General features: G+C 58.1%; 98 protein-coding genes, 2 tRNA genes and 4 pseudogenes (2 of these 104 running past the window's edge). 53 read left to right on the top strand and 51 right to left on the bottom strand.

Annotated elements, in window-relative coordinates:
• The 3 genes from ACWPW0_RS12925 to ACWPW0_RS12915 all read left to right on the top strand — a co-directional run.
• Positions 1–1594 carry the 3' portion of an alpha/beta hydrolase family protein gene (locus tag ACWPW0_RS12925; RefSeq protein ID WP_454255514.1) on the top strand. 320 nt of this gene lie to the left of the window's left edge, so the window shows 1594 of its 1914 coding nt (coding positions 321–1914); the start codon falls outside the window, past its left edge; it ends in the stop codon at positions 1592–1594.
• A gap of 92 nt (positions 1595–1686) precedes the next feature.
• The gene (gene ercA / locus ACWPW0_RS12920; protein WP_447591188.1) at positions 1687–2850 is read left to right on the top strand and encodes an alcohol dehydrogenase-like regulatory protein ErcA; all 1164 of its coding nucleotides are present in this window, start codon (positions 1687–1689) and stop codon (positions 2848–2850) included.
• A 43-nt stretch (positions 2851–2893) separates the two neighbouring features.
• Positions 2894–4657, top strand: a complete 1764-nt coding sequence (locus ACWPW0_RS12915; protein WP_454256735.1) for a PAS domain-containing hybrid sensor histidine kinase/response regulator — start codon at positions 2894–2896, stop codon at positions 4655–4657.
• A 55-nt stretch (positions 4658–4712) separates the two neighbouring features.
• Here ACWPW0_RS12915 and ACWPW0_RS12910 read toward each other — a convergent pair whose 3' ends face one another.
• The gene (locus ACWPW0_RS12910) at positions 4713–5996 is read right to left on the bottom strand and encodes an NAD(P)/FAD-dependent oxidoreductase (protein WP_454255513.1); all 1284 of its coding nucleotides are present in this window, start codon (positions 5994–5996) and stop codon (positions 4713–4715) included.
• A 183-nt stretch (positions 5997–6179) separates the two neighbouring features.
• Between ACWPW0_RS12910 and ACWPW0_RS12905 the strand changes: the two genes are divergently transcribed.
• From ACWPW0_RS12905 to ACWPW0_RS12860, 10 genes are all read left to right on the top strand, one after another.
• A tRNA-Val gene (locus ACWPW0_RS12905) sits at positions 6180–6256 on the top strand.
• A gap of 223 nt (positions 6257–6479) precedes the next feature.
• The gene (gene thrS, locus ACWPW0_RS12900; RefSeq protein WP_454255512.1) at positions 6480–8402 is read left to right on the top strand and encodes a threonine--tRNA ligase; all 1923 of its coding nucleotides are present in this window, start codon (positions 6480–6482) and stop codon (positions 8400–8402) included.
• On the top strand, positions 8402–8953 hold the full coding sequence (gene infC, locus ACWPW0_RS12895; RefSeq protein ID WP_178091857.1) for a translation initiation factor IF-3: 552 nt from the start codon (positions 8402–8404) through the stop codon (positions 8951–8953). Before thrS ends, infC begins: the two co-directional genes overlap by 1 nt.
• Before the next feature lie 60 nt (positions 8954–9013).
• Positions 9014–9208: a 50S ribosomal protein L35 gene (gene rpmI / locus ACWPW0_RS12890; RefSeq protein ID WP_447591193.1), complete on the top strand. Its 195-nt coding sequence runs from the start codon at positions 9014–9016 to the stop codon at positions 9206–9208.
• A 31-nt stretch (positions 9209–9239) separates the two neighbouring features.
• Positions 9240–9596, top strand: coding sequence for a 50S ribosomal protein L20 (rplT, locus tag ACWPW0_RS12885; RefSeq protein ID WP_454255511.1), 357 nt, complete (start codon positions 9240–9242; stop codon positions 9594–9596).
• 97 nt (positions 9597–9693) lie between these two features.
• Positions 9694–10710, top strand: coding sequence for a phenylalanine--tRNA ligase subunit alpha (pheS, locus tag ACWPW0_RS12880; protein ID WP_447591195.1), 1017 nt, complete (start codon positions 9694–9696; stop codon positions 10708–10710).
• 42 nt (positions 10711–10752) lie between these two features.
• Positions 10753–13131: a phenylalanine--tRNA ligase subunit beta gene (pheT, locus tag ACWPW0_RS12875; protein WP_454255510.1), complete on the top strand. Its 2379-nt coding sequence runs from the start codon at positions 10753–10755 to the stop codon at positions 13129–13131.
• A gap of 3 nt (positions 13132–13134) precedes the next feature.
• Entirely contained in the window at positions 13135–13437 is a 303-nt protein-coding gene (gene ihfA / locus ACWPW0_RS12870; RefSeq protein WP_002553164.1) for an integration host factor subunit alpha, read from the top strand.
• The gene (locus ACWPW0_RS12865; RefSeq protein WP_447591243.1) at positions 13418–13774 is read left to right on the top strand and encodes a MerR family transcriptional regulator; all 357 of its coding nucleotides are present in this window, start codon (positions 13418–13420) and stop codon (positions 13772–13774) included. The genes ihfA and ACWPW0_RS12865 overlap by 20 nt, the downstream gene beginning before the upstream one ends.
• An 81-nt stretch (positions 13775–13855) precedes the next feature.
• Positions 13856–13932, top strand: a tRNA-Pro gene (locus ACWPW0_RS12860).
• 399 nt (positions 13933–14331) lie between these two features.
• On the opposite strand, the gene ACWPW0_RS12855 is transcribed toward ACWPW0_RS12860, so the two are convergent.
• Both ACWPW0_RS12855 and ACWPW0_RS12850 read right to left on the bottom strand, forming a co-directional pair.
• Positions 14332–15708, bottom strand: coding sequence for a heavy metal sensor histidine kinase (locus ACWPW0_RS12855; RefSeq protein WP_012018612.1), 1377 nt, complete (start codon positions 15706–15708; stop codon positions 14332–14334).
• 2 nt (positions 15709–15710) lie between these two features.
• Positions 15711–16388, bottom strand: coding sequence for a heavy metal response regulator transcription factor (locus ACWPW0_RS12850; protein ID WP_447591246.1), 678 nt, complete (start codon positions 16386–16388; stop codon positions 15711–15713).
• Between the two features lie 207 nt (positions 16389–16595).
• On the opposite strand from ACWPW0_RS12850, the gene ACWPW0_RS12845 reads away from it, so the two are divergent.
• The 8 genes from ACWPW0_RS12845 (at position 16596) to ACWPW0_RS12810 (ending at position 24674) form a co-directional block, all read left to right on the top strand.
• A complete protein-coding gene (locus ACWPW0_RS12845) occupies positions 16596–16955 on the top strand; it encodes a co-regulatory protein PtrA N-terminal domain-containing protein (RefSeq protein ID WP_086975861.1) in 360 nt (119 codons plus the stop codon).
• Positions 16956–17122: 167 nt separating this feature from the next.
• Positions 17123–17680: a cupredoxin domain-containing protein gene (locus tag ACWPW0_RS12840; RefSeq protein ID WP_003139550.1), complete on the top strand. Its 558-nt coding sequence runs from the start codon at positions 17123–17125 to the stop codon at positions 17678–17680.
• Positions 17681–17827: 147 nt separating this feature from the next.
• Positions 17828–18361 (top strand): cupredoxin domain-containing protein, encoded by a 534-nt coding sequence (locus ACWPW0_RS12835; protein ID WP_454255509.1) that lies wholly within the window; start codon positions 17828–17830, stop codon positions 18359–18361.
• Positions 18362–18440: 79 nt separating this feature from the next.
• Positions 18441–18689, top strand: a complete 249-nt coding sequence (locus tag ACWPW0_RS12830) for a DUF2933 domain-containing protein (protein WP_003246761.1) — start codon at positions 18441–18443, stop codon at positions 18687–18689.
• Positions 18690–18694: 5 nt separating this feature from the next.
• Entirely contained in the window at positions 18695–21058 is a 2364-nt protein-coding gene (locus ACWPW0_RS12825) for a heavy metal translocating P-type ATPase (protein ID WP_162884222.1), read from the top strand.
• Between the two features lie 173 nt (positions 21059–21231).
• Complete coding sequence (locus ACWPW0_RS12820) at positions 21232–22959, top strand: ATP-dependent nuclease (RefSeq protein WP_004374677.1); 1728 nt, start codon at positions 21232–21234, stop codon at positions 22957–22959.
• Positions 22949–24376 carry a UvrD-helicase domain-containing protein gene (locus ACWPW0_RS12815; protein WP_447591253.1) on the top strand — a complete coding sequence of 476 codons (1428 nt, stop codon included), beginning with the start codon at positions 22949–22951 and terminating at the stop codon, positions 24374–24376. The genes ACWPW0_RS12820 and ACWPW0_RS12815 overlap by 11 nt, the downstream gene beginning before the upstream one ends.
• A 97-nt stretch (positions 24377–24473) precedes the next feature.
• Positions 24474–24674, top strand: coding sequence for a heavy-metal-associated domain-containing protein (locus ACWPW0_RS12810; RefSeq protein WP_003246756.1), 201 nt, complete (start codon positions 24474–24476; stop codon positions 24672–24674).
• Between the two features lie 19 nt (positions 24675–24693).
• Here ACWPW0_RS12810 and ACWPW0_RS12805 read toward each other — a convergent pair whose 3' ends face one another.
• From ACWPW0_RS12805 to bufA2, 4 genes are read right to left on the bottom strand one after another with little or no spacing between them, the layout of a single operon-like run.
• A complete protein-coding gene (locus ACWPW0_RS12805; protein WP_116618661.1) occupies positions 24694–25008 on the bottom strand; it encodes a hypothetical protein in 315 nt (104 codons plus the stop codon).
• Between the two features lie 47 nt (positions 25009–25055).
• Positions 25056–25850 carry an HvfC/BufC family peptide modification chaperone gene (locus ACWPW0_RS12800; protein WP_447591256.1) on the bottom strand — a complete coding sequence of 265 codons (795 nt, stop codon included), beginning with the start codon at positions 25848–25850 and terminating at the stop codon, positions 25056–25058.
• Positions 25847–26683, bottom strand: coding sequence for an MNIO family bufferin maturase (gene bufB / locus ACWPW0_RS12795; protein ID WP_454255508.1), 837 nt, complete (start codon positions 26681–26683; stop codon positions 25847–25849). Before bufB ends, ACWPW0_RS12800 begins: the two co-directional genes overlap by 4 nt.
• A 44-nt stretch (positions 26684–26727) precedes the next feature.
• Positions 26728–26988, bottom strand: a complete 261-nt coding sequence (gene bufA2, locus ACWPW0_RS12790; protein ID WP_108232652.1) for a BufA2 family periplasmic bufferin-type metallophore — start codon at positions 26986–26988, stop codon at positions 26728–26730.
• A gap of 290 nt (positions 26989–27278) precedes the next feature.
• Between bufA2 and ACWPW0_RS12785 the strand changes: the two genes are divergently transcribed.
• The 6 genes from ACWPW0_RS12785 (at position 27279) to ACWPW0_RS12760 (ending at position 32186) form a co-directional block, all read left to right on the top strand.
• Positions 27279–27485 (top strand): co-regulatory protein PtrA N-terminal domain-containing protein, encoded by a 207-nt coding sequence (locus ACWPW0_RS12785; protein ID WP_003139535.1) that lies wholly within the window; start codon positions 27279–27281, stop codon positions 27483–27485.
• A 193-nt stretch (positions 27486–27678) separates the two neighbouring features.
• Entirely contained in the window at positions 27679–29493 is a 1815-nt protein-coding gene (locus tag ACWPW0_RS12780; protein ID WP_062832781.1) for a copper resistance system multicopper oxidase, read from the top strand.
• Positions 29494–29505: 12 nt separating this feature from the next.
• On the top strand, positions 29506–29820 hold the full coding sequence (locus ACWPW0_RS12775) for a hypothetical protein (protein WP_009686150.1): 315 nt from the start codon (positions 29506–29508) through the stop codon (positions 29818–29820).
• Positions 29810–30901 carry a copper resistance protein B gene (locus ACWPW0_RS12770; protein WP_447591259.1) on the top strand — a complete coding sequence of 364 codons (1092 nt, stop codon included), beginning with the start codon at positions 29810–29812 and terminating at the stop codon, positions 30899–30901. Before ACWPW0_RS12775 ends, ACWPW0_RS12770 begins: the two co-directional genes overlap by 11 nt.
• A 9-nt stretch (positions 30902–30910) precedes the next feature.
• Positions 30911–31753 carry a c-type cytochrome gene (locus tag ACWPW0_RS12765; protein WP_447591260.1) on the top strand — a complete coding sequence of 281 codons (843 nt, stop codon included), beginning with the start codon at positions 30911–30913 and terminating at the stop codon, positions 31751–31753.
• Entirely contained in the window at positions 31743–32186 is a 444-nt protein-coding gene (locus ACWPW0_RS12760) for a DUF411 domain-containing protein (protein ID WP_447591262.1), read from the top strand. Before ACWPW0_RS12765 ends, ACWPW0_RS12760 begins: the two co-directional genes overlap by 11 nt.
• Positions 32187–32363: 177 nt before the next feature.
• Here ACWPW0_RS12760 and ACWPW0_RS12755 read toward each other — a convergent pair whose 3' ends face one another.
• The 5 genes and pseudogenes from ACWPW0_RS12755 to ACWPW0_RS12735 form a co-directional block, all read right to left on the bottom strand.
• Complete coding sequence (locus tag ACWPW0_RS12755; RefSeq protein ID WP_454255507.1) at positions 32364–33689, bottom strand: OprD family porin; 1326 nt, start codon at positions 33687–33689, stop codon at positions 32364–32366.
• A gap of 157 nt (positions 33690–33846) precedes the next feature.
• Positions 33847–34179 (bottom strand): DUF2790 domain-containing protein, encoded by a 333-nt coding sequence (locus tag ACWPW0_RS12750; protein ID WP_017675718.1) that lies wholly within the window; start codon positions 34177–34179, stop codon positions 33847–33849.
• A 341-nt stretch (positions 34180–34520) separates the two neighbouring features.
• Positions 34521–35780, bottom strand: a pseudogene (locus tag ACWPW0_RS12745) (OprD family porin).
• Between the two features lie 130 nt (positions 35781–35910).
• On the bottom strand, positions 35911–37314 hold the full coding sequence (locus tag ACWPW0_RS12740; RefSeq protein ID WP_017675715.1) for a heavy metal sensor histidine kinase: 1404 nt from the start codon (positions 37312–37314) through the stop codon (positions 35911–35913).
• Positions 37311–37985, bottom strand: a complete 675-nt coding sequence (locus ACWPW0_RS12735) for a heavy metal response regulator transcription factor (RefSeq protein ID WP_017675714.1) — start codon at positions 37983–37985, stop codon at positions 37311–37313. Before ACWPW0_RS12735 ends, ACWPW0_RS12740 begins: the two co-directional genes overlap by 4 nt.
• Before the next feature lie 591 nt (positions 37986–38576).
• Here ACWPW0_RS12735 and ACWPW0_RS12730 point away from each other — a divergent pair.
• From ACWPW0_RS12730 to ACWPW0_RS12715, 4 genes are all read left to right on the top strand, one after another.
• Complete coding sequence (locus ACWPW0_RS12730; protein WP_447595632.1) at positions 38577–39824, top strand: TolC family protein; 1248 nt, start codon at positions 38577–38579, stop codon at positions 39822–39824.
• A gap of 153 nt (positions 39825–39977) precedes the next feature.
• On the top strand, positions 39978–41567 hold the full coding sequence (locus ACWPW0_RS12725; RefSeq protein WP_045733422.1) for an efflux RND transporter periplasmic adaptor subunit: 1590 nt from the start codon (positions 39978–39980) through the stop codon (positions 41565–41567).
• Positions 41568–41581: 14 nt separating this feature from the next.
• Complete coding sequence (locus tag ACWPW0_RS12720) at positions 41582–41923, top strand: P-II family nitrogen regulator (RefSeq protein ID WP_045733421.1); 342 nt, start codon at positions 41582–41584, stop codon at positions 41921–41923.
• A gap of 11 nt (positions 41924–41934) precedes the next feature.
• Positions 41935–45057, top strand: coding sequence for an efflux RND transporter permease subunit (locus ACWPW0_RS12715; protein ID WP_447591268.1), 3123 nt, complete (start codon positions 41935–41937; stop codon positions 45055–45057).
• A gap of 107 nt (positions 45058–45164) precedes the next feature.
• Here ACWPW0_RS12715 and ACWPW0_RS12710 read toward each other — a convergent pair whose 3' ends face one another.
• The 7 genes from ACWPW0_RS12710 to ACWPW0_RS12680 all read right to left on the bottom strand — a co-directional run bounded on the left by ACWPW0_RS12710 (position 45165) and on the right by ACWPW0_RS12680 (position 52101).
• Positions 45165–46133 carry an arsenic resistance protein gene (locus ACWPW0_RS12710; protein WP_447591269.1) on the bottom strand — a complete coding sequence of 323 codons (969 nt, stop codon included), beginning with the start codon at positions 46131–46133 and terminating at the stop codon, positions 45165–45167.
• 461 nt (positions 46134–46594) lie between these two features.
• Positions 46595–46831 (bottom strand): hypothetical protein, encoded by a 237-nt coding sequence (locus ACWPW0_RS12705; protein WP_447591271.1) that lies wholly within the window; start codon positions 46829–46831, stop codon positions 46595–46597.
• Between the two features lie 192 nt (positions 46832–47023).
• Positions 47024–48349: an OprD family porin gene (locus ACWPW0_RS12700; protein ID WP_026088463.1), complete on the bottom strand. Its 1326-nt coding sequence runs from the start codon at positions 48347–48349 to the stop codon at positions 47024–47026.
• Positions 48350–48561: 212 nt separating this feature from the next.
• Positions 48562–48762 (bottom strand): hypothetical protein, encoded by a 201-nt coding sequence (locus tag ACWPW0_RS12695; protein ID WP_139204310.1) that lies wholly within the window; start codon positions 48760–48762, stop codon positions 48562–48564.
• A 192-nt stretch (positions 48763–48954) separates the two neighbouring features.
• Positions 48955–49431: a hypothetical protein gene (locus ACWPW0_RS12690; protein ID WP_017675705.1), complete on the bottom strand. Its 477-nt coding sequence runs from the start codon at positions 49429–49431 to the stop codon at positions 48955–48957.
• Positions 49432–49457: 26 nt separating this feature from the next.
• The gene (locus ACWPW0_RS12685) at positions 49458–49802 is read right to left on the bottom strand and encodes a DUF3703 domain-containing protein (protein ID WP_447591274.1); all 345 of its coding nucleotides are present in this window, start codon (positions 49800–49802) and stop codon (positions 49458–49460) included.
• A 16-nt stretch (positions 49803–49818) separates the two neighbouring features.
• Positions 49819–52101 (bottom strand): heavy metal translocating P-type ATPase, encoded by a 2283-nt coding sequence (locus tag ACWPW0_RS12680; RefSeq protein ID WP_454256734.1) that lies wholly within the window; start codon positions 52099–52101, stop codon positions 49819–49821.
• A 37-nt stretch (positions 52102–52138) separates the two neighbouring features.
• Here ACWPW0_RS12680 and ACWPW0_RS12675 point away from each other — a divergent pair, with 37 nt between their 5' ends.
• Both ACWPW0_RS12675 and cadR read left to right on the top strand, forming a co-directional pair.
• Positions 52139–52288: a hypothetical protein gene (locus ACWPW0_RS12675; protein WP_170050749.1), complete on the top strand. Its 150-nt coding sequence runs from the start codon at positions 52139–52141 to the stop codon at positions 52286–52288.
• A 48-nt stretch (positions 52289–52336) separates the two neighbouring features.
• Entirely contained in the window at positions 52337–52789 is a 453-nt protein-coding gene (gene cadR, locus ACWPW0_RS12670) for a Cd(II)/Pb(II)-responsive transcriptional regulator (protein ID WP_017675702.1), read from the top strand.
• Positions 52790–52871: 82 nt separating this feature from the next.
• Here cadR and ACWPW0_RS12665 read toward each other — a convergent pair whose 3' ends face one another.
• The 6 genes from ACWPW0_RS12665 to mreA all read right to left on the bottom strand — a co-directional run bounded on the left by ACWPW0_RS12665 (position 52872) and on the right by mreA (position 57380).
• Positions 52872–53516 carry a DsbA family protein gene (locus tag ACWPW0_RS12665; protein WP_137821416.1) on the bottom strand — a complete coding sequence of 215 codons (645 nt, stop codon included), beginning with the start codon at positions 53514–53516 and terminating at the stop codon, positions 52872–52874.
• Positions 53513–53956, bottom strand: a complete 444-nt coding sequence (locus ACWPW0_RS12660) for a disulfide bond formation protein B (RefSeq protein WP_137821415.1) — start codon at positions 53954–53956, stop codon at positions 53513–53515. The genes ACWPW0_RS12665 and ACWPW0_RS12660 overlap by 4 nt, the downstream gene beginning before the upstream one ends.
• A gap of 853 nt (positions 53957–54809) precedes the next feature.
• Positions 54810–55526, bottom strand: coding sequence for a TraX family protein (locus tag ACWPW0_RS12655; protein WP_282340359.1), 717 nt, complete (start codon positions 55524–55526; stop codon positions 54810–54812).
• Positions 55523–55963, bottom strand: coding sequence for a YqaA family protein (locus tag ACWPW0_RS12650; protein WP_137821414.1), 441 nt, complete (start codon positions 55961–55963; stop codon positions 55523–55525). The genes ACWPW0_RS12655 and ACWPW0_RS12650 overlap by 4 nt, the downstream gene beginning before the upstream one ends.
• Before the next feature lie 3 nt (positions 55964–55966).
• Positions 55967–57082 (bottom strand): nickel/cobalt efflux transporter, encoded by a 1116-nt coding sequence (locus ACWPW0_RS12645; protein WP_137821413.1) that lies wholly within the window; start codon positions 57080–57082, stop codon positions 55967–55969.
• Between the two features lie 10 nt (positions 57083–57092).
• Positions 57093–57380: a metal-sensing transcriptional repressor MreA gene (mreA, locus tag ACWPW0_RS12640; protein ID WP_045733414.1), complete on the bottom strand. Its 288-nt coding sequence runs from the start codon at positions 57378–57380 to the stop codon at positions 57093–57095.
• A gap of 118 nt (positions 57381–57498) precedes the next feature.
• Here mreA and ACWPW0_RS12635 point away from each other — a divergent pair, with 118 nt between their 5' ends.
• From ACWPW0_RS12635 to ACWPW0_RS12625, 3 genes are read left to right on the top strand one after another with little or no spacing between them, the layout of a single operon-like run.
• Entirely contained in the window at positions 57499–57858 is a 360-nt protein-coding gene (locus ACWPW0_RS12635) for a hypothetical protein (protein WP_137821412.1), read from the top strand.
• A gap of 47 nt (positions 57859–57905) precedes the next feature.
• Complete coding sequence (locus tag ACWPW0_RS12630) at positions 57906–58643, top strand: HupE/UreJ family protein (RefSeq protein ID WP_447591280.1); 738 nt, start codon at positions 57906–57908, stop codon at positions 58641–58643.
• Between the two features lie 12 nt (positions 58644–58655).
• Positions 58656–59318, top strand: coding sequence for a hypothetical protein (locus tag ACWPW0_RS12625; protein WP_017675694.1), 663 nt, complete (start codon positions 58656–58658; stop codon positions 59316–59318).
• A gap of 68 nt (positions 59319–59386) precedes the next feature.
• Here ACWPW0_RS12625 and ACWPW0_RS12620 read toward each other — a convergent pair whose 3' ends face one another.
• The 5 genes from ACWPW0_RS12620 to tnpB form a co-directional block, all read right to left on the bottom strand.
• Positions 59387–62521 (bottom strand): efflux RND transporter permease subunit, encoded by a 3135-nt coding sequence (locus tag ACWPW0_RS12620; RefSeq protein WP_447591282.1) that lies wholly within the window; start codon positions 62519–62521, stop codon positions 59387–59389.
• Complete coding sequence (locus ACWPW0_RS12615; protein ID WP_088277994.1) at positions 62518–63978, bottom strand: efflux RND transporter periplasmic adaptor subunit; 1461 nt, start codon at positions 63976–63978, stop codon at positions 62518–62520. Before ACWPW0_RS12615 ends, ACWPW0_RS12620 begins: the two co-directional genes overlap by 4 nt.
• On the bottom strand, positions 63975–65237 hold the full coding sequence (locus tag ACWPW0_RS12610; RefSeq protein WP_088277992.1) for a TolC family protein: 1263 nt from the start codon (positions 65235–65237) through the stop codon (positions 63975–63977). Before ACWPW0_RS12610 ends, ACWPW0_RS12615 begins: the two co-directional genes overlap by 4 nt.
• A gap of 582 nt (positions 65238–65819) precedes the next feature.
• Positions 65820–67331, bottom strand: a complete 1512-nt coding sequence (gene tnpC / locus ACWPW0_RS12605) for an IS66 family transposase (RefSeq protein WP_447591283.1) — start codon at positions 67329–67331, stop codon at positions 65820–65822.
• A gap of 19 nt (positions 67332–67350) precedes the next feature.
• Positions 67351–67710, bottom strand: a complete 360-nt coding sequence (gene tnpB / locus ACWPW0_RS12600) for an IS66 family insertion sequence element accessory protein TnpB (protein WP_058151328.1) — start codon at positions 67708–67710, stop codon at positions 67351–67353.
• 497 nt (positions 67711–68207) lie between these two features.
• Between tnpB and ACWPW0_RS12595 the strand changes: the two genes are divergently transcribed.
• The 3 genes from ACWPW0_RS12595 to ACWPW0_RS12585 all read left to right on the top strand — a co-directional run bounded on the left by ACWPW0_RS12595 (position 68208) and on the right by ACWPW0_RS12585 (position 69607).
• Positions 68208–68906 carry an inovirus Gp2 family protein gene (locus ACWPW0_RS12595; RefSeq protein WP_447591285.1) on the top strand — a complete coding sequence of 233 codons (699 nt, stop codon included), beginning with the start codon at positions 68208–68210 and terminating at the stop codon, positions 68904–68906.
• A gap of 184 nt (positions 68907–69090) precedes the next feature.
• A complete protein-coding gene (locus ACWPW0_RS12590; protein ID WP_033942931.1) occupies positions 69091–69336 on the top strand; it encodes a type II toxin-antitoxin system Phd/YefM family antitoxin in 246 nt (81 codons plus the stop codon).
• Positions 69326–69607, top strand: a complete 282-nt coding sequence (locus ACWPW0_RS12585; RefSeq protein WP_074918669.1) for a type II toxin-antitoxin system RelE family toxin — start codon at positions 69326–69328, stop codon at positions 69605–69607. Before ACWPW0_RS12590 ends, ACWPW0_RS12585 begins: the two co-directional genes overlap by 11 nt.
• 70 nt (positions 69608–69677) lie before the next feature.
• Here the strand turns inward: ACWPW0_RS12585 and ACWPW0_RS12580 are convergent, their stop codons facing one another.
• The 6 genes from ACWPW0_RS12580 to ACWPW0_RS12555 form a co-directional block, all read right to left on the bottom strand.
• A complete protein-coding gene (locus tag ACWPW0_RS12580; protein WP_009686156.1) occupies positions 69678–69851 on the bottom strand; it encodes a hypothetical protein in 174 nt (57 codons plus the stop codon).
• Between the two features lie 10 nt (positions 69852–69861).
• A complete protein-coding gene (gene radC, locus ACWPW0_RS12575) occupies positions 69862–70359 on the bottom strand; it encodes a RadC family protein (protein ID WP_009686157.1) in 498 nt (165 codons plus the stop codon).
• Positions 70331–71281: a recombination directionality factor gene (locus ACWPW0_RS12570; RefSeq protein WP_447591288.1), complete on the bottom strand. Its 951-nt coding sequence runs from the start codon at positions 71279–71281 to the stop codon at positions 70331–70333. The genes radC and ACWPW0_RS12570 overlap by 29 nt, the downstream gene beginning before the upstream one ends.
• A 91-nt stretch (positions 71282–71372) precedes the next feature.
• On the bottom strand, positions 71373–72377 hold the full coding sequence (locus tag ACWPW0_RS12565) for a YqaJ viral recombinase family nuclease (protein WP_447591290.1): 1005 nt from the start codon (positions 72375–72377) through the stop codon (positions 71373–71375).
• A gap of 74 nt (positions 72378–72451) precedes the next feature.
• Positions 72452–73420, bottom strand: a complete 969-nt coding sequence (locus ACWPW0_RS12560; RefSeq protein ID WP_447591292.1) for a DUF932 domain-containing protein — start codon at positions 73418–73420, stop codon at positions 72452–72454.
• Between the two features lie 97 nt (positions 73421–73517).
• A complete protein-coding gene (locus tag ACWPW0_RS12555) occupies positions 73518–73790 on the bottom strand; it encodes a hypothetical protein (protein WP_447591294.1) in 273 nt (90 codons plus the stop codon).
• A 482-nt stretch (positions 73791–74272) separates the two neighbouring features.
• Here ACWPW0_RS12555 and ACWPW0_RS12550 point away from each other — a divergent pair, with 482 nt between their 5' ends.
• Complete coding sequence (locus ACWPW0_RS12550) at positions 74273–74605, top strand: helix-turn-helix transcriptional regulator (RefSeq protein ID WP_454255506.1); 333 nt, start codon at positions 74273–74275, stop codon at positions 74603–74605.
• A complete protein-coding gene (locus ACWPW0_RS12545; protein ID WP_447591296.1) occupies positions 74602–76029 on the top strand; it encodes a YfjI family protein in 1428 nt (475 codons plus the stop codon). The genes ACWPW0_RS12550 and ACWPW0_RS12545 overlap by 4 nt, the downstream gene beginning before the upstream one ends.
• Positions 76030–76033: 4 nt before the next feature.
• Here the strand turns inward: ACWPW0_RS12545 and ACWPW0_RS12540 are convergent, their stop codons facing one another.
• Both ACWPW0_RS12540 and ACWPW0_RS12535 read right to left on the bottom strand, forming a co-directional pair.
• Positions 76034–76678, bottom strand: a complete 645-nt coding sequence (locus ACWPW0_RS12540) for a hypothetical protein (protein ID WP_447591298.1) — start codon at positions 76676–76678, stop codon at positions 76034–76036.
• A gap of 131 nt (positions 76679–76809) precedes the next feature.
• Positions 76810–78171: a tyrosine-type recombinase/integrase gene (locus tag ACWPW0_RS12535; protein WP_447591300.1), complete on the bottom strand. Its 1362-nt coding sequence runs from the start codon at positions 78169–78171 to the stop codon at positions 76810–76812.
• Between the two features lie 658 nt (positions 78172–78829).
• Here ACWPW0_RS12535 and ACWPW0_RS12530 point away from each other — a divergent pair.
• Both ACWPW0_RS12530 and ACWPW0_RS12525 read left to right on the top strand, forming a co-directional pair.
• A complete protein-coding gene (locus ACWPW0_RS12530) occupies positions 78830–82150 on the top strand; it encodes an STY4851/ECs_5259 family protein (protein WP_454255505.1) in 3321 nt (1106 codons plus the stop codon).
• Positions 82151–82159: 9 nt separating this feature from the next.
• On the top strand, positions 82160–88420 hold the full coding sequence (locus tag ACWPW0_RS12525) for a DEAD/DEAH box helicase (RefSeq protein WP_454255504.1): 6261 nt from the start codon (positions 82160–82162) through the stop codon (positions 88418–88420).
• 76 nt (positions 88421–88496) lie between these two features.
• On the opposite strand, the pseudogene ACWPW0_RS12520 reads toward ACWPW0_RS12525, so the two are convergent.
• Positions 88497–89638: pseudogene (locus ACWPW0_RS12520) on the bottom strand (IS3 family transposase).
• Positions 89639–89958: 320 nt separating this feature from the next.
• Positions 89959–90579 carry a 23S rRNA (uridine(2552)-2'-O)-methyltransferase RlmE gene (gene rlmE / locus ACWPW0_RS12515; RefSeq protein WP_447591312.1) on the bottom strand — a complete coding sequence of 207 codons (621 nt, stop codon included), beginning with the start codon at positions 90577–90579 and terminating at the stop codon, positions 89959–89961.
• A gap of 257 nt (positions 90580–90836) precedes the next feature.
• On the opposite strand from rlmE, the gene ACWPW0_RS12510 reads away from it, so the two are divergent.
• Together ACWPW0_RS12510 and ACWPW0_RS12505 are read left to right on the top strand one after the other, a co-directional pair.
• A complete protein-coding gene (locus ACWPW0_RS12510; RefSeq protein ID WP_454255503.1) occupies positions 90837–92456 on the top strand; it encodes an NAD(P)/FAD-dependent oxidoreductase in 1620 nt (539 codons plus the stop codon).
• Positions 92457–92467: 11 nt separating this feature from the next.
• A complete protein-coding gene (locus ACWPW0_RS12505; RefSeq protein ID WP_454255502.1) occupies positions 92468–93202 on the top strand; it encodes a TrmH family RNA methyltransferase in 735 nt (244 codons plus the stop codon).
• A 399-nt stretch (positions 93203–93601) separates the two neighbouring features.
• On the opposite strand, the gene arcC is transcribed toward ACWPW0_RS12505, so the two are convergent.
• The 7 genes from arcC to ACWPW0_RS12470 all read right to left on the bottom strand — a co-directional run bounded on the left by arcC (position 93602) and on the right by ACWPW0_RS12470 (position 103469).
• Entirely contained in the window at positions 93602–94531 is a 930-nt protein-coding gene (arcC, locus tag ACWPW0_RS12500) for a carbamate kinase (RefSeq protein ID WP_454255501.1), read from the bottom strand.
• Between the two features lie 13 nt (positions 94532–94544).
• Positions 94545–95555, bottom strand: coding sequence for an ornithine carbamoyltransferase (locus tag ACWPW0_RS12495; RefSeq protein WP_454255500.1), 1011 nt, complete (start codon positions 95553–95555; stop codon positions 94545–94547).
• Positions 95556–95650: 95 nt separating this feature from the next.
• Complete coding sequence (gene arcA / locus ACWPW0_RS12490; protein WP_454255499.1) at positions 95651–96904, bottom strand: arginine deiminase; 1254 nt, start codon at positions 96902–96904, stop codon at positions 95651–95653.
• A 13-nt stretch (positions 96905–96917) separates the two neighbouring features.
• Complete coding sequence (gene arcD / locus ACWPW0_RS12485; protein WP_447591323.1) at positions 96918–98345, bottom strand: arginine-ornithine antiporter; 1428 nt, start codon at positions 98343–98345, stop codon at positions 96918–96920.
• Between the two features lie 177 nt (positions 98346–98522).
• On the bottom strand, positions 98523–99647 hold the full coding sequence (locus ACWPW0_RS12480; RefSeq protein ID WP_447591324.1) for an ABC transporter permease: 1125 nt from the start codon (positions 99645–99647) through the stop codon (positions 98523–98525).
• A 1-nt stretch (position 99648) separates the two neighbouring features.
• On the bottom strand, positions 99649–102399 hold the full coding sequence (rbbA, locus tag ACWPW0_RS12475) for a ribosome-associated ATPase/putative transporter RbbA (RefSeq protein ID WP_454255498.1): 2751 nt from the start codon (positions 102397–102399) through the stop codon (positions 99649–99651).
• Entirely contained in the window at positions 102396–103469 is a 1074-nt protein-coding gene (locus ACWPW0_RS12470) for an HlyD family secretion protein (protein ID WP_454255497.1), read from the bottom strand. The genes rbbA and ACWPW0_RS12470 overlap by 4 nt, the downstream gene beginning before the upstream one ends.
• A 314-nt stretch (positions 103470–103783) precedes the next feature.
• Here ACWPW0_RS12470 and ACWPW0_RS12465 point away from each other — a divergent pair, with 314 nt between their 5' ends.
• From ACWPW0_RS12465 to ACWPW0_RS12450, 4 genes are read left to right on the top strand one after another with little or no spacing between them, the layout of a single operon-like run.
• Complete coding sequence (locus tag ACWPW0_RS12465; protein WP_454255496.1) at positions 103784–104092, top strand: PepSY domain-containing protein; 309 nt, start codon at positions 103784–103786, stop codon at positions 104090–104092.
• The gene (locus ACWPW0_RS12460; protein ID WP_447591331.1) at positions 104092–104406 is read left to right on the top strand and encodes a PepSY domain-containing protein; all 315 of its coding nucleotides are present in this window, start codon (positions 104092–104094) and stop codon (positions 104404–104406) included. Before ACWPW0_RS12465 ends, ACWPW0_RS12460 begins: the two co-directional genes overlap by 1 nt.
• On the top strand, positions 104406–105074 hold the full coding sequence (locus ACWPW0_RS12455) for a response regulator transcription factor (RefSeq protein WP_447591333.1): 669 nt from the start codon (positions 104406–104408) through the stop codon (positions 105072–105074). Before ACWPW0_RS12460 ends, ACWPW0_RS12455 begins: the two co-directional genes overlap by 1 nt.
• Complete coding sequence (locus ACWPW0_RS12450) at positions 105071–106390, top strand: ATP-binding protein (protein WP_454255495.1); 1320 nt, start codon at positions 105071–105073, stop codon at positions 106388–106390. Before ACWPW0_RS12455 ends, ACWPW0_RS12450 begins: the two co-directional genes overlap by 4 nt.
• A 245-nt stretch (positions 106391–106635) precedes the next feature.
• Here ACWPW0_RS12450 and ACWPW0_RS12445 read toward each other — a convergent pair whose 3' ends face one another.
• Entirely contained in the window at positions 106636–107232 is a 597-nt protein-coding gene (locus ACWPW0_RS12445; RefSeq protein ID WP_454255494.1) for an NADPH-dependent FMN reductase, read from the bottom strand.
• A 95-nt stretch (positions 107233–107327) separates the two neighbouring features.
• Positions 107328–109463 carry a methyl-accepting chemotaxis protein gene (locus tag ACWPW0_RS12440; protein WP_454255493.1) on the bottom strand — a complete coding sequence of 712 codons (2136 nt, stop codon included), beginning with the start codon at positions 109461–109463 and terminating at the stop codon, positions 107328–107330.
• 315 nt (positions 109464–109778) lie between these two features.
• Here ACWPW0_RS12440 and ACWPW0_RS12435 point away from each other — a divergent pair.
• The 4 genes and pseudogenes from ACWPW0_RS12435 to tam all read left to right on the top strand — a co-directional run.
• A pseudogene (locus ACWPW0_RS12435) lies at positions 109779–110603 on the top strand (cache domain-containing protein); the annotation flags it as partial.
• Positions 110604–110951: 348 nt separating this feature from the next.
• Positions 110952–111461: pseudogene (locus ACWPW0_RS12430) on the top strand (methyl-accepting chemotaxis protein); the annotation flags it as partial.
• A gap of 126 nt (positions 111462–111587) precedes the next feature.
• Positions 111588–112664, top strand: coding sequence for an AI-2E family transporter (locus tag ACWPW0_RS12425; RefSeq protein ID WP_447591343.1), 1077 nt, complete (start codon positions 111588–111590; stop codon positions 112662–112664).
• Positions 112665–112713: 49 nt separating this feature from the next.
• Positions 112714–113475 (top strand): trans-aconitate 2-methyltransferase, encoded by a 762-nt coding sequence (gene tam, locus ACWPW0_RS12420; protein WP_447591344.1) that lies wholly within the window; start codon positions 112714–112716, stop codon positions 113473–113475.
• Positions 113476–113530: 55 nt separating this feature from the next.
• Here tam and nuoN read toward each other — a convergent pair whose 3' ends face one another.
• Both nuoN and nuoM read right to left on the bottom strand, forming a co-directional pair.
• The gene (gene nuoN / locus ACWPW0_RS12415; RefSeq protein WP_454255492.1) at positions 113531–115006 is read right to left on the bottom strand and encodes an NADH-quinone oxidoreductase subunit NuoN; all 1476 of its coding nucleotides are present in this window, start codon (positions 115004–115006) and stop codon (positions 113531–113533) included.
• A gap of 4 nt (positions 115007–115010) precedes the next feature.
• Positions 115011–115343, bottom strand: the 3' end of a protein-coding gene (gene nuoM / locus ACWPW0_RS12410) for an NADH-quinone oxidoreductase subunit M (RefSeq protein WP_447591348.1). The gene runs 1191 nt beyond the window's last position; 333 of the gene's 1524 nt are visible here — the last part of the coding sequence; its start codon lies off the right edge, out of view; its stop codon occupies positions 115011–115013.

Here is a 115343-nt window from a genome sequence, read left to right as displayed (position 1 = left end):
TCAGCAGGTCTATCTGCTGGATTTTGCTTCCGGGGAGTACGACGAGGCACCTGATGCGCGTGGCGCACCCTACGGGGTGACGGCGCGAGCGCAGTGTCGCTACGGCGAGTTGAGCTACGTGGCGGCCTGGCAGGCGCTGTTGGCCGTGGAGGAAAGTCACGAAACGCAGGGCGTGATACACCGGCTGGTGCGCCTCGGGCTGGATGGCTCGCGCCAGGTGCTGGCCGAGGGCGCCGATTTCTACGCCGGCGCGGCGGTCAGTGCGAATGGCGAGCAACTGGCCTGGATCGAATGGGATCGCCCGCATCAATCCTGGACCAGCAGCCGCCTGTGCCTGCGCGACAGCGACGGTGCACAGCGAGTGGTTGCCGGTAGCGCGGGCGATGAGTCGCTGCAGCAGCCTCGCTTCGATAGTGACGGCCGCCTCTGGGTGCTCTCCGACCGCGATGGCGGGTGGCAGCCATTATGTACCGATGAGCCTGGTGCTGTGCCGGTAGAGCCGGCTGACCATGCGGCCGCGCCCTGGCAACTGGGCGGATCTACCTATTTGCCGTTGGCGGCGGGCGGGCTGTTGCTCACCCGTTTCGAGCAGGGTTTTGGCGTGCTGGTCGAGCAGCACGCCGAGGCGCGGCGCCTGGCCGAGGATTTCACCCGCTTCCGCTGCCTGGCAGCCGATGCCACGCATTTCTACTGCGTGGCTGGCTCGCCAACGCGACTGCCGGCGATCCTGGCCATTCACCGCAGCAACGGCGGCATCGACGTGCTTGCCGGTGGCGAGCAGCCGTTGGCCGCCAATGCCATCGCTCAGCCTCAGGCCTTCAGTTATGCCAGTGGCGAGGCCGAGACGGCCCATGGCTTCTTCTATGCCGCACAGGGCCAGGCTGGGCCGGCGCCGCTGGTGATCTTCCTGCATGGTGGACCGACTTCGGCCTGTTATCCGGTATTCGACCCGCGCATTCCGTTCTGGACCCAGCGCGGCTTTGCTGTGGCCGATCTCAACTACCGGGGCAGCAGTGGCTATGGACGGGCCTATCGGCAGCGTCTGCGGGGCGAGTGGGGGCGGATCGATGTCGAGGATATCCAGGGCGCGATCCGCTACCTGGGTGGGCAGGGCGTGATCGATCCGGCACGGGTGTTCGTGCGCGGGGCCAGTGCTGGCGGCTACAGCGCATTGTGCGCACTGGTCGCCTGTGCGGAGCTGCGTGGAGGGGCCAGCCTGTATGGCGTCAGCGACCCCCTGGCGTTGCGCCGGCTTACCCACAAGTTCGAAGCGGATTATCTCGATTGGCTGATCGGCGATCCGCAGCAGGATGCCGCACGCTATGAGGCGCGTACGCCGCTGCGGCAGGCGCGACACATTGCGGCCCCGGTGATCTTTTTCCAGGGTGGCCTGGATGCGGTGGTGGTGCCCGCGCAGACCGAGAGCATGGTCGCCGCCTTGCGCGAGCGCGGCCTGCCCGTGGAGTACCACCTCTACCCGGATGAGCGGCATGGCTTTCGCCAGGCCGGCCATCTGGCCGATGTGCTGGAAAAGGAGTTGGCGTTCTATCAGGCGTTGCTGGAAGCAGGTCCAACAGGCGATTTGCAGCGCTGAGATGAGCGAGTACGGCGTTGGTCCGATTGCAATAGATACGGATTGCAGTAGGCTGGAACCTCGTTTGTATAACAAGAAAAAACAGCCCTGCCATGACCCAGAATTACAGCCAGCTGCGCAAGTTCGTTTCTCCGGAAATCATCTTCGGTGCCGGTTGTCGGCATAACGTCGCCAACTTCGCCATTACCTTCGGTGCCCGCAAGGTTCTGCTCGTCTCCGATCCGGGGGTAGTCGCCGCCGGTTGGGTGGCCGATGTCGAGGCCAGCCTGCAAGGGCAGGGCATCGACTACGTGCTTTATACCCAGGTATCGCCCAATCCCCGTGTCGAAGAAGTGATGCTCGGCGCCGAGCTGTACCGCGAGCACGGCTGCAATGTGATCGTGGCGGTGGGCGGCGGCAGCCCGATGGATTGCGCCAAGGGCATCGGCATCGTCGCAGCCCATGGCCGCAGCATTCTCGAATTCGAGGGCGTGGACACCATCCGCGTGCCCAGCCCGCCGCTGATCCTGATCCCGACCACCGCCGGCACGTCGGCCGACGTGTCGCAGTTCGTGATCATCTCCAACCAGCAGGAGCGGATGAAGTTTTCCATCGTCAGCAAGGCGGTGGTGCCGGATGTGTCGCTGATCGACCCGGAAACCACCCTGAGCATGGACCCGTTCCTGTCGGCCTGTACCGGCATCGATGCGTTGGTGCACGCCATCGAGGCCTTTGTCTCTACCGGCAGTGGCCCGCTCACCGACACCCACGCCCTGGAGGCCATGCGCCTGATCGGCGGCAATCTGGTGCAGATGATCGCCAATCCCCATGAAATAGCCCTGCGCGAGAAGATCATGCTCGGCAGCATGCAGGCTGGCCTGGCCTTCTCCAACGCCATTCTCGGCGCGGTGCATGCCATGTCGCACAGCCTCGGTGGCTATCTCGACCTGCCGCACGGCCTGTGTAATGCAGCGCTGGTCGAGCACGTGGTGGCGTTCAACTACAGTGCCGCGCCGGATCGCTTTCGCATGGTGGCCGAAGCCCTCGGCATCGATTGCCGTGGCCTGACCCATCCGCAGGTGCGTCTGCGCCTGATCGATCACCTGATCGAGTTCAAACGTGCGGTGGGCTTCCACGAGACGCTGAGGCTGCACGGTGTAGGTAGCTCGGACATTCCATTCCTGTCACGGCACGCCATGGGCGACCCGTGCATCCTGACCAACCCGCGCGAATCGAGTCAGCGCGACGTAGAAGTGGTGTATGCAGAAGCACTCTGAAGCCAGCCCTTCGACGGAAAGCTCCTCGGTGGCTAACTCTCCGATGGCGGGCCCCTCGACGGCGAGCCCCTCGATAGCGAGCCCTGCCGAAGATCAGCAGCGTGCGCTGGCGGGCCTGCTTGGCCTGGGCAGTCAATCTGCCCGCAAAAGCCACTACGCCGAGCTGGTGGCGCGGCTGGAGGAGCTGGAAACCGAGCGCAACCGCTACAAATGGCTGTTCGAACATGCCGTGCACGGCATCTTCCAGGCCAGCCTGCACGAGGGCCTGCGGGCCGCCAATCCGGCGTTGGCGCGCATGCTCGGCTATCAGGATCCGCAGGCGGTGCTGTGGTCGCTGACCGACCTGGCCGAGCACCTGTTCGTTGGTGGGCGCGCTGAACTCGAGAAAATTCGTGATGTGTTGGCCCGGCAGCCGGGGTTGTTTGGCTACGAGACCCGCCTGCGCCGTCGTGATGGCAGCGCGATCGACGTGCTCATGAATATCCTGCTCAAGCCCGATGAGCCTGGTCTGTTCGAGGGTTTTGTCGCTGATATCACCGAGCGCAAGCTGGCCCAGTCGCGCCTGCAGCAGCTCAACGAGGAGCTGGAGCAGCGCGTGGCCAGCCGTACCGACGAACTGCTGGCGGTCAACCACAGCCTGCACCTGCAGATTGGCGAGCGAGCCCGGGCCGAGCATGAGCTGCGCAAGGCGCGCGATGCCGCTGAAGAGGCCAACCGCAGCAAGGACAAGTACCTGGCGGCGGCCAGTCATGACTTGCTGCAACCGTTGAATGCCGCACGCCTGCTGATTTCTACCCTGCGCGAGCGTGAGCTGGGCGAGTCGGCACAGAATCTGGTGGAGCGGGCGCACCAGGCGTTGGAGGGGGCGGAAGATCTCCTGTCCGACCTGCTGGATATCTCCAAGCTGGACCAGGCGGCGATCAAGCCGGATATCGACCTCTATCGCCTGGATGAGCTGCTGGCACCTTTGGCCTCGGAGTTCGAGCCGGTTGCCACTCAGGCCGGCCTGCGTCTGCGCGCGCGCATTCCTGCCTATGCCATTCATACCGATGCCCGGTTGCTCAGCCGCATCCTGCGCAACTTCCTCAGCAATGCCTGTCGCTACACCGAGCGGGGCGGGGTGCTGCTGGGGGTGCGCAAGCGGGGCGCGCTCCTGCACATCGAGGTATGGGACAGCGGGCGTGGTATTGCCGAGGATCAGCAGCAAGCGATCTTCCGCGAATTCCTGCAACTGGATGTCGGTCGCTCGAACGAACGCAAGGGCGTGGGGCTGGGGCTGGCCATCGTCGAGCGTATCGCCGGCATGCTTGGCTACCCGATTCAACTGCGTTCGCGGCCGGGGCGGGGTTCCTGTTTCAGCATTCTCGTGCCGTTGGCGGAGGATCAGCCCGTGGTGGCCAGCGTGGCGCAATTGCCGCAGCCGGTGGTTGGCAATCCGCTACCCGGCAAGCGCTTGCTGGTGCTGGATAATGAACCGGCGATCCTGCAGAGCATGGCCGATCTGCTTGGCTTGTGGGGCTGCGAGGTACTGGTCGCGGCTGATCAGGAGCAAGCCTTGCAGCAGTTGCAGGGGCAGACGCCTGATTTGCTGGTGGTCGACTACCACCTCGATAACGGCGTGACCGGGTGCGATGTGGTGCGGACACTGCGCGCTCACTTTGCACAGCCGATTCCGGCGGTGATGATCACTGCCGACCGTTCGGACCAATGCCGGGTGCAATTGCAGGCGCTGAAAGTGCCATTGCTGAACAAGCCGGTGCGACCGGGCAAGCTGCGTGCGGTGCTTAGCCAGATGTTGGCAGGCTGATCCAGTAATGGCGCGGCAGCCTGGCTACCGCGCTATCTGACCCACGCCCAGGGCTTCAAATCCCCAGCTTGTCGCGCAGGGTGTAGTACCAGGCGCCAAGGGCGCTGAATGGCACCTGGAACAGGCGACCACCCGGGAAGGGGTAGTGCGGCAGGCTGGCGAAGGCATCGAAGCGCTCGGCTTGGCCGCGCAATGCCTCGGCGATGACCTTGCCTGCGAGGTGGGTGTAGGTCACGCCATGGCCGCTACAGCCTTGCGAGTAGTAAATGTTGTCGCCCAGGCGCCCGACCTGCGGCAAGCGCGACAGGGTCAGCAGGAAGTTGCCGGTCCAGGCGTAGTCGATCTTCACATTCTTCAGTTGCGGGAAGGTCTTGAGCATCTTCGGCCGGATGATCGCCTCGATGTTCGCCGGGTCGCGTGCACCATAGACCACACCACCGCCAAAAATCAGGCGCTTGTCACCGGATAGTCGGTAGTAGTCGAGCAGGTAGTTGCAGTCCTCCACGCAGTAATCCTGCGGCAGCAGGCTGGCGGCGACGTCATCGGACAGCGGCTCGGTGGTGATCACTTGGGTGCCACAGGGCATCGATTTGGCCGACAGTTCCGGCAGCAGGTTGCCCAGGTAGGCGTTGCCGGCGACGACGATGAACTTGGTCTTTACGCGGCCGTTGGGTGTGTGCACCACAGGGTTGGCGCCGCGCTCGATGCGTACCGCCGGTGACTGCTCATGGATCACACCACCCAGCGATTCAACCGCAGCGGCTTCACCCAGCGCCAGGTTGAGTGGATGGATGTGCCCGCCGCTCATATCGAGCATGCCACCGATGTAGTTCTCGGTGGCGACCACGTCGCGGATGCGCTGGCCGTCGAGCAATTCCAACTGGGTATGGCCGTAGCGTTCCCAGAGTTTCTTCTGCGACTCCAGATGACCCATTTGCTTGCTGGTCAGGGCTGCGAATACGCCACCGTCTTTCAGGTCGCACTGGATATCGTACTTGGCAATGCGTTCACGAATGATGCGACCGCCTTCGAAGGCCATCTGCCCGAGCAGTTGCGCCTGCTTGGCGCCTACGGTCCGTTCGATCACATCGATATCGCGGCTGTAACTGTTGACGATCTGACCGCCATTGCGTCCCGACGCGCCGAAGCCGACTTTGGCAGCCTCAAGCACCGTGACCTTGAAACCATTCTCCAGCAGGAACAGGGCAGTGGAGAGGCCGGTATACCCGGCGCCTATGACGCACACATCGGTTTCGCATTCGCCTTGCAGCTCCGGACGTGGCGGAACCGGATTGGCCGAGGCGGCGTAATAGGAGTGTGGATAAGGGGTGTGCGCCATATTGGAACCTATGTTCTTTATTTTTTACGTTTGTCCGATCCTACTCGACTTGAAAATTGCCGGCTAGTCTCCTCATGAACTATTTGAAAAGCCGCGATTGCTTTAAAAAATCCACTTTTTCAGAGGCTTAGCGAAAAAAGTATTGACAGTATTCGAGCTGTCCGTAAAATGCGCGGCCATTGCAGGCACATAGCTCAGTTGGTTAGAGCACCACCTTGACATGGTGGGGGTCGTTGGTTCGAATCCAATTGTGCCTACCAAATTAGAAAGGGGTCGTTTATACGACCCCTTTTTTATTGGCTGCTTGTCAGGGCTGCGGCTTTCTGAAAGCATCCACCGCTTCATTACTTCCAGTGACTGCGGTCCGTTCCGGTTGCCGCAAGGCTCCTGCCATCGTCAGGCAGGTATGTCGGCGGGTCGCTTCCTGGCTCATCCCAACCCACGTGACCTTTGGTAGGGGTCACCACTAGGAGAGGAGGCGCCATGCCCATCATTACTCTTCCCGACGGCAGTCAGCGTACATTCGATCGTCCCGTTTCCGTGCTCGAGGTGGCTCAGTCCATCGGTGCCGGTCTGGCCAAAGCCACGCTGGCTGGCAAGGTTGATGGCAGGCAGGTGGATGCCTGTGACCTGATCGAAAGCGATGCCACCCTGCAAATCATCACACCAAAAGACCAGGAAGGGCTGGAGATCATCCGTCACTCCTGCGCGCACCTGGTTGGGCATGCGGTCAAGCAGCTCTATCCGGATGCCAAGATGGTGATCGGGCCGGTCATCGAAGAAGGCTTCTATTACGACATCGCCATCGGTCGGCCTTTCACGCCGGACGATATGGCTGCCATCGAAAAGCGCATGGCCGAATTGATCGATCATGACTATGACGTGATCAAGAAGATGACCCCGCGGGCCGAGGTTATCGACGTATTCAAGGCGCGTGGCGAAGAGTACAAGCTGCGCCTGATCGATGACATGCCGGACGAGCAGGCCATGGGCCTGTATTACCACGAAGAATACGTCGACATGTGCCGTGGTCCGCACGTGCCGAACACGCGTTTCCTCAAGGCATTCAAGCTGACCCGGATTTCAGGTGCCTACTGGCGCGGCGACTCGAAGAACGAGCAACTGCAGCGTATTTATGGCACCGCCTGGGCCGACAAGAAGCAGCTGGCTGCCTATATCCAGCGCATTGAAGAGGCCGAGAAGCGCGATCATCGCCGCATCGGCAAACAGCTCGACCTGTTCCATACCCAGGAAGAAGCGCCGGGCATGGTGTTCTGGCACCCCAATGGCTGGACCCTGTACCAGGTGTTGGAGCAGTACATGCGCCAGGTGCAGCGCGAGAATGGCTACGTTGAAGTGCGCACGCCGCAGGTGGTCGATCGCATTCTCTGGGAGAAGTCGGGGCACTGGTCCAACTACGCCGAGAACATGTTCACCACCGCATCGGAAAATCGCGATTACGCGGTCAAGCCGATGAACTGCCCGTGCCACGTACAGATCTTCAACCAAGGCCTCAAGTCCTACCGCGACCTGCCGCTGCGCATGGCTGAGTTCGGTGCCTGTCACCGCAATGAGCCGTCCGGTGCTCTGCACGGCATCATGCGCGTGCGCGGTTTTACTCAGGATGATGCACATATCTTCTGCACTGAAGATCAGGTGCGTAAAGAAGCGGCGGACTTCATCAAGCTGACCCTGAAGGTCTACGCCGATTTCGGTTTTTCCGATATCGCCATGAAGCTGTCCACGCGCCCCGCGAAGCGTGTTGGCTCCGACGAGCTGTGGGATCGTGCCGAAGGTGCATTGGCTGAAGCGCTGAACGAGTCTGGCCTGGCCTGGGAATATCAACCGGGCGAGGGCGCCTTCTACGGCCCGAAGATCGAGTTCACCCTTCGTGATTGCCTGGGTCGTAACTGGCAGTGCGGCACCCTGCAATACGATCCGAACCTGCCGGATCGCCTGGATGCCAGCTATATCGATGAAGAAAACCAGCGCAAGCGCCCGGTCATGTTGCATCGTGCGATTCTCGGATCGTTTGAGCGCTTCATCGGCATGCTGATAGAGCATTACGCCGGAGCTTTCCCGGCCTGGTTGGCGCCGACGCAGGCAGTGGTGATGAATATCACCGATAAACAAGCCGATTTTGCCCTCGAAGTGGAAAAAACGCTGAATCAAAGCGGATTCCGTGCCAAGTCCGACTTGAGGAACGAGAAGATAGGCTTTAAAATCCGCGAGCATACTTTGCTCAAGGTTCCCTATCTCTTGGTTATCGGAGATCGGGAGGTTGAGACACGATCCGTTGCTGTGCGCACCCGCGAAGGCGTCGACTTGGGCTCCATGCCCCTCGAGCAATTCGCCGATCAGCTCAAGCAAGCGGTTTCCCGGCGTGGTCGCCAAGATTCGGAGTAATCATTATTAAGCGTGAAATGAGACAAGATAAACGAGCTGCACCTAAAGCACCGATCAACGAGAATATCTCGGCCCGCGAGGTTCGGTTAATTGGTGCTGATGGCGAGCAGATTGGCATCGTCTCTATTGATGAAGCACTGCGAGTTGCCGATGAGGCCAAGCTCGATCTGGTAGAAATTTCTGCTGACGCGGTCCCCCCGGTTTGCCGGGTGATGGACTACGGCAAGTCGATCTTCGAAAAGAAGAAGCAGATTGCCGCGGCGAAAAAGAACCAGAAGCAGATTCAGGTTAAAGAAATCAAGTTTCGTCCAGGGACGGAAGAAGGGGATTACCAGGTAAAACTACGCAACCTGGTACGTTTCCTTAGTGATGGGGATAAGGCCAAGGTATCGCTTCGATTCCGCGGTCGAGAGATGGCTCACCAGGAGCTGGGCATGGAGCTGTTGAAGCGGGTTGAAAATGACCTGCTTGAATACGGCGCCGTTGAACAGCATCCAAAGATGGAAGGACGCCAACTGATCATGGTCATCGCCCCCAAAAAGAAGAAGTAACCACCAGGGCACGGCAGGCCTTGCGGTTATGTTTATCAACTGAATGCGGAGTATCCGAACATGCCAAAAATGAAAACCAAGAGCGGTGCTGCGAAGCGTTTTTTGAAAACAGCTTCGGGTTTCAAGCACAAGCACGCTTTCAAGAGCCACATCCTGACCAAGATGTCCACCAAGCGTAAGCGTCAACTGCGTGGCAGCACCATGGTGCACCCGTCTGACGTCGCAAAAGTGGGGCGCATGCTGCGCGTTCGTTAATCTCAGTCAAGATATCTAGAGGTAATTACTCATGGCTCGTGTTAAGCGTGGCGTTATCGCTCGTGCTCGTCACAAAAAAATCCTGAAACTGGCTAAAGGCTACTACGGCGCGCGTTCGCGCGTGTTCCGTGTTGCCAAGCAGGCTGTGATCAAGGCAGGCCAATACGCCTACCGTGACCGCCGTCAGCGGAAGCGCCAGTTCCGCGCTCTGTGGATCGCTCGTATCAACGCTGGTGCTCGTGTCAACGGTCTGTCTTACAGCCGTCTGATCGCCGGTCTGAAAAAAGCGACCATCGAGATCGACCGTAAGGTCCTGGCCGATCTGGCTGTGAACGAAAAAGCGGCGTTTGCTGCGATTGTCGAGAAAGCTAAGGCCGTACTGGCTTAAGTCCCCGACAATCACCGGGCGTTTTGCCTGGTGCCAACGTCACCAATAGGGGAAGAGCTTTCGGGCTCTTCCCCTATTTCGTATCTGGAGTCCCTACATGGAAAACCTGGATGCATTGGTCTCGCAAGCGCTTGAGGCCGTGCAACACACTGAAGATGTAAATGCCCTGGAGCAGATCCGGGTCCATTTTCTTGGCAAGAAAGGCGAGTTGACGCAGGTGATGAAAACCCTGGGTAACCTGCCTGCTGAAGAGCGCCCGAAGGTGGGTGCCCTTATCAACGTTGCCAAGGAGCGCGTACAGGATGCGCTGAACGCCCGCAAGGAGTCGCTCGAACAGGCCGCTTTGAGCAGCAAGCTCGCCGCCGAAAAGATCGATGTGACCCTGCCTGGTCGCGGTCAGACTTCCGGTGGCCTGCATCCAGTGACTCGAACGCTTGAGCGGGTCGAGCAGTTTTTCAGCCATATCGGCTATAGCGTGGCCGAGGGGCCGGAAGTCGAAGACGACTACCATAACTTCGAGGCGCTCAACATTCCCGGCCATCACCCGGCCCGGACAATGCACGATACCTTCTACTTCAACGCGAACATGTTGTTGCGCACGCATACCTCGCCGGTTCAGGTGCGTACCATGGAGTCGCAGCAGCCGCCGATTCGCATCGTTTGCCCGGGGCGTGTCTATCGCAGCGATTCCGATATCACCCACTCGCCGATGTTCCATCAGGTCGAAGGCCTGCTGATCGACGAGGACATCAGCTTCGCCGATCTGAAGGGAACCATCGAAGAGTTTCTTCGGGTGTTCTTTGAAAAGCCTCTGGGTGTGCGGTTCAGGCCATCCTTCTTCCCGTTCACAGAGCCTTCGGCTGAAGTCGATATGCAGTGCGTGATTTGCAGCGGCAAAGGCTGTCGCGTCTGCAAGCAGACCGGCTGGCTGGAAGTGATGGGTTGCGGCATGGTGCATCCGAACGTGTTGCGCATGTCCGGCATTGATCCCGAGAAATACTCCGGCTTCGCTTTCGGCATGGGTGTCGAGCGCCTGGCCATGCTGCGCTATGGCGTCAATGACTTGCGCCTGTTCTTCGATAACGACCTGCGTTTCCTGGCGCAATTTCGCTAGGCCACATGACTCGTATCGAATGCGTTTAGGAGAACAGAGAGTATGAAATTCAGTGAACAGTGGCTGCGTAGCTGGGTAAACCCAGCCGTTTCGCGCGATGAGTTGGTTGCTCGCCTGTCGATGGTCGGCCTTGAGGTGGACAGCGTCACCCTTGCCGCCGGTCAATTTAGTGGCATCGTGGTTGGTGAGATTCTCAGTACCGAGCAGCATCCAGATGCTGACAAGCTGCGTGTTTGCCAGGTCAGTAATGGGGCTGAAACCTTTCAGGTGGTTTGTGGTGCGCCGAATGCGCGTCCAGGCATCAAGATTCCGTTCGCCATGATCGGCGCGGAATTGCCCGGTGATTTCAAGATCAAGAAAGCCAAGCTACGCGGCGTCGAGTCGTTTGGCATGCTGTGCTCGGCTTCCGAGCTACAGATCAGCGACGATAACAGCGGCTTGCTGGAACTGGCCGCCGAGGCGCCGGTGGGTAGCGATATTCGTACTTACCTGGAGCTGGATGATGCCAGTATCGAGCTAGGCTTGACCCCCAATCGCGGTGATTGCTTGTCACTGGCCGGGCTGGCACGTGAGGTGGGAGCAATCTATGCCGCTCAGGTTGTTCCGGTCACTATTGCCCCGGTTGCGCCCGTGCATGACGAGGTGCGCCCAGTTGATGTACTGGCAACCAAGGCTTGCCCGCGTTATCTCGGTCGAGTGATCAAAAATGTCGATCTGTCCAGGCCGACGCCTCTGTGGATGGTCGAGCGCCTGCGTCGTTCGGATATTCGCAGCATCGATGCCGTGGTGGACATTACCAATTATGTAATGCTCGAACTTGGTCAACCCATGCATGCATTCGATCTCGCGGAGATCAACGGTGGTATCCGGGTGCGCATGGCCGAGGAGGGCGAGAAGTTGGTTCTGCTTGATGGCCAGGAGGTCAGCCTACGCGCTGATACCTTAGTCATCGCAGACCACCAGCGTCCCCTGGCCATTGCAGGGGTTATGGGGGGCGAACATAGCGGCGTCAGTGCCGGTACCCGTGATCTGTTCCTCGAGAGTGCGTTCTTCGATCCCATTGCCCTGGCGGGTAAAGCACGTTCCTACGGTCTGCACACCGACGCCTCGCACCGTTATGAGCGAGGTGTGGACTCTCAATTGGCTCATCAGGCCATGGAGCGTGCTACGACCCTGCTATTGGAGATTGTTGGCGGCGAGGCTGGTGCGATCATCGAGGCAGTTAGCGAGGGTGATTTGCCGCAGATTGCCCCAATTACCCTGCGTGCCGAGCGTATCAGCCAGATGTTGAGTATGGAAATGGGCGCGGCAGAGATAGAGCGCCTGCTTTCTGCGCTCGGTCTGGACGTCTCTGCCCAGGGCTCCGGTGTCTGGACGGTTGGTGTGCCAAGCCATCGTTTCGATATCAGTCTGGAAGTGGATCTGATTGAGGAGCTAGGGCGCCTCTATGGCTACAACCGACTTCCAGTGCGCTATCCGCAAGCCCGCCTGGCACCCAAGGCTAAACCTGAGGCGCGCGCGGAATTGCCTGCCTTGCGTCGCCTGCTGGTTGCTCGTGGTTATCAAGAGGCGATCACCTATAGCTTCATCGATCCCAAATTGTTTTCCCTGTTTGCGCCAGGCATTGAGCCTCTGCAATTGGCGAACCCAATTTCGGCCGATATGGCTGCCATGCGTTCATCACTTTGGCCGGGTCTGGTCAAGGCGCTGCAGCACAACCTGAATCGCCAACAAACCCGCGTACGTCTTTTCGAAAGCGGCTTGCGTTTTGTCGGTCAACTTGGGGAGTTGAAGCAGGAGGCCATGCTTTCAGGTGTGATTACTGGCGGTCGTCTTCCCGAGGGCTGGGCTCATTCTCGTGATGATGTTGATTTCTATGACCTGAAGGCCGATGTCGAAGCGTTGCTCGGCTATGCTGGGGCGGGCCAGGATTTCCGTTTTGTTCCCGGCGAGCATCCCGCTCTACATCCTGGACAGACTGCTCGCATTGAGCGTGATGGTCGCGAGGTCGGTTTTATCGGGGCATTACATCCCGAACTGGCGAAGTCGTTGGGGCTGGATCAACCGGTTTACCTGTTCGAACTGGTACTTGGTGAGGTGGTGCAAGGGCATATGCCAGCCTTCAGTGAGCTGTCGCGTTTCCCAGAGGTTCGCCGAGACCTCGCTCTGCTGGCAGATCGTGATCTGGCGGCTGAGTTGGTGCTCGATTGCATCCGTGAAGCAGCTGGCGAATGGTTGACTGACCTTAGACTGTTTGACGTGTATCACGGTAAAGGTATTGATCCGCATAGAAAAAGCCTTGCCGTCGGCTTGACCTGGCAGCATCCATCGCGCACTCTTAATGACGATGAGGTAGGTGCGGTGACGCAAAACATCCTCAGCTCGCTGGAAGAAAGGTTTAACGCCACGTTAAGGAAGTAGCGTATGGGGGCTCTGACGAAAGCTGAGATGGCGGAACGTCTGTATGAAGAGCTTGGCCTGAATAAACGGGAAGCCAAGGAATTGGTTGAGCTGTTTTTTGAAGAGATTCGTCACGCGCTGGAAGATAACGAGCAGGTGAAATTGTCCGGTTTTGGCAATTTTGATCTGCGCGATAAACGCCAGCGTCCTGGACGCAATCCCAAGACAGGCGAAGAAATTCCAATCACGGCTCGCCGTGTAGTCACCTTTCGTCCAGGCCAGAAGCTAAAGGCCAGAGTTGAGGCATATGCTGGAACCAAGTCATAACGACGAGCTGCCGCCCATCCCTGGCAAACGTTACTTCACCATTGGTGAGGTAAGCGACCTCTGCGCCGTCAAACCCCATGTCCTTCGCTATTGGGAGCAAGAGTTCCCTCAGCTCAATCCTGTGAAGCGGCGTGGTAATCGCCGCTACTATCAGCGCCAAGATGTGCTGATGATCCGTCAGATTCGGGCACTCCTGTACGATCAAGGATTTACCATCGGAGGCGCGCGTCAACGCCTCTCTGGTGATGAGGCCAAGGATGACACGACCCAATACAAACAGATGATTCGTCAAATGATCGTCGAGCTAGAGGATGTATTGCTGGTATTGCGTAAGTAGTCTGCAGCAGTAAAAAAAACTTCCACAATTCAGCAGCTTATTGTAAAGTCCTCCCTGCTTTCAGTAACTCGGAAGCATCGTCGGGGCGTAGCGCAGCCCGGTAGCGCACTTGCATGGGGTGCAAGGGGTCGAGTGTTCGAATCACTCCGTCCCGACCAAAAAACCCTAGAAAATCCAGCCACTTAACGGTGACTGGATTTTTTTATGCCTGTAGGTTTTTGATGCTAGTGCTATTTTTATCTTTCTGGTTGCCAATTGGTTGCCAATTGAGATTGGCTAGGCTGTGAGGGCTTCCGGCAACCTGACGTGCTTGGCGCTACTGGAGCGGGGGACGCCATCCGAGCATTGGTTTGGCTTGGCGAGGCAAGCGCGGGGGATGCAGTTTCCAAACTTCATGAGCTGCTACCCGAGAGCGAATGGGGTGCTCTTGTGTCAGCTCACCGCTCGTTACCTATCTGGATGGCGAATGCAATCTGCGCTCAGTCGAGTTGCACCTGCACCCACCCTGTCAAGTTGGGCTAGCGGTTAGCTGTAGCCTACTTACCGCCAGACCGGCATTATCTGGGATGGGGCAATTCGATGTGAAAGCCCGTGAGGCTAGCCGCTGAGGTGCACCAGATGCGGCCTTTGTGAGCCTCAATGATGGATCGGGTGATTGCAAGCCCGAGCCCGGCGTTGCTCGGGCTGCCCTCCCGCCGAGCGGGGTCAACCCGGTAAAAGCGGTCGAAGAGCTTCTCTAGATGCTCTGAGCTGATTGTGTCCCCTGGGTTCTCGATACTGAAGGTAGTGGAGTCCTCTGTCTCGCGGATCAGAACCGAAATTGTCTGTCCCGCCGGCGTGTAGCGCAGCGCATTGGACAGCAAGTTGGATAGCGCGCGATCAAGCATCAGCCGATCTCCCAGCACTTGGCCTTTGCCTGTGAGCGATAGCTCAATGCCGCGCTCTTCGGCCAGAAGGTGGTAGTAGTCAAACAGCTTGAAGACTACGTCAGCCAGTTCGATCCTGGCCTGCTCGGGGATGATCAGGCCATTATCAGCCTTGGCCAAGAACAGCATGTCATCAATCATCCGAGACATGCGCTTCAAGTCCTCCAGGTTGGAGTACAGATTCTCCTCATAGGCATTGATATCGCGTTTTTTACTCAGCACGACCTCGGTGTGGGTCATCAGATTGCTGACTGGAGTTCGTAGCTCGTGGGCAATGTCGGCCGAAAAATTGGAGAGCCTAACGAAGGCATCCTCTAGCCGAGCCAACATCGCATTGAAGGAGAGAACCAGTTGCTGAAGTTCCCGCGGCACTGGTTCGAGAGGGATTCGCTCCTGTAACGAGCGAGCGGACATCCCGGAGGCCACATGAGTGACTTGCCGCAGAGGCCTAAGGCCGCTGCGAGCAACCACCCAGCCGAGTGCGGCACTGAACAGGGCGCTGATGACCAATCCAATCCAAAACCATCGTTGCAGCGTGTCGAAAAAGTGTGTGTGATTGGTGACGTCAAGAATCAGCAACGCAGTGAGCGGCTCAGCCTGATCGGCTACCGAGATTTGCTCCGTCATGCCACGGTACATGTGTTGGCCGTTCTGCCACTCCCACATGCTCTGCTCATTTGCACGTCTGAAACGCTCAGGTACTTCGACTGCTCTGGGGTCGGAAAACAGTACAGAACCGTCACTGGCCAGGATAGTGGCGGCCAGATCCTGATGGGCTCCCAGCAAAGCTCGCAACTGCGGTAATTCTTCCGAAAGGCTCGCTTCACCGCGAGCATTGTTGAGGATATGTTTGGCGGATTCGAGTTTCTCCACCAGGGCCTGCCGATCCAGCATCTTGAAGTGGTGCTGGCTGAGCATATTGAAACTCAGCCCTGCTACCGTCAGGACTGCAATTACCGCGGACATGAACATCAGGCTCATGCGGGCGGTCAGCGAGAGGTGCTTCATATTCACTCCGGCGCATCCATCATGTACCCCATGCCGCGGGCGGTATGGATCAGCTTGAGATCGAAATCGTCATCGATCTTGGCGCGCAGCCGACGGACAGCGACCTCAATGACGTTGGTGTCGCTGTCGAAGTTCATGTCCCAAACCTGCGAAGCAATCAGCGATTTCGGGAGCACTTCGCCGCGCCGGCGCAGTAGCAGTTCCAGCAGTGAAAACTCCTTCGCCGTCAGGTCAATTCTTTTCCCACCCCGGATCGCGCGCCGCTTCATCAGATCGACTTCGAAATCGGCAATTTTCATGGTGCTTTGCGTGGGTGAGCCATTGCCTCGGCGCAGCAGCGTTCTGACCCTGGCCAGAAGCTCTGAGAAAGCAAATGGCTTGATCAGGTAGTCATCCGCGCCCAGTTCCAACCCTTTAACACGATCCTCCACGCCATCGCGTGCGGTCAGGAACAGCACTGGGACGTCTTTTCCGGCGGCGCGCACCATGCGCAGCACTTCCCATCCGTCCAGCCCCGGCATCATCACATCCAGGATCAGCAGGTCATAGGGCTCGCTCAGCGCGTGCTGCAAGGCATCCGTACCTGTCATAACCCGGTCGACATTGAATCCCGCTTCGGTGAGGCCTTGCTGCAGATATGCACCGGTTTTGGGTTCATCTTCAGCTACCAGTAGTTTCATGCGAGCAGACTCCAAATATCGGGTGGCCTGAGTTTGCAGGCAAACCGCGGCCCCAACCAGAAGCTTACGAAAATGTAATTCTGGCTTCAGCTCGCTGACAGGGTGGCTTGTCTAAGGTGCAAGCATGAGCACTAGGTTGTGCTCTCGGCCCTCGACAGACCAAAAGCAGAGGTGCCGGCCATAGTTTGCACTGATGGAGACTGTCCCATGAAATCGCTGAAACCTTTGCTTCTGGTTGGCTCGCTACTGCTCTCTTCTATGGCTTGGGCCGAGGGGGGCAGCGACCGTGTATTCGAGCGCATCCAGCAGATGCGCGACAAAGCAGAAGTCGTGCTGAACCAGGCGGAGAAGGCCCCGGTCGGCGAGCGGCATGTGCACATGAAGGCGCATATGAACATGCTCGAAGACATCATGAGCCAGCTGCACAATGAACATCCCGCGCCAGACATGTCTGCCGAAGAGCATCTGGCCTGGATGGAGAAGCATGACAAGCTGGTAGACGACGTGCTGGGTCAAATGATTCGAGAGCACAAGCTGATGATGGCCGACAAGGAATGCCATCAGTAAAGATTTCCCCCATCTTACAGGCCTTTCGTGATTGCTCCTTCGGCCTAGCGGCGCCTTTATGGCGCCGTGCTTTTTCCCAGCTGACGCAATTGTAGTTTTGGGGTCAGCGGCCTGGCAGCAAGCGGGGAATAGCATGAGATTTCCAGCACCCATCTCGAGGTCTCACCATGAAACGCTTACCCCTTAAACTGCTGATCAGCACTCTGTTCATCAGCACCACCTTTCCGGCATTTGCCGAGGTCGGCGGCAGTAGCAATGGCATTGGGCAGCAGGCCCAGGCGACGCCAGCGACTCGTACCATCTTGGTAAAGATGGACGACATCAACTACAGCCAGAAAACGATCGATGTGAAGCCAGGTGAAACCGTGCGCTTCGTTCTGAAGAACGAGGGCGCGTTGATGCACGAGTTCAACATCGGGCAGGCAGCGTCCCAGCTGGAGCACCAGCGCAAGATGGCGTCCTTGTTCAAGGACGGCACACTGACCCCGACCGGCATGGCCGAGCGCATTGTCTGGCATGAGCGTTATGGCATGGGAGACTCCAACCCTCCAGGCTATCCGGAAGTCATCAAAGCCAAGCATGACGACCCGAACGCGGTTCTCGTCGAGCCCGGCACAACCAAAGAGTTCGTGTGGACCTTCCCTAAGGCGGGCAGTTTGAGCTTCGCCTGTACATTGCCTGGGCATTACCAGGCGGGGATGGTCGGTGAGTTTGCTCTGCGTTAGTCCGGCATCGGTGCTACCCGTTGGCCGCGAGCTGGGTAGCACCGATCTGACGAACCTTACTGCGATGTAGTTTTCACGTCAGCGTACCGCCAGCTGCACCTCATTAGCATCGGGACTCATCCCTCCTCAACACCTCAGAGGCACACCATGAAACTCAGACCCGCTTTCATAATCACCACCCTTGGCTTGCTGCTCAGTGCTGCCAATGCGCTGGCCAGCCCGGGCCACAAGAAAGACAGTACTGGGCAACCGGGAGACGGTCAGGCAGTAGATCGCACCATCGAAGTCCGGATGGGGGACATCTTCTTCGAACCCAAAGCAATGGAGATCAAAGCAGGCGAGACAGTTCGCTTCGTCCTGAAAAATGACGGTGCATTGCTACACGAATTCAATCTTGGCAAAGCGGCATCCCATGCCGCGCACCAGAAAGAGATGGCCGCGATGTTTCAGAACGGCACGCTGTCCCCTACAGGTGCACATGACATGAGCAATATGGGCCATGCCATGGGCGGCATGAAGATGGTCGGTATGGAACACGATGACCCCAACAGTGTTCTTGTCGAACCTGGAGCACGCGAAGAGTTGATCTGGACCTTCTCCGCCGCCACCGAACTGGAGTTCGCCTGCAATATTCCAGGACATTATCAGTCGGGAATGGTCGGTAAGGTGACCGTACGCTGACGTTTATTGATACTCGCCAACTCCGTCCAGTCTGAGACACCTATACTGATCCGGCCGCCATTGAAACGAGGCTATTGTCGTGGACCATACCCATCACACCAGTACCACTGAGCCGCCTTTTTGGAAGAGCAAGATTGGCATTGCGCTGATCATGCTGGCCGTAATCGGCATCTTCTATGTAGCGCGTGAGCATTACGGTCATCTTTCGCAGGCCCTGCCGTACCTCATCCTGCTGCTATGCCCGCTGATGCATCTGTTTGGCCACAATCACGGCGGGCACTCCCACTCCAGCAGCACCGCTGTTTCCAAGGACGAAGAAAGGACATAGATCGCATGCAAAAGACCTCCTGCCATCATGACCAGGATCATTCACATAACTCGCACGCCCACTCCGAGAGCCAGCGCGACCCGGTGTGTGGCATGGAGGTCAAACCTGATGGCCCTTATCGCGAGAGCTTTGAAGGGAAGGCCTATCATTTCTGCAGTGCGAAGTGCCTAGAGAAATTCCAAGCAGATCCTCATCAGTACATGAGCCATCAGTCTCATGGGGAGCATCACCAGCACGCGACTCCAGCACCCACATCGACACCTGTAGGTGCTGAATACACCTGCCCGATGCATCCAGAAATCCGTCAACCGGCTCCCGGAAACTGCCCGATCTGCGGGATGACGCTGGAACCTGTCATCCCGGAGCTGGAAGAGGAGGAAAATCCAGAGCTGAAGGACTTCTCGCTGCGGTTCTGGTGGACCCTACCGTTGACCGTCATCGTGACCGTATTGGCGATGGCCGGCCATTCCTTGCAACTGTTTCATGGCACGACCCAGAACTGGGTCGAGCTGGCTCTGGCGACGCCCGTGACGCTATGGGGTGGCTGGGTATTCTTCACCCGCGGCATTGACTCCATCCGCCACCGCAGCCCCAACATGTGGACCCTGATCGGTTTGGGAACGGCCGCTGCCTACCTCTACAGCGTGGCCGCTACCTTGGTTCCGCAGTGGTTTCCGGCGGCCTTTGCCCAGGACGGACGTATCGGCGTCTATTTTGAAGCAGCCGCAGTGATTATCTCACTCACGCTGTTGGGCCAAATGCTCGAACTCAAGGCCCGCTCGCAGACTTCGGCAGCCATCAAGTCACTGCTGAGGCTGGCACCAAAGACTGCGCGTCGCATCAAGCCCGATGGCCAGGAAGAAGATATTCCGCTGACACATGTCCATCAGGGCGACCACCTACGTGTCCGGCCGGGAGAGAAAGTCCCGGTGGACGGTACGGTTCTAGAGGGTGAGAGCGCCGTCGACGAGTCGATGCTTACCGGAGAACCGTTACCCGTGACCAAGCGGGTAGGGGATGCCCTTATCGGTGCCACCATGAACACCCATGGAAGCCTGGTGATGGAGGCGCAGAAGGTCGGTGCCGAGACCATGCTGTCGCAGATCGTTCAGATGGTGGCCAGAGCCCAACGTTCCAAGGCCCCCATGCAGCGTATGGCTGATGCGGTGGCAGGGTATTTCGTGGTCGGGGTGATCCTGATCGCGATTCTGACCTTCTTCGGCTGGGGGCTATTAGGGCCGGAATCAGGCTGGGTATTTGGCCTGATCAATGCGGTGGCGGTGCTAATCATTGCGTGTCCCTGCGCTCTGGGTCTGGCAACCCCGATGTCCGTCATGGTTGCGACTGGCAAGGCCGCTAGCAGCGGTGTGTTGTTCCGCGATGCCAGCGCCATCGAAAATCTATGCAAGATCGACACGCTCATCGTCGACAAGACTGGAACCCTGACTGAGGGGCGTCCCGTATTTCATAGTGCGGAAGGGACAGGCGGTTACGACTCCAATGAAGTGCTGCGCCTGGCTGCTAGTCTCGACCAGGGTAGTGAGCACCCGCTGGCTCATGCCATCGTCGATCATGCGCGCGGTCAGGGCATTGCACTGGTCAAACCGGACACTTTCGAATCTGGCTCGGGTATTGGTGTGCGCGGCCAGGTCGATGACCATCAGCTGCAGCTCGGCAACACCGCACTGATGGACGAGGCGGGCGTCGATATTACCCCGCTGCGCAATCGCGCCGAGCAACTGCGTCTGGAAGGCATCAGCATCATCTATTTGGCCGTTGATGGTCGCCTGGCGGGACTCCTGGCCGTTTCCGATCCGATCAAGCCTACTTCTCAACAGGCTGTCTCCAAGCTTCAAAGCGAAGACGTAAAGGTCATCATGGCCACTGGTGATGGCCTCACCACAGCAAGAGCCGTGGCGAAGCAGCTCGGAATCGAGGAAGTGCATGGTGAGGTCAAACCGCAGGATAAGGAGAAACTGGTCGCCGATTTGCAGGGCTATGGCCGTCGTGTCGCCATGGCGGGTGACGGCATCAACGATGCGCCCGCCCTGGCCAGGTCTGACGTAGGTATCGCCATGGGCACCGGTACCGATGTGGCGATGAACAGCGCCCAAGTGACGCTGGTCAAGGGAGATCTGATGGGCATCCTGCGAGCGCGCACCCTGTCAGTGGCAACCGTGAAAAACATGAGGCAGAACCTCGCCTTTGCGTTCCTCTACAACGCGATGGGAATCCCGCTAGCAGCGGGGCTGCTGTACCCGCTGACGGGGCATCTTCTGTCGCCCTTGATTGCTGCGCTGGCGATGAGTGTCAGCTCGGCGTCGGTGGTCTTCAATGCTCTGAGGTTGAAATCAACGGACATCGGATAGGCTTCCATACCACCGACCAGGTGATTATTCAGAAGCGCATCTGACCGGAAAATGCCGTACGGTAGTTTCCGGTCCGACCTATCTGTCGCAACACATAGTGACGAGGTGACGTTCGATGGACTGTTGCCGCTGCGGGTAGGAGACTGGTCGTCGTTAACCCATGAGGACTCTCCGTGGCCCGCATTCGCAGACTGATTATCAGCAACTTCCGATCTATCCAGGCGCTCGACTGGGTGCCGGCCCCAGGAATTAACTGCCTCATAGGTCCTGGCGATAGTGGAAAGTCCAGCATTCTAGATGCGATTGACCTTTGCGTCGGCGCCCGCCGAGGCGGCACGTTCGGCGACATGGACTTCTTCGCATTAAACGTCGATGTACCCATCACCATCAGCGTGGCGCTTGGCGATCTGCCGTTATCGCTGATGGATATTGATGTCTACGGCGAGTTCTTGCGTGGATTCCATCCCGGTACGGGGGAAGTCGAAGACGAACCGCGAGCGGGGCTGGAGACCGTCATCACCTTGCGTCTGCAAGTTGGTGCCGATTTGGAGCCTGTTTGGACACTTTTCTCCGAGCGCGCGGAGCAGCAGCAACTTGAACGCACTCTTCCCTGGAAAGAACGAGCGGCACTAGCGCCCGCCCGTATCGGCAGCTTTGCGAGCTCGAACCTGTCGTGGAGTCGTGGCTCAGTGCTCAATCGACTTACCGATGAGCGCGCCGAGCTTGGTGCTGAACTGGCGCGCGCCGCTAGGCAAGCAAGAGCGAACTTTGGCAATCAAGCAGCCGAACATCTGACCCAGACGCTTGAGGTCGTGCAACGCACAGCACAGCATCTTGGCGTTTCGGTCGGGGCTATGCCTCAGGCGCTCCTTGACGCACATTCTGTGTCGATTGGCGAGGGGGCGATCGCGCTGCACAGTGAAACAGGTATTCCGCTGCGCTCCCTTGGCACGGGCTCGTCACGCTTGCTAGTGGCAGGGCTTCAAAGGGCTGCGGCCAGCGCCGCGCCAATTGCCCTGGTTGATGAGGTGGAATACGGGCTTGAACCTCATCGGCTCATGCGATTCCTGGACTCGCTGGGTGCAAAGGACGCTGCCGCTCCGTTGCAAGTGTTCATGACGACGCACTCGCCGGTCGCGCTGCGCGAGCTGTCCGGCAGCCAGTTATTCGTTGTTCGGTCAGCACCTCAGCGCCACAGTGTTATGCCAGCTGGGGAAGCCAACGAGGTACAAAGTACCCTTCGGAAGGACCCCGAAGCATTCCTCGCCAAATCCATCATCGTTTGCGAGGGGGCCAGCGAGGTTGGCTTCGCGCGTGGCCTTGACCAATGGTGGGTCAGTCTTGGCGCTACCTCATTCCTGGCCCATGGCGGCGCGTATGTGGACGCCGGCGGGGGAAGCCCCGATAACAGTCTTATCCGGGGAACAGCACTTCTGAACTTGGGTTACCGCGTGATGGTTTTTGTAGATGCCGACAAGCCTTCGACCGCGGGGCTCGCTGAAGCATTCTTGGCCGCCGGCGGGCAAATTCTTACATGGCGACCAGGCCTCACGTTGGAGGACGAGATCTTCCGCCATCTCAGTGAGCAAGCACTCGATGCACTTCTGGCGAAAGCCGAAACAATAGTGGGTGCAGAGCTGATGAACGCACACATTCAGACGAAGTCCCAAGGCCGCGTGACGCTGAACGATATCCGAGCCAAGCGACTCGTGGATGGGTACTCACCTGAGAGACGAGAGCTGCTGGGAACCGCATCCCGTATCCGCAACAGCGGCTGGTTCAAGTCGCTGACAACCTATCAGGAGGTTGCAAGGGACATCGTCGGTCCGTCTTTACAGAACGCCGAACCGGGCTTCATGGCAGTCACGAATCAGCTCTGGACGTTTACAAGTGCCCCCTGAGATTGATCTTTTCGCTATCGAGCGTGGCTCCATAACGGCCCCCGCAGGTTGTGGAAAAACGCAATTGATTGCCGAGACGCTCATCGCGCATACGCAGAGCAAACCCATCCTCGTCTTGACACATACGAACGCCGGCGTTGCGGCCTTACGGGCGCGCCTGAGACGAGCCGGTGTTCCTAACTCCGCATATCGAGTCTCCACCATTGACGGATTCTCGATGCGCCTGATCGCTAAGTTCCCAGCGCGAAGCGGCCATAACCCGCAGATCCTACAGCTGCATCAACCCAATACTGACTACCCGGCAATTCGGGAGGCCGCCATGCAGTTGTTGCAGGCCGGTCACCTCGCTCAGCCCCTTCGCGCCACCTATGCACGGTTGCTTGTCGACGAGTACCAAGACTGCAACGTCGTCCAGCACGCCATCGTGTCTGGTTTGGCCCAGGTGCTTCCGACCTGCGTGCTCGGTGACCCGATGCAAGCCATATTCAGCTTCCGTGGCAATCGACTGGTGCATTGGGCGAATGAGGTGCAACCCCTGTTTCCCGCAGCGGGAGAGTTGAGGATACCGTGGCGCTGGCGGCTGGCTGGAGCTGAGAACCTCGGGCAGTGGCTGCTCGCCATAAGGCAACAACTTCAAGCTGGTCAGCCGGTGGATCTGCGCACGGCTCCAGCAGAAGTGCGTTGGGTGCAGCTAAACGCCGGAACCGAAGTTCAGCAGCGACTGGTGGCCGCGAGAACCGAAGCTCCCAACGCTCAGGGTAGCGTCCTCATCATCGGGGACTCCATCAACGTGCAAGGTCGCCATCAGCTCACGAGCCAGACACCCGGTGCCATGGCCGTAGAAGCCGTCGACCTGAGAGATCTCGTCAACTTCGCCAGGAACTTTGACTTGCAGGGTGCCAATGCTCTGACACAACTTGTGGAGTTTGCTTCCAGCGTAATGACGGGGGTAGGTGCAGCAAACCTGCGAACGCGCGTGGAGTCGCTGCGTGCAGGAAGGGCCCGAACGCCTCCGACCGCGGCCGAGGCTGCGGCGATCGATTTCGTAGCAGCGCCAACATTGGGGCAAGCGCTCCGTGTGATCGATACGCTCGCTGAGCAGCACGGGGCACGTGTATACCGACCGGAGGTTCTGTACTGCTGCCGGTCTGCAATGCAAGCGGTGGTGGGAGGTGCTGCCGACTTTCTGAGTGCAGCCATTCAAGCGCGAGAGCGCAATAGACACCTTGCCCGACCGATCGCAAGACGCTCTGTAGGCAGCACATTACTTCTCAAGGGGCTGGAGGCGGATGTCTCGGTTGTCCTGCATCCTGAGCTTATGCCCCCCCAGAATCTATACGTCGCACTGACGAGGGGCGCAAGGCATGTCGTGGTGTGTTCACCAACCCCCATCCTTACGCCCGTGGTAAACGGCTGATCCTTTTGTAGCGCTTACGGGCTTGACCTTGCCATCGTGTCAAGGTCGATGCTGTCCGTGCGGTAACTTGAGCCGCGGACGAAATGAGGTGAAAGACATGTTTAGTCTGAGTGTTGCGGGGATGGGCTGTGGCAGTTGCGTGAGCAAAATCACGAAGGCCATTCAAGCTCTGGATCAGGATGCACGAGTAGAAGTGGATCGAGCGGCCGGCAAGGTCACCGTTGAGAGCACAGAAAGTGCCGAATCGATCCGCGAACTCATCCAGGAGCTTGGCTATTCGGCCCAGGTCAGCGCTTGAGCGCTGACCTGCTATCCCACTAAATCCCCAGTTCTGAGAGCTCTTTTAGCCCTGGGATACTGGTGACCTCGTTGGTCATACCTTCTGAACCATCTCGGCCGCGAAGCCAGTTTGAGTGATCGCCTGGCTCGCGCATTTCCAGCGTGTCATAGGAGTACCGCTTGCGCTTGAACAGGCTTTTCAATGCAGCGAACTCGTGGCTTTTTTCGTCTTCTATGCCGACGACTTCTCCTGCAAGCCGCTCCCAGTGGCCAACGCCGTCGGCCAGCATTGCCTGATAGGTCTCCGGGTCAAGCAAGGCTTGCTGTTTGAAATGCATGATGCGGTGAGTCATAGCGCTCGGAGTGGCCAAAGAGAGAGCGCTAGCCTAAAGGTTCCGGGTCATTCGTGTAATAGCTGGCCGCGCTTTAGCAAACCGTCGTTGACCCACAACTTCAACCAGGTCGCGGCTTGCAAGGGAGCTTGCTCGCCATGCGTGGCGCTCAACGACTCGCAGAGTTCAGCGAACGATCCGCCCTCGATGAGAAACTGCAATGCCGAAGCCTCCGCTGGCTCCAGGCTCCGGTACTGGCAGACGAGTTCATGACGCCAAACAAGACAGGCTAGGTTCGTTGGCAGGCGGGTAATATCAGGCAGCAAGCTGCCGGACTTGGCGGCTTTCCACAACTCCAGCGTGTTGTACTGCAGCTGCAACCGCCGGGCAGATGCAGTCAGGGAAACCCTGAGTGAAATCCAGTCTTCAGCCGAAAAATCACTCATGGTCTCCAGCGAAAGCGCTTCGACGTCCTGAGCGTCGAAGGCCAGTGTAAAGGCCCATTCCAGTTCCGCGAGTTCGCGCATCGGCGATAGTTGGGGTTCTTCGACGTAGCTGCTAATGAACTCGGGCAGCTTCTCGCCCAGCCAGCGAATGCTGAAATGTCGTGGTGGCCAGGCGGCCAAGTAGGCCAGTGCGAGCTGCTCGAATGATTCGTTGCCGATCCAGTGAAGCAGGGCAGGGAAGTCTTCTCGCAAGACCGCAAGCAGGCGCGAACGGTAAGCGTTGTGGTAGATCTGCAGGCCTTCGAGAGCACTCAGCGCTGTGCTACCTCGGATCTGCTCCAAAAGCTCGTTGGAGGGCAGGGCACTGTCACCTGTCAGGTAAGTTTCAAATGCAGTCTGTAGGGCGATCAGGCTCAAGGGGTGGCCCCCGATATCACAGATTTGGCGATAGCACGGGCATGTGCTAATTCGGACAACAGCTCTTCCAGCGGCGGAAACTGGTCATCCCGCTCGATCAAGGTCGATGTCGGGCCCAAGTAGCTCAAAGTCTTGCTGTAGAGAGACCAAACCGGATCAGCGATGGGCTGGCCATGGGTGTCGATGAGGTACTGCCCGTAATCGCTGTGCCCGGCCAGGTGAATTTGCCGAATCCGCTCGTGCGGCAATTCCATGATGAACTGCCAAGGGTCGAAACCCTGGTTGCGCGAACTGACGTAGACGTTGTTCACGTCGAGAAGCAGCTCGCACCCGGTCAGGTAACTGAGCTCCGAGAGGAACTGAGACTCGCTCATGCTGGATGTTGTCCACTGCACGTAGGAGGAAACGTTCTCCAGCACGATGGGACGTTCCAAAACATCCTGCACCAAGCGCACCCGGGCCGCGACATGCAGCAGGCTCTCCTGGGTAAACGGCAGCGGTAGCAGATCGTGAAGTTGATGGGCGTTGCCTCGACTCCAGCACAGGTGATCAGACACCCACTGAGGCTGCACCCGATCCGCCAGCTGCTTGAGCTGTCGTAGGTAGTCTATGTCCAAGGCATGTGAGCCGCCAATCGAAAGAGATACTCCGTGCATCACCAGGGGGTAGTGCTCGCCGATCGCATCAAGGAAGTAGAGAGCCTTGCCGCCCTCCACCAGGTAATTCTCGGAAATAATCTCGAACCAGTCGACCGCAGGCCGTTCCTCCAGGATCTGCCGGTAATACTCGTTACGAAGGCCAAGACCGAAACCCAGAGTTTTGCGCTTACTCATTCGAGACTCCAGCAGGGGAGTGGCATGCACTCCCCTGAACCGCCTTATTCGCTGGTTTTGCCACCGGCTTCGTCACATTTGGTCTGGGTCATCAACTTGAACCCTTGGCCTTTGCATTCGCCTTGGCCTTTGCAGTCGTTTTTCGCGGTCATGCAGTCGTTCTGCCCTTTGCAACCATTGATCCCGAAGCACTTCACTTCTGCTGCTTTGGTGTCCTGGGCGGCCTGGACAGGCAGGGTAGCAAACAGGCTGGCGGCCACGAGAGCCAGAGCGGCACCGGTAGCGACGTTGGATTTATTCGACATAGTGACAATCTCTCTTAATTGTTGGTGGTCTTATCCGCGGGTGCGAATGACCCTGAGTAGCTTAGGCATCGCTGCCGAGCATGCCCTCTCAAGAAATTCGCAAGGCTTTATGAGGGCATGAAAGACAGTACCGAGCCTTCTGGATGGGCTACAAGAAAGAAATAGCAACCTGACAGAACTGTAATGTTCGGCTCAGGTTGCTGACAGGGCGTCGTGGTTAACGTGACATCGAGCCTAAAGCTCGGCCTCTGCAGTTGCAGGGACCACTTAACTTACGAGGAATACCCAAAATGAAATCGATCAAAGCTCTGCTTGTAGTTACTGCTCTGAGCATCTCCAGCTTGGCAATGGCTGAAGGTGGTGCTGACCGAACCTTCGCGCGCATGGAGCAGGCACGCCAGACGTCTCTGGAGGCCTACCGGGTGGCCCAGCAGCAGAAAGTTGAGGCTCCTGTAGCCAGCAGTCCAACCGAGCAAGCAGAGCACACCAACTGCTGAAGTCATCTACCTTACAGAAATGTAATCACCCGGATGGTTGGGATATGGCAGTTTCATACTGCTCATCGTCGGTAAGGCTTGTGCAATGCACCGACGTGGAAAGTTGAGGGGTAAATCCCCGACATTGAAGCAGCCATGAACCCGAGACCGGGCACACCATCACCGGCTCATTTGACGGATTGGACAAAACGGCATGCAAAGCAAAACCACAAGGCGCACCTTCGTCAAAGGCCTGGCAGCCACCGGTATTATCGGCGGACTTGGCCTGTGGCGCACGCCGGTCTGGGCGGTGAACAGCCCCGGCCAGCCCAACGTACTGACTGGTAACGAATTCGACCTATTCATCGGTGAAACCCCGGTGAACATCACCGGCGCAGCGCGCACGGCCATGACCATCAACGGCTCGCTCCCTGGGCCGATTCTTCGTTGGCGCGAAGGCGATACCGTCACATTGCGCGTGCGCAACCGCCTCAAGGAGGACACCTCCATCCATTGGCACGGCATCATCCTGCCGGCGAACATGGATGGTGTTCCTGGCCTGAGCTTCCATGGCATCGCCCCTGACGGCATGTATGAGTACAAGTTCAAGGTCAACCAGAACGGTACCTACTGGTATCACAGTCACTCGGGGCTGCAGGAGCAGGTCGGCGTATACGGCGCGCTGGTCATCGATGCCAAGGAGCCCGAGCCCTTCAGTTACGACCGTGATTACGTCGTGTTGCTGAGCGACTGGACGGATGAAAATCCAACGCGGGTACTGGCCAAGCTCAAGAAACAGTCGGACTACTACAACCAGCACAAACGCACCGTTGGTGACTTCATCGATGACGTAAGCGAGATGGGTTGGTCCGCCGCCGTAGCCGATCGCAAGATGTGGGCCGAGATGAAGATGAGCCCGACGGATCTCGCTGACGTCAGTGGCTACACCTACACCTACCTGATGAATGGCCAGGCACCCAATGGCAACTGGACCGGCATATTCAAACCAGGCGAAAAGATCCGCCTGCGCTTCATCAACGCCTCGGCGATGACCTATTTCGATGTGCGCATCCCGGGCCTGAAGATGACTGTGGTTGCGGCCGATGGTCTGCACGTCAAACCGGTCAGCGTCGACGAGTTCCGTATCGCCGTGGCCGAGACCTACGACGTGATCGTCGAACCAGACAGCGAACAGGCGTATACCGTGTTTGCACAATCCATGGATCGCACTGGCTATGCGCGCGGCACCCTTGCTGTACAGGAGGGGTTGAGTGCACCAGTACCCAGCCCCGACCCGCGTCCGCTGATTGCCATGGGCGACATGGGTATGGATCACGGCAGCATGGGCGGTATGGATCACGGGAACATGGCCGGGATGGATCAGGGCAATATGGCGGGAATGGATCATGGCAGCATGCAGGGTGGCATGGCTGGTATGGATCACAGCCAGATGGCCGGAATGGATCATTCAAACATGGCTGGCATGGCTGGCATGGCTGGCAACATGCAGGCACACCCGGCCTCAGAGACCAACAATCCTTTGGTCGACATGCAGACCATGACGCCGACGCACAAGCTGGACGACCCAGGTATCGGCCTGCGTGATAACGGCCGGCGCGTGCTGACGTACTCTGACCTGCGCAGCACCTTCCCTGATCCGGACGGGCGTGAGCCAAGTCGCACCATCGAGCTGCACCTCACCGGGCATATGGAGAAATTCTCCTGGTCCTTCGATGGAATCAAGTTCTCTGACGCCGAGCCTCTGCGCCTCAAGTACGGCGAGCGTGTTCGCATCACGCTGGTCAACGACACCATGATGACTCATCCGATCCATCTTCATGGCATGTGGAGCGACCTGGAGGATGCGAACGGCAATTTCCTGGTGCGTAAACACACCATCGACATGCCGCCAGGTTCCAAGCGCAGCTATCGAGTGACTGCCGATGCGTTGGGTCGTTGGGCCTATCACTGCCACCTGTTGCTCCACATGGAAATGGGCATGTTCCGTGAAGTTCGTGTGGATGAGTAAAGGAGATTTCTGATGAGCACTTTTATGAAGCGAAATGCCCTGGCTGGCAGCGCAGTCATGTTCAGCCTATTGGCTGCCCTGCACGCACCGGTTTCGTTGGCAGGTGAGGGGCACAGTGAGCACGAACAACATGCTGCCGAGTCGGCTGTACCCAAGACCGCCAGTGGCAATCACGCAGATCAGTCGAAGGATAAGGCGGCTGGCCAGCATATGGATCATGGCGCCATGGATCACGGAGACATGAAGCATGACGGCATGAATCACGAAAACATGATGGATAAGCATGGCGGCACCGAAGCCGAAGCAGGTTCGAACCATGACCACTAGGTTTTCACGTCCATCTCTCTTGGCGCTGGCTGTGTCGCTGAGTGCGTTCAGCGGCGGCGTTACTTTGGCTGCGGAAGAAATGGATCATTCGGCAATGGGGCACGGCACCATGTCGATGGACCATAGCCAGATGAGCCACGGCGCTACCAAAGCGCCGATGGAGGGCATGGATCACAGCAAGATGGACCATGGTGCCATGCAGGGTGCTTCGGGCAGCATGGATCATAGCCAGATGGGCCACGGCCAGAGCCAAGAGAAGGCCCAGGCTATGGATCACAGCAAGATGGGGCATGGCGCCATGCAAGGACAGATGGAGGGCATGGATCATTCAAAGATGAACCATGGCTCCGCTGAAGCCCCGAGAACCACCAGCCGTACGCCGATTCCCGTTCTGACGGATGCTGATCGCCAAGCGGCTTTCCCGCCATTACCTGGCCACAAGGTTCACGACAGCGCCATCAACAGTTTTTTCCTGCTCGATCAGCTCGAATACCAGGACGCAGATGAGGGCAGCACCCTGGCCTGGGATGCGTCGGGCTGGGTAGGCGGTGATATCAACCGGGTCTGGTTCCGCTCCGAAGGCGAGCGTACCAACGGCGTTACCGAGGACGCTGAATTACAGCTGCTGTACGGCCGCTCGATCGGCCCTTGGTGGGATGTCGTCGCGGGCGTTCGCCAGGACTTTAAACCGGAGTCGCCGCAGACTTGGGCTGCCTTCGGTATCCAGGGCATGGCGCTTTACGCCTTTGAGGCCGAAGCCACGGCCTTCGTCGGCGAGAATGGCCAAACTGCTGCCCGACTGGAGGGCGAGTACGACATTCTGCTGACCAACCGGCTGATTCTCCAGCCAACTGCCGAAATGAACTTCTACGGCAAGAACGATCCTGAGCGAGGTGTGGGGTCTGGGTTGGCAAATACCGAGCTCGGCTTGCGTCTGCGTTACGAGATTGTCAGACAGTTTGCTCCCTATGTCGGGGTTTCCTGGAGCCGCTCCTATGGCAACACGGCAGACATGGTGCGCGCCGAGGGCGGTGATGTAGACGAGGCGCGTTTTGTCGCCGGTATCCGGATGTGGTTTTGAGAACCTGACATGAAAAGAACAATTAAAACTTTGGTGGCGGCCGGCGTGGTCGGTAGCACAGCTGTCCTGGCCGGCGCCTACTTTGGCGTGGTCAACGTGGGGGCCGATGATCCCCATTTTCCTGCAGTGCATGCGTTTCTCACGATGGCCCGTGACCGCTCTATCGAAGTCCGTTCGCGGGACATCGAGGTTCCCAACCTGGATGATCAAGCTCTTATTCGCGCCGGTGCGGGCAACTACAACTCCATGTGTATCGGCTGTCATTTGGCGCCAGGTGTGGCGGAGACCGAGCTAAGCCAATCGCTTTATCCTGCGCCTCCCAACCTCGCCAAGATCGGTGTCGATGGCAATCCGTCAGCAGCGTTCTGGGTGATCAAGCATGGCATCAAGGCAACGGGTATGCCTGCGTGGGGCAAGAGCATGGGCGATGAGTACATCTGGGGCATGGTTGCCTTCCTTGACCAATTGCCGACGATGGATGCCAAGCAATACCAAGCACTCGTCGCATCCAGTGGCGGCCATCAGCATGGTGGTGGGGAAACGCAAATGCACAATCATGAAGGTCAGCACGGCGACAACAAGCCTGGCCATCATGGCAATAGCGGCGGTGGCGAAGACCATCATGGAACAGGTGATGCCGGAGAGCCTGGCCATCACGATGCCGCGGCTACAGATAGCGAGGGTGGCTCCGCACCTGAGGCAGGTCACCATTCGGACATGAGTAGCGATGATCACCATGCCGGGGATGAGGCCGCCCCAAGCGGCGGAGACCATCATTCCGAGCAAACTCCGAATGCCTCGCCTAAGACCCACACCCACGCCGATGGCAAAGAGCACGTGCATGAAAGCTAAATATCTGGCCTTGCTGGCCGCTCTCTCCGTCACATCTGCAGTTCAAGCCGCTGATGCCCTGACGATTGATGTCCATCGTGATGCCAATTGCGGATGTTGCAAGAAGTGGATTTCACACCTCGAAGCGAATGGCTTCAAAGTCGTCGACCATGTTGAAAGCAACATGACAGCAGTGAAGCAAAGACTGGGCGTCGCGCCACGGTTAGCGTCTTGCCACACCGCGGTGATTGACGGCAAGTTCGTCGAAGGTCATGTGCCGGCGGCTCAGGTCATCGAGCTCACCAAGCGCGATGATCTGCTGGGCATCGCTGTTCCCGGGATGCCGGCGGGCTCCCCCGGCATGGAAGTCGATGGCGTACAGCATGCCTACCAGGTCATTGGCTTGACCAAGGCGGGGTCTGATCAGGTCGTTGCAGAATATCCCGCTCAGTAGTACTGCCTGCCAGCACGGCCGCTTGTGTGTAGTGGCCGACTCTTTTTCATACGCCCTTTAACCTAAGTAAAAAAGGCGCCCGAGGGCGCCAAGGGCTGTCTCCAAACCAAAGGAGCACTACGAGGGGACAGCAGGAGCAAGGCGCGAGCGGGCAATCAACCCGCCCGCTTGCCAGGGTTAGAGAACTTCCAGCGGGTACTCGACAATCAGGCGGACTTCATCCAGATCCGACTCGTAATCGGTCGCGCGAGTGGTCATTTGGCGAACACGGAAAGACATATCCTTCAGTGATCCAGTCTGCACAACGTACTTGGCCTCGATGTCCCGCTCCCAGCGCTTCTGGTTGGTCAACGGATCGCCGTTGTCATCACGGCGCATATAGACTTCGTTGGCCTTGCTGTAGTCGGCATCCCAGCCCTGGGCATATCGAGTCATGAAGCTCAACCCAGGCACACCGAAAGGCTCCATATCCAGGTCATAGCGCACTTGCCATGACTTCTCCTTGGGCGAGTTGAAGTCGCTGTACTGGATGGAGTTGTCGAGGTAGATGGAGTCCGATTGGCGCAAGTAGTCGAAGTCATCATTGCCGTTGTTGCGCTGGAGACCCACCAGTACTGTGTGAGCGCCGAATTGGATACCGACCTTGCCGCTCCAGATGTTGTTATCGAAGCTCCCGAGGAGCTGCCTCCCTTCATCGACCGCCTTGTAGTAGTTCAGCCCGCCGATCAAGGCGACATCGTCCGCAAGCGGGTAGCTCAGCGTGGTGCCCGCGTAATATTGATTCCAGGCATCCTTGAGGCGGCTGGTGTAGAGACTAAAGCCGACGTTGTCATTAAGCGTGTAATCACCACCGAAATAGGCGATCCATGGCGAGTCCACTTCGCCCGCGTAGAAGGTAGCGAAGCCGTCGCGCATGCTGCTGGTATTGGGTTGGCTCATCGAGTGGAGGCGACCGCCCTGAAGCGACAGTCCTTCCACGCTGCTGTTGACCACGGTGACACCTCGGAAACTCTCCGGTAAAAGCCGTGCATCACCGTATTGGACGACCGGGCTGACGGGAAAGACGTCGCCTACCTTGATCTCGGTATCCATGAACCGAGTTTTCACCGCGCCCCCCAGTTTTGAGTAGTTGTCCTCAGCCTGCCCGAGGCTGTTGTAAGGCATCACGTCGACTGAGCCGCCTGCTCCAGAACGGCCGTCGCCGGTGTCAAGCTTGAGTCCTAGCATGGCAAAGGCATCGACACCAAAGCCTATGGTGCCCTCGGTGAAACCAGACTCGAATCTGCCTATCACGCCATGCGCCCACTCTTCCGAATAGCCATTACCCGAGCTGCTGGACTGGCCTTTACGGAAATCGCGGTTGAAGTAGAGATTTCGATTGAGAATGGTCAGGCTGCTGCCTTCGATAAATCCCTCGCCTTTCTCGCCGGCGGCCATTGCAGCTTGCCCGGTACTGACCCTCAGAGTGAGCAGAGAAAGTCCTAACAGGGTTCTGTTATTCATAAATGCTCCTGATGTTATTGGCAGTTGTCATTGTGTGGTCGCATATATGTGCCAAGCGCGCCGGGCATAGCCAGGCACGCCTTGGTCATATTTCCACATGCCAAATAACGTCAGGGTGACTTGGAAATTACATTTCAGTCAGCGCGATGTCATTTATCTAGTTTTGATTACGGCAACCTGTCCCGGCTGCCCGGTATTCAAGAATATTCAGATCGCCATTGGAGTCCTCGTAGGTCATCTGGGCCGGCATCACACCGCAGCTAGAGTCCGTCGGGGTAGTGGCCACGACCCTGGCGATATCGAGTTTCATGCCGTAGCGGTAATGAATAACTTCAGGCGGATTCTTTCCGTTAGCGGCAGCATACTCTTGCATGGCCTGCTCATTGGCCTGAATCATCCGACCATAGACACGATCAGCGCCGCCTTCTGCCAGAGCTGCAGAGGAAACAACCATAGCGGAAAGTGCAGCAATGACTTTGAGGTTTTTCATGTTTAATCACTCCTTCAAGGTGGTGATTAAAATATAAACGCAAGACCCTGTCACAAACGTGAAGCGAGAATTACATTCCTGTAATGGATCTAAACTCTTTGAGAGTAAAGGTTTTGATACGTCAGTTATGTTTGGCACTCGTCAGAGCAATTACAGGCGTCGGCTACCGAAGATAACAATTTCTACCCAGGTATCAGTGAGTGGGTCATTGGAAAGTCAGCTTTGGTGAGGCGATCGTTAGCGGTAGTAATGCACTCTTGGCGGCTCCCCATAGTCGCCGTCTGTGCATTTCGCTAAATGCGTGCGCTGCACAAACAGTGCAACGCACGGATTATTGCTAATTACAGCAGTGGAAGGGTGTAGCTCACGATCAGGCGGTTCTCGTCAACATCGTTGCCGAAATTGGTTGAACGTAGTGTGGCGTTGCGCCATTTCACACCCAGGTTTTTCAGCGCACCGTCCTGGAAGACATATGCGATGTCAGTATTGCGCTCCCATTCCTTACCATCGGCGCTGCCTGCGCCTAGATCAATATTGTCACCAGTCAGGTAACGGGTCATGAACGTCAAGCCAGGGATGCCAACGCTGGCAAAGTTGAAGTCATAGCGGGCCTGCCATGAGGTTTCGTCTTTGTTGGCGAAGTCGCCGATCTGCACATAGTTGACCAGGAACGGATCGGTGCCGTTGATGTAGGCGTAGCCGGTGTCTCCGCTCATGCTCTGGTAGCCAACACCGAGGGCGTGGCCACCAAAGGCGTAGGTAAACATTGCTCCGAATGCCTTGTTGTCGACGTTGCTGTTGCCCTCGTCGGTGGAGCGAGCGTAGCGCATATCAGTTTTCAGCGATTGCTTGTCACCTAGCGGCAAGGTGTGCAGGACCGTGAAAATATGCTGCTTGTAGAAACCGTCTAGATTGCCGTAGTTGTAGCCGGTGGCTAGGTTGCTGTTCCACTTGTAGGTTGCTCCGGCGAAGTTGAATTCATCGCTATTCTGGGTTCCGCCGCCGCTGATAGCGCGGGCTGCGCCGCTGGTAATGCTGAGGTCTTCGCTATCGGATGAGTCGCGCTGGCTTACTTGTTTGAGCTGGCCGGCATCGAAGGTCAGGCCGGCAATCTCCAGCGAATTCAGGTGCCCGCCTTGAAAGGTCTGTGGCAGCAGGCGCGAGTCGTTCGCTTGGACGGTTGGCAGCTTGGGTTGCAGCGTGCCTAATTTCAGCACGCTGTTCGAAGCACGTAGCTTCGCGGTTAAGCCCAGCTCGCCATATTCATCCTGCGCGGCACGAGGTGCTTCTTTATCGCGCTTGAGCAGGCCCGTGCCTGAGCGTTCGGCACTGGAGTCCAGCTTGAGACCCAGCATGCCGATAGCGTCAATGCCGACGCCTATGGTTCCTTCGGTGAAACCGGATTCGTAGCGCATCAGGAAGCCTTGGGCCCATTCCTCCTGCTTTGATTGGCTGGCTGAATCTTGGCGGAAGTCACGATTAAATTAGAAGTTACGCGCTTCCAGACCAGCTTTGCTGTCCGCCAAGAAGTCAGCGGCCGCAGGCTGGCTGAGACTGAGTACCCCAGTACTCACCGCGACTGCCAAGAGGGTCTTCTTCATTGTTGTTTCTCCATGATCAGGGGGTTGGCATATCGGGGAGTCGTCGCTGCATGCCGTGCTCTCCGAATAGGGGGGCAGGTTCCTCTGCGCCAATGCTCAGCTGGGGGCTAGGCCAGTTCGCGCGCAATAACTAGGTCGAGGAACCATTACGGACTTTGGGGAAGATCAAGCGGAATACGGTAAAGCTGCCTGGCAGGCTGCTGACCTCGACCGTGCCCTGGTGCAGGCTCATGATCGAGCGAACAATTGCCAGGCCCAGCCCTGTACCCCCTTCGGCACGAGAACGGCTGGTATCGACGCGGTAGAAGCGCTCAAACAAATGGGGGATGTGCTGTGCTGGGATGCCAATACCAGGGTTTCCGACCGAGAACGATACGGTTTCGCTGTGCTTCTCGATCAGCAGCGAGATGTTTGCGCCGATAGGGCTATGCCGAATCGCATTGGACAAAAGGTTTGAAATGGCGCGCTGCACCATCAGCCGATCACCGAAGGTTCGGCCTGCTCCGGCAATGCTCAGACTGATCTGCTTCTCTTCCGCGGAGATGCTGAACAGATCCACAACGCGTCTTGCCTCGTCTTCCAGGGCAATCTTCTCGAAGGGCACCAGGGACGCTGGGTGGCTGACTTGAGCGAGAAACAGCATGTCGGAAACAATCCGGGTAACGCGCTCAAGCTCTTCTGTACAGCACTCCAGTACGGCTTTGTATTCCTCTGGCGGACGCTCTCTGGAGAGGGTTACCTGGGCTTTGCCCATCAGGTTGGTGATGGGCGAACGCAACTCATGGGCTAGGTCATCAGAGAATTGCGATAGCTGCTGAACGCCGCCATCAAGTCGATGCAGCATGAAGTTGATGCCGTGGGCCAGCGCGCTGAGCTCTTGTGGAAGTTTGTCGACGGAAATCCGATGGGTCAGGTCCTGCGTGGAGATCAGCGAGGCAACTTGACGAAATTGCCGGAGAGGAGAGAGGCCTCGCTGCACGATCCACCATGCGCCCATGCCAATCAGCGCGAGCAGAAGAGGGAGTGCGATCAGTGTTGATTTGAGGTAGGCGCTGAGCAGCGCTTCGTCGGCAGATCGATCAATTGAGAGCAGGACTCTGACGTGGTCGCCATCGTTGAGCAGCATCACTTTGGATGCGGTCAGGAAGTTGTTTCCCTCAGTATCCGACCAGCTTTGGTAACTAGGGGTATCGCCTGCCGGTATGTTGGCAAGAATGGGCTCCCTGGATTTCTCACCCAGATTCAGGAGTAATTTTGTGCCTGACTTTTTCCCGTAGATCGTCAGGTGCAGGTTGTCATGTCCCATGACCAGATCCAACAGTGCGTGAGGCTGCTGGGAAATTGCATGGGCGCTCATGTCTTCAGCGAGACTGTGCTGAATCTGCTCCAGTTTGCCGTCAAGACTCTTCTTGGCCAAAGAGTCCAACTCATGAGTCAGTGCGAAGTAGGCGAGTGCCGCTAGCAGAACAACCAGTGCCGCCCCCATCACGCTGACCGACAGGCCAAGGCGCATGGATAGACTGGCCGGCCTCATGCTCGCTCCTCAAGCACGTACCCAACACCCCTAAGGGTGTGGATCAGTTTGTTATCGAACGGGTCATCAATTTTGGCGCGCAGCCTGCGGATGGAGACTTCGACGACGTTGGTATCGCAGTCAAAATTCATATCCCAGACCAGCGAAATGATCTGGGTGCGCGATAGCACTTCCCCAGAGCGGCGCATCAGTAGGTGCAGCAACGCAAACTCTTTGGTGGTCAGATCGATACGCTGCTCGCCACGGAACGCGCGGTGCCTAGCCGGATCAAGTTCAAGGTCGGCTACCCGCAGCACTTCCGGTACCGGAATTTGTTCGCTTCGCCGTAGCAACGTACGAATTCGCGCAAGTAATTCAGGGAACTCAAACGGTTTGACTAAATAATCATCCGCGCCCAAATCCAGGCCTTTAATTTTATCCACTAAGCGGCCGCGCGCGGTCAGCATTATTACGCGAGTACTGCTGTTGCTGCGTATATGCTCAAGCACACCCCAGCCATCAATTTCTGGAAGGTTTACATCAAGCACTACCAAATCGTAAGCGTGTTGCCTAACAAGATGGAGGCCGTCAACTCCCGTGGCAGCCTTATCAACTACATAGCCACTTTCGCTTAAGCCTTGGTGTAAGTACTCAGCAGTCTTGGGCTCGTCCTCGACAATAAGGATTCGCATAAATATTCACCTTAAAATGTGCGGCCAGTATTTTTTAGATTTTCTTTTGTTGTGGCTGCAGAGTGGTTTTAATTCTTTAATCGGTGATCACTGACATGACCTGAGGCGTTTCAGCTTTCACCAAGGCTAAAGCCTGTAGCGGCTTTAGGGTCAAGCCGTAATGCCCGTTTTGACAAGGCTCATGGGGTTAGCGACAACGTGTCGCACGTCTCGAACTCATCCAAAACACCCAACTTTGGACTGGCAGGGCTGCCCCGTGGCGCTAGGAACGGGGCAACCCTTATTTATCTGTGTTTGTTTCTATTTGTTGCTGGACGCTAAATCGCCTGCTCTCTTGAACGCTGCCAATATTAATACAGCCACACCTGAAAAAGTGCTGGATAACGTATTTGTAATTTTCCAGTCACCTTGCTGATAGGCATAGAGCACTACATTCTGCCGGGAATTGGCTTTCTACTTATTTTCCTAAGTAATAACCTGCTAGATTTCTCAGGCTAAATAAATAGCAAGGCCTTCATTTATTCCAGCAGAGTTAGTTCTGCGGAGGGCTTTTAAGTGTATGTAGAAACAGTCGCCGGTTATGGTGTAGGCATAGGTAAGCTCTGTGTATTTTCAGGCCTACTGGCCGCATTGTTGATTGCTCCAGTGACAACAATTGCTACTGAATCAGTCGGGCAATCAATAACGATTGAGGAGGCGCTGGCGCAAGCGCTCACCGAGAACCAGGAGTTCGCTGCAGCACAATGGAATACTGGCATTGCCAAAGGCGCTCGTACCCAGGCTGGGCTGATCCCAAATCCTGAGCTGTCCTGGAGCGTTGAGGACACGCGTAGTGAGTCGCGCGTTACCAGCATTCAGGTATCTCAGCCAATTGAGTTGGGCGGCAAGCGTGGCGCGCGCATCGATGTTTCTGAACGTGATCAGGACGCTGTGGCGATTGACCTAGAGCGTAAGAAAAACACCTTGCGCGCTGAGGTTATCCAGGCCTTTTACTCGGCACTGCGTGCCCAGGAAGGACTGCAGCTTTCCACTCAGTCGTTAGACCTTGCCCTTCGCGGACTTCAGGTGGTCGAAGCGCGCGTAAAGGCCGGCAAGGCTTCGCCAATCGAAATTTCGCGTGCTCAGGTGCAGCTTTCGGAAATTCAACTGGAGCTGAATCGCGCACGCCTCAATCGAAGCAATGCCTACAAGCAACTGGCGCTCATAACGGGTGCCAAGACGCCGAACTTCGAACATGTCGAGGGTGATCTTGAGCGCCTGCCGTATCTGCCATCGCAGGCTGAGATGCTTGCACGCATAACAGATACAGCGGACCTGCGGCTGGCCAGCATGCAAATCCAGCGTGCCGAGTCTTCCTTGGAACTCGAAAAGTCGCAGCGCATTCCAGACCTCACCGTCAGTGTTGGCAGCCAATACGACGAAGGGCTTGGCGAGCGCGTCAATTTGCTCGGCTTGTCGATGCCTATTCCGTTGTTCAACCGTAACCAAGGCAATGTGCTGGCCGCTGCTCAAGGAGCTGACCAAGCGCGGGATTTGCGCAATGCCGCAGAACTCCGCCTGCGCGCGGAAGCCCAGCAGGCATTTGAGCAGTGGGAAAGCGCTAGAAGTGAAGTCGACTCGATCAGCGGCACACTGCTGCCGACCGCGCAGCAAGCAGTAGAGGGCGCAGTACGTGGATTCGAGATGGGCAAGTTTGCCTTTATCGATGTACTCGATGCTCAGCGCACCCTCGTAAGCATGCGCTCCCAGTACCTGAATACCCTGGATGAAGCTATCTCGGCCTGGGTGAGCTTGGAGAAGATTTACGGCTCCCAACTCAACATCGAATTCAAAAAATAAGCATCTCTGCGCACCTACATAACGCCTTAGACGGTCGCGTCATGCGACATGAAGCCTCGCCTGCTTTCCTGGCGGCTGCATGTTTATTGAGCGCGTTTAGTCGCCGCCTGGGCATGAATCAAATTCAATACTTTTGATAATTTGGAGTTACCAATGGCATCAACAACTCCCAGAAAGCAGTGGCTGATGATTGTGGCTGTTGTCGTCATCGGTTTAGCCGTGGCGGGCCTGATTCTAAGTGGTAGCCCTGGTAAGTCCGGGGAGGAAGGCCATGGCCATGATGAGAGTCATGAGGATGTATCGGCTCACGCAGATCCCGAGCACCACGGGGAGGCTTCGGCCGACGAGCATGAAGAGGCCGATGAGCATGCAGATAAAGAGCACCATGAAACTGTAGAACCCACCAAGGGCGAGCATGGCGGCAAGCTTTTCACCGAGGGTGATTATGCGCTTGAAGTGACGATTTTTGAGGAGGGCGTAGAGCCTCAGTTCAGGCTCTATACCTACCTGGACGGCAAGCTTCTAAATCCTGCTGAAAGCACGGTGCAAGTGACCTTGTTGCGTCTTGGCCAACCTGCGCAAATCATCAATTTCAGCAAAGAGAATAACTACCTACGTGGCGATGCCGCGGTTGTAGAGCCGCATTCATTCCAGGTTTCCATCAGCGCCACGCACAGTGGCAAGAGCTATTCGTTCGGTTACGAGCAGGTTGAGGGCCGCGTGACCATGACGGATGCGCAGCTTGAGCAGGGTGGCGTCACGCTCGCCACTGCTGGTCCCGCGAAAATCGCCTCCACGCTGCAAGTGCTCGGCGAGGTTCGTTACAACGGTGACCGCACGGTTCAGGTGACCCCGCAACTTGCCGGGCGCGTCGACTCGGTGGCGGTTAGTGCTGGCGATACGGTCAGCAAGGGTCAGGTATTGGCCAAAATCTCCAGCCAGGCGCTGGCCGAACTGCGTGGCGAGCTACTGGCCGCCCAGCAACGCTCTGCGCTTGCCCGCACGACCTATGCACGTGAAAAGCAATTGTGGGAAGAGAAGATTTCCGCCGAGCAGGACTTCCTGCAGGCGCAAGTTGCCATGCAGGAAGCTGCTATCGCAGTGCAGCGCGTCCAGCAACAAATCGCTTCGCTGGGCGGTGCACCGGCCAAAGGCCAGAATCTCACCGAATTCGAGATTCGTGCCCCTATCGATGGCGTGATAACCAGCAAAAGCATCTCTGTTGGTGAAGTACTCAAAGAGGATTCCGCAGTCTTTACCGTCTCGGATTTGTCGACCGTATGGGTGGACTCAACCGTCGCGGCGAAAGACTTGGGCGTAATCGCCGAAGGGCAAAACGTTGTCGTGAGCTCCAGCGCATTCGCCGCCACGGCTAAGGGCTCCATTTCCTATGTCAGCGCTCTGGTTGGGGCGCAAACCCGCTCAGCGACTGCTCGCATCGTGCTAGCTAACCCAGATCGGCTATGGCGGCCTGGTTTGCCAGTGACGGTCGAGGTGATTGCCGAGGAGAACAACGTTCCCGTTGCAGTAGCGGTCGAAGCGATCCAGACCGTTCGCGATTGGCAGGTAGTGTTCGGCCGCTTCGATAACCAGCTAGAAGCTCGGCCTCTTGAGCTGGGCAAATCCGACGGCCGCTTCGTCGAGGTTATCTCGGGTCTGAAGGCGGGCGATCGATACGCGCTGAAGAACAGCTTCCTGATCAAAGCTGAGCTTGGCAAAGCCGGCGCGAGCCATGACCACTAATTCGGAGTCGAGCTATGAAACAAGTTACAGCTATTTTTCGCCCGATCCGGCTTGAGGCCGTCGAGCAAGCTTTGCATGCACTGCCACACCTGCCTGGATTTACCATCCTGCCCGCCCATGGTCATCCACGTGGCCACGGCAAGGATCACAGCTACATCGCCGACGAGTGGAACCCCGACGCCCATCAGCATCTCGTGCTGCTGGCGTTCTGTTCAGAAGAAGTTGCCGATGAGATCGTCCATGCCATCGAGAAGGCCGCCCACACAGGTGTACCCGGTGATGGAATCGTCGCCGTGGCCCCTTTGACCGACGCATTGCGCATCCGTACTGGAGAGCGCGGTGATGCTGCGCTTTAGGGGAAATTGACATGTACGAACGATTAATTCGCTTCGCCATCGACCAGCGCTGGCTAGTCTTGCTGGCTGTGCTCGGCATGGCAGCGTTGGGTGTTTACAGCTACCAGAAGTTGCCGATTGATGCGGTTCCCGACATCACCAACGTGCAGGTGCAGATCAATACCGAGGCTAAGGGCTACTCGCCACTGGAAACCGAGCAACGGGTGACCTTTCCGATTGAAACGGTTATGGCGGGGCTGCCCAACTTGCAGGAAACGCGCTCTATCTCGCGTTATGGACTGTCGCAGGTCACGGTCATTTTTGAGGACGGTACGGACATCTACTTCGCGCGCCAGTTGGTGAATGAGCGGATACAGGAAGCCCGTGGCAATCTTCCCAGCGAGCTGTCGCCGAGCATGGGGCCTATCGCCTCTGGCTTGGGCGAGATCTATATGTGGACCATCGAGGCGCAAGAGGGCGCAAAGAAGCCGGATGGCAGCGCCTATACTCCGATGGATCTGCGTGAAATTCAGGACTGGATCGTCAAGCCACAGCTGCGCACCGTCAAAGGCGTTACCGAGATCAACACCATTGGCGGCTATGCCAAGGAGTTCCAGGTCTCGCCCATGCCGGAGCGTCTGGTTGCCCATGGCCTTAGCCTGCAGGACATTGTTGCGGCGCTGGAAAACAACAACGCCAACGTCGGGGCGGGTTACATCGAGCGCAGTGGCGAGCAGTACCTGATCCGTGCCCCAGGTCAGGTAGGCAGTATTGCCGACATCGCCAATATCATCATCAAGAGCACCGATGGCGTTCCCGTGCGTATTGGTGACGTGGCCGAGGTTGGACTGGGTAAAGAGCTGCGCACTGGTGCCGCCACTGAAAACGGTCAGGAGGTGGTGCTCGGCACGGCATTCATGTTGATTGGCGAGAACAGCCGCTATGTATCGCAGGCGGTCGATCTGCGCTTGAAGGAAATCAACCGCAACCTGCCGAAAGGGGTCATGGCGAAGACGGTCTATGACCGCACCGTATTGGTCGACAAAGCCATCAGCACGGTGAAAAAGAACCTGATCGAGGGCGCTCTGCTGGTTATCGCGATTCTGTTCCTGTTCCTGGGCAACATCCGTGCAGCACTCATCACCGCGATGGTGATCCCGCTGTCGATGCTGTTCACCTTCACGGGCATGGTCAGCAACAAGGTCAGCGCGAACCTGATGAGCCTCGGTGCGCTCGACTTCGGCATCATCATCGATGGTGCCGTGGTGATCGTTGAAAACTGCGTGCGTCGTCTGGCTCACGCCCAAGCCTCCGCGGGCCGAACGCTGACTCGTAACGAACGCTTTCATGAAGTTTTCGCGGCGTCGAAGGAAGCGCGTCGTCCGCTGCTGTTCGGGCAACTGATCATCATGGTGGTGTACCTGCCGATCTTTGCGTTGACCGGTGTGGAGGGCAAGATGTTCCACCCGATGGCGTTCACCGTGGTGACAGCGCTGCTGGGGGCCATGATCCTCTCGGTGACGTTCGTCCCAGCGGCTGTTGCGCTGTTCCTCAATGGCAACGTCAGTGAGAAAGAAAACCGCTTGATGGTCTGGGTCAAGCAAGGCTACGCGCCGTTGCTGGATTGGGTCATGGTCAGCAAGCCGCTGGTGCTGACTATCGCGGCAGTCATCATGCTGCTTTCCGGCTTGGCTGCTTCGCGGATGGGCAGCGAGTTCGTGCCGAGCCTGGATGAAGGCGATATCGCGCTGCATGCCTTGCGTATTCCAGGAACCAGCCTTTCACAAGCAATTGACATGCAGGTGCAGCTCGAACAGCGGGTCAAATCCTTTCCCGAGGTTGATACCGTGTTTGCCAAGCTGGGAACCGCCGAAATCGCCACAGACCCCATGCCGCCGAACGTGGCAGACAACTTTGTCATGCTCAAGCCGCGCGACCAGTGGCCCGACCCTGATCGCAGCAAAGCCGATCTGGTTGCTGCGATGCAGGAGGCGGTCGAGCAGGTTTCCGGCAACAACTACGAGTTTACTCAGCCCATTCAGATGCGCTTCAACGAGCTGATCTCCGGCGTACGCAGTGACGTCGCGGTGAAAGTGTTTGGCGACGACATGGATGTGATGAACGAGACCGCCGAACAAATCGCCGAGGTGCTGGAGGGTATTCCGGGTGCCGCCGATGTGAAAGTTGAACAGACCACGGGGCTGCCGATGCTCAGCGTACAAATCGACCGTGAGAAAGCCGCACGATTCGGTTTGAATGTCTCGGAGATTCAGGACGCCATTTCCACCGCCATCGGTGGGCGTGAAGCAGGAGCGCTGTTTGAAGGTGACCGGCGTTTCGATATCCAAGTTCGCTTGGCGGACGAGTGGCGCAATGATGTCGACAAGATCCAGCAGCTGCCTATTCGTCTGGCCAATGGCGATGGGCTGGATGGCCCAGGGTTTGTGCGCTTGGCTGATGTGGCGAGCGTGGTGTCCGCACCGGGTCCGAACCAGATCAGCCGTGAAAGTGGCAAGCGTCGCGTGGTGGTCACCGCGAACGTTCGTGGTCGCGATATCGGCTCTTTTGTCGCCGAGGCCGAGAGCAAGATCGCCCAGGCGGTGAGAGTTCCTACAGGTTATTGGACGACTTGGGGCGGCACCTTCGAGCAGCTTCAGTCGGCGGCCAAACGCCTGCAGATTGTCGTGCCGGTATCACTGCTGCTGGTGTTCACGCTGCTCTTTATGATGTTCGGCAATGTCAAAGATGGCTTGCTGGTATTTACCGGCGTGCCCTTTGCGCTGACAGGCGGGATCATGGCCTTGTGGCTGCGTGATATTCCGCTATCGATCTCCGCAGGCGTGGGTTTCATTGCTTTGTCGGGCGTGGCGGTACTCAATGGCCTGGTCATGATTTCCTTTATTCGCAGTTTGCGTGAGAACGGCATGGGATTGGACGAGGCCATTCGCGAAGGCGCATTGACTCGCCTACGGCCAGTGCTGATGACTGCCTTGGTGGCGTCTCTGGGCTTTATCCCAATGGCCACTGCAATTGGTACGGGGGCGGAGGTTCAGCGGCCTCTGGCCACGGTGGTAATTGGCGGAATCCTGTCTTCAACCGTGCTGACGCTGCTGGTTTTGCCATTGCTCTACCGCTTGGCCCATCGTCTGCGCTAAGTTCACAGCGCTATTCGTGTGCAACTGAAAAGCCCCGCTCTTGAGCGGGGCTTTTTGCTTACCGTAAATACCGCTCAATGTGGGCGGTGACTGTGCCTGTGACGTCCTCAGCGGCTTTTTTTACGCCAAATAAGAATCGGAACTGCCCGGATGTAGACAAGCTCACCCACCAACTCAACCAGCGTCTGGGTGATGACCGCTGCGGCTGCAAGCCCCCGTATTTCTTCAGGCAATGCCAGGGCCAGCGGAAGAACCACCAACGAGTTACGTGTGGAGGTACTGAAAGTAACCGCTCTCGCCGTCGAGGCGGGCAGTTTATAAGCTCTTGAAGCCAGTGCGCCCACTACGGGGGCCAAAAGCATGAAACCGATGTACACCGGGATCACCGGTAAAAGCTGGTCGATATCACGAACCACCGGCGAGATTTGCGACCCAACCACCGCAATGAGAACTGCCGCCATCGCAGGGACTGGCATCCATGCCCATACGGTGTTCCAGCGACCTACGAACCGTGAGCGCTTAGCCAAGGCTGCTGTAGCAACCGCGAGCAATAAAGGCACGACAATCAGTGCGAGAAAGGCTTCAGCGAAAGGCGCTATCGAGATAACGACTTGGGATTGCTCCCCTAGCATGAAAGCCAAATACACAGGCAACAGCACAAGTTGCAGCAGCAAGAGAATGGGGGTTGCCGCAAGGATCGCGCGCGAGTCGCCTTTGCCAATGTGAGTAAAGACCACCACGTAGTCGATACAGGGGGTGAGCAAAACCAGAAGAGCACCGATTAGGATTGCCGGGTGTTCTGCGAGCCCTCTGGTGAGTGCCCACACCAGCAGTGGAATCAGTACGAAATTAGCGATAAGCAAGGCTGACATGAAGCGCTTGTTGCTAAGACTTTCGCGGAGATCAAGAAAGGGAATTTGCAGGAACATCGCGTACATCAGCACGGCGATAGTCGGGGTCACTAATGCGTTCAGGCTCTGCGCTGCTGCAGGAGCTATTAACCCACCGATTGCCGCTGCAATGACCGCGACGAAATAGATCGGTATCTGGTTTTGTTCAAGCGCATCCCTACTCATAGCATCCTCAAGGAGCAAAAGCGTCAGCTTACATTAGGTAGCGGAGAGCGTGGCGATACTCTTGGATGGCCTGAATCATGAAAGATTGAGATGGGCACGGCGTCTGGCTATTGAATGGGTATCTGCTGACGGTGCAAGGTCGCGGTATTCAAATGACACCGTGTTCTAGCATCGTGGAGATAGGCAGATGCCTTTGCAGATATCAGGCAGATCAATATAAAGGTCTTCACCCGTATCATTTTGCCCTTCTTGCTACACGCTCTAGCGTGTGGTTGTTGCTGGTATTAATGACTTGCGAAGAAGTAGAGTTGGTTCGTTGTCGTGGTTTTTATATTCTCAGTGAAGCTTGTTGGCTATGGAACGAATTAAATAAAAAAAGCGCCCCGAAGGGCGCTTAGGGTACACCTCTTTCCAAGGAGCTCGGGAGCTTCTAGAGGTGAACATCGTTCGGAAGTGAGCAGTTAATCAGCTTTGGTTTCTTTTTTAGGATCGGTATCGATCCGATCTTGGCTGCTGTTCTTAACCTTTGACTCGTCCGCCTGTTTGGCAGCGGGCTTAGTTCCGTGAATTCGTTTTTGATCTGCTCGAAATCTCTCCTGAAATTTCATTGAGCGGTCGTAACCATCTCCTCTTGCATAAGTCTGTGTTGAGCCGACAAGAAGTACCGATCCAATAACTAGGGCTTTCAACATCTTCATAAGGCAGACCTCGTAAGATTCAATTAGTAACTTGTCGAGATTTATGGATAAGTTCTGCAAGTTCGAATGAATTTTACGGGGGTGAAGCTAACAGCAGCGTGAGCTCAACATTACATTCTTGCAATCTAATCACTGTGTCTCTTGTTATGAATGAGCGGGCAGGGCTTTTAGAACCCGCCCGCCCATCCATTTTTAGAGCACGCTCAGTGGGTACTCGACGATCAGACGAACCTCGTCCAGATCCGACTCGTAATCCGTTGCGCGGGTAGTCATCTGGCGAACACGGAAGGACATCTCTTTCAGTGAGCCCGTTTGGACGACGTACTTGGCTTCGATGTTGCGTTCCCAGCGCTTCTGGTCAGTCAGCGGGTTGCCATCGGCATCACGACGCATATACACACTGTTGGCGTCGGAATAGTCCGCATCTGTACCCAGCGCATAGCGCGTCATGAAGGTCAGTCCAGGAACGCCATAGCTGGCCATATCTAGGTCGTAGCGCAGCATCCAGGACTTCTCTTTCGGCGAGTTGAAGTCGCTGTACTGAATAGAGTTGTCGAGGAAGATGGAATCAGACTGGCGCAGGTAGTCGAAATCATCGTCGCCGTTGTTGCGCTGGTGCGACAGGGCAACGCTGTGTGCACCGAACTGCACACCCACTTTGCCGCTGTAAATGTCGTTATCGAACTCACCCAACAGCTGCTGGCCGTCATCAACAGCTTTGTAGTAGTTCAAGCCACCGAACAAGGAAACACTGTCGGTCAGCGGGTAGGTGAAGGACGTACCGGCATAGTGCTGCTTCCAAGCATCCTTGAGTTGGCTGCTATAGAGACTAAAGCTCAGGTTGTCATTTAGCGAATAGTCACCGCCGAAATAGGCAACCCATGGAGACGCGACAGAGCCCGCATAGAAGGTTGCGAACTCATCACGCATGGTGCTGACCTGCGGCTGGCTCATGGCATGCAGGCGGCCACCCTGAAGGGTCAAACCATCAAAGCTTGTGTTCTCAACCGTAACGCCGCGAAAGCTTTCCGGTAGCAGGCGGGAGTCACCGTAGTGAACCACCGGCGTCATGGGGAACACATCACCCACTTTGACAACGGTGTCGAATAGCCGGGCTTTTACTGCACCACCCACTTTGGAGTAGTTATCTTCGGCTTCACCATCACTATTTACCGGCAGCAGATTAACAGTACCACCTGGGCCATATCGACCATCCCCGGTATCCAGTTTAAGGCCGAGCATGGCGAAGGCATCAATACCAAAGCCTACGGTGCCTTGGGTAAAGCCCGACTCGAACTGGCCAATGATCCCGTGTGCCCAAGCTTCAGTATAACCATTGTCAGTGTTGCTCGACTGACCTTTACGAAAGTCACGATTCATGTAGAAGTTACGGTTGAGAATATTGAAACTGCTACCTTCTACAAAACCTTCGGCTTGCTCTTCTGCGGCCGCCATGAGCGGAGCTGCACTGACAATCGCCGAAAATACTGCAAGGGATAGTTTGGTTTTATTAAGCATTTATTGCTCCTTTATAATTGGCAGTTATTAGTCTAGTTTTCGCCATGGCGTTCTTATAGGTATTGCACCCTCAAGCGCTCTGCGCCTTTGGGGAGCTGAGCCCTATCCTTGCAAGCTGAAGATAACTTGAAGATGATTGGAAAATTACAATTCTGTAATCTTCACAAGGCGGCAATGAAAGTTGTCTTAAAGCGACATTTGAATTCAGATTTTCAATAGAATCCGACGGGTAGGTCGAGAGAGCTCCAGCCTTGATCAGGCCGAATGTTCATGACTGCCAGCTCATAGGACGGTGCACTCAGATAGATCGATAGCGCCGGGCTGATGTGACAAGCCGGCTGGGGGTGACGCCGGTTGATCTTGTTTGGATGCTCGTAAGCGTCCACCCGAATCACCTTGCGTGATTCGGGCATGCTGCTCACTCCCGCCGTGTAAGCCAGCATTTCGCTGACGAGCTGGAGCTGGCAGGCGCACTGCGTATATTCCAGCTCATGGCAGTAATGGTGCATGAAACTGTGACCGCATGGGTGTGAATAGCCATGGGCTCAGCGCTTACCAGACGAAGAGTTGGTTGATGCGACCAAGAACCTAGCAAGGTGCGATTACTACAGCGGCTGAGAGTTTCCGTAGTTAAAGCCATTTGCCGCCAAGGTTGCCCAGCGGCGCTGACGGTGGGCGTAGAACAGGCGCGCAAATAGCCAGACGAACGGAGTGAGGACGCCCGCCTTGATGGTCACGCTATCTCGGTAAAGCGTTCCGCCGTTGACCTCTTGTGCCGTAATGAGGTGATCCCACTTGCTGATCAGCGGGCTGTAGCCGTTGTCTCTTAGCATGAAAATCTGAGCATTTTCCGTCTGCGGGTATGTAATCACAATCGCCTGACGGCCAATGGGAAGTACGCCGAATAACTTCAGCTTGACCCAGTAAGTGCCCTCGCTCCAGGTGCCAGGAAACTCAACGGGAGTCAGCGGGCTGAAACTCAGCAACGGTGATGCAACCTGATGCAGCAGACGTGGCGTGCGCACCTGGGCGATCACCTCTGCCAGTGAGCATGGCAGCTGGGTAGAGATATCAATTTGCATGGGCGCAATCACCGACCGGATTGAGTTTACTTGTCATCGGCAAGCAAGGTCTGTGGTTCTTCGGGAACCGGCATGGGCTTGAAAGCACTGACCCTGGAGCGGCCTGTATTGCCGATAGGCACCCAGATTTTGGAGAACAGCAGGGCCGCGAAAATACGTGGTAGTTGCCCCGCGACCTCGCGGTAATCGCCGGTCTGCCAGCCGAGCACAAGCATCAGCCAGTGTGACCCAGCATGCAGCACGGGTTGGCGTTGGGTCAGGATGTGCGCGCGCTCTAACCATTGAAAGGCATCTGCGCTGCGCTGTTCCTGCATGGCCTGCCGGGCCTGCTGAAAGGTTTGTTCAATTGCGAGTTGCAATGCTGCTTTCATCTTCAATCCTCCGATCCTACTTTTTAAGCAGGCGCAGGCCGTTGAACACCACCAGCAGGCTGACGCCCATGTCGGCAAAGACGGCCATCCACATCGTCGCCTGCCCCGTTAGGGTAATGGCGAGAAACAGGGCCTTGATCCCTAACGCCAGCACGATGTTCTGCTTGAGGATGACGGCGGTCTGTTGAGACAGGCGGATGAAGGCCGGGATCTTGCGCAGGTCGTCATCCATCAAGGCCACATCCGTAGTTTCGATGGCCGTGTCCGTGCCGGCGGCGGCCATGGCGAAACCGATTTCAGACTTCGCCAGCGCCGGCGCATCGTTGATGCCATCGCCGACCATCCCTACAACGTAGCCGCGCGCCTGCAATGCTTCAATGGCCTGCAATTTGTCGACTGGCAGTAGGTTGCCGCGTGCCTCGTCGATGCCTACCTGCTGTGCAATCGCATCTGCGGTGTGCGGGTTATCGCCGGTCAGCATTGTGGTCTTCACGCCAAGCGCATGAAGCTCCTCAATTGCCTGGCGGCTGGAGCCCTTGACGGTATCGGCAACGGCGAACAGGGCAATGGCACGCTGCGGATTGCACAGCACCACCACTGTTTTACCTTGGCGTTCGAGACGCTCCAGCGTCGCTTCCAGCTCGGGTGAGCAGAGGCCAAGCTCTTCCACCAGGCGGTGGTTACCCAGGTGGAAATCTATGCCTTCGATGGTGCCTCGAACACCTCGACCCAGTAGGGCTTCGAATCCCTCAACGGCAGCAAACGTCAGGCCATTCTCAGTGGCATGCGTGGCTATTGCCTGCGAAACCGGGTGGTCAGAGCGACTGGCGAGGCTGGCAGCATGAGTACGGTAGAGTTCTGAATCCTGTTCAACCAACGGCATGTAATCGGTCTGTACCGGCTTGCCATGAGTAATGGTTCCGGTTTTGTCGAGTGCCAGGAAGCCAAGCTTGCCACCGATTTCCAGATAGACGCCGCCTTTGACCAAAATGCCTTTACGCGCCGCCGCTGCCAGGCCACTGACAATGGTGACGGGCGTCGAGATGACCAAGGCGCAAGGGCAGGCGACCACCAGCAGCACCAAGGCACGGTAGATCCAGTCGTACCAGGGCTCGGCCATGAAGAGTGGCGGCACAATGGCGATAGCTAGGGCGAATAGGAATACGACAGGGGTGTATACCTTGGCGAATTGATCGACAAAGCGCTGGGTCGGCGCACGTGACCCCTGCGCCTCTTCGACCGCGTGAATGATACGTGCCAGCGTGGTGTTGGCAGCGGCGGCTAGGACGCGGTACTCCAGGGAGCCGGCTTCGTTGATGGTTCCTGCAAAAACCGGGTCGCCAATGATTTTCTCTACGGGCAGGCTTTCCCCCGTGATGGGCGCTTGGTTGATGGTGGAGTTGCCGGAAGTAACCTCGCCGTCGAGACCGATTCGTTCGCCAGGTCGAACCCTGACCAATGCGCCTACGGCGATGGTCTTAACGTCAACGTCCAGCCATGTGCCATCGACCTGCTGCACCGTGGCGCGCTCAGGGGTCAGATCCATCAGGCCACGGATGGCATTGCGAGCCCGATCCAGCGACTTCGCTTCGATCAACTCGGCGACAGAAAAGAGGAACATGACCATGGCCGCTTCTGGCCATTGCCCAATCAGCACCGCACCGGTCACCGCGATACTCATCAGCGCATTGATGTTCAGGTTGCGGTTCTTCAGCGCGATCCAGCCCTTTTTATAGGTCGTTAGGCCGCACAGCAGAATGGCGAGCAGCGCCACGCCAGCCACAACCCACTCTGGCGCAAGCTCGGCAAAGTGGATCACTTCCGCCGATACGGCGGCCACGCCCGAAAGCGCCAAGGGCCACCAGGCTTTCTTGTGCGGGGTGCCTTGTGCTTCTTCGCTTGCTGTTGCTGAACCCTCAACCACTGGCGTGAAACCAAGCTCGCGAATCGCTGCCAGTGCTGCTGGCAGCGCTTCTGCTGTGTGGCTGAGCGTCAGTACACGTTGAAGCAGGTTGAACTCCAATGCACTGATGCCGGGTAGCGAGGTCAGCTTGTCGCGGATGAGCTTTTCTTCAGTTGGGCAGTCCATCTGTTCGATTTTGATGCGGGCTTGCCCTTCAGCAGATAGCGGTTCTGCCTGCATTCCCAGGGACGAGATCGCCGCTTCGATAGGCGCGGTCGAAGGCAAGCTGTGCCATACCCCAAGAATCCGATTGATCAGGTTGAAGTCGAGCTTATCTATGCCTGCCAGCTTGCTCAGCTTGTCCTGAATCAGCGACTGTTCGGTAGGGCAGTCCATTTGTTCAATACGGAAACTGCTGAGCCTGGAGCCAACCATGGCATTTACCGTTGTAGTTGCCGTGGCCGAGCACTTAAACGCGCCGCTGGGGTCACAGCAGACATCCTTTGAAACCGCTTCAGGTTTTTGTTCATCACTGCAGCAACCAGCCATGGGGGTATCCTTATTGGTCAGTGCTGTAGAGTGAACACCCTGAAGCCACTACAGGGTCAAGAGTTTGTAGAAGGGGTATTTCATGAAAATTGGAGAGCTGGCCAAGCTTGCCGATTGCCAGGTTGAAACGGTTCGCTATTACGAGCGTGAAGGGCTGTTGCCGACACCGGCTCGCAGCGAGGGCAATTATCGTCTTTACAGCAGTGAGCATCTTGAGAGGCTTACGTTTATTCGTAATTGCCGAACACTGGACATGACCCTGGACGAGATCAGAAGCTTGTTGGCGCTGATGGATCGGCCAGAGGGGAACTGTGAGGGTGTGAATAGCTTAGTGGATGAGCACATCGAGCATGTGCAAGCGCGAGTGACCAGCCTGCTGGCACTGCAACAACAGCTGGTTGAGTTACGCCACCGTTGCGCCTCTGAGCGGGGTGTAGACGAGTGTGGAATTCTTCAGCGGCTGAACACCACTGGCGGAGTCAGTGCACTTCCAGATGATGGCCATACCCACGTTGGGAAAAGCCATCGCCACTAAACAATGCGCCACCACCTGCAGTACTCGGCACGAGACATTGCAGGCGGTGGTGCGGGTTCGTTTGTTTACAAACTGCAAGCGCTTATTTGCTTTGTTCGATTTCAGCTTTAACCAGATCAATCAGTGGCTGTGCACCAAAGCTCAGGAGCGGCTTGCCATTCACAAAGAACGTGGGCGTCTGGCGCACGGCAGCAGCTTGGGCATCCTGGGCGTCTGTTTTAAGCGTTTCGGTGATATCGGTAGCCATCATCTCTGCGCGGGCCTTTTCCACATCTAAGCCTGCAGCTTCAGCAGCCTCCCAGGCTTTGAGCACCTGAGGGTCACTGTGCCATTGCGGTTGAGCCGCGATGATTGCCTCCAGAACCGGCTCATAGACCCCCTGCTTACGCGCAGTTTCAAGGATTCTTGCCGCTGTTTCAGAGCCTTCATGGAAGAGGACGTAACGCAGCACCAAGCGCACATCTTTCGGGTTCTCAGCCAGGATCTGCTTAACCAGTGGAAAGAAGGCACGGCAGGCTTCGCAGGACGGATCGAAGAACTCAACAATGGTTACTGGCGCATTAGCGGCACCGATAACTGGCGAATGGAAGCGCACCAAGGAGCTGGTTGCCGGGGCCGCTGGCGGAGTTTCTTCGCTTGCCGAATATCGATCATAAACGAATGCCGCAGCAGCGAAGCCGAGCGCAGTAAGAATGCTGATGACGAGGACGATTGCACGTCTGCTCATAGGGAAGACCTCCGGCGGATGAGAACAAGAAGAACAGCGATAAGGGTGAATGCACCCAGCGAAAGCAGTGGCAGCGGTATGCTGCCGAAAATCATCATGTCAGCGCTGGAGCATGATGGTCCTGCACCACAGGGCTTGATGCTCTCCGGGATGATCCCGAGGTAGAGCAGGCTGTGGTAAAGCGCGATGAGCCAACCCACGACGGTAACTGGCAACGCATAGCGCCAGACGCCGAAATCTGAGATGTAGCAACCAGCGGCCAGAATCACGACCAGTGGGAACATGAATGCGCGCTGGAACCAGCAGAGAACGCAGGGTGTTTTCCCCATGACCTCGCCGATGAACAGCGCGGCTAAAGTTGAAACAAGCGCAATACCCCAGGCCATAAGTAGCAGGCCCCAGGGGTTGATAGCGCGAGTGTTTGTCTCTGCTTCCTTCATGGTTGATACCTGCCCTCGACTGAGGTGGATGGCGCGGAAACTAGCTTTGGCGCGATACCGCTTGTGGTGACGTCTTGAGCCCGTGCATCTGCCATGCCCATAACCATCAACGAGATGGCGAACAGCGATAAGAGCGCCGGGCGGCGTAGGTGCACGGACAGAGCCACGAACCCGCGAGGAGAAAGCGATTGCATAAGTTGATCCTGGATTGCAGTGGTCTTTGGCCGCAATGCGGTTTTGTCTAGATCACGCGTCTGGATCGTGGAGGGCGCTCAATCAGGTAGATAGGGCGAACTGGCGTAGCTTGATCCGAAATAGCCGCAAGTGCGTTGTTTTCTGCTTGGGCAGGCAGGGTAAGCAACGGCCCGAGGTAAGGGGTTTCATGCACATGGTCAGCAGTCACCGGCGAGTGCCGATGATCTTCACACCATGAGCAAGAGGGGGCTGTATCTGTGGACAAACTACTGTGCGTGGATTCGCTTTTGAATCCCGCTTGCGGCTCTGTACCCGTCAACAAGGAAGATGTATGCCAGACCATGACCAGCAGTAATGCCAGGCTCAGTGCAAGTACTGCTTGAGTTGTAATAGTACGGCTGGGCATCGTTGATGTCGGTAGGCATTAAGTGGGGGAGGGAGGTTTGATCCTAGCCTCATTGAAAATACGGTCGTCGTACGAATTGTCCCGCATGAGATCACTCTCAGGTGGGCGGCACAAGCACCATAGGCATCGCATAACCTTTTAAAAGGTGACGCGCCCAAAGGGCTAATTACACAGTGCACGGCGGCTGTTAACGATGGTTCCTTGCTGATTATATGGAGTGAGCAAGCAGGCTTTGAAGAAGGAAAACCCACACTAGCTGAGCGTGCGGATCAGGTGCAGTGCTACTAGATGACTAGGGTAGAACCAGTAGCCCCAGCGCTTGACCGGCCAGATCCTGAAATGGCGCGTTCGGCGCAGTAGCCATAGCCCAATTAAGGGCGCCGCGAACGCTGTGGCCAGGATCAGCAACGTATAGGGCTGCAACTCCCACTCCGCGAGCCAGCGGTTACGGCTGTTGGCCAGTACGCAAAGTGCGGCTGGCAATAGCCAAACCAGACCAGGGCGTTGCATGGCCAGCAACAATGCTGCCGGCAACAGCGCACCGAAAATCCCGTACATCAGGCGTTCTTGAATCAGCACTGCCAGGCTCACTCCGGCCAGAGCCAGAATAAGGCCATCGCGGCCACGATGGTGTGCGCCCCAGACGATAAGCAGGCCCAGCAGCAGCGAGGGCATTACATTGAGCGTGCTACTGTCGCTGGAAAGCAGGCGATAGGGCAACTCCGAGATCACGGCAAACGCAACCATCCAGCCCAAATAACGAACGTTGTCATCGGTGTACAGTGCTCCCGATTGCGAGCGCGCCACATTGGCTGCAATGCCCAGGCAGAACAGCGGGAACGCTAAACGACCGACGATAAACAGCCATTCGGCTTCAGGCCAAACGTAGCGCAAGTGATCCAGCAGCATCGTCAGCATCGCCAGCCACTTGATCAGATCCAGGTTGGCGTCGCGTGCATGCGGGCTCACCCGAACCACCCAAGCGTCAGCGCAGCCAGCAGCAGGTAGCGAGTGGCCTTGGCCAGCGTCACGACTAACAGGAAGCTCCAGAACGGTTCGCGCATGACACCGGCTACCACGGTAAGTGGATCACCAATGATCGGTACCCAACTGAGCAGCAGCGACCAGCGACCGAAGCGGTGATACGCCTGCTGGACCCTTTCCAGCTTGCCTTCGCTGACGGGAAACCAGCGCTTGTGCCGGTAGTGCTCGATGGAGCGACCCAGCAGCCAGTTCAGCACCGAGCCCAGCACATTGCCCGTGGTGGCCACCGCCAGTAGTGTCCATGCTGTATAGCGGTCAGTCAGCAGCAACCTGACCAGTACCGCCTCCGACTGCATGGGCAGCAGCGTGGCGGCACCGAAGGCTGTGAGGAACAGACCGAAATAACCGGATAACTCCCACATCGGCTAGGCGTTCAGGCCGATCCAACCGTGGAAACCGACGTAAATCCCCACGCCGATGATCAGCAAGCTGGACAGGTAAGGGGCGCGACGCGCTACAGCGCCAAGCCACGGCCAGCGACTGGAGGCTTGGCGAGCGCCGATAGCGGCGGCAGCGCCAACGGTGACCAGAGTGATGGCCAAACCAATGCTGAAGCACAACACCAGTACGGCTCCCAGCGCAACTTCCTTCACTTGCAGGCAGAGCAGCAGCACGGTGATTGCGGCCGGACACGGAATCAGCCCTCCCGTTAGGCCGAACATGATGATCTGACTGGTGGTGACGTTAAGGCTGCTGAAGCGTTTGCGGATGTCGTTGGCGTGCGCCCGTTCATGGGCATCTTGATAGCCCTCCAGCGACAGTTCCAGTTCCTCCTGCTCAGCATGCTCATGACCGTGGCTGTGCTCGCGGAACTCCAGGTCATAGTCGTGGGAATGACCGGTATGGCCCAGGCTAAGCCGTGCAGTGAAGTCATGGGGCTCAGGAATCTCGACCAGTGATTCCAGATAGCCTCCTCGGTCTACGAACCAGAATTGTTCGGTCTGGCCATCGGGCCGGGTAGCCAGCAGGCTCACTTCAATAGCCGACCAGGTATGGCCACTCAAGGACTTCAGCCGCCAGCGTGGTGGAACTCCTTCTTCAAAGATCGACAGCTCGATACACCCATGCCCGGTATCGATGCGATGGGTTTCATCGTGTTGGTGATGGTCATTGCCCTCCTCGAAGCGCCACATCTGCTCGCCACGCCAAGTGCGCCAAAGCATCCACAAGGCGATAGTGATAATGATCGCTGCGGACGCGAGCTGGAAATAAGGCTCGGTGGTTTCGGCATCCAGGCCTTGTCCTAGGTACATGCCAGCCATGGCCACTAGCCAGACCACGGCTGTGTGCGAAAGCGTTGCAGCAAGACCCAGCAGAATGGCCTGCTTCACCGAGCCACGAATGGCCACGATAAATGCCGCCATCATGGTTTTTGAATGCCCTGGCTCCAGGCCATGCAAGGCACCGAGCAAGATGGCACTGGGGAAATACAGCCAGGCCTGCGAGGCCCCCTGTTGCAGCAGTTCGGCGAAGCTCGACATGGGAAGAGGCCTAGAGGTACTTGGTGATTTGCTTGAAGTCTTCGAGTGATGCGCGCTCGCCTATTGCAAGTGCTTCGACCGTGTGTTCCAGGCAGTGGTCGATATGGTCTTGGATCAGCACACGCTTGGCCTGGCAGACGGCTTTCTCTACGGCATGCAACTGCTGAGCGATGTCGACGCAGGCACGGCTGTCTTCGATCATGGTGACGATGCTGCGCAGGTGGCCCTCCGCACGCTTCAACCTTTTGATGATGTCGCCATGACTTTGGTGCTGGTGGCCGTGTTCGTGATCGCTCATACCTTGAGTCTCGTGCGTCGATGAATTACGCTCGCATGCTATCCCCCTGGGGGGGATATGGTCAAACCGACCACCCCTCCAGAAAAGCCACCCGCTTAGGCATCGAAAGAACCACAACATGCTCACCAATCCCATCAGCACCAAGGTGATTTTTGCCCTTGCTCTCGCCATATTGATGGCTTGGGCTGGACATACCTCTGCGCTGTTTATGGGATCGAGCCAGCCTTCCTTGAGTGGCAATGACGGTGCTCATTCGCATGCGCATGGTGACGAGACGCTGGCCTGTGCTGCGTACGGTGATCACTGCCACTCGCCGCTGACCGCCGACCATCTACATGAAACACCACACCTGACTGCGCTGCTGAGCATCAGCACGCTGCCAGAACGTGCGCAGCCGATACCCGCCCCTCGCTACTCCATTCCTCCAAGCCCGATCTTCCTGATCGAGCGGCCACCGCGCGCCACATTTGTGCTCTGACACAGGCCGCTGTGCGGCCCAAGACCCCTTTAATTTAGGACTCAACCATGCAATCGCTATCTATGGGCGCAATGGACGCATCTGTCGTGCGCCCGAATCGCTCGTTACTACTGTTGCTGCTGTTCACGGCATTGCTGTTTCTCGGCATGCCTGACGCACTGGCCCACGCTGTCGCCGAGGGCGACAAGGGCTTTATCCAGGAAAGCTCCGGGGTGATGGTGCTGCCGTTCATCTACATGGGCGCTAAGCACATGATCACCGGCTACGACCACCTGCTGTTCCTCTTCGGGGTGATCTTCTTTCTCTACCGCCTGAAGGACGTGGGGCTCTACGTCACCCTGTTCGCCGTGGGTCATTCGGTCACCCTGCTGCTGGGTGTGCTGACTGAAATCAGCATCAGCTCTTACGTGATCGACGCCATCATCGGCTTCTCGGTGGTGTACAAGGCGCTCGATAATCTCGGGGCATTCCAGCGCTGGTTCGGTTATCAGCCCAATACCAAGGCAGCTACGCTGATTTTTGGCTTACTGCACGGCTTTGGTCTGGCCACCAAGATTCAGGAATACGAGATCTCGGCAGATGGCCTGATCGCCAACCTGATTGCCTTCAACGTCGGCGTCGAAATCGGCCAGCTCCTGGCCTTGAGCGCCATCCTGATTGTCATGGGCTACTGGCGGCGCACCGCCAGCTTCTGGCGTCATGCCTACACCGCCAACGTCGCCATGATGAGCGCCGGTTTCCTCTTGATGGGTTACCAGCTCACCGGCCTGATCGTCTCTCAGTAAGGAATTCTCAGCATGTTCAATACCCAGCTTCCGACCCAAAGCGAATTGCCTACCAGCCACCAACTGCTGCGCTCCACTGTGATCGCCGTGGGTGTTGCCGCAGCCTTACTGGTCACCGTGGTGATGCCTTCGGAGTACGCCATCGACCCAACGGGCGTTGGTCGCGTACTCGGCCTGACCCAGATGGGCGAAATGAAGATAACCCTGGCCGAAGAAGCGGCAGCGGATGCAGCGGTTCAGCCAGCTGCGGCTCCAGTCGCTCAAGCTCCCGCGCCTGTTCAGCCGGTAGTGCAAGAGCCTGTTGCAGCAGCACCTGTGGCCGAACCCGTAGCTGAGCCTGAGCCAGCCCTGAAGTCAGATGAAGTGACCGTCACGCTGAAGCCGGGCGAGGCCAGTGAAATCAAACTGGAGATGCTGGACAAGGCCACGGTCAGCTACGAGTGGACGACCAATGGTGTTCCGGTCAACCACGACACCCATGGCGAACCCTACAACGGCCCAAAGGGCTACTACCACAGCTATAGCAAGGGTAAGCAGATCAAGGGCGACAAGGGTGAATTCACCGCCATCTTCGACGGTACACACGGCTGGTTCTGGCGCAACCGCAGCAACCGCGACGTGACCATCACGCTGAAGACCAAGGGCGATTACCTGAGCGTTAAACGCGTGATTTAAGACAGATAAGCCCCTTCGTCATATGGCGGAGGGGCTCACCTGAACATTCAGAGCTATAGCTCCTGTGGTTAGTAACTCTTTCGTTTACCCCGTCGACGCATCAACCAATAGGCGGCAGGCAACACCAGCATGGACAGCAGCGGGGCTGTGATCATGCCGCCAACCATAGGTGCGGCAATGCGTTTCATGACCTCTGAACCCGCTCCGCCACCCCAGAGAATGGGCAGCAGGCCAGCGATGATCACGGCAACGGTCATCACCTTGGGTCTGACACGCAGGACAGCTCCTTCGCGAATTGCCTCCAGCAGGGCCGGATCGTCGCTGCGCCCTGCATCCACGCGCGCATGCCAGGCGTTCTTCAGATACAGCAGCATGATCACCCCAAATTCCGCCGAGACTCCCGCCAAGGCGATAAAGCCGACCCCAGTGGCAACCGACAGGTTGAAGCCGAACCAGTAGAGCAACCAGACACCGCCTGACAGGGCGAAGGGTAGTGTGGCCATGATCAACAGGGCCTCGCTGAAACGGCTGAATGTCAGGTAGAGCAGCACGAAGATGATCAGCAAGGTCGCCGGCACGACCCAAGTCAGGCGTGCATTGGCGCGCTCTAGGAATTCAAATTGACCGGAGTAGGAGACTGTCACCCCCGCAACCAGTGGCACACCATTCGTGACACGCTCCTGCAGTTCTCGCACAGTCGATGCCAGATCGCGACCGCGGACATCGACATAGACCCAGCCCGAGAGACGCCCGTTCTCGCTGCGCAACATCGGCGGCCCTTCTGTCAGACTGATCTGGGCGACGGTTCCTAGGGTGATTTGCTGGCCCACTGCGGTGAGAATCGGCATGCGCTGCAACGCTTCCGGGCTGTCACGCCACTCCCTGGGATAGCGCAGGCTGATCGGGAAGCGGGCCAGCCCCTCGACCGTTTCACCGATATTGCTGCCGCCTATAGCGCCCGATACCACCGCCTGCACGTCGGCGATGCTCAGGCCATAGCGCGCCGCGGCCAGGCGATCGATCTGGATGTCCACATAGCGACCGCCGGTCAGCCGCTCCGCCAGCGCCGAACTCACGCCAGGTACCTCCTTGGCCACGGCCTCAATGTCACGCGTTATGCGCTCAATCTCGGCCAGCGAGGTTCCGGAAACTTTCACCCCGATGGGACTCTTGATCCCCGTGGCCAGCATATCGATGCGGTTACGGATCGGTGGAACCCAGATGTTGGACAGCCCCGGGACTTTCACCGCCTGGTCCAATGCCTCGATGAGCTTCTCTGGTGTCATTCCCGGGCGCCACTGATCGCGCGGCTTGAACTGTACCGTGGTCTCGAACATCTCCAGCGGCGCTGGGTCGGTGGCCGTTTCTGCTCGACCGGCTTTGCCGAACACCCGCGCCACTTCCGGCACGGTAAGGATCATCCGGTTGGTCTGCTGCAGCAACTGACTGGCCTTGCTTGCCGGCAGGCCGGGCAGGGCAGATGGCATGTACAGCAGATCGCCCTCATCCATGGGTGGCAGGAACTCACCGCCTAGCTGGCTAAGTGGCCAGACGCTAGAGAGAAAAACCACTAATGCCAGCGTCAGCGTTGTTTTCGGCCAAGCCAGCACCGCTTCCAACACCGGCCGGTAGGCATTGATCAGCCAGCGATTTAGCGGGTTTTGCTGTTCGTTGGGGATATGCCCACGAATCCAGTAGCCCATCAGCACCGGCACCAGGGTGACCGACAGTCCGGCGGCGGCCGCCATGGCATAGGTCTTGGTAAAGGCCAGTGGGCCAAATAACCGGCCCTCCTGAGCCTCCAGAGTGAAAACGGGGAGGAAGGACAGGGTGATGATCAGCAGGCTGAAGAACAGCGCGGGCCCGACTTCGGCTGCGGCTTCGCCGATCACTCGCCAGTGCGCCTCGCCATGGAGGTGCTCATCAGGATTCCGGGCCTTCCAGGCCTCGATGTGCTTGTGCGCGTTCTCGATCATCACCACGGCTGCGTCGACCATGGCACCGATGGCGATGGCGATCCCGCCGAGCGACATGATGTTGGCATTGACGCCTTGGTAGCGCATGACAATGAAGGCCATCAGGATGCCCAGGGGCAGGGTGATGATCGCGACCAGCGACGAGCGCAGGTGCCAGAGGAAGATCAGGCAAACCAGGGCAACCACCGCGAACTCTTCCAGCAGCTTATAGCTGAGGTTGTCGATGGCGCGGTCGATCAGTTGCGAACGGTCATAGGTGGTGACCACCTCGACGCCGGCCGGCAGGCTGCCCTTCAGGCTGTCCAGCCTGGTCTTCACCGCGGCGATGGTATCGCGGGCATTTTTGCCGGAGCGAAGGATGACTACGCCGCCTACCACTTCACCCTGACCATCCAACTCGGCAATGCCACGCCGCATCTCTGGTCCCAGTTGAATGGTGGCCACCTGACCCAGCAGCACCGGAACTCCGCTGGCCGAAGCCCGCAGCGGCACATTGCGGAAATCCGCCAGGCTCTCTAGATAGCCTGAAGCCCGCACCATGTACTCGCGCTCTGCCAGCTCCAGGATGGCGCCGCCGGTTTCCTGATTGGCGCTCTTCAGCGCCGCTTCGACCTCCTGCTGAGTTACCCCATAAGCCACCAGCTTCTGCGGATCGAGCAGCACTTGGTATTGCTTGACCATGCCGCCGAGGGTGGCCACTTCGGCTACGTTGGGCAGGCTCTTGAGTTCGTACTTGAGGAACCAGTCCTGCAGTGCCCGCAGCTGGGCAAGATCATGCTGGCCGCTGCGGTCGACCAAGGCGTACTGGTAGATCCAGCCCACGCCGGTGGCATCCGGCCCAAGGGTGGTGGTAACACCCTCGGGCAGGCGTTCCTGCGCCTGGTTGAGGTACTCCAGCACCCGCGAGCGCGCCCAGTAGAGGTCGGTGTCGTCCTCGAACAGCACGTAGACGAAGGAGTCGCCGAAGAACGAGTAGCCGCGCACCGTCTTCGCCCCCGGTACCGAGAGCATGGTGGTGGCCAGTGGGTAGGTCACCTGGTTCTCGACGATCTGCGGTGCCTGCCCGGGGAAGCTTGTGCGGATGATGACCTGGGTGTCGGACAGATCCGGCAGTGCATCCAACGGCGTGTTGCGCAGCGACCAGAGGCCCAGGGCGGTGATGAACAGGGTGGCCAGCAGTACCAGGAAGCGGTTGCCGATAGACCAGTGGATCAGGCGCGCGATCATGGCTGGTCTCCTTCCTTGCGGAGCTGCTCGATCAGCAGGCCGGAGTTTGTCTGACGTGCGGCGATGCGTACGTGATCTCCTGGCTTAAGTCCCACAGCTACTTCGGAGCTGACCAGAGGAAAAGCCATGGTCATACCTGGCATATTCAGGCTCTCGAAGGGGCCATGCTCCAGGGTGACTTGTTTCCCGTCCAGTGCGCGAATAACGCCGTGAGACACATGCAGCCCCTCCGTGCTGTCCTGTTCTGCATTGCCGGCCAGGATGCCCTGCAGGCTGGCTTCCGAATCGATGAGGAACTGGCCGGAGGTAACGACCGCCTGACCTTCCTCAAGACCGGACAACACCTCCAGACGCCCATCGGCCTCGCGGCCCAAGGTGATTTCCTGGGGGCGGTAGCGTCCGTCGCCTTCGGCCAGCATCACCAATGCACGCTTGCCGGTGCGAATCACGGCTTCACTCGGCACAAGAAGCGTGGATTGTTCGACGGCACTGTTCAGGCGTACGGCGGCGAACATGCCGGGGCGCAACTTACCGGCAGGGTTGGGTAGCTCGCTGCGTACCGTGAGCGTGCGCGTTTGCGGATCGGCACTCGGCAGCAAGGCTATGACGCGGCCCAGCAGCGGTCGATCAGGAAAGGCCGTCAGGTTGGCGCGGATCTCGTCCCCGACCTGGATACTTCCGGCCATGGCCTCGGGTATCGCCGCATCGAGCCAGACACTGGATAGCCCGTTAATCAACGCCAGATCCTGCCCGGCTTCGACGGTCATCCCGGCGCGTACCTGCAAGGCTTGGAGCTCGCCGCTGATAGGTGTGGTGAGGGTTTGCACCGCCCGTGGTTTGCCGCTGCGGCGGACCTGCTCGATCAACGTTTGAGGCATGCCAAGCAGGCGCAGGCGCTCTTGGGCCGCACTTATCAAGCGAGTGTCAGCGGTACGCAGTACCGCCAGGAACTCCAACTGCGCGGCGGACCATTCGGGAATCAGCAGGTCGACCAGGGGGGCTCCGGCAGGCAGCACATCGCCCGGGGCGCGACCGTAAACCCGCTCGACGAATCCGCCGGCGCGGGCCTGGAGGTTCGCCACTTCTCGCTGGTTATAGGCCAGGGAACCCACCGCCTCGATATCCGAGGGCAGTACACCTCGGATCACCATCGAGGTTCGCATTCCGAGGTTCTGCACGGCTTGAGCGGGGATGCTCAGGACAGACGGATCCTGCTCGGATCCTGCGTATTTAGGGACAAGTTCCATATCCATGAAAGGTGACTTGCCCGGTTTATCGAAGCGCTGCTCAGGCTGCATAGGGTCGTACCAATAGAGCACCTTGCGCTCGTCCGTCGGTGCGGAGCTAGGCAGTAGCTCGTGTTTGGCTTGCCGCTGGGCCAGCCAGTAGCCACCGCCCGCCGCGCCAATGCCCACGGTCAGCACGGCGACCGCAAAACCAAATGTCGATATCTTCATTTCAGGCCCTCCACATAGGCGTAGTACAGGCTTGCGGATAGCTGGCTCAACTTGCGCTGCTGTTCAATCTGCCGCAGCTGCGCCTCAATCAGGTCGCGCTGGGCAGTAATAACGGATGTGAGCTGGCTGTTACCGGCTTGGTAGGCGGCCAGTTCGAGATCGGCACGTTTGCTTGCAAGCGGGATCAAGGTTTTTTCGGTGCGTGACAAGGTCCTGCGCAGTTGCTCAAGCTCGGCAATACCGCCTTCCAGCTCAGCCTGATGGGCGCGCAGTAATGCTTCCTGCTCGGCTTCCATCTGCGACACGCTTTGTTGTCTGGCGTTGATCTTGGGCCCCTGACGTGTGCCTACGAACAACGGCAGGTCGAACGTGAATTGCACCATCACCATATCGCCGAACTGGTTGTCGCGATTGTTGTAGGCAAACTCAACACCCCAGTCGGGGGTCTTCTCGGCGATGGCCTCGTTCAGCTCGGCGCTAGCCTCGCCGACTCGGGCGGAGGCAGCGCGCAACTCAGGGTGTGAGGCAATGCGTTGCTGCAGGTGCGGTGCCACCAGGTTCAGATTGGGAACACCTCCTTGCAAAGGCTGGTCAGCCTCGTTGCCTATCCAGCGGCGCAGCTTGGCACGAGCTACTGCCACATCGCGATTCAGTTCATCTCGCCGATCTTGTAACGCCAAAGCTTCCTGGTCGGCCTGCAACAGCTCGCCAGGCTGAGCACTACCGCCGGCAATTAGCGATTGCACGGTCGAGCGGAGCATCTCGATCTGACGGTCCAGTTGATCGAAGAGGCCAACACTGCGTTCGGCGTAGTACACGTCCAGCCAGCTCACTGCCGTCTGGCGCTTGATTTCCAACTGCATGGCACGCTGCTCGGCCTCGGCCCGCGTCATGGAGGCTTCGGCCAGTTGGCGACGGGCCAGACGCTTGTCGCCGTTTGGTACCTCCTGCATGAGTCCAATGCGGCGCATGGTCATGGAGTCACGATTAAGTGTGTAACGGTCAGGGCCTTCGATCGGCAGGTTGTCGATGCCTATAATCAGCTTGGGATCGGGCAAGGCGTCTGCGGGCCCTACAGCCTGCTGTGCCGATGCCACCTGCGCCTGGCGCGCGAGGTTCTCAGGGGCACTCTGTTCGGCCAGAGCTTGGGCTCGTTCGAAGGTTAGGGGCTGTGCCTGCGCGGCAAGCCAGGGAGCTGCCCAGAATGCGGCAGCCAACACGCCGAGATAGCCACGGCGTGGAAAAAGGAAAGCGGACATGCTTTCGCCTCCAATGCGATTGATCGAGGTCGCAGCTACGAAACGTGGTCGCGACGATGCGCCTGACTGTAAGGCGCGGGATGATCACGGCATTAGACGAAACGAGGAGGGCGCCAGAGTCCTGCGGGCTCTCGCTTAATCACCGACTGGGTCAGCAATATCTCGGGGCGTGAGGGGAGAGGGGATATGCTCTTGATCACGGTGGTCTGGAGAAGTCCTCCGGTCTTGCATTCCTGGCCGGATTTGCAGGGGGACTTATTGGCCACCCCATCAGACGTGTCCATTTGCTCGCAGCACGGAGCATCAACCATTGCATGGCCCTGATGATCGGCGCTCTGCATCGGGCAAGGTTGTGCCGGCATGCTGAAAGCCACACCGCCGAAGGTCGGCAGCACGAGGCTAGCAATCATTAGCAGGATCAATCCAATCCGACGCACAGCAATTCACCAGGCGGGGCAATAGGCCGACGATAGCAGATTGCCCCCGAGCCATGAATGCTCCTTTTGACGATAACAGCACTTCGTTGATTTGGATCAAATGTAAGCGCTCCATAAACCCCGTCCTAGTGGACGGGGTTTGTTTTCAGGAAGCAAAGGCAGAAGCCGGCGAGCAGTTCCACGGCAGCAGCGCTTCGTAGTCCTCGACGCTCTGTGCCGTTGGCAGGTGTTCGAGGATGTGGCGCAGCCAGGCGTAAGGCTCTTGGCCGTTGGCCTTGGCGGTTTCGATCAGGCTGTAGATCTGTGCGCTGGCCGTGGCGCCCTTGGGCGTGTCGCTGAACAACCAGTTCTTGCGACCGATGACGAACGGGCGGATGGCGTTTTCGGCGCGGTTGTTATCGATGGGCAGGTTTCCACCTTCGACGTAACGCACCAGCCGGCCCCAGTTGCTGGCCAGGTAGTTCACCGCCTTGCCCAGGGCCGTCTGCCCAGCGACCTGCGGCTGGGTCTTGTCCAGCCAGGCCTTGAGTTGATCGAGCAGCGGTTGGCTGCGTTGCACACGGGTGGCCTGCCGCTCGGCATCGCTGGCGTCCTTCAGTTCACGTTCGATGCTGTAGAGCTTATTGATCAGGTTCAGCGCCATGTCGGCACGGCCGGTCTTGCCCTTGGGCTGCACTTTCTGCGCCTCGACGAACTTGCGCCGCGCATGCGCCCAGCATGCCAGACGTTCGATGCCCGCTTGCGCAGCCACGGCGTTGTAGCCGGCATAGTCGTCGGTCATCAGGTAGCCGCGATAGCCCTCGAGCAGGCGTAGCGGCACCTCCTGCGCGCGGCTGGCTGTGTAGTCGAAGAGGATCACTGGCTTGTCCGGCGGCCCACCGCTTTGCACCCACATCCAGGACTGCGCGGTGGGATCGCGTCCGGGTTCGTGCAACACCTGCAGGCGGGTTTCGTCACAGTGCAGCACCGGGTAGTCCAGCAGTTTGTCGCGCATCAGGTTGAGCAGCGGCTGCAGCTGCTCGCCACTTTGGATCACCCAGCGCGCCAGGGTCTGGCGGGGAATGTCGATGCCGTGGCGACCGAGCATTTTCTCGAAACGGTACAGCGGGATGCCGTCGGCGTACTTGGTGGTCAGCAGCATCGCCAACACGCAGGGACTAGCCAGGCTCTTCTCGATCAGTTGGGCCGGTTTGTCGGCGGTGACCGGTGCGGTTTCGCAGGCCTTGCAGGCGTAAGTCTTGCGGATATGACGGATAACCCGCACCTGCATCGGGATGATCTCCAGTTGCTCGCTGGTTTCCTCGCCGACAGCCTGTTTGCGGCAACCACAGGCGCAGGTCAGTTCGTGCTCGGGCAGTTCATGGACGACTTCGACGCGCGGCAGATTGGCCGGCAGCGGCTTGCGCTTGCCACGACGCTTGATCGGCGCAACGACTTCTTCGGCTTCAGCTTCGGCTGGCTCGGCAGTCGGCTCTTCGACCAGCTCTTCGGCCTCGTTGAACATGGCCAGCTGCGGTGAGTCGGCATCTTCAGGGCTGCGCTCGGACTTGGGTGAGAACAGTTTGTGGCGCAGCAGGGCGACCTGCTCCTGCAATTGCAGCACCAAGGCCTTGAGCAGGACGGGATCGTTAGGAAGGTTGTCGGCGCCAAATTTCATGGCGCTGGATTATACCGGCTCAGGCCACGAACCGCGGCGTCAGTACCTGGTGCGGACGATTGCGCCACAGGTCAATTCCGTCGAGCAGCCAGTTCAGTTCGTCAACCGTCAGCTCGATGGCCTCGTCGCCTGCATCGGGCTTGGTCTTGAAGCGCTCGGCTTCCAGTCGCTTGAGCCACAGGCAGAAACCGTTGCGCTCCCAGTAGAGAATCTTGACCTGGCTGCGCGTGCGATTGAGGAACACGAACAGCACCGGGTTGAACACTTCCACCTTGATGTCCAGCTCGACCAAGGCGGCCAGGCCGTTGATGGATTTGCGGAAGTCGACGGGCTTTGGGTAGAGGTAGACCTTCTGCACCTTGGCATCGGGACGCATCATGGGATGAACTCCAGTGAAAACGGGAGCTCAGCATCCAATGATCTGCGGCCTATGGGCAGGTGGGGTTTATGGAGCGCTTACGATCAAATAGAGTGTCTAGTCTCACAGGGCGAGCTGATTTTGTAGCGGGTGAGATTTCAATCGAGCAAGCGATAGAGTTCAGGCCAAAGAGGATTCTATAATCACTCTATAATTAACTACATGGATCAGCGTATTATTTTTGGATAATTTGGATAATTTGGATAATTTGGATAATTTGGATAATTTAATTCCGAAATTGTATTGATTGTTAAAGGCTCTGTAATTGCTTTGTTTTATCTATAGCGCTCTTCGTGTTTGCTGGGCTTTCTGCTTATTTATTTTGCGGCGGGAGGATTTTTATTTTTTTTTTAAATATTAAAATTATCTAGCATGGGGCGGGGGTTTAGGGGGGGGGGGGTATTAAAAATTTAATAATGGGATTTGTGTTATGAGTCAAATTAACTGGAGTCATAACCATGGTCAACGATATCGCTACAACCCAGCACTCCCCACTACGTCATCCCGATAATACCAATCTTCATTTGCACTACGGGGAGACCTTTGAAGGTTTTCCTATCCAGGCAGAAGTAGGCCCCTTTGCTCTGGAATACCTTTATGATCTCAAACATACCATCGACTTAGCCATGGCTGAGTACCCTAGAGTACTTGCCTTCAGAGTAGATCTTTATGTGCCTAATGGTATCGAGCTACCCGAGTACGCCTATACGAACAAGGTCATAAGCAAGTTCTTCGAATCGTTTACGAAGAAGATCCAGTACCACCAGGAGCGCGTGGCTGAGCGTGGTTACTCGCGTGGTTGCAAAGTACGATACGTCTGGTCGAAAGAGATCGGTCAGAGAGGTCGTCGCCATTACCACCTACTGATTCTTTTGAACCGTGATGCCTATTACAGGCTAGGCCGGATAGGTTCTGAACGGATTAACATGTTCAGACGGATTGAAGAGTCTTGGGCCAGTGTACTTGGATTATCAGCTGATCAGGTTAGGGGGCTGGTCCATAGGCCAAAGAATCCTGAGTACTTTATCAATCGAGAAATTCGTCGAGACGAGTTCGATGAGCTGCCTGAGCTGTTCTACCGAGCCAGTTACCTGTGTAAGAAAGCGACCAAGCACTACGGGGATCGCCAGCGGAGTTTCGAGACCAGTCGGGGGTAGGGAGCAGTCCGCGCAAGCCGCATGGGCTCACAGCTGAATGGGAGGCTTCAGGGCAATCAGTTCTCCCAGATGGCGGCGGTTCAAAATTGGACGCCTCGTGCCATTTGGAAGATTGCCCATGGGGATGCCTTGCTATGCTATGCACCTTAAGACCAAAATAAAGACCTAAAAAAGGAGCTATGGTATGCAGAGTGTTTTGGCTGACGTTGCAGTGAGCGTTTCTGAGCTGAAGAAAAACCCCACCGGTGTTATGGCTGGTGCTGGTGGCATGCCGGTCGCCGTTCTCAATCATAACCGCGTGATGGGGTACATGGTGCCAGCCGAGCTGTACGAGCAGATGCTGGACCGTCTGGACGATCTGGATCTGATCGATGTCGTTAATGCACGCTCCGGTGAGAAGGGTGTGCCGGTGAACCTGGATGACCTATAAGCTCGAGTTCCTGCCCTCAGCGCTGAAGGAATGGGAGAAGCTGGGTCATACAGTGCGTGAGCAGGCAAAGAAAAAACTGCGTGAGCGGCTGGAAGCACCAAAGGTACAGGCTGATGCCCTCAGGGATCTGCCTGGGCACTACAAGATCAAGCTCCGAACAGCAGGCTATCGTTTGGTGTATCGGGTCGAAGATGATCGGGTGGTTGTGATTGTGGTCGCAGTGGGCAAGCGTGAACGAAGTGCAGCTTACAAGGCAGCAGGTAAGCGTTAGCTACCAGGGCAAAAGAAAAAAGAGGGAGCCATTGCAGGCAGTCTTTCGACTACCCACGCTGGCTCACTGTTCAAGGGTTCATTCTTACTTTCTGCTTCCGGTAGATCCAGCACGCCAACACCACGGCAATCAGCAATGGTGGAAAGCGCACCATCAGAATCATCAGCAGCAATATCGCCAGACAACCGGCCAAGATCCCGGCAAACATGAATGCCGAGGCAACAGTCCGTAGCAGCAGTTTCATTGGCACCTCCTTACAGGTAGCCGCGCTCAGCCAACGACACACAATCCTCCTGGCCTACCACAACGTGATCGAGCGTTCTGACTCCGACCAGATTCAGTGCGTCCTGCAGTTTCGTGGTGAGATTGCGATCCGCCTGGCTGGGCTCGGGATCACCTGAGGGGTGGTTGTGTACCAGGATGATTGCCGCTGCGTTGTGTTCCAAGGCGATCTTCACGATTTCCCGTGGGTAGACGCTGGCTCCATCCAGGGTTCCGCGAAACACTTCCTCGAACGCAATCACCCGGTGTCGGCTGTCGAGCATGAGCAGTGCAAAAACCTCGTGCTCATAATCAGCCAGCAGCGTCTGCAGGTGACTGAACGCCTCCTTAGGCGAGGTCAGTGCACGTCCCTTGCGCAGGCGCAGACTGGCCAGTTGCCTGGCCATCAGCAGGATGTCGTTTTCCGTCACCGGCGACTCGACCAGGTAGGTGCCGGTCGTGTCACTGGCTTTCAGCTTGTGCAGGCGCATGGCGGCCTCCTTGGTCTCGGTCTGTGGGTGGGGTTTGACGAGCAGCTTGTGCATCGAGCTTTTCAGTCAGGCTGGGTTTGGTGGGGTTGAGTTGCGAAATTGTTGCTGCAGCAGGGGCTTCACCCTCGGGGTAGAACTCTTCCACGATGGCGCTGACATCCTCCTCGCTGTCTTCGAATGCTCCGTTGCCAAAGCCGCGTCGTGCTGCCTCATCCAAGGCGGCTTGATCGAAGCCTGCAGCTTGCCGCCGCGAATCGAGTTCACTGGCGGTCACCAGCGCTTCAGCCATGTCCATGCCACCGCGTACTGTCAGGTCGGCGTAGAAGATCGGCGTGCCATGACTCTGGCGAGTCGACTTACCTCGCAGGCGCAACTCCAGCGGCAGACAGGCCAGGCGATTACCCGAGATGGCTTGGAAGTAATGCAGGCGGGCTGCGAGGGTGCGGATGCTGTTGAAACCGGTGGTGCGGAATACAAAGCTTCCCAGCGGATCCTCATCGCCAATGACCACGTTCAGTCGGCCATAGGGCTTGCAGGCACCGCCTTTCGCCAGTGGGCAGGCATCTGGTGAAGGACAGGGCAATGACTGCATACCGTCCTGTGTGACCCGCTTGCAGGTCTCGCCATTACCGACGCAAACCGGCCGACCAGACTGCCGGTCGAACAGCGTGTAGTCCGCCCTGAAGTTCAGCTCCGGTTCGTTGAACAGCAGGCGTACCGGAATGCTGCGCAACTTGTTGTCCTTGCCCTGACGTAGCTCCTCATTCAGCGGGTGCAGCAGCCAGCCTTCCTTGCCTTGTACCTGGGAAGTGATGGTGAACTGGTCATCCTTCTCCGGTAGTCGCTTGCCGTTCTTCTCGATGACCTTGCCGATGGAAATCCGCCCGAGTACCGGCGGAGTGATAGCCAGACCTTTGAGCATGGTGATTCTCCTGGAAATGAAAAAAGGCCAGCCACGCAGCGCGAACTGCATGGACTGGCCAAGGGGAGGGAAGGGTTGGAAAAGCTGGGTTTCAGCCGACCAGGAAGCGCCGTGCACCCGGCTTCAGCAGTGGGTACTTGGCCTGCAGGTGCGGCTTGTCTTTGAGCAGTTGCGCGACATCGAAGCCGACACTGTCTTTGGCCTTGCGCCAGGTGATGTAACCGTTGGCGAACTCAGCCCGGCTGGCGTCACCCATGGCCTGCTGCAGCATCTGCTTGAGCTCAGCCTCGCGCTTTTCCTTGTCGGCAATCGACTGACGTACGGCTTTCAGCTCGATGTAAGCCGCTGACAGGCCAGCATGCTGGCTGAAGTCGACGACCTGGTCGTTGTCCTCCGGGTAGAGGCAACGCAGGGCAGCATCAGCGGATGCTGTGCCATCGGCCGGCGGTGGCGTATCGGTTTCCACGTAGTGCCAGAACTGGCGCTCCAGCTCGATCAGACGAGCGATCATCTGCTCATCCCGCTCGATGCGGTGGATCTCCAGTGTCTGGCCACCGAGGAGCACGGCAACATCAGCCGCCTGTTTGCCGGTGACAGCCAACTGGTGCATCACCTGCAGCTGCACATACTCCGGCACGCCCTCTTTCCAGAGTCGTGCCCCATTTATGCCTGCTGTCTTGCATTCGAGGATCTGCACATCGTCCGCCGCGATCACCTCGCGGTCGATGTTAGCCAGCATCCAGGGCAGCTCCGGATTGGGATGCTGCAGCACGGCGTTGATGCGCCGTACCTTGTTCTTCGTGCGCTTGCTGTAGTGCCAGGCCACGATGGGCTCCAGCACGTTGCCCCAGTACATCGGGCTTTCCTCATCCTGTGGATCGGCCTTGGGCATGCCAGCATCACGACCGGTCTTCTCCATCCAGAGTTCCAGCTGCGATTTGTAGGGGTTCAGACCGACCGCTGCCGCAGCGTCCGAACTGCCGATACCTTGCTTGCGGATCTGCAGCCAGTCCTCGCGTGGCAGTTCCTTGGTGCTGACCAGGCGCAGAGCCGGACGGATTTTGCTGGTGCTGCGATTCAATGAAGTGGCTTTCATAGTGTTCACCTTGCAGAAATAGAAACGCCCGACCTGCAACGAAGCGGGTCGGGCGTTATGGGGTGGGTAAAAGGTCAGGCGACCAGTTGCAGGGCTGTATCCAGGGCGCGCTGCTTGATCTGGGCACCTTGCCCGAACCATGCGGAGTCGAGGCGGTACTCCGTGCTGCGTGCCCGGCGCTCGTGATCGACGTACTCGGTCACGGCATTGAGCAAGCCCCAGGCGGTGCCGCGTGCTGAGTCCAGCTGGCTGCCACGGCCACGACCTTCGTACAGCTCCTGCACTTTGCGCAGAGCGCGCTCGTTAGGCAGCTGCTCCGGCAGGGCGCCGGTCGGGCTGGTCTCGCACATCACGTTCATGAAAAAGCCTAGCGCCTCGTGCCATTGCACCTTGCGCTCAGCCAAGTGGCGCATGCGGTACATGAAGTCATCCCATTGCGAGACGGCGATACCGAGCTGCTTCTTCACTAGGTCGCCGTCGAAGCGGGTGCTGTGCGGCACTTTGATCGCGCGGCTGGTGCCGTCCAGGGCGATGGTCAGCGTGTTGTTGCAGACTACGCGGATGGTGGTGGGTGTTGCGGTGGTGGCTAGAGTGCCGTCACAGGAAGTGGCCAGCAGCAGGTAGCCATTCACCTGGTCGTTACCCTTGAGTGCAGCGCCCTGCCCGGTGCGTGCCAGCGCCCAGAACTTGCGCCCGCCCTTGAGCACGCCAGCGGTTTCCAGCTCGTAGCCGGAGACCTCGGTCAGGTCGCGGTAAAACTCCAGGACATCCTTTGGCTGCACGGTGTGGTAACGCTGCGAGACCACCGACAGCGGTGCCTTGGTATCCGAGCGGTAGAGCACCTTTTGTTCGGGGAATGAGTGGATGGTGCCCAGGTGGCCGATGGCGTCCGACTTGAAGTGCACTGGGCTTTCCAGAATCTGCCAGTCCATGCCGGCTTCGCGTTGCCAGACTTCGATGGGCTGTTTCTGCGGCAGGTTGTTGCCCAGGCCGTGCCACGGAGTAGCACCAACGTAGGCCATTTGTTCGATTTGATGAGCCATGACGAATTTCCTTTGGGTGCAAGCCGGCATAAAGCGCCGCGCAGAGCGCAGCACCGGCAATCATTGATGGGTAAGGAAGAGGAGAGCGGTGGCCGGATCAGGCCGGTAGGTTGAAGCGATGACCGCAGAGCAGGCAGAGATTGTGGGCCAGGACATGGCGGTCGAGCGTCTCGCCGAGCTGGGCGCCGAGCGCACAGCCACCAACGCCTCCGGCCAGACCACCGAGAATGGCACCGGATACCGAGCCTAGAGTGATACCGACAGGGCCGGCGATTACGCCGAGCGCTGCGCCGGCCTTGCCGCCTGCAAGAGCAGCACTGACGCCACGGGCGAGGCCACCGACAGCGCCGATGGCTGCGCCGGTTTTCATGGCGTGATGGAAAGAAGCGACTTTTGGGGAGTTACAGCGAGGGCAGTGCAATGACATGGGTAGATCCTCCTTGGTGCTGATGTCATGGCAGTAATGTGTGGCTGAGATTTTTTCGATTCGAAATTCTGTGCTTTGCGGAAGCGCTCGATCCTTTAAGCAAGGTTAAGCCCCAAGTCGTTTGAACAATAGCCTTTACGAAAATCAACCCAAATTTCTGGGATTAGGTCCGGCGACAGCGGCTATTCCGGCTATTCCAGCTGAAAATAGCCGGAATAGCCGTGGATATCGAGAGTTTTCACAATACGACGGACCTCAAATTCTTGCTAAGGCTTGAAAGTCAATAGGTGTGCTTAATTATTTTTCAAGCAATTTAAGCATATTCAGTATCTTGGGTAAATTCCATTTAAATCATAGGCTTAGATTGCTTTTTTAAAAGTCAATAGTGTTGCTTGATATTATTCCGAATTATTTGAGCAGGCGTGATGTTTGCCTGCTACGAGCGGCATAGCATTTGTCTTACGTTTGAAAGGAGGGCATATGCGGTGAAAGGCAAAGCTGTAAACGCGCAGGTCGATGGTGAGTACAGGCCTGATAGTGTTCTTAGAATGCGAAAAGTGGTTGATCGGTTGGGTATATCGAGATCAACGATATACGACTGGATGAATCCCAAATCACCCCGTTATGACTCAACATTCCCTTTACCAATAAAGCTATCTGGTAAATGCGGCCACGGAGCTGTGGGCTGGTTAGAGTCGGATATTGTTTTCTGGATCCAATCTAGGAAAATGATCACCATGAGTGGTGCTAGGCCATGACGTACTTTTACCGAATACTACCGAAAATTGATGCTGAGTTTCCAAGCCTAACATCATTACCGTTGCTGAAGTCCGTAACGGATGAAGCTGAATTTATTATGAAGGCACCCAGGGATCTGATTTTCCAAGGCGAACTAGCAGCAATCGCTATTGCTTGTCAGGGTATTTATGATGTTTTAAAGCCAACTGGGCAGATTACCCCAACTTCTCTAATGTTGCTTACAATTGCGGATTCTGGTGAGCGAAAAACCTCGGCGGGTAATTTTTTCTTGGACCCAATTCGCGAGTTTCAACGGGAAATGGATATAGCTTTTGCCGAAGAGCTTAGGGTGTGGGAGGTTAAGCAAAGTATATGGGAGATGAAAAATAAAGAAATTTTTAGGTGCATAGTCAAATCTACCCGAGAAGAAGAGTCCTCATTGATTTGGGAGGAGGAAGCTATTGAGCATGCCAAACTAAAACCAATGCGCCCGCGACGCTTCAAAATGATTTACGACGACACAACTTCAGAAGCCTTAATGTTTGGAATGTTCCAGAATATATCATCAGCAGGATTGATCTCGACTGAGGCAAATCTGAACAACAAGGCTTTCCGTGATCTTCCTAAGATGAATTCGTTGTGGGGCGGAGATCCCATAACTGTTGATCGGAAGACGGCCGAAAGCTATGAGCTGAACGATGCGCGGCTGACGGTTGCGTTCATGACCCAGCCAGCCGCATTTGGTAGTTTTGTGAGTGACAACGGTGAGATTCTTCGTGGATCTGGATTATGGGCGCGATTTTTAGTTGGCAAGCCCATTTCTACTCAGGGTTATCGTGAGCTTAATTATTCTACAGTTTCTCTGGAGCACAGCAAAAAATTTAAAGAACGAATTAAAGCTTTGCTTGAATTAAATGTTGATGTACTGAAAAAGGGTAAGCGTGCACGCCAGACTATTAGCTTCTCTCCCGAAGCTGCTGACCTATGGGTCCAAATGTTCAATGAAATAGAGGCGGGGATTAGAGTTGGCGGGCGATTCGAAGGTGCGGGAGATCTAGCATCTAAGCTGGCAGATAACATATCAAGAGTTGCTGCGCTGGTGCATATTTTCGAGGGCGAAAGTGAAGTTATATCTCTGGCTTCGTTAAGGTTTGCTATTGACTATTGCACTTGGTGTTCGGATGAGTTCTATCGCATATTTATGCCGCCGCCTGAAGCTGAGGTGAATGCTGCAAGGCTTTTGCGGTTTCTGAAGGATGAAAGGCAAACGGGTTGTCTTAAAATAAAAAAGAATGACATTTTGATTTATGGCCCTAAATGTGTCCGGAAGAAGGATAAGCTTAATCCGGCGCTGGATGAGTTAGTTTCGGCTGGGTATGTGTCTATTTTTCGACGCGGTAAAACTTGTTTTGTTGATATTTCAGGTGTGGGCTATGGTTTTTAGATGATTAACTTTCTTTGTCGTGTGGGGTGGTGGTTTTCGAGCGAAGATTTTGAAGTGTCTTCTGGTTTTTTGGATTAAACACCACTTCAGACGTAATAAATTCTTTCATGTCCTTTATGGTTTCTTCAGCTTTAATACTGGCAATGAACTCTTTAAATTCTTGATTGTTCAGTATGTGATCTACAATGGATGATTCACTGCCCCAGCCTCTGGTTGGGGGCTCTTTCAATATTTCGCTAATCTTTTCTTTTAATTTTGATTTCTTTGATGCTAATGCTTTCCCGCCATCTGAGGCACGCTTTTCTTTAAATTGTTTTTCTTCTTTTTGGTGCTTGTAACCCTCTAGAAAACCAATTAGGTGGACTGAGTGAAAAAGTAAGATCCAAGCTTCATCAATCTTGCCTTTTTCATGTGCGCTGGTAGCGCATAAATAGTAAAGTTTGGCATAGAAGAAGTTTAGTTTAAAAATGCTTCTCTTGCTCTCTTTGTATTCGTGATTCCAGCATTTTGAGATATCCGACCATTTTATTTTTTCGTTCTTAGAGAGTGCGTATATTTCTTTGTCAATATGTCGTTCTAGTTCTTTCGGCCAGTTGTTTTTTAAAATGCTTCTAAGTGTCAGATTGGTCTGTGTAAGTACTGTTTGCATCGAGGCTCTGCTGATGCTGGTAGGAGATTTAGGAAAGTTTGACACTGAGCTTATCCTTTTTATGCTAGTCAAGTAGTTTTGATTTTATATATAGTTTTCTACTGAGTACTGTCTGCTTTGATTTGGAAATTTCAGTTGGCGTTCGACTGCGCTTTGCTGACTAATTGGTCGAGGTGCTTGCCAAGAATATGCCATGCCTCTGCCATTTCCTTAGCATAGCTATGGCGTTGGTAGGTTCGTTTAACCTTGTTTTCTTCGGTGTGGTTAAGACAGCGCTCTGCTACTTCTGGCAGGACGCCTAGGGAAGTCATGATTGTTGCGCCAGTCCGTCTTAAGTCGTGCGGAGTCCACTTTCCTCCGGGAAGAAGTAGGGCCTGAGCGTTGGCGCTTCTGTTGCGTAGAATCCCCTGATCCGGCAGTCGTTGCCGGTCACCAAGCTGCTTGGTCACCGTTTTTGAACATACAGGTCCACTGTTTTGGGTGTTGGGATAACACCAGTGACTGTCGGAGCTGAATGCTAGGACTCTCTTAAAGTGCTGTATGGCGAAAGGTGAGAGGGTGATGTTGTGGGCCTTACCGTTTTTGCTTTGCTCGCCGGGGATATGCCAGTTTGCTTTTGCGAGGTCGACATTTTCCCACCGTGCATTCAGCAGTTCACCAATGCGGCAGCAGGTCGATAGAGCAATCCAAATTGCAGCTTCTGAGGATGGAAGCAGGCCAGCCTCAGGGGCGAGCTTTGCTAAGGTGCGGATTTCATCCTCGCTCAAAACGCGATCACGCTCGACATCTTTACCTCCGATCTTGGCTTTGCGAATGCTCGAAGTAGGGTCGTGATCAATTAGGTCCCGGTCTACTGCGAATCTGAACATTTGTCGCATAAGGCTGAAGATCATCTTCGCCATACGGTTAACGCCACGCGCAAGCAGCGCATCAGTAACTTCCGTGATATGACCTTTTTTCACGTCTTCGACTGCAAGCTTGCCGAGATAAGGCAAGACATCCTTTTCGAACATCCGGCGAACTTCTGCGCCGCCGTCCTTGCGGTTGATTAGGTCGACGTTGGCCCAGTGATCGAACAAATGCTGGACGGTTTTTCTGGCTGCTTGTCGGGATTTGGCTTCCTCCAGTGCTACTTGCTCAGCAGCGATCCGTGCAAGCTCAGCGTCGCGAGCTGCCACACGAGCAGCTTCCTCGGCCTCTAAATACTCTTTTATATCCCTTATCCCAGACTTGTGGAGTCCTGCTAGCTCCTTAGCTCGCTGTCCTGCCTCTGCCAAGGTCATTGTGCCCTCGCTGCCATCGCGGCTGTACGTGCCTATGGGGAGGGTGATGCGTTCACTGCTGCTGTTTGTGTAGCGGAAATAAAATAGGCGCTCACCGCTGGGTGTTATGCGAGCTACCAGGCTGCCATGCCCCCAGATGGAGACTTCGCTGAGCCACTTATCGTTCGCACCGGGTTTGGCCGTCATCTGGCGGTCTGTGATCTTGGTCATGTGGTCAGTTTCCCCGTTGCCAATTGGTTGCCAATTGAGATTCTCTGGTTGCCAATTCGTTGCCAATTGAGATCGGCTTTCTTCGAATCACTTCGTGCTATTTTGGACGATGAAACGGCTACAGGCCAGTAAAATCAAGGACTTTGCGATGGCTCTTTGGAATTGGTTGAATCTGCTTGAACAGGTAGTTACCTGTATGGGGTGCAAGGGGTAGAGTGTTCGAATCACTCCGTCCCGACCAAAAAACCCTAGAAAATCCAGTCACTTAACGGTGACTGGATTTTTTTATGCCTGATGGTTTTTGGGGTATCCGATTTTTGCCCCACTTTTTGCCCCACCGGTTTTTTTGCTGCCGAGTGAGTAGCTGTTCCTATTGGTCTCGCTCGGAGGGGGCCTGGATTCTTCTGCGAAGAATCCAGGCGAGGGCGAGGTTGCTCGCTTACGATATTGCGTCTTGCTTGACCGCCCCATTTGCTCGACCTTGTCCACAGGTTGAAGGTAGGGTACGGCGGGAGTAAAGATGAACTTACTCTCTGAAAACTAGCGCCAGAAGCGTCGGGTTATCGTTACTCAAAAGGGTGATGTCAAGTTGCCAGATTGCTGGCATGATTTATTCAAGCATTGAGCAAACAGGTTTCGAGCAAAAGGATGTGTTCCGATGAATATCAATGCGGTTGTAATCAACCCCTTCAAGGCCTGGCTAAGTGAACTGTTGCTCAATCGCGAGCTCTTTAAAGGGCCGAATGGTAGGCCGCTATACAGCTATCAGCTCACCGAGAGTGAATATGCTTCGTTGCGTGATCTGCTTAAGCAGCACTTGCAGCGCAGCGGCAATCCTGCCCATTTGCTGCATCTAGGTGCCTGCTTTTGCCTATTCGTCAGTGAGCAATATCGGCGCAACTACAACCGATCCTGGTCTTGGTCTGGCGCCGAGACAGAACTAGGAGTCCAGCTCAACCCCGCCGACCACGCAACGCTGACCCAAAAAGGCCTCGACTACTGGCAGCGTCCCGTTCGGCGGCGGGAAAATGGGCGCGACTGGCTGGGTACCCTGTATGCCGAAGGCGGGCTGCCCTGGCCGCTGGTGCAGGATGACAAGCACGGCTTTGGCCGAGCGGTTAAGCGCGGAATCAAGCACTTCTTCCGTACTGAAGGCAACCGCCGAACCACCTCGGACTTGATGGCGGACTTCGAGGAGGATCTACCGCTAGCGTTCCGCACCCTGGAAACACGTCAGCTGTTGGCTGGGATCGTCGACCAGCTGATGTACCTGGTTGAGCACTATCCACTGAAAGACCAACAGGACCCGGCCAGCTATCTGGATATGGTCGCTCCCTATTGGTCCGGAGAGTTCCCTATCCCGCTCGACGAAACTAACGCACGCAGCCTGATCAACGACTGGCTGCGTGATGCAGGGCAGAAACGTCAGGAGCGCAAGGAGGTCCTCGAAAGGGCGCGTGAGTTTACCTGTGAACATGTACTGCAAGGCGTGCTTCCCGCGTGGGCGATTCGCACCGAACTGATCTTGCCACATCACGCCACATTCAAAATCGACCTTACCCAGCTCAGTAGCACTCGGTTGGATATCGCCTATTACGAAGGCGAGCACATACTGGCCCGAGGGGGTGCCGTTTACGGACAACTAAGCGGCGATAATCTGCAGGTTCGCTTCAGCAATACGCAGGTCACCCTGGAGCGCCGCCACGTGTCGGAGCCAGTGACGCTACGCCTGCTCGACAATGGGCGAGAGGTCCACCGCTTCAAGTTCGAGGATAGCGCGCTAGACTTCCAGTACTCGCCGCTGGTTTTCGAGCGCCGCGCAGAGCGCTGGCAGCTGGCAGGCACATCCTCTTGCAGTCTGTCAGGCAACAAGGCGCTGATTCGCTTGCCTTCAGGATTTGAGCTGAACGCCGAACTGGACGCACCAACCGATATTGGCCTCGACAGGGACGCCGGTCATTGGGTCGAAGCGACTGCAAATATTTCGTTGCACTTCAAGGATGACGTCTATCGTATCGAACTCAATCAGGCGCAGGAGGAGGCGCTGAAACCAGCACTTATTGGCAATCAGGCTCAGTACGACAGCAATCCTTCGACCATTTTCCTCGGCTGGCCCAGTCTCGACTTGCCGGAAGGCTTTACTTACGGCCGCGACGAGTTGGTCGAGTTTGCCAATGGCCAGCCATTGGACGCGCTAAGACGTTCGGGCTTTTATGGCCTGGTTCGTTACAGTCTGCGTTGCAAGAGCGGGAATACCCTGCTGCAACGTCGATTTGCTGTGCTTCCCAGGGAGTTCAGCCTGGGATTATCTCCCGGCATTCAAGGGCAACCGGCACGGATCACGCTCAAGAGCGCGCAGCAGCTGGACTGCCGAATCGTTAGTGACAGCCTGAAATGCCAGCGGCTGTCCGATGTGCAAGAAAAAGTTTTTTTTCTGCAGCACGACAGCCAGAGGCCACCCGCTAGCTTTGTTCTGGAGCTTGGCACTGGAGGTAGTCAGCAGACTATACAGTTGCGCCTGCAATACCCCTACCAGGGTGTCCGCCTGCTAGATGCCGATCTACAGCCTACCAGCAGCCGTGAGCTCAGCCTAAGTGAGCTGCTCGGCCATCGTGTTGCTCTGGCCTCAGGCCAGCCGCAGGGTCAGAGCTTTTTTCTGGTACTGGAGCTGGTAAGCGAATCAGCGTTGCGCCCTCAGCGGGTGTATGAGGTTAGGGTCGGTCAAGATCCCGTCCAGCTGAGTCTTTACAGCTATCAAAACGACATCCTACAGATGCTGGGGGCGGTGGACGAACAGGACGCCTTCATCAAACTCCATGTGGAAACCGAGCAACGCCTGCTCACCCTAAACATCCGGCGCTACAACGGGCGCCTAGCCTGGCAAGGGCGGGATATCTTTGCCATCTGCGATATCGGCTCCTCCAATGTACTCGACGCTGCGCAAGTCGAGGCCATGCTGATGTCCGACCCCAAGCAAGCTCCGCTGGTACTGGTGGAGAGGACAAGCCAGGACGTTGGCACGTGCTTGTTTGAGATACCAAATGCCTTGCAGCGCAGGGGGCCCTGGCTGATTTATCCAGCCCAGGACAGCAGCGTTCAGTTCCGCCCGGCGCTATACATATCGAATACTCAGGATATCGACATGGCGGGTGAGGTCTGCTCGCTACATCGGGCGACAGAGGTGTTCCATCCCGAGCGCAACCCGGAAGTGATCAATCAGCAGATCGCTGCGATGGCCGAAGACTTTGGTCACAGTGGCTGGCAGTACCTGGCCGACCTGAAACAGCACTTCGCGCATCTACCCTTGTCGTCGTTCGAAAGCTGGAAGGCGCTTTCACGTCATCCACGTGCCATGGCCTTAGCTGTGCTGCGCCTGGAAATGGACGAGGCATTCTGCAATCGGGTGCGCGATGAGCTGGCGGTGATCTGGGAGGCAACGTCATTGCGCCTCTGGGCGGAGGTGTATCAGTACTTTCTGCGCAGCCTTCATGACCTGGGCTTGCCGCAGGTATTGATCCGCAATCTTGAGGAGAATCGGGCTTCTGTGCTGCGTGCAGTCGTATCCGGTTTTGACCATGTCGACGACTATCTGCATACCGGTAAGTGCGCTTCGCTGACCAAGGTGCCGCCGGAAGCAGCTCTACCCATCTGGTGCGGGCAACTGCGCCAGGTGCACGGCTCAAACAGGCGCTGGCCGACGGAGCTGAGCTCCGAGCTCGGCACCTGGATCTCTCGGCAGGAGCTGCCGGCGCAGCTTAAGACGCTCTCGGCAGTGGGCTATGCCAATGCGGTGATCTATTTACCGATCTTCATGGCCTTTGTGACGGCCGAAAAGGCCAGGCTGAACGATCTGGGCGTGTCATTGCCCTATCTGAAATTTGCCGTCCGCCTGCTCGCCGACTTTGACAGGCAAAACTGGTTCAATCCGGCTCATGCACTGATGGTGTCCTATCTACTGGCCACGCAGAGCGAGGCGTAAGGGTTTTCAATGCGTTACTTCAGAGACTTGATCGAGCAGAGCCTCAACCGTACGCGTGAGGCAACACTGGGTGTGCTGGGCATCAACCATGCGGGACTACGTCACCACCTTAGCGAGAGCATGGTGTATGAGTTGGGGGCTGACGGCTGCTTTCTGGCGCCACCAGTGTTTGAGCACACTTTTGGCTGGCAAGAGTCCGACAAACGCTTGCAGGATTTATCGCCCAGCCTGCTCTCTGAGAGTCTGCTGGGCACCCTGCAGAATGCCCACGCCTATCAATTCCCGAAAAGCGCGAAGCCCTACGTCCACCAGCTTCATGCCTGGAGCATGCTTCTAGCTGACCAACCGAGATCGGTGGTGATTACTAGCGGCACCGGCTCGGGCAAGACGGAATGCTTCATGGTGCCGATCCTCGAGGATCTCATTCGTGAGCGTGAGCGGAACAAGGCGCCTTTGGTTGGGGTAAGGGCACTATTCCTCTATCCATTGAATGCGCTAATCAATTCCCAGCAAGAGCGCTTGGATGCCTGGACGCGGGCTTATGGCCAGGACATTCGATTCTGTCTCTATAACGGCAAGACCGAAGAGACGGAGAGCTTTGTACGTAAAGAGCAGGCCCTGAAGCCTAACCAGATCCTTTCCCGCCAACTGCTGCGCAAGGAGCCTGCCCCCATCCTGATGACCAATGCCACCATGCTGGAGTACATGCTGGTACGTCAGGTGGACAATCCAATCTTGGAAATTTCCAGACAACAGCAATCTCTCCGCTGGATCGTCCTCGATGAGGCACACACATACATCGGCTCACAGGCTGCTGAGATGTCGCTGTTACTACGGCGCGTGGTTCAGGCATTCGGCAAGCATCCCGAACAGATTCGCTTTGTGGCCACGTCCGCCACTATTGCGGGCGCCGATGCCGAAGAGCGCTTGAAGCATTATTTGGCCAATCTCGCAGGCGTAAGGCTTGAACAGGTCGAAGTCATCAGTGGTTCGCGAGTCTGGCCCGATCTGCAGTTTCGCAAACCGCAGTACACACTCACCTTGGAAGATATCCAGGCTGTTGAGTCTGATACTGAGGCATCCATTGCTCGCTTCGAAGCACTGTGTCAGCACCCCATCGCCCAAACTCTCCGCCACACCGTTGTCAGCTCACCCAGGCCGCTGGATCTCAACGACCTGATTCGTTCCGTCAGTGACCTGTTGCAGGGCAACACCATACTGGCCCGACAGCAGGAGGTTCTGGACTGGCTAGATGTACTCACCGGCACTCGGCCGGCCCCCTCGGGGCCTCCTTTCTTGAAGCTGCGTGCCCACTTCTTCCAGCGCATGCTGAATGGTCTATGGGCCTGCGTTGATCCGAATTGCAGCACGAAGTCCCAGCACCTGTTGGACTGGCCATTTGGCAATGTCTACGTCAATCAACGCGCCCGCTGTGAATGCCAGGCCCCAGTCTACGAGTTGGGTTTCTGTGATGACTGCAAGACGCCACATTTGATTGCGGAAGATCGCAGTGGCGAGCTGCACCAGCTCAGCCCCTACACCGGCGATGAGTTCTCTCTGAGCTACGAGCACGGAGAAGAGGATTCACCTTCAGGTAGTGTAGTTACGGGCCCCAGCCACAAGACGCCCGTTCAACGCCTTGTCATTGCCGGCTTACCTGCGGCTCATGAACCCTATCAATCTGATCGGATCGATCTTGAAACTCTGAAGGTCGGCAGTCTGGTGGGGCAGAAGCCTCTTCATATTGTTTTTGCTGAAGAAAAACAGGCCTGCTGCAGTGAATGCGAGCATGCGTTTCCAGATGGCCGAAGCTTCCTGAGAAAAGCCTATTTGGGGGCGCCATTTTACGTGGCGAATGCGGTTCCAACGGTATTGGAATTCTGCCCTGATCCCGATAAGGAAGACTGTGATGGCCGATCCCCAGAGGAGCTACCAGGACGCGGACGCAAGCTGATCACCTTTACCGATAGCCGCCAGGGTACTGCGCGCATGGCGGTACGCATGCAGCAGGAAGCAGAGCGCTCTCGTCTTCGTGGTTTGGTATTCGAGACGCTGCGTAATGCACAGGCCAAAATCGATAGCCAGCCGCAGGATGTGCCTATTGGCGATTACGATGCACTTATTATCCAGGCGGCCAACCTGGAGAAGCTCGGTATGGCCAGTATGGCGAGCGATCTTCGTACCCAAGCAGAAGCTATGCGCTCAGGAAGCCTGGCGCAGGATCGTGTTGCCGCAGTTGACTGGGAGCAAATGGTTCGAGAGCTGGCAGCCACGAAGGATATTGAGCAATCCATCCTTGAGTACAACCGCTATGCCAATCCTGCCCTGTTCGATGGCAGTCAAGGCGGCACAACCATGGCGCGGTTGTTGTTGGCCAGGGAGTTTGCCCGTCGCCCGAAGAGCCAGAACAGCACGGAAACGCTGGGTCTGGTTCGTGTTAGCTACAAAGGCTTGGAAATGATCAGCAGTTGCCCATCGCTCTGGGAGCAGACCACTGCGATATCATCGACAGGCGACCCCGGCAGCAAATCTAAGCTGACGCTCCAGGACTGGCAGGACTTTCTAAAGGTTGCACTGGACTTTTATGTGCGGGAAAACACCTTCGTACGCTTGAACCGAGACATGCAGCTTTGGATGGGCAGCCGATTTACGCCTAAGTCTCTTTTCCCGCCGAAGAGTGACATTGACGAAAGCCACGTGATCAAGAAGTGGCCACAAGTCAGAACTGGCAATCCCTCGAGGCTGGTGAAACTCCTCGAAATGGCCACGGGTCTGAACCGAACTCAGAGCACCGATGCCGATAAAATCAACGGCTGGCTCGATGCCGCTTGGCACGCGCTGGTAAAGGCCACCATTCTGGAATCTACGGATGCTGGCCATAACCTCAGGCTAGAGTCCCTGACGTTTTCATTGCCGGTCACAGGCTGGGTATGCCCTCTCACGCACCGCATTTTTGAGACAACGTTTAGAGGCCTTACGCCTTATCTCCCTATCAAGCAGCTACCGCGAGACTATCGGTGTCAACCAGTTCAGCTAGCACCTCTTAGTCGCCTGCAAGTGGATGGAAGTGCGACCGCGAAGCTAACTCAGATCAGAACGCGTGTCGGTCAGGATCCGGTAATTGAAAAACTGCGATATGAAAGCCTCTGGTCAAATCTGAGCGACAGAACGGTTGAAGGTGGTTTCTATTATCGAACCGCAGAGCATTCTGCTCAGCAGTCTGCTCAGAAACTGGATACCTACGTAGATCTGTTCAAAAAGGGCAGGATCAATGTACTGAACTGCTCCACCACTATGGAGATGGGCGTCGACATCGGCGGTATTTCTGCCGTGGTGATGAACAACGTACCACCACACCCAGCTAACTATCTTCAGCGCGCCGGGCGGGCAGGCCGCCGGAGTGAGGCTCGCGCCATTGCCTACACCCTGTGCAAGGCCGATCCGCACAATCAAAGGGCATTCGCTCAGCCCAAGTGGCCATTCATCACCGCCATTCCCGCACCGAGCATCACTCTGAGTTCGGACAGGATTGTGCAGCGACATGTGAATTCGCTGCTGCTTGCCATATTCCTGCGCACTCAGACTCAAAGCGATGGTGACCGCACCAAGCTGACCTTGCACTGGTTCTTTGGCGCGGATGAATCTCCCTGCCGGCAGTTCATCAGTTGGTTGGGCAGTTGCCCAGACGAGTATGCCGAACCGGTGCGCATGCTGGTTTCCGGAACGTGTCTGCAGGGGCGAGTAGTTCTGTCCATCACCGCGGATACCCGAGACGCCATTCAGGAAATTGAGAGCTGCTGGCTGGAGGAGTTGCGCAAGCTCAATCACAAGCAGCTGACTGCCAAGGACGAGCCTTACAAGAAAGCTCTCGAACTGGAAAAGAAACGGCACTGTGATGAGTACCTGCTCCGAGACCTTGCCGCCCGCGCCTTCTTGCCAGGGTATGGCTTTCCCACCGATGTGGTGACACTTAATACCTACAATATCGAGGACTTCAAGCATAAGCGCGAGCGGAAGAGCAGTCGTGAAGACAGCGTCTTCAACAACAAGGAGCTGCCGTCACGCGGGCTGAACATCGCCATTCGTGAGTATGCTCCAGGATCGCAGGTGGTCATCGATGGTCGGGTCTATCGGTCGGCTGGCGTGAGCCTGCAGTGGCATGCCTCTGGGCAGGTCAACGAGGCGCAAAAATTTGATATTGCCTGGCGTTGTTCACACTGTGGAGCCGCAGGCGTAAAAGAAAACGCCTATACGAACAGCGCGGAGTTGACCTGTACACATTGTGCTGCTCACATTCCGTTCTCCGAGCAGCGCAAGGTCCTGCGCCCAGGAGGGTTTGTCACTGACTTCTATGAGTCAACAAGTAACGATATCTCGTCGCAAAAATTTATCCGGGTCGAGCGCCCGCGTATCCAGGTGGCCGGTTCCAACATTGCTCTACCCGACCCTAGCTGCGGTTTCGTCCGCTTTGGCCATGGAGGCAGCGTTTTCCATCATTCCTCCGGTGAGCATGAAAAAGGCTATGCCGTTTGCATGATCTGTGGCCGCGCTGAGTCGATGCTGGCATCAGGTGATATTCCGAAAACACTTCTTCCGGATCAATCGCATCGCCCGGTGGGCGGTATTACGGGTAGTCACAAGGAGCACGATTGCCCAGGCTCATCCGTACAAACCAGTATTTTTCTTGGCTACCAGATTCACACTGACGTGTTGGAAGTGTTCTTGAGAAGCCCTCTCACAGGCCACTGGCTGGGAGCCAGCACTAAAGAGCAAGCTATCGCCATGACACTGGCAGTCGCTATGCGTGATGTGATTGCGGATCAGCTCGGTATCGCTACTACAGAGATGGGGTTTGGTTTCCGCCTGGACAAGGATCTGGAAAGCGGCCAGGCCCGCAGTGTGATTCAGTTGTTCGACGAAGTCAGTGGCGGTGCTGGTTTCGTCCTGTCTGGACTCGAAGATCTGTCGAGTTTGCTGGAGAAAGCCCGAGCGAAGCTCGAGTGCCCTGTTAGCTGCGAGAATGTCTGTCCTCATTGCTTGGCAGGGCAAGACAGCCGGGTTGAGCGGGAGGAACTGGACCGCAGAATGGCGCTGAAGTGGATCCAGCAATCCGGTTTGATTGAGCATCTGGAACTGCCAGGCGATCTTTCAAGGGTTCCTGGGGCGCGTTACTGTTCAGTTGGACCGCTGCGCTACCTGAGCGCTGCTATCAACAAAATCGACCGGAGTGTTGGTGGCAACTCGATAACAGTGCTATTGCAGGGCGAAGCAGATGATTGGGAGATCGATCACCCTGAATTCCGCGAGCGTCTCTTAACCTGGCAGCTCGCAGACAAATTGCCAGTCAGAATTGCACTACCTGCAGGCGTCGCACTCAGTAGCGAGCTGAAGAACAGCTTGTCGGTACTGGCTCACCTAGGGGTGACGGTGCTCGAGGTCACCAGAGAGGGGCTTCCCGACGGCCTCTTCCTGGCGACTCAAATCACCTCTGGAGGTATTTGCAAAAGTTTGCTTTGTAACGATCCGGCTCCAGTCATACCCGGTGCTCAATGGCTGGAGGGTAACGGCAGTGCTGTCTGGGTCAGTACACAGCAATTACCCGGCGTCGAGGGCAAGGCCATCGACACGAGTGGCTGGCGTCGGCAAGAGCAGGACGCCAGGGTCATCCAGGTCACCACTGAGCTGAATGGGCCTGTGCGTGAGTTAGGGAAACGGATGCAAGCACTGATCGGCCGACAGGCTCCAGAGGTAGCTGAGCTACTGGCAAACGACCGAGTCATAAGTCTTAGCTATTCAGATCGATACCTTAAGTCGCCATGGTCGTTAATGCTCCTCAGCGGATTCTTGGATATCTTCAAAAACTCTGAGCTCAAGAGCCTCAGTATCCAGACACTCGCTGCCAGTTCCGGGCAAGCGAGCTCGTTGATATCACATGACTGGTTGTATGCAGCGGATCAAGAGTCTGTGCTGAGCCTATGGCTCGGTAGCCAGTTCTCTCTGCAGCCTACGATTGATATCAAAGAGCACACTCGGGATCTGCAGCACAGTAGGGAGATTTCCGTTGTTTGGGCTTCTGGAAAGCGCTGCAAAATATTTCTGGATCAGGGGATGGGCTATTGGCGCGGCCGCATGCCTCACCGGGCTCAAATGGGTTTCGATTTTTACAGCGACTATAAAGGCCAGGCGATACAGATGCTGGAGAAGTACAAAGACGCAACCATGGTTCCAAGTGGGGACTGGTCGACTTACATTAGCGTTGTACTAGGCTGACCCACTGACCACCTTTCTTCACATATTCGACGATTTTTTCGGTTGACAGACTGATTCTTGAATAGCCCCGGCTTTTCTAGAGACCGTCCCGCCTCAGAAAATAACGTCGTTCGAACTCTACCGGCGACAGCTTCTCGGCGAAACCATGCCGCCGCTTGGGGTTGTAAAACATCTCGATGTAATCGAACACATCACTTCGCGCCTCGTCCCGATTGCTATAGATCCTTCGTTTGATCCGCTCACGCTTGAGCAGCTGGAAGAATCTTTCGGCGACCGCATTGTCATGACAGTTGCCGCGGCGACTCATACTGCCAACAAGATTGTTGGCTCTTAGAAAACTCTGCCAATCCGAGCTGCTGAACTGACTGCCTTGGTCAGAGTGGATCATTACTTCCTGCTTCGGTTTGCGTCTCCAAACGGCCATCAGTAGCGCATCAATGGCCAGGTCGCTGCTCATACGAGGTTTCATCGACCAACCAATAACCTGCCGAGAGAACAGATCGAGCACCACCGCCAAATACAGCTAGGTGCGGATGTAGGTGATGTCGGTGACCCAAACCTTGTTCGGCTCGCTGACGTTGAATTGGCGCTCCAGCCTGTTCGGCGCAGGTGTTGGTGGCTTGCCACCATAACGACCAGGCCGCCGGCGATAACCTGTTTGCGAGCGCAGTCCTTCCGCACGCATCAGCCTGGCCACACGATGTCGCCCACAGCATTCCCCCAGCTCGCGCAGATCTGCATGGATCTTTCGATAGCCATAGACCCCGCCGCTCTCCAGCCAGGAATGCTTGATCAAACCTAGCAGGCGCTGATCATCCTTGGCACGGGCCGACCTGGGCTCAGTGCACCAAGCGTAGTAGCCACTGGGGTGCACTTTCAGAACCTGGCAGAGGCGTTGAATCGAGTAGTTCGCCGCCAACTGGCGGATGAAGGCGTACCTCAACCGGACTCCCTGGCAAAGTACGCGGCGGCCTTTTTTAGGATGTCTCGCTCTTCAGTGACGCGCTTGAGTTCGGCGCGCAGGCGACGCAGCTCTGCCTGCTGGTCGTCTTCATGCTTACGCTGGGCCTCAGGCTTGCTGTAGCGCTTGATCCATGCGTACAGGCTATGTGCCGACATGCCTAAACGAGCCGCTACGTCGGCAACGAGCAGGCCACACTCGGTCACTTGCTTGACCGCTTCGATTTTGAATTCTTCGGGGTAACGCTGGTTGCTCATGGCACCTCCTATTTGGGCCTCATTATGAGGCTTGGAGGTCTCTACGAAAGCCGGGACTATTCAGTTATCTGTCCTTGCTGGTGTTACTTGAGTTTTGATTTGTCCTGACTTTGAGGTTACTTACAAAACTAAAGTCTTGACGGGCTGTTGCGGCAAGTTTGGTGATTATTGTGGACGAGGCGCCGGCACTAGCCATTGGCGTGTATGTTAAAGCACGGCAAAGCGTAACTCTCTTCCAGAGCTTTTTTCTGAAATGACTCTGCTCAAGCCAGCGCCGCTATCGAAATAAGCTCAGAACCCCTTCAGCGCCGCAAACTGCTTTAGCCCTTAAACCCTTTCCCCACGAGATAAACCTCCCTCGACCGTGGTCGCGAGGCTTCTGGTTTGCGTATGACTACCTTCTCGAATGAGGTGCGGACGTCTTTCAGGAATTCGTCGGAGCCTTCGCCCTGAAAGACCTTGACCACGTAGTTGCCACCCGGCTTGAGCACTTGCCGAACCATGTCGAGGGTGAGTTCGACCAGGTACATTGAGGAGGCCTGGTCGGCGGCGGCGACGCCGCTGATGTTGGGGGCGATGTCGGAGACGATCAGGTCGGGCAGCTTGCCGTCGAGCTTGTCGAGGAGCTGCTGGAATACGGCATCGTCGGTAAAGTCGCCCTGAATGAAGTCGACGTTATCCAGTGGGTCCATCGGCAGAATGTCGGTGGCCAGCACCCGTCCCTTTTCGCCCACCAGCCCTCCGGCGACCTGTGACCAGCCGCCCGGGGCGGAGCCCAGGTCCATGACCAGCATGCCGGGACGTATCAGTTTGTCCTTCTCGTTCAGCTCGATCAGCTTGTAGCTGGAGCGGGAGCGCAAGCCATCTTTCTGGGCGCGTTTGACGTAGGGATCGTTGACGTGTTCGTCCAGCCAGCGGCGGCTGCTTTTGGATCGTTTCATGAGAGAGCCAACCACGGAAAATCAATGTGAGCAGCGGACCACCGCATGGAGCAGAGGGAAGCTGTTGGGCGCAAAGTGGCGGCGATTATAGGCTGATAATGCCGTGCAGGTTAAATTCACTGGGCAGGAGCGGTGCGCTGCACTGCCGAGGGCCGTCAGGCCAGGCCTGACAGGGGCGGGCAGCGGCAGGTACAATTCGTGCCTTACTTTCCCCTCTGTTGCTTCCTTTGCCGGAGTCACCGGCCAGGATTATCGCCATGATTCGCATCAACGAACTGTCTCTGCCCCTCGATCATTCCGCCGATGAGCTGCGCGCGGCCATCCTCAAACGGCTGGCTATCAGCGACGCCGAGCTGCTGAACTTCACGGTGTTCAAGCGCAGCTACGATGCCCGCAAGAAGAACAGCGTCATCCTGTTCATTTACATCATCGATCTGGAGGTCTGTGACGAGGCGGCTGTCATGGCGCGCTTTGCCGATGACCATAACGTACGCCCAGCACCGGATACCCACTACTACCCGGTAGGGCAGGCGCCGGCCAATCTGAGTGAGCGACCACTGGTTGTCGGCTTTGGTCCCTGCGGCTTGTTCGCGGCGCTGCTGCTTGCGCAGATGGGCTTCAAGCCCATCGTGCTGGAGCGGGGCAAGGATGTGCGCAGCCGCACCAAGGACACCTGGGCGCTGTGGCGCAAGAAAGTCCTGACCCCGGAGTCCAATGTGCAGTTCGGCGAGGGCGGGGCGGGTCTGTTCTCCGATGGCAAGCTCTACAGTCAGATCAAGGACCCCAAGTTCTACGCCCGCAAGGTGGTGCATGAGTTTGTCCGCGCTGGTGCGCCGGAAGAGATCATCTACGTGAGCAAGCCGCATATCGGCACCTTCCGCCTCACTGGCGTGGTTGCCGCCATGCGTGAAGAGATCATCGCCCTTGGTGGCGAGGTTCGTTTTGAAAGCAAGGTGACCGATCTGCTGATCGACGACGGCCAGATCGAAGGGGTGGTGCTGGCCAGTGGTGAAACGATCCACAGTCGCCATGTGGTGCTGGCGCTCGGTCACAGTGCCCGCGATACCTTCCGCATGTTGCATCGCCAGGGTGTGTTCATGGAGGCCAAGCCGTTTGCCGTGGGCTTCCGTATCGAACACCCGCAAGGCCTGATCGACCAGGCGCGCCTGGGCAAATACGCCGGCCATCCGGAGCTGGGGGCCGCCGACTACAAGCTAGTGCACCACGCCAAGAATGGCCGCGCCGTCTACAGCTTCTGCATGTGCCCTGGCGGCACCGTGGTGGCCGCCACCTCCGAGCCGGAGCGCGTGGTGACCAACGGCATGAGCCAGTATTCGCGTAACGAACGCAATGCGAACGCCGGCATCGTCGTGGGCATCAACCCGGAGCAGGATTTCCCGGGTGGCCCGTTGGCTGGGGTGGAGTTCCAGGAACGCCTGGAGTCGCGCGCCTATGAACTGGGTGGCAGCGATTATTGTGCGCCGGCGCAGCTGGTGGGCGACTTCATTCGTGGCGTGCCGTCGAGGGAACTTGGCGAGGTGGAGCCTTCCTACAAACCTGGCGTGCGCCTGGGTGACCTGGCAGCGTCATTGCCGGCCTATGCGATTGAGGCGATCCGCGAGGCGCTGCCGGCCTTTGGCAAGCAGATCCGCGGTTTCGATCGTGACGACGCGGTACTGACCGGTATCGAAACCCGCACGTCCTCGCCGCTGCGCATCACCCGCGACAACGAGACATTGCAGAGCCTCAACCTGCGGGGTCTGTATCCGGCCGGTGAGGGCGCCGGTTATGCAGGCGGCATCCTCTCGGCAGGCGTGGATGGCATCAAGGTCGCCGAGGCGGTGGCCAAGTCGCTGTTGTCTGAACAGAGCCACTGAGTGCTGCCTCGATGAAACTCGACGACATCAAAAAACTTCACCAGAAAAAGTACCGTGCCGAGTTCGGGCATTTTCTGGTGGAGGGCGAGCATCTGCTGCTGGAGCTGCAGAAGGCAGCCTTGCAGAATCCAATGCTGCAGCGCAGCCAGTTGTACGTGACCAGCGCTTATGAGCACTGGCAAAGCCCGTTCAAGACGCAGGTAATCAGCGACCGGCAGATGGCGCAGATCGCCGACACGCACACCCCGCAGGGCATCATCGCGCTGGTGCCCATGCCGACCACAACCGCCCCGGAGTCTGCACTTGCGTCTAATGAACGTGCCATTTACCTGCATGAAATCCAGGACCCGGGCAATCTCGGTACCATCCTGCGCACGCTGGCATGGTTCGGTAATTTCCGCTGCCTGCTCAGCCCTGGCAGCGTTGATCCGTACAACCCCAAGGTGGTGCGCTCCAGCATGGGCGCCATTTTCCATGCACCCATGGAGCTGGACGTGGAGCTGGATTCCTTGCGTACCCGTTTCGAGCGCATTGCCTGCCTGGACATGAACGGGGACAGCCTGCAATCTGCCTCTTTCAAAACCTTCGATTGCTACCTGTTTGGCAACGAAGCGCGTGGTGTGCCCCGTGATCATCTGATTGCCCTCAATGCCCAGCCTTTTACGGTTCCCGGCTGTGGCGCCATCGAGTCGCTGAACCTGGCCTCCACGGTCAATATGTGCGCGTATGAATTGAACAGGCTCTAGGGTCTGTTCCCGTTTCGTTCGCGAACCGCGTTGCTGCGCAAAATCGTGCCAGGCCGGGCGGCGATCCGCGAGGCGTGGGGCTCAGGGAATGGTGGTCCCTTGCCAAGTCCCACAACGACGCATGGCGCGATTTCACGCGCAACCTAGGCGGCCCCACCCGTAGGGCCGGGCCTGTTTTTTGCGCGGATCGTCGTTACTCGACGGCTCATTTGGAGCACCAAACTTCGCGTCTCGCGCCTAGACCCGCGCAAAAACAGGTTCCGGCGCGACCGTGAACGAAACGGAAACAGACCCTAGGGCTGTTGACGTTTCGAGGTGAACGGCCGGGCCAGACGACATGCCTGCCCATTACCCCAACTCAATGCGTTAAAGCAAAACTTCAACAGGCCCAGAGTCGCATTAGTCGCTGTAGTGGATGCCTGAAAAGCCGGTGCTCACGCGCGTGCCGCCCGTACCCTGGACGATGGCTTCGATATCGGCCAGCGAGCCGATAGCGGCGACCTTGCCGGTGTGCCGGGCGAATTCGCAGGCGGCCTGTACCTTCGGGCCCATGGAGCCGGCGGCGAACTTCAGCTGTTGCAGGGCATCCGGGTGCGCCTGGGCGATGGCCTTCTGCGTGGGCAGCCCCCAGTCGATGAAGGCTGCGCTGACATCGGTGGCGATCACCAGCAGGTCTGCGTCCAGCTGTTCTGCCAGCAACGCCGAGCAGAGGTCCTTGTCGATCACCGCTTCGACGCCGATGAGCCGCCCGTTCTCATAGCGCGTAGGAATGCCGCCGCCTCCGGCACAGATGACGATGGTGCCTTGTTCCAGCAGCCACTTGACCGGGCGTATCTCGAAGATGCGCTTGGGCCGCGGGCTAGCTACTACACGGCGAAACGAGTCTCCATCAGGCGTGATGCTCCAGCCTTTTTCAGCTGCCAGACGTTCGGCTTCGGCCTTCTCATACACCGGGCCGATGGGTTTGCTCGGGTGCTGGAAGGCGGGGTCATCGGCATCCACTTCGACCTGGGTGAGCAGGGTGGCAAAGGGCACCTCGACGGGCAGCAGGTTGCCCAGTTCCTGTTCGATCAGGTAACCGATCATGCCCTCGGTCTGGGCGCCCAGGACATCCAGTGGGTAGGTCTCCACTTCCTGATAGGCCGCGCCCTGCAAGGCCAGAAGGCCGACCTGCGGGCCGTTGCCATGGGCGATGACCAACTGATTGCCCGGGGCGATGCGGGCAATCTGTTCGGCGGCGATGCGCACGTTCTCGCGCTGGTTGGCCGCGCTCAACGGCTCGCCTCGACGTAGCAGGGCGTTGCCGCCCAAGGCAATGACGATTCTCATGTGGGCTCCTTGTTCAGACATCGCCCAGGGTTGCGACCAGGACGGCCTTGATGGTGTGCATACGGTTCTCGGCCTGTTCGAACGCGATGTTGTAGTGGGACTCGAAGACGTCTTCGGTTACCTCGATGCCGCCGGCGAGGTCGGGATACTGATCGGCAATCTGCTTGCCGATCTTGGTTTCGCTGTTGTGGAACGCAGGCAGGCAGTGCATGAACTTGACCCTGGGGTTGCCACTGGCCCTGATCAGTTGAAGGTTGACCTGGTATGGCAGCAACTGCGCGATGCGTTCGCCCCAGGCTTCGATGGGTTCGCCCATGGACACCCAGACGTCGGTGTGGATGAAGTCGGCGTCCTCGACAGCCTCTTCGGGGGATTCGGTGAGGGTGATGCGGGCGCCGGTCTCAATGGCGAACGCCCTGCACTGGGCGATCAGTTCGGGGGCTGGCCACAGGGCCTTGGGGGCAGCGATGCGCACATCCATGCCCAGCTTGGCACCGATCAGCAACAGCGAGTTGCCCATGTTATTGCGGGCGTCGCCCAGGTAGGCGTAGCTGATCTCGTGCAGTGGTTTGTCGCTGTGCTCGCGCATGGTCAGCACGTCGGCAAGCATCTGCGTCGGGTGGTATTCGTCGGTCAGGCCGTTGAATACCGGTACGCCGGCGAAGCGCGCCAGCTCCTCGACAATTTCCTGGCTGAAGCCGCGGTACTCGATGGCATCGTACATGCGGCCGAGCACCCGGGCCGTGTCCTTCATGGTTTCCTTGTGGCCGATCTGCGAGGAGTTCGGATCGATGTAAGTAACGTGCGCGCCCTGGTCATGGGCGGCTACCTCGAAGGCGCAGCGGGTGCGGGTGGAGGTCTTCTCGAAAATCAGGGCGATGTTCTTGCGCTTGAGGAGTGGCTGTTCGGTGCCGGTGTACTTGGCGCGCTTGAGGTCGCGGGCCAGGTCGAGCAGGTAGCGCAGCTCGCGTGGGCTGTGATGCATCAGGCTGAGCAGGCTGCGATTACGGATATTGAATGGCATGGGGCTTTCTCCTGGGAGATGGGCGCCCCTCCGGTGAGGGAGGCGCGCTGTCTCTGCATCGGTTCAACGTCCGCGCAGCGGACGCTGAGTTGGACTTAGTAGTCGATGGCGTCGCGCACGATAGGGCAGGTCATGCAGTGCCCACCGCCACGACCACGGCCCAGTTCGCTGGCGCTGATGGTGATGACCTCGACACCGGCCTTGCGCAGTTGGGTGTTGGTGAAGGTGTTGCGGTCATAGCCGATGACCACGCCGGGCTCCAGGCAGATCACGTTATTGCCATCGTCCCACTGCTCGCGTTCGGCTTCATAGCTGTCGCCGCCGGTCTGCACCACACGCAGTTGCTTGAGGCCGAGGGATTCGGCCACGACCTGGACGAAGGGCGCCTGTTCGCGGCGGATGTCGATGCCCGCCGGCTGGCTTTCGTCCGGGCGCAGGCTGAAGGCGACGATCTGGTTGACCACTTCGGGGAAGATGGTGACCAGGTCGCGGTCGCAGAAACTGAATACCGTATCCAGGTGCATCGCGGCGCGCGACTGAGGCAGGCCGGCGACGATGATGCGCTGCGCCGCGCCCTTGGCGAACAGGCTCTGTGCCAGTTGGCCGATGGCCTGGCGCGAGCTGCGCTCACCCATGCCGATCAGCACCACGCCGTTGCCGATGGGCATCACGTCGCCGCCTTCCAGTGTGGCCGAGCCGTGGTCGCGTTCCGGGTCGCCGTACCAGACTTCGAAGTCGGCCTCGGCGAAGTCCGGATGGAACTTGTAGATGGCGCTGGCGAGCAGGGTTTCCTGACGACGTGCCGGCCAGTACATCGGGTTGAGGGTGACGCCGCCGTAGATCCAGCAGGTGGTATCGCGGGTGAACTGGGTGTTGGGCAACGGCGGCACGAGGAAGCTGGCTGGGCCGATGAAGTCGCCGAGCATCTTCAGGCTGTTGCTCGGGCCAAGGTCCTTGATCAGGTCGCTGACAGACACGCCGCCAATGAGAAATTCGGCCAGGGCCCGGGGTTCGAGACTTTCCAGCCAACTGCGCACTTCATTCTTGATGCCGACGCCGATCAGGTTGTCGGTGATCTTGTGGTCGAGTACCCACTGCCGAGCCTGCGGGTTGCGCAGGGTGTCGGTGAGCAGGTTGTGCATCTCCAGTACGTCGATATCGCGCTCGCGCATCTTGGTGACGAAGTCGAAGTGGTCGCGCTTGGCCTGGCTGACCCACAGCACATCGTCGAACAGCAGCTCGTCGCAGTTGCTGGGGGTCAGGCGCTGATGAGCGAGGCCGGGGGAACAGACCATCACCTTGTGCAGTTTGCCGGCTTCGGAATGAACACCGAGTTTTACCTTGGACATCGTGTAGCTCCTGTCAGAGTTTGAGGAAGCCGGCATACAGGCCGTAGGCGCCAATGAGGGCGGCTGTCGTGGCGCCGGCGAAGATCAGTTTTTCCACTGTGGTGAAGATGCGCTGGCCTTGCTCGCGCCGTGCCATGGCGAAGAACAGCGCGCCCGGGGCATAGAGCAGGGCGGACAGCAGCAGGTACTGGATGCCGCCGGCATACAGCAGCCAGGCTGCGTAGATCGTGGCCACCAGGCCGATCAGCAGATCCTTGCGTCGCTCGCGTGGCTGGCCCTCATAGGTGTCGCCGCGCCAGGCGGTCAGCACGGCATAGGCGGCGGACCAGAAGTAGGGCACCAGGATCATCGAGGTGGCCAGGTAGATCAGGCTCAGGTAGGTGGCTTCGCTGAACAGGGCGATGACTAGAAACAGCTGGATCAGTCCGTTGGACAGCCACAGGGCGTTGACCGGAACGTGGCGGTTGTTTTCCTTCTTGAGGAAGCGCGGCATGGTGTCGTCGCGGGCGCCGGCAAAAAGAATCTCCGCGCACAGCAGGGTCCAGGACAGCAGGGCACCGGCCAGGGAAACGATCAGGCCGATGCTGATCAGCACCGCCCCCCAATGGCCGACCACATGTTCCAGCACACCCGCCATGGACGGGTTCTTCAGGCCCGCCAGCTCGGCCTGGCTCATGATGCCCATGGACAGCACGTTGATCAGCACCAGCAACAACAACACGCCGGCGAAGCCGATCACCGTGGCCTTGCCGACGTCTGCGCGCTTCTCGGCGCGTGCTGAATAGATGCTGGCGCCTTCGATGCCGATGAACACCCAGACGGTTACCAGCATCATGTTGCGCACCTGGTCCATCACACTGCCCAGTTCCAGGTTGCCGCGGCCCCAGAAGTCGGCGGTGAACAGGTCGAGGCTGAAGGCGATGGCGGCGATGATGATGAAGATCAGTAGCGGCACCATCTTGGCGATGGTTGTCACCAGGTTGATGAAGGCCGCCTCGCGGATGCCGCGCAGGACCAGAAAATGCACGCCCCACAACAGCACGGAGGCGCCGATGATGGCGGCAGGTGTATTGCCTTCACCGAACACCGGGAAGAAGTAACCGAGGGTACTGAACAGCAGGACGAAGTAGCTGACGTTGCCGATCCAGGCGCTGATCCAGTAACCCCAGGCCGAGGAGAAGCCCATGTAGTTGCCGAAGCCGGCCTTGGCATAGGCGTACACCCCGGTATCCAGTTCGGGCTTGCGGTTGGCCAGTGACTGGAACACGAAGGCCAGGGTGAGCATGCCGATGGCGGTGATGGCCCAACCGATGAGGATGGCACCCGGGCCAGCGCTGGCCGCCATGTTCTGGGGAAGGGAGAAGATACCGCCGCCGACCATCGAACCGACGACCAGGGCAATCAGGGCACCGAGACGGAGCTTGTGCGCCGAGTCAGACATATGCAGACCTCCTTGATCTGTAGGAGGTCATACAGTGGTCCATGCTCGTCAGCGCGATAATGATCTGGCTCAACGGTTGGGCGTATGGCGTTGGTCAACGTCGCTACGCGTGTGGCGCACAGTGCCCTCTGCGCAGGGAGAGCGCCGCTGCGCGCAACCGCTGGAGACGTGAGGAGGTCAGGCCATTTGTGCCAGGGTTTTCCTGAAGCGCGCGAGGGCGATGAGGAAGAAGAGGCTGCCGATGGCGAAAATCGCCAGAAACTGCGGCCAGACGATGCTGAAGCCGGCGCCTCGGTAGAGGATCGCCTGGGCGAAGCTGACGAAGTGGGTGGTCGGCGCGGCCAGCATGATGGTCTGCACCAGCTCGGGCATGCTTTCGCGCGGGGTGGTGCCGCCCGAGAGGATCTGCAGCGGGATCAGGGCGAGGATCACCAGCAGCCCCAACTGCGGCATCGAGCGGGCCACCGTGCCGAAGAAAATGCCCATCGAGGTGGTCGCGAACAGGTGTACGGCCACGCCGAGGAGGAACAGCGGGATCGAACCGCTGATCGGCACCTGGAGCCAGCCCTGAACCACCAGCAACAGCGACAGCGCCGTGGCCACCAGCACCACTAGGCCCATCGACCAGACCTTGGCCAGCATGATTTCCAGCGGCGTGACCGGCATCACCAGCAGGTGCTCGACGGTGCCATGCTCGCGCTCGCGGATCAGCGCCGCGCCCGTCAGGATGATCGACAGCAGGGTGATCTGGTTGATCACCTCCATCACTGCGGTGAACCACGCCTGAGTCAGGTTCGGGTTGAACGCCATGCGTACCGCCAGTCCGGCTGCCTGAGGTGGGCTCGTGCGGTGGTGCAGGAGAAATTCGCTGGCTTCGCTGGCGATGATGTTCTGAATGTAACCGGCACCGCTGAATGCCTGGCCGATCTGTGTGGCATCGACATTGAGCTGGATTTCCGGGTGGCGGCCGGCGAGCAGGTCCTGCTGGAAGCGTGGCGGAATATTCAGCGCGAAGGTGAAGCGCCCGGCATCCAGGCCCGCATCCATCTGATTGGCGCTGATGCTATCGGCAACGCGGAAATAGGGCGCCTGGAAGCCACTGGCGATACGGGCGGAAAGTTGTGACTGGTCTTCGTCGATAACGGCGATGGGGGCGTTGTGCAGGACTTCCGGAATGCCTTTGGCGGACGAGTAGATGCCAAAGCTGAAGGCCCAGCCGATGAGCAGCAACAGCGCATAGTCGCGGCGCAGGCTGCGGAACTCCTTGATGCCGAGATGGAAGATATTGAGCAGCGATTCCATCTCAGCGCTCCTGCTTCTTGAGGAACAGCACGCACAGGCTCAGCAGCACCGGAATGGTGATCAGCAGGGGCACGAAGTACGGCCACAGCTCCTGCAGGCCGAGCGCCTTGGAAAAGGTGCCACGGCTGATGGTGAGGAAGTAGCCGGTGGGGTAGACCTGGCCGATCAGGGCGCTGGCACCTTCCAGTGACGACACCGGGTGGATCAGCCCGGAGAACTGCACCGCCGGGATCAGGGTGGCGATGGCCGTGCCGAACACCGCCGCGATCTGGCTGTTGGTGAAGGTCGACATGAGCAGGCCCAGGCCGGTGGCGCAGGTGATGTAGAGCAGTGCACCGAGACTCAGGGTGAGGAAGCTGCCCTTGAGCGGCACCTTGAACAGCAGCACGGCGAGCAGCACCAGCAGCAGGAAGTTGATCATGCCCAGGGCGATATAGGGCAACTGTTTGCCGAGCAGGAACTCCAGGCGGGTCACCGGGGTGACATAGAGATTGGTGATCGAGCCCAGCTCCTTTTCGCGGACGATGCCCAGGGCGGTGAGCATGGCCGGAATCAGCATCAGCAGCAGCGGAATCACCGCCGGCACCATGGCCTTCAGGCTTTCCACGTCCGGGTTGTAGCGAAAGCGCACCTGAATGTCGAAGGGCGCCGCGGTGCTGCCCTGCGCCGAGCTGCGCGCCAGTTCCGCGAGGTACTGGTTGTGCAGGCTCTGCATATAGCCCTGGATGTTCTGTGCACGCATGGGCATGGCACCGTCGACCCACACACCGATTTCCGGGTGCGCGCCACGTTTGAGGTCGCGGCCAAAGCCGGGTGGAATTTCCACCGCCAGGCTGATATCGCCATTGCGCAGGCGCTGGTCGAGTTCGTCATAGCTGTGCAGGGCGGGGCGCTCGAGGAAGTAACGCGAGCCGGCGATGTTCTGTGCGTAGTGGACGCTGGTGGTGGTCTGGTCATGGTCGAGTACGGCGTAGCGCAGGTCTTCCACGTCCATGCTGATGCCGTAACCCATGATGAACATCAGCAGCAAGGTGCCGAACAGGGCCAGCGAGGCGCGGATCGGGTCGCGGCGCACTTCCATGCTCTCGCGCAAGGCGTAGCTGAACAGGCGCAGCGGGCTGAAGCCGGACAGCCGTTGCGAAGCATGGGGCGCGTCCGCCGCTGGGGGCTGCACGGCTTCTGCTGTGAGGCCGGCCGTTCCGGGCTTCAGGCCCTGGGCTTCTTCCAGGTAGGCGATGAAGGTGGCTTCCAGGCTGTCCATGCCACGCTGGCGCATCAGTTCGGCCGGGGTGTCGCTGGCCAGCACCTTGCCCGCGTGCATCAGTGACATGCGGTCGCAACGCTGGGCTTCGTTCATGAAGTGGGTGGAGATGAAGATGGTCACGCCATCGTTGCGCGACAGGTCCACCAGCAGCTCCCAGAAACCGTCGCGCGCCACCGGATCGACGCCGGAGGTGGGCTCGTCGAGGATCAGGATTTCCGGTTTGTGAATGACCGCCACGGCCAGCGACAGGCGCTGGCGAATGCCCAGCGGCAGGCTGTCGGGCAGGCTGTCGCGCACCTCGTGCAGGTTGAACCGCTCGATCATGGCGTCGATGCGCCCGTCGATTTCAGCCGTGGGCACATGGAACAGCTGCGCATGCAGCAACAGGTTCTGCTGTACCGTCAGTTCGCTGTACAGCGAGAAGGCCTGGGACATGTAACCGACCCGGCGGCGGGTGTCGATGTCCCTGGGATCGACTGGTTGGCCGAACAGGAAGGCTTCACCTTCGCTGGCCGGTAGCAGCCCGGTGAGGACCTTCATGGTGGTCGACTTGCCGCAACCGTTGGAACCGAGGAAGCCGAAGATTTCGCCGCGTTCGATGCGGAAATTGACCTTGTTCACCGCGATGAAATCACCGAAACGGCAGGTCAGGTCATGGGCCTCGATAGCCACCGCCTGCTCACCCGTGGCCGGCATACGCGGCGGGATGACTACCTCGCGGTGTCCGCGCCGACGTTCTTCCGGCAGCAGGGCGATGAAGGTGGCTTCCAGGTTGTCCTTGCCGGTGCTGGCCAGCAGCTCGGCCGGTGTACCGGTGGCGAGCACCTTGCCGGCATCCATCGCCACCAGCCAGTCGAAGCGCTGGGCCTCGTCCATGTAGGCGGTGGCCACCAGCACGCTCATGTGCGGGCGGCGCTGGCGAATGCGGTCGATCAGCTCCCAGAACTGGTTGCGTGACAACGGATCGACGCCGGTGGTGGGCTCGTCGAGGATCAGCAGGTCGGGGTCGTGGATCAGCGCGCAGCACAGGCCGAGTTTCTGCTTCATGCCCCCGGACAACTTGCCTGCAGGACGTTCGGTGAAGGGCGCGAGGCCGGTGCTTTCGACCAGGTCGGCAATGCGCGCATCCCGCTCGGCGCGCTCCTGGCCGAACAGGCGACCGAAGAACTCCAGGTTTTCGTACACCGACAGGGTTGGGTAGAGGTTCTTGCCCAGCCCTTGGGGCATGTAGGCGATACGTGGGCAGGTACGGCGGCGGTGGGTGGCGTCGGCCATGTCACCGCCGAGTACTTCGACGCGCCCGTCTTGAATGACCCTGGCTCCGGCGATCAGTGCCAGCAGGCTGGATTTGCCGACGCCGTCCGGGCCGATCAGGCCGATCATGCGGTTGGCCGGGATATCCAGGCTGACCTGGTCGACCGCGCATGTCGTGTCGTAGTGCAACCCGACCTTGTCGAGGCGGACTACCGGGGGCACCGCCTGGGTCATTGTGGAACCTTGATGCGCAGGCGTTCAGGCCACTCGACATTCTCGTCGAGTTTGAAATAAGCCATGCCGGGTACTCCGGTCTTGACCTGTGCGAGGTGTTTGCTCAGCAACTCGGGATCGATACGCGCCTTGACCCGGAACATCAGCTTTTCCCGTTCGCTGGCGGTTTCCACTGTCTTCGGGGTGAACTGGGCGACGCTGGCGACGAAGCTGACCTTGGCCGGGATCACATAATCGGGCGCGGCATCGATGATCAGGTGCACGTCGGCGCCCAGGGCGATTCGACCGGCCTGGCTGGCAGGCAGGAAAACGGTCATGTAGACATCGTTGAGATCCACCAGGTTGAGCACCTTGCCGCCGGCCCCCAGCACTTCGCCGGGCTGGCTGATGCGGTATTGCACCCGGCCGGTCCGTGGAGCCTTGAGCTGGCTGTCCTGGATATCGCTTTGCAGGCGCTCGACGCTGGCCTGGGCCGCCTCCACGGCAGACTGCGCCTCGATGACCTGGGAACTGGCTGCCTGGATACCGGCACTGGCGGCTTGCACCTGGGCACGGGCCGCGGCGAGTGCCGCCTGGGTGCTTTGCAGGCGAGCCAGATCATCGTCCAGTTGTTGCTGGGGCAGGGCGTTGCGCTTGACCAGGGTCGCCGTACGGGCGTGGCGCTTCTGCGCCGCGGTCAGTTCGGCCTGACGCTGGCTGACCAGGGCCTCGGCACTGACCTTCTCGCTTTCACGCAGGGTGACCTGGGCGCTGGCCGTGTGGGTGGCGTTCTCGGCCTGGCGCACCTGCGCGCGGGCCTGGGCCAGCTGAGCCTCTAGGTTCTGCGTATCCATCTGCGCCAGCACCTGGCCGGCCTCGACGAAGTCACCTTCCTCGACGCTGATCGTGTGCAGGCGTCCGGGCAGCTTGCTGGCCACATCCACCTCGGTGGCTTCGATGCGGCCGTTGGCGCTGGCAAAATCGTCACCCAGGCCGCTGGGGCGCAAGGCGAACCAGCCCGCCCCGATGCCGGCAACGACAAGGGCGGCGATCAATAGTCGGGTGAGTGGCTTCTTGTCCTGGGCTTTCATCAATGGGTTCCTTCACGCAATCGGCTTGACCTGCATTGTTCTTGATCCCAAGGGGCAGGCTGCCTTGGGCGTTACCGCTGAGCGATGTCCTCTGGATTATTCATGGATTTCGCAAGTGCGGATTGACTGGGATCATCTCGAAGGAAAGAAGCGCGGGCATTCAGCGTTCTGCTCTTCGGCCTGATAGGCTTTCGTGGCTGGAGCGTGGCTCGCATTGTTCTATCCAATGCCCAGGCTCCATTCAGCTTGAGTTAAGTCAGCGCGGTTAGGGTGGTGCCGTACCCACTGTTATTGCGTTCTCCGAGGAGAAAACCATGAATAAGCTGATTGCCTTGTTTGTTGCCACGACCCTTACCGCCGTTGTCGGTGTTGCCCAGGCCCGTGATATTGGTCCTGATGAGGCGCTGCGCCTGCGTGACGCCGGGACGGTGCAATCGTTCGAGAAGCTCAATGCGGCGGCGATTGCCAAGCACCCTGGCTCGACCATCGAGAGCACGGAACTGGAAGAGGAATATGGTCGCTATGTCTATCAAGTCGAACTGCGGGACGCCAATGGTGTTCAATGGGACGTCGAGCTTGATGCCACCAACGCACAGGTCCTGAAAGACCATCAGGATGACTGATGAAACTGATTGCCCGTTATAGCGGTATTGTCGTCCTGATTCTGGCCGTGCTGACCCTGCAGGCGCATGCTCGCGATCTGGATCAGGATGAGGCGCTGCGCTTGCGTCAGGAGGGCGTGATTCTACCGCTCGAGCAATTGATGCAGACCGCCCTGGGACGTTATCCCGGGGCGACTCTGCTGGAGGCCGAGTTGGAGGAGGAGGACGGTCTGTTCATCTACGAGGTCGAGTTACTCACGGGGGATGGCGTGGTGCGTGAGCTGGAGCTGGATGCCCGCGACGGGCGGATTCTGAAGGATGAGGTGGATGACTGATGCGCCTATTGCTGGTGGAAGATCACGTACCGCTCGCCGATGAGCTGATGGCCGGGCTGGGTCGTCAGGGCTATGCGGTCGACTGGCTGGCTGACGGCCGTGATGCGGTCTACCAGGGGGCGAGTGAGCCGTATGACCTGATCATTCTTGACCTTGGCCTGCCCGGCAAGTCGGGGCTCGATGTGCTGCGCGAGTGGCGAGCGGGTGGCTTGAATACGCCGGTGCTGATTCTGACGGCGCGCGACTCATGGGCCGAGCGCATCGACGGTCTCAAGGCAGGCGCCGACGATTACCTGACCAAACCGTTTCATCCCGAGGAGCTGGCATTGCGCATCCAGGCCCTGCTGCGCCGTGCCCATGGCCTGGCCAATCAGCCGCAGTTGGAGGCTTCTGGTCTGCAACTGGACGAGGCGCGCCAGTGCGTGACGCGCAATGGCCAGGAGGTCGAGCTGACGGCGGCCGAGTTCCGCCTGTTGCGTTACTTCATGCTGCATCCGGGGCAACTGCTGTCCAAAAGCCACTTGGCGGAACACCTGTACGACGGTGAAACGGAGCGCGACTCCAACGTGCTCGAAGTGCACGTCAACCGGCTGCGCGGCAAGCTCGGGCGCGAGGTGATCGAGACCCGTCGTGGCCAGGGCTACCGGTTCAGTGGAGTCGCTGGGTGAAGTCGATTCAGCGGCGTCTCAGTATCGGCCTGGTCGGGACGTTGCTGGTTGTCGGCTTGCTGCTGGCGCAGACATGCCTGTGGCTGTTCGATCAGAGCCTGCGCAGTTACCTGACCGCGGGGCTGCGTGACGAAGCGCAATCCCTGCTGGTTGCCATCGTGCGCGGCCCCAATGGTGTGCAGCTCGACGAGCAGCGCCTGAGCGCGGCGTACAAGCGACCGTTTGCCGGTTTGTATTTCCGTATCGATTTTGCCGACCAGGTATGGCGTTCGCGTTCGCTCTGGGACCGGGAGCTGGAACAGCCCGACAGTGCAGGTTTGCAGGAAGGGTTGGGAGACGGGCCACGCGGGCAGTTGCTGTTGATCTACCGCGGTGACTTCACGCGTTACGGTGAGCGTTTCTCGATTGTCGTGGCGCGCGACTACACACCGATTCTCGAGGTCTTCAGGCGTGTGCAGTGGATCGGCCTGGGCCTTGGCCTTGCGGCACTCATACTGATCCTGCTGGCGCAACGCTACACGGTGTTCGCGGCGTTGCGCCCGTTGGAGCGGGTACGCCAGCAGATTGCCCAATTGCAGCAAGGGCAGCGTAACGAGCTTGATACTCAGGTTCCAGCGGAGCTGGAGCCGCTGGTTGCACAGATCAACCACCTGCTTGCCCATACCGAAGACACCTTGCGACGATCACGCACAGCACTGGGTAACCTCGGTCATGCGCTGAAAACGCCTTTGGCAGTGTTGCTCAGCCTGGTGGAGCGTGAAGAGCTGCGTGCGCATCCCGAGCTGCACACCCTGTTCAAGGAGCAGTTGCAGCAGATCGAGCAGCGTTTGTCCCGGGAGCTGGGCCGGGCGCGATTGGCGGGCGATGTGCTGCCGGGGTCGCATTTCGATTGCGATAACGAGGTACCTGGCCTGCTCGATACCCTGCGGATGATTCATGCCTCCGGCTTGGCATTGGAGTGGACGGCGCCCTCAGGTTTTCGTCTGCCCTGGGACCGCGAGGACATGCTCGAGCTGTTGGGCAATCTGCTGGACAACGCCTGCAAATGGGCGGATGCCCGTGTCAGCCTGGCCTTTGTCCAGGATGGGCAGGGTTACCGTATCTGCGTCGATGACGACGGGCCGGGAATCAGCGAAGCGCGTCGCGCAGAGGTGCTTGGGCGTGGGGTTCGGCTGGATGAACAGGTCAATGGCCACGGCCTGGGCCTGGGCATCGTGCGGGACATCGTCGAGGCCTGGGGCGGCACGCTGGTTCTGGCAGACAGTGAGCTTGGCGGGTTGCAGGTGGTGATCCGGTTGCCGCTGCGGCGGGGCTGATTACTCACACAAAAAGCCTGGCTTGTACTGCAATGCTGTTCATTCAAGAAAAACGCCGCAATCCACTGGGAGTCGCGGCGTTTTTTTGAGTTTCATGACACGCCGGTTGGTGGGCTGAAGCCCACCCTACAGAGTTATACCTTCGCGTAGGGTGGGCTTCAGCCCACCGGTTGAGTCCACACCTCAAAGAAGTCCGTTCGAGGGTGGAAGGCTTGTGTGAACAGCATTTGTCGGTTGGTGCAGGCTTACATTCCGGTGGCGAAAGCCGCTTGGTCGATATCGATGGAGGCGCGTACCGGTTTCAGGGCCACGGCATATTTGCCGAAGATATCCAGGGCGAAATCGATACGGTTGCGCAGGCGCTGGTCATCTTCGCTGGCCGCTGCGGCGCCGTTCAGCACTTTTTCGACGTGGCGTACGATCAGGTGCTCCGGCAGGTAGCACAGACGGCAGTTCTTGTAGCCCGAAGCGCGCAGTTCGCTGATCGGGTAGGCACCGCCGATCCCGGACGACACACCGACCAGCAAGCCCGGTTTGTGCGCGAGTTCCGCCTTGCTGGCATACAGGAAGAAGTTCTTCACCGCCGGGCCGGCCATGCCGTGCCATTCCGGGGCAATGATGACCACGGCATCAGCGGCCTGCAGCTGTTGCTGGTAGTCGCTCCAGGGGCCGTTGTCGTCTGCTGGCCAGAGCGGCAGGGGCCTTTCGCCCAGGTCGAGCACGCTGCTCTGCTCGGCGCTGGTCAGGTTCAGTTCGATCAGGCGCTGGCGAAGGAAGGCGGCGACTTTTGCCGACTGGCTGTTGCGACGGCTCGAGCCGGCAACCAAGGCGATATTCAACATGGAAGAGTCTCTTCAGGAAAAGGTGCGCTGAGGCTACCGGCGGCTCTAACGCGGGGCAAGTACCGCGTTGGGCCGCATCCTATCGTTTCGCCCGATCAGACCCGGAACTGATCCATCAACCCCTGCTGGTGGTTGGCCAGGCTATTGAGTGCCTGGCTGACCTGGGCAGACTCATCGGCCTGGGCGGATAAGGTTTCGGTGACATCCCGAATGCCGGCGACGTTGCGATTGATCTCCTCGGCCACCGCGCTTTGTTCTTCGGCGGCACTGGCGATCTGCAGGTTCATGTCGCTGATCACGGTGACTGATTCACCGATGCGCCGCAGGGCGGCAACGGCCTGTTCCACCTGTTCGACACTGCCCTGGGCCTGCTGGTGGCTGCTGTGCATGCTGTCGACCACGTCTCGGGTGCCTTGCTGCAAGTTCTCGATCACCTGACGGATTTCCTCGACCGAGTCTTGCGTTCGTTTGGCCAGGTTACGAACTTCGTCGGCCACCACGGCAAATCCACGGCCGGCTTCACCTGCGCGTGCAGCCTCGATGGCGGCGTTGAGCGCCAGCAGGTTGGTCTGCTCGGCAATGGCGCGAATGACGTCGAGAACCGAGCCAATCTTCTCGCTGTTGTTGGCCAGGCCTTCCACTTCGCGCATGGCAGCACTCAGGCCGCTGGCCAGCTGTTCGATGGAAAGGGTGGTCTGGTCGATCACGGCAAGGCCTTCGTGGGTGGCCTGGTCCGCCCCCCGGGCCGCGCTGGCGGCCTGGGCGGCGCTGTTGGCTACATCATGGGCGGTAGCGCTCATTTCCTGGGAGGCAGTGGCCACCTGATCGACTTCGCGGAACTGCTGCTGCATGCCGGCACTGGTCTGGCTGGCGATGGCGGCTGACTGATCGGCGGTCTGGCGGGCGTTCTGCACGCTGTGTTTGACGTCGGCAATCACGGGCTGCAGCTTGTCGAGGAAGCGATTGAACCAGCCGGCGAGGGTGCCGAGTTCGTCCTGACGGGCGTAATTCAGACGCTGGGTCAGGTCACCCTCACCACTGGCGATGTTCTGCAGCATGGCCGCCACACCGAGTATGGGGCGAGTAACGCCACGGGCCGTCAGCCACATCAGCAACACGCCCAGCAGGATGGCAATGAAGGCCATCAGCAGAGACAGGCCGGTATCGTGGGTGCGTTGCTCATCGAGCTGCTGTTCGAGCTGCAGCGCCGGGCCGAGCAGGACCTGTTTGGGCACTTCGAGCAGTACGCCCCATGGCTTGGATTGGGGAATGGGCAACAAGGGTGTCAGCACTCGCAGTTGGCCTTCACGTTCGAGGACGTGTGATTGTCCATCACGCAGCAGGTTGGCGATTTCTTCGCCCTGGGTGGGAAACGCGTCCTTCACGGGTTTGCCCAGCAGGGACGCATCGCGGCTATGGCCGGCCAGCAGCGCGGCAGGGCTGATGATGCTGACCTGGCCCTGACCGTCATACAGCTCGCGGTGGGCGCTGTCGCTGAGGTGTTGCAGGCTCTCCAGGCTGATGTCCACGCCCAGCACGCCGATGACCTTGCCGTTTTCCTCGAGCGGGAAGGCAATGCTGGTCATCAGTATCTGTTTGCCATTCACATCGTCGAAGTAGGGTTCGAGCACGCAGGCCTTGCGGGTATCGCGCGGGCAGGTATACCAGGCGTTGTAGGGGCTGCCGCTGGCACCGATGCTGGTGTCGTTGAGCTGCTCCTCTTTCATCGCCTCGACTTCGAGTTGACCTGGCGTGCTCTGGGACCAGTACAGGGAGAAGCGGCCTTTGTCGTTACTGCCCAGTTCATCCTGGTCGACGAACAGCTCATCCTTGCCATCCAGTGCGTTCGGTTCGAAGACCACGTAGAGCCCGAGCAGATCGGCATTGGCCAGGAGAGCGGTTTGCGCCTGCCGGGTGAGGTCCTCACGCAGGTCGAAGGCATCGAGGAAGCGTTTTTCCGCCTGTTCCTTGAGGAACAGTGCCTGGCGGGAAAAGCCCTTGCCGTATTGATAGGCATCCATGAAGTAGCGCTGGATGCGAATGCCTTGCAGCTCACCACGGGCCGCCATGCGCAGGCGCGCGGACTCTTCGAGCATGCTGAAGCTGGATGACTTGACCAGTTCGGCGCTTTGCCGGGACTGGATCAGCGAAGCGCCCACCAGCAGGGTGACGATGGCCAGCAGGCACAGCCCGGCAAGGAGGGTGATTTTCCATTGGATGGACAGGCGCATGCGTTAGGTCCTTCTGGCTGCGGTCATGAGGGCTATATCGGTCGACAGCAGAATATGTTTAGCCGAGAAGCGCGATTGGCGCTGTCATGAAGCATTCGTTATGCCTGGTTTTACTGGCGGTTGTTTTGACCGGAGCGGGTTGTTCGGGCAGAGTCCTGGGCCGCCCTCGATAAACCAAGGGGGCCTGCAACCCATTGCGTGTTGCGTGAGTGATGCCAAGGGTGTGCGTATAACCCTGCTCGGCTGAAGTTGTGCAGGGGATTGCCGATAACCAGTCGATCCCGTTTTCGTAGATTTCCTGGCAAGGATGAGAGCATGCGCCTCACATTGAAGACAAAAGTACTGCTGCTGGCCCTGGTGCCGATCATTCTCTTTGCGCTGATCCTCAGTGGCGCTGCCGCCAAGGTCTTGTTGAGTCTGGCAGCTGATGAGGTACGGGAAACGCGTGAGCGTTTGATGGAAGAGAGCCACAAGGAACTGCAGCACTATATGCAGATCGCCCTGGGGGCTGTACAGGTGTTGTATGACCAGGCCGAGCAGGGCGACACGTCGAGTCGCGAACAGGCCATTACCATTCTGTCGAAGATCAAATACGGCAAGGATGGCTATTTCTTCGCCCACGATTCGAACGTCGTGCGCCTGTTCCGTGGTGACAGCCCGGTCGATGTCGGCAAAAGCCTGACGGATCGTCAGGATGCGAATGGCGTGTACGTCAACCGCGAGCTGGTGCGTGTCGCCAAGGACAACAGTTATTACGTGCGCTACAGCTCGCCGTTGCCGGGCAATGAAAGCATCCAGGTGCCCAAATTGGCCTACAGCTATTACCTGCCGAAATGGGACATGGCGCTGGGCACGGCAATCAACCTGGATGGCGTCGAAGCTCAGGTCCGCGAGGTACAGAACGCCATCGACCAGCGTGTGGGCACCATTCTCACCAGTGTGCTGGTGATCGCCGCGATTCTGCTAGTGGTTTTCGGCCTGGCCGGTCTGGGATTGGCCAATGCTTTCCTGCGACCGCTGCAGCAGATCCGCAACAACCTGGACGACATCGCCGCAGGCGAAGGCGACCTGACTCGGCGCCTGCCGGTGAACAGCCAGGACGAGCTGGGGCTGCTGGCCGGCTCGTTCAACCAGTTCGTCGAGAAGATTCACGGCCTGGTGCGGCAGATCGTCGACATGACCGGCCAGTTGAACACGCTGGTGCGTGAGGTTTCGGAACAGGCACAGCGCTCGGAGCAGGCCATGGACCGTCAGCGGCATGAGACGGATCAGGTGGCCACGGCTATCAATGAAATGTCGGCAGCCGCTCATGAAGTGGCGAAAAGTGCTCAGAATGCCGCCGAAGCGGCGCAACAGACCGACCGTGAAGGCCAGGCGGCGAAGAAGGTGGTCGATGGCAGTATCGTGCGCATTCATGACCTGGTTGCCGATATTCGTGGCAGCGGCCAATCGCTGGATAGCCTGCAGCAGGACGTGCAGTCCATCGTCAGCGTGCTGGACGTGATTCGCGCCATTGCCGAGCAGACCAACCTGCTGGCCCTCAACGCCGCCATCGAGGCTGCACGCGCAGGCGAGGCAGGGCGCGGCTTCGCGGTGGTGGCCGATGAGGTTCGGGCACTGGCCAGCCGGACTCAGCAGAGCACCCAGGAAATTCAGGGGATGATCAATCGCCTGCAGCAAGGCACGCAGGGCGCAGTCAACGCCATGCGAGGCTCCAGCGATGCCGGCGAGCTCACCAGTGAGCAGGCCAACCAGGCGGGAGCTTCGCTGGATGCCATCGCTCAGTTGATCGGCACCATCAATGCGATGAACGCGCAGATCGCCAGCGCGGCCGAAGAGCAGACCGCTGTCGCCGAAGAGATCAACCGCAGCGTGCACCAGATTGCCGTGGCGGTGGACAGTGTGGCTGACGAGACCCAGCATGGCGCGCAGACGGCACGCAATCTGTCGGCGCTGGGCGAGCGCCTCGGCGCCTTGGTGCGGCAGTTCCGCATCTGATCGACAGGCTATGAAAAAAGGTGCTTCGGCGCCTTTTTTCCTGGCTGGCGTCAGGCGCATAAATCACTGGCACTTTGCCTGTCGGCGAGAGACTAAACAGGACCATCCCTGAGCCAAGTCCTTGCCATGCACTCACCGAGCGTCGAACAGAAAACCTTCCTTTTCCTGCTGATCGCCGTGACCCTGGCGTTCATCGGCATTCTGCTGCCGTTCTATGGCGCGATCTTCTGGGCCGTGGTGCTGGCGGTGATGTTTGCGCCCTTGCAACGACGGCTGGCGTTGCGTACCGGCGGGCAGGGCAATCGTTCAGCGCTGCTGACGCTGCTGATCTGCCTGGTGGTGGCGATTCTTCCAGTGATCGTCATCACCACCATGGTGGTCGATGAAGGCGCCACGCTCTATCAGCGGATCAAGTCTGGCGAGCTCGATGTTGGCGCGTACATCACCCAGGCCAAGTCCATGTTGCCAGGGGCGGTGCAGGCGCAACTGGAGCGCTTCGGCTTCGGTGACCTGGAAAGCCTCAAGCAGAAGATATCCAACGGCGCCATGGCAGGCAGCCAGTTCCTCGCGACCCAGGTCTTTGCCATCGGCCAGGGCACGTTCGAGTTCGTGGTCAGCTTTGGCATCATGCTTTACCTGCTGTTTTTCCTGCTGCGCGATGGTGAGCAGATCTTGCGCGACATGCGCTCGCTCATCCCGCTGAGCGATACCCAGAAACGACGCCTGCAGATCAAGTTCGTGCGCGTGGTGCGCGCCACGGTCAAGGGCAACCTGGTGGTGGCCGCCGTGCAAGGCACATTGGGCGGCGTAACGCTCTGGCTTCTGGGCATTCCAGGCGCCTTGCTGTGGGGCGTGCTGATGGGCTTCCTGTCGCTGCTGCCAGCGGCAGGTGCCGGTATCGTCTGGGTCCCGGTTGCTGCCTACCTGCTCCTGGCCGGGCAGATCTGGCAGGGCGTGGTGCTGGTGTTGGTCGGTGTGTTTGTCATCGGTCTGGTGGATAACATCCTGCGTCCACTGCTCGTCGGTAGAGACACGCGGATGCCTGACTACCTCATCCTGATCTCGACGCTGGGTGGCTTGTCGCTGCTGGGGCTCAACGGCTTTGTCATCGGGCCTCTGATCGCCGCCCTGTTCCTGGCCTGCTGGAACCTGTCCAGTGGTTCTCGACGCCGGCGTGAGCCGCGCAGGATTGTTATGAAGTGAGGGCTGGTATCCTTCCAGGCCTCTCATGCCGTAATTCAGGAGAATCCGAATGACCTGGTCTGCCCGGCAATACAGCCTGTTCGAGCAGCAACGCACCCGTCCGGTCCGTGATCTGCTGGCCGCTGTGCCAACCACCGATATCGACCTCGCCGTAGACCTGGGCTGTGGCCCGGGCAACTCCACCGAGGTCTTGCAGGCGCATGTGCCGAGCGCCCGGGTGATTGGCCTGGACAGCAGCGATGACATGATTCGCGCGGCACGTGAGCGTCTGCCGGCACTGCAGTTCGAGTTGGCGGATATCCAGCACTGGCAACCTGCCGAAGCCCCACAACTGATTTTGGCCAACGCCTCGCTGCAATGGCTGCCGGCACACGAGCAGCTGTATCCGGCGCTGCTGGGGCAGCTCTCGGCAGGTGGTTGGCTAGCGATCCAGACCCCGGACAACTTGCAGGAGCCTGCTCATCGCCTGGCGCGCGAAGTGGCTGAGCAAGGCCCATGGGCTGCGCAGATCGGCAAGGTCCAGCACCCAGCACGGCATGACGCTCGCACTTATTACGAGATCCTTGCTCCGCATAGCCGCGAGCTGGATATCTGGCGCACCACGTATTACCACGTGCTGGAGAATGCCGAGGCCGTGGTCGAATGGTTCAAGTCCACCGCGTTGCGGCCATTCATCGGCCCGCTTGATGAGGGGCAACGCGAGGCATTTCTTGAGCGCTACCTGAGCGCGATCCGTGACGCCTATCCGGCGCAGAGCGATGGTCGCGTGCTGTTGCCGTTCCCGCGTCTGTTCCTGGTGGCAAGACGCTGACTGGCAAGCGCCAGCCCTGTATGAAAAAGCCCCGCATCTGCGGGGCTTTTTTGTCTTACGGTGCGATCGTTGCCAGACCGGCCTGTTGCACCAGTTCCAGCAAGGGTTGCGGGTACACGCCGAGGACGAAGGCGAGGAGGGCGACGAACAGCAGCATGATGCCGCCCGCGCGCTGCGCCCAGTGCAGTTCGGCATCGTGGCGGCGCAGGTTCGGCTCGACCAGGAACAGGGTGACCATCACGCGCAGGTAATAGAACACGCCGATGGCGCTACCCAGTACCAGGGCACCGAGCAGCCACCATTGTTGCGATTCGACACCGGCGGCGACCACGTAGAACTTGCCGATGAAGCCCGCCGTCAGCGGAATACCGGCCAGCGACAGCATCATCACCGTCAGCACGGCAGTCAGGTACGGACGGCGCCAGAACAGGCCGCGGTATTCGTACAGCGCGTCAGCATCACGGCCGCTGTAAGGCGTGGACATCAGGGTGATCACGCCGAACGCGCCGAGGCTGGTCAGCACGTAGGTGGCCAGGTAGACGCCAACCGCTTCCACGGCCAGGCCCTTGGTGGCGATCAGCGCCACCAGCAGGTAGCCGAAGTGGGCGATGGAGGAATAACCCAGCAGACGCTTGAGGTTGTTCTGCAGCAGGGCCAGTAAGTTACCGAACAGGATCGAGGCAATCGCGATCACGGTCAGCAGCTCGTTGAGCCAGCCGCCAGAGGCTACCGGAGACATCTGATACAGGCGCAGCAGCACGGCGAATATGGCGACCTTGCTTGCGGTGGCGAGGAAGGCGGCCACCGGTGCCGGGGCGCCCTCGTAGACGTCCGGCGTCCACAGGTGGAAGGGCACCAGCGACAGCTTGAAGGCCAGGCCGATCAGCATCATGCCGAAGCCGATCTGGGCGATCAGGCTGGGCAGGCCGTCGGCGCTCAGTTTGGCGCCAATCTCGGCGAAGATCAGGCTTCCGGAGTCGGCATACAGCAGCGCCATACCGAACAGCAGGAATGCCGAACCAGCGGCGGACAGCACCATGTACTTGATGCCGGCTTCCAGCGAACGCTTGTTGAAGAAGGCGTAGGCGATCATGCCGTAGGTCGGCACCGAGAGCAGCTCCAGGCCGATGAACAGACCCGCCAGGTGTTGCGCGCTGACCAGCACCAGGCCGCCTGTGGCGGACAGCAGCATCAGCAGGTACAGCTCTTCGCGGTTGCCCGGATAGCCTTTGCCCGAGTCACCACCCAGGTAGGCGTGGATCAGCGTGACGCAGGCCAGCGTGGCGGCCAGCACCATGGCCATGTAGTAGCAGGCGTAGTTGTCGATCAGCAGCAGCGGAGTCACTTCCAGCGGCGTGACCCCGAGGGCCGGCAGGATCGACAGCAGCGCCAGGTTGAGACCCGCCACCGACAGCCCGAAGGTCATCGAGTGGTTGCGCTTCCAGGCAATGGCCAGCATCACCACGACAACGGTGGCGCTGATGACCAGCAGTGGCAGCAGGGCGATGAAGTGTTGAGTCGTCAGTTGCATAGCACTACTTACCGAGTTGATTGAGGGCGTCGCCGATCCACAGCTGCACACCACTCATGGTGGCGGCGGAGGTGTCGAGCACCGGCTGCGGGTAGACGCCCAGCAGAATCAGCAGGACGGCGAGGCCGAGCACCATGCCCAGCTCGCGCGCTTTGAGGCCGGGCAGGGCGGTGTCCGCCTTGACCGGGCCGAAGTAGGCGCGGTGAATCATGATCAGCGAGTAGACCGAACCCAGTACCAGGCCGGTGGCCGCCAATACGGTGACCCACGGCGCGGCCTTGAAGCTGCCGATCAGGATCAGGAACTCACCGACGAAGTTACCGGTACCTGGCAGGCC

This window comes from Pseudomonas sp. Marseille-Q8238 (genome assembly GCF_965111915.1).
The sequence above is the reverse complement of the archived record's forward strand: the minus strand, read 5'-3'. Positions and strand labels throughout refer to the sequence as shown.

Bases quoted from the DNA above. Each gene is read 5' to 3' on its own strand.
- arcC (WP_454255501.1), bottom strand. From the start codon at position 94,531: ATGAGAATCGTCATTGCCTTGGGCGGCAACGCCCTGCTACGTCGAGGC.
- ACWPW0_RS12545 (WP_447591296.1), top strand. From the start codon at position 74,602: ATGACGTACTTTTACCGAATACTACCGAAAATTGATGCTGAGTTTCCA.
- ACWPW0_RS12650 (WP_137821414.1), bottom strand. From the start codon at position 55,963: ATGTGGGAGTTATCCGGTTATTTCGGTCTGTTCCTCACAGCCTTCGGT.
- ACWPW0_RS12535 (WP_447591300.1), bottom strand. From the start codon at position 78,171: ATGACCAAGATCACAGACCGCCAGATGACGGCCAAACCCGGTGCGAAC.
- radC (WP_009686157.1), bottom strand. From the start codon at position 70,359: ATGCGCCTGCACAAGCTGAAAGCCAGTGACACGACCGGCACCTACCTG.
- ACWPW0_RS12810 (WP_003246756.1), top strand. From the start codon at position 24,474: ATGTTTAGTCTGAGTGTTGCGGGGATGGGCTGTGGCAGTTGCGTGAGC.
- mreA (WP_045733414.1), bottom strand. From the start codon at position 57,380: ATGAGCGATCACGAACACGGCCACCAGCACCAAAGTCATGGCGACATC.
- ACWPW0_RS12590 (WP_033942931.1), top strand. From the start codon at position 69,091: ATGCAGAGTGTTTTGGCTGACGTTGCAGTGAGCGTTTCTGAGCTGAAG.
- ACWPW0_RS12680 (WP_454256734.1), bottom strand. From the start codon at position 52,101: ATGGACTGCCCTACCGAACAGTCGCTGATTCAGGACAAGCTGAGCAAG.
- ACWPW0_RS12615 (WP_088277994.1), bottom strand. From the start codon at position 63,978: ATGAAGATATCGACATTTGGTTTTGCGGTCGCCGTGCTGACCGTGGGC.
- ACWPW0_RS12715 (WP_447591268.1), top strand. From the start codon at position 41,935: ATGTACGAACGATTAATTCGCTTCGCCATCGACCAGCGCTGGCTAGTC.
- ACWPW0_RS12635 (WP_137821412.1), top strand. From the start codon at position 57,499: ATGCTCACCAATCCCATCAGCACCAAGGTGATTTTTGCCCTTGCTCTC.
- ACWPW0_RS12855 (WP_012018612.1), bottom strand. From the start codon at position 15,708: ATGAAGCACCTCTCGCTGACCGCCCGCATGAGCCTGATGTTCATGTCC.
- ihfA (WP_002553164.1), top strand. From the start codon at position 13,135: ATGGGGGCTCTGACGAAAGCTGAGATGGCGGAACGTCTGTATGAAGAG.
- ACWPW0_RS12690 (WP_017675705.1), bottom strand. From the start codon at position 49,431: ATGCAAATTGATATCTCTACCCAGCTGCCATGCTCACTGGCAGAGGTG.
- ACWPW0_RS12595 (WP_447591285.1), top strand. From the start codon at position 68,208: ATGGTCAACGATATCGCTACAACCCAGCACTCCCCACTACGTCATCCC.
- ACWPW0_RS12770 (WP_447591259.1), top strand. From the start codon at position 29,810: ATGACCACTAGGTTTTCACGTCCATCTCTCTTGGCGCTGGCTGTGTCG.
- ACWPW0_RS12765 (WP_447591260.1), top strand. From the start codon at position 30,911: ATGAAAAGAACAATTAAAACTTTGGTGGCGGCCGGCGTGGTCGGTAGC.
- ACWPW0_RS12445 (WP_454255494.1), bottom strand. From the start codon at position 107,232: ATGTTGAATATCGCCTTGGTTGCCGGCTCGAGCCGTCGCAACAGCCAG.
- ACWPW0_RS12865 (WP_447591243.1), top strand. From the start codon at position 13,418: ATGCTGGAACCAAGTCATAACGACGAGCTGCCGCCCATCCCTGGCAAA.
- cadR (WP_017675702.1), top strand. From the start codon at position 52,337: ATGAAAATTGGAGAGCTGGCCAAGCTTGCCGATTGCCAGGTTGAAACG.
- ACWPW0_RS12840 (WP_003139550.1), top strand. From the start codon at position 17,123: ATGAAACGCTTACCCCTTAAACTGCTGATCAGCACTCTGTTCATCAGC.
- ACWPW0_RS12700 (WP_026088463.1), bottom strand. From the start codon at position 48,349: ATGCTTAATAAAACCAAACTATCCCTTGCAGTATTTTCGGCGATTGTC.
- ACWPW0_RS12695 (WP_139204310.1), bottom strand. From the start codon at position 48,762: ATGCCCGAATCACGCAAGGTGATTCGGGTGGACGCTTACGAGCATCCA.
- pheS (WP_447591195.1), top strand. From the start codon at position 9,694: ATGGAAAACCTGGATGCATTGGTCTCGCAAGCGCTTGAGGCCGTGCAA.
- ACWPW0_RS12425 (WP_447591343.1), top strand. From the start codon at position 111,588: ATGCACTCACCGAGCGTCGAACAGAAAACCTTCCTTTTCCTGCTGATC.
- ACWPW0_RS12470 (WP_454255497.1), bottom strand. From the start codon at position 103,469: ATGAAAGCCCAGGACAAGAAGCCACTCACCCGACTATTGATCGCCGCC.
- ACWPW0_RS12510 (WP_454255503.1), top strand. From the start codon at position 90,837: ATGATTCGCATCAACGAACTGTCTCTGCCCCTCGATCATTCCGCCGAT.
- ACWPW0_RS12555 (WP_447591294.1), bottom strand. From the start codon at position 73,790: ATGAAAACCGGCGCAGCCATCGGCGCTGTCGGTGGCCTCGCCCGTGGC.
- pheT (WP_454255510.1), top strand. From the start codon at position 10,753: ATGAAATTCAGTGAACAGTGGCTGCGTAGCTGGGTAAACCCAGCCGTT.
- ACWPW0_RS12665 (WP_137821416.1), bottom strand. From the start codon at position 53,516: ATGAGCAGACGTGCAATCGTCCTCGTCATCAGCATTCTTACTGCGCTC.
- ACWPW0_RS12720 (WP_045733421.1), top strand. From the start codon at position 41,582: ATGAAACAAGTTACAGCTATTTTTCGCCCGATCCGGCTTGAGGCCGTC.
- ACWPW0_RS12620 (WP_447591282.1), bottom strand. From the start codon at position 62,521: ATGATCGCGCGCCTGATCCACTGGTCTATCGGCAACCGCTTCCTGGTA.
- tnpB (WP_058151328.1), bottom strand. From the start codon at position 67,710: ATGATGCGTCCCGATGCCAAGGTGCAGAAGGTCTACCTCTACCCAAAG.
- ACWPW0_RS12585 (WP_074918669.1), top strand. From the start codon at position 69,326: ATGACCTATAAGCTCGAGTTCCTGCCCTCAGCGCTGAAGGAATGGGAG.
- ACWPW0_RS12610 (WP_088277992.1), bottom strand. From the start codon at position 65,237: ATGTCCGCTTTCCTTTTTCCACGCCGTGGCTATCTCGGCGTGTTGGCT.
- bufB (WP_454255508.1), bottom strand. From the start codon at position 26,683: ATGAGTAAGCGCAAAACTCTGGGTTTCGGTCTTGGCCTTCGTAACGAG.
- ACWPW0_RS12480 (WP_447591324.1), bottom strand. From the start codon at position 99,647: ATGGAATCGCTGCTCAATATCTTCCATCTCGGCATCAAGGAGTTCCGC.
- ACWPW0_RS12685 (WP_447591274.1), bottom strand. From the start codon at position 49,802: ATGAAAGCAGCATTGCAACTCGCAATTGAACAAACCTTTCAGCAGGCC.
- ACWPW0_RS12465 (WP_454255496.1), top strand. From the start codon at position 103,784: ATGAATAAGCTGATTGCCTTGTTTGTTGCCACGACCCTTACCGCCGTT.
- ACWPW0_RS12725 (WP_045733422.1), top strand. From the start codon at position 39,978: ATGGCATCAACAACTCCCAGAAAGCAGTGGCTGATGATTGTGGCTGTT.
- ACWPW0_RS12750 (WP_017675718.1), bottom strand. From the start codon at position 34,179: ATGAAAAACCTCAAAGTCATTGCTGCACTTTCCGCTATGGTTGTTTCC.
- rbbA (WP_454255498.1), bottom strand. From the start codon at position 102,399: ATGACCCAGGCGGTGCCCCCGGTAGTCCGCCTCGACAAGGTCGGGTTG.
- ACWPW0_RS12540 (WP_447591298.1), bottom strand. From the start codon at position 76,678: ATGCAAACAGTACTTACACAGACCAATCTGACACTTAGAAGCATTTTA.
- rplT (WP_454255511.1), top strand. From the start codon at position 9,240: ATGGCTCGTGTTAAGCGTGGCGTTATCGCTCGTGCTCGTCACAAAAAA.
- ACWPW0_RS12780 (WP_062832781.1), top strand. From the start codon at position 27,679: ATGCAAAGCAAAACCACAAGGCGCACCTTCGTCAAAGGCCTGGCAGCC.
- ACWPW0_RS12805 (WP_116618661.1), bottom strand. From the start codon at position 25,008: ATGACTCACCGCATCATGCATTTCAAACAGCAAGCCTTGCTTGACCCG.
- ACWPW0_RS12505 (WP_454255502.1), top strand. From the start codon at position 92,468: ATGAAACTCGACGACATCAAAAAACTTCACCAGAAAAAGTACCGTGCC.
- ACWPW0_RS12630 (WP_447591280.1), top strand. From the start codon at position 57,906: ATGCAATCGCTATCTATGGGCGCAATGGACGCATCTGTCGTGCGCCCG.
- ACWPW0_RS12440 (WP_454255493.1), bottom strand. From the start codon at position 109,463: ATGCGCCTGTCCATCCAATGGAAAATCACCCTCCTTGCCGGGCTGTGC.
- ACWPW0_RS12850 (WP_447591246.1), bottom strand. From the start codon at position 16,388: ATGAAACTACTGGTAGCTGAAGATGAACCCAAAACCGGTGCATATCTG.
- ACWPW0_RS12845 (WP_086975861.1), top strand. From the start codon at position 16,596: ATGAAATCGCTGAAACCTTTGCTTCTGGTTGGCTCGCTACTGCTCTCT.
- tnpC (WP_447591283.1), bottom strand. From the start codon at position 67,331: ATGAAATTTGGCGCCGACAACCTTCCTAACGATCCCGTCCTGCTCAAG.
- arcD (WP_447591323.1), bottom strand. From the start codon at position 98,345: ATGTCTGACTCGGCGCACAAGCTCCGTCTCGGTGCCCTGATTGCCCTG.
- ACWPW0_RS12495 (WP_454255500.1), bottom strand. From the start codon at position 95,555: ATGCCATTCAATATCCGTAATCGCAGCCTGCTCAGCCTGATGCATCAC.
- nuoN (WP_454255492.1), bottom strand. From the start codon at position 115,006: ATGCAACTGACGACTCAACACTTCATCGCCCTGCTGCCACTGCTGGTC.
- ACWPW0_RS12625 (WP_017675694.1), top strand. From the start codon at position 58,656: ATGTTCAATACCCAGCTTCCGACCCAAAGCGAATTGCCTACCAGCCAC.
- ercA (WP_447591188.1), top strand. From the start codon at position 1,687: ATGACCCAGAATTACAGCCAGCTGCGCAAGTTCGTTTCTCCGGAAATC.
- ACWPW0_RS12910 (WP_454255513.1), bottom strand. From the start codon at position 5,996: ATGGCGCACACCCCTTATCCACACTCCTATTACGCCGCCTCGGCCAAT.
- tam (WP_447591344.1), top strand. From the start codon at position 112,714: ATGACCTGGTCTGCCCGGCAATACAGCCTGTTCGAGCAGCAACGCACC.
- arcA (WP_454255499.1), bottom strand. From the start codon at position 96,904: ATGTCCAAGGTAAAACTCGGTGTTCATTCCGAAGCCGGCAAACTGCAC.
- ACWPW0_RS12525 (WP_454255504.1), top strand. From the start codon at position 82,160: ATGCGTTACTTCAGAGACTTGATCGAGCAGAGCCTCAACCGTACGCGT.
- ACWPW0_RS12455 (WP_447591333.1), top strand. From the start codon at position 104,406: ATGCGCCTATTGCTGGTGGAAGATCACGTACCGCTCGCCGATGAGCTG.
- ACWPW0_RS12550 (WP_454255506.1), top strand. From the start codon at position 74,273: ATGTTTGCCTGCTACGAGCGGCATAGCATTTGTCTTACGTTTGAAAGG.
- ACWPW0_RS12530 (WP_454255505.1), top strand. From the start codon at position 78,830: ATGAATATCAATGCGGTTGTAATCAACCCCTTCAAGGCCTGGCTAAGT.
- bufA2 (WP_108232652.1), bottom strand. From the start codon at position 26,988: ATGTCGAATAAATCCAACGTCGCTACCGGTGCCGCTCTGGCTCTCGTG.
- ACWPW0_RS12775 (WP_009686150.1), top strand. From the start codon at position 29,506: ATGAGCACTTTTATGAAGCGAAATGCCCTGGCTGGCAGCGCAGTCATG.
- rlmE (WP_447591312.1), bottom strand. From the start codon at position 90,579: ATGAAACGATCCAAAAGCAGCCGCCGCTGGCTGGACGAACACGTCAAC.
- ACWPW0_RS12825 (WP_162884222.1), top strand. From the start codon at position 18,695: ATGCAAAAGACCTCCTGCCATCATGACCAGGATCATTCACATAACTCG.
- ACWPW0_RS12760 (WP_447591262.1), top strand. From the start codon at position 31,743: ATGAAAGCTAAATATCTGGCCTTGCTGGCCGCTCTCTCCGTCACATCT.
- ACWPW0_RS12710 (WP_447591269.1), bottom strand. From the start codon at position 46,133: ATGAGTAGGGATGCGCTTGAACAAAACCAGATACCGATCTATTTCGTC.
- ACWPW0_RS12785 (WP_003139535.1), top strand. From the start codon at position 27,279: ATGAAATCGATCAAAGCTCTGCTTGTAGTTACTGCTCTGAGCATCTCC.
- ACWPW0_RS12915 (WP_454256735.1), top strand. From the start codon at position 2,894: ATGGCGGGCCCCTCGACGGCGAGCCCCTCGATAGCGAGCCCTGCCGAA.
- thrS (WP_454255512.1), top strand. From the start codon at position 6,480: ATGCCCATCATTACTCTTCCCGACGGCAGTCAGCGTACATTCGATCGT.
- ACWPW0_RS12835 (WP_454255509.1), top strand. From the start codon at position 17,828: ATGAAACTCAGACCCGCTTTCATAATCACCACCCTTGGCTTGCTGCTC.
- ACWPW0_RS12460 (WP_447591331.1), top strand. From the start codon at position 104,092: ATGAAACTGATTGCCCGTTATAGCGGTATTGTCGTCCTGATTCTGGCC.
- ACWPW0_RS12580 (WP_009686156.1), bottom strand. From the start codon at position 69,851: ATGAAACTGCTGCTACGGACTGTTGCCTCGGCATTCATGTTTGCCGGG.
- ACWPW0_RS12735 (WP_017675714.1), bottom strand. From the start codon at position 37,985: ATGCGAATCCTTATTGTCGAGGACGAGCCCAAGACTGCTGAGTACTTA.
- ACWPW0_RS12660 (WP_137821415.1), bottom strand. From the start codon at position 53,956: ATGAAGGAAGCAGAGACAAACACTCGCGCTATCAACCCCTGGGGCCTG.
- ACWPW0_RS12560 (WP_447591292.1), bottom strand. From the start codon at position 73,420: ATGGCTCATCAAATCGAACAAATGGCCTACGTTGGTGCTACTCCGTGG.
- ACWPW0_RS12645 (WP_137821413.1), bottom strand. From the start codon at position 57,082: ATGTCGAGCTTCGCCGAACTGCTGCAACAGGGGGCCTCGCAGGCCTGG.
- ACWPW0_RS12755 (WP_454255507.1), bottom strand. From the start codon at position 33,689: ATGAATAACAGAACCCTGTTAGGACTTTCTCTGCTCACTCTGAGGGTC.
- ACWPW0_RS12740 (WP_017675715.1), bottom strand. From the start codon at position 37,314: ATGAGGCCGGCCAGTCTATCCATGCGCCTTGGCCTGTCGGTCAGCGTG.
- rpmI (WP_447591193.1), top strand. From the start codon at position 9,014: ATGCCAAAAATGAAAACCAAGAGCGGTGCTGCGAAGCGTTTTTTGAAA.
- ACWPW0_RS12675 (WP_170050749.1), top strand. From the start codon at position 52,139: ATGGCATTTACCGTTGTAGTTGCCGTGGCCGAGCACTTAAACGCGCCG.
- ACWPW0_RS12705 (WP_447591271.1), bottom strand. From the start codon at position 46,831: ATGAAGATGTTGAAAGCCCTAGTTATTGGATCGGTACTTCTTGTCGGC.
- ACWPW0_RS12570 (WP_447591288.1), bottom strand. From the start codon at position 71,281: ATGCTCAAAGGTCTGGCTATCACTCCGCCGGTACTCGGGCGGATTTCC.
- ACWPW0_RS12565 (WP_447591290.1), bottom strand. From the start codon at position 72,377: ATGAAAGCCACTTCATTGAATCGCAGCACCAGCAAAATCCGTCCGGCT.